The 113,951-nt window shown below is 68.6% G+C and carries 110 protein-coding genes and 2 pseudogenes (1 of these 112 running past the window's edge); 70 read left to right on the top strand and 42 right to left on the bottom strand.

What is annotated here, in order from left to right:
* Positions 1–225, top strand: the 3' end of a protein-coding gene (locus ACLJPY_RS36320; RefSeq protein WP_410595522.1) for a hypothetical protein. It extends 783 nt beyond the left edge of the window; only the last 225 of its 1,008 coding nucleotides appear in the window; its start codon lies beyond the left edge, outside the window; its stop codon occupies positions 223–225.
* Here the strand turns inward: ACLJPY_RS36320 and ACLJPY_RS36315 are convergent.
* Positions 222–2,066, bottom strand: coding sequence for a hypothetical protein (locus ACLJPY_RS36315; protein WP_410595521.1), 1,845 nt, complete (start codon positions 2,064–2,066; stop codon positions 222–224). The genes ACLJPY_RS36320 and ACLJPY_RS36315 overlap by 4 nt on opposite strands.
* 1,112 nt (positions 2,067–3,178) lie before the next feature.
* On the opposite strand from ACLJPY_RS36315, the gene ACLJPY_RS36310 reads away from it, so the two are divergent.
* Complete coding sequence (locus ACLJPY_RS36310) at positions 3,179–3,955, top strand: hypothetical protein (RefSeq protein WP_410595520.1); 777 nt, start codon at positions 3,179–3,181, stop codon at positions 3,953–3,955.
* A gap of 244 nt (positions 3,956–4,199) precedes the next feature.
* Here the strand turns inward: ACLJPY_RS36310 and ACLJPY_RS36305 are convergent, their stop codons facing one another.
* A complete protein-coding gene (locus tag ACLJPY_RS36305) occupies positions 4,200–4,367 on the bottom strand; it encodes a hypothetical protein (protein WP_410595519.1) in 168 nt (55 codons plus the stop codon).
* 297 nt (positions 4,368–4,664) lie between these two features.
* Here ACLJPY_RS36305 and ACLJPY_RS36300 point away from each other — a divergent pair, with 297 nt between their 5' ends.
* Entirely contained in the window at positions 4,665–4,880 is a 216-nt protein-coding gene (locus tag ACLJPY_RS36300) for a hypothetical protein (protein ID WP_410595518.1), read from the top strand.
* Between the two features lie 205 nt (positions 4,881–5,085).
* Here the strand turns inward: ACLJPY_RS36300 and ACLJPY_RS36295 are convergent, their stop codons facing one another.
* Both ACLJPY_RS36295 and ACLJPY_RS36290 read right to left on the bottom strand, forming a co-directional pair.
* Positions 5,086–5,307 carry a DUF397 domain-containing protein gene (locus tag ACLJPY_RS36295; RefSeq protein ID WP_410595517.1) on the bottom strand — a complete coding sequence of 74 codons (222 nt, stop codon included), beginning with the start codon at positions 5,305–5,307 and terminating at the stop codon, positions 5,086–5,088.
* Between the two features lie 6 nt (positions 5,308–5,313).
* Positions 5,314–6,180 (bottom strand): helix-turn-helix domain-containing protein, encoded by an 867-nt coding sequence (locus tag ACLJPY_RS36290; RefSeq protein ID WP_410595516.1) that lies wholly within the window; start codon positions 6,178–6,180, stop codon positions 5,314–5,316.
* Between the two features lie 300 nt (positions 6,181–6,480).
* On the opposite strand from ACLJPY_RS36290, the gene ACLJPY_RS36285 reads away from it, so the two are divergent.
* From ACLJPY_RS36285 to ACLJPY_RS36255, 7 genes and pseudogenes are all read left to right on the top strand, one after another.
* A complete protein-coding gene (locus tag ACLJPY_RS36285; RefSeq protein WP_410595515.1) occupies positions 6,481–6,918 on the top strand; it encodes a hypothetical protein in 438 nt (145 codons plus the stop codon).
* Positions 6,915–7,172, top strand: coding sequence for a hypothetical protein (locus ACLJPY_RS36280; protein WP_410595514.1), 258 nt, complete (start codon positions 6,915–6,917; stop codon positions 7,170–7,172). Before ACLJPY_RS36285 ends, ACLJPY_RS36280 begins: the two co-directional genes overlap by 4 nt.
* 106 nt (positions 7,173–7,278) lie before the next feature.
* The gene (locus tag ACLJPY_RS36275) at positions 7,279–7,458 is read left to right on the top strand and encodes a hypothetical protein (RefSeq protein ID WP_410595513.1); all 180 of its coding nucleotides are present in this window, start codon (positions 7,279–7,281) and stop codon (positions 7,456–7,458) included.
* An 85-nt stretch (positions 7,459–7,543) separates the two neighbouring features.
* Positions 7,544–8,278: a M16 family metallopeptidase gene (locus ACLJPY_RS36270; protein WP_410595512.1), complete on the top strand. Its 735-nt coding sequence runs from the start codon at positions 7,544–7,546 to the stop codon at positions 8,276–8,278.
* Between the two features lie 174 nt (positions 8,279–8,452).
* Positions 8,453–9,478 (top strand): NAD(P)H-dependent glycerol-3-phosphate dehydrogenase, encoded by a 1,026-nt coding sequence (locus ACLJPY_RS36265; protein WP_410595511.1) that lies wholly within the window; start codon positions 8,453–8,455, stop codon positions 9,476–9,478.
* Between the two features lie 309 nt (positions 9,479–9,787).
* A pseudogene (locus tag ACLJPY_RS36260) lies at positions 9,788–10,006 on the top strand (helix-turn-helix domain-containing protein); the annotation flags it as partial.
* Positions 10,007–10,259: 253 nt separating this feature from the next.
* A complete protein-coding gene (locus tag ACLJPY_RS36255; protein ID WP_410595510.1) occupies positions 10,260–11,054 on the top strand; it encodes a hypothetical protein in 795 nt (264 codons plus the stop codon).
* Positions 11,055–11,267: 213 nt separating this feature from the next.
* Here ACLJPY_RS36255 and ACLJPY_RS36250 read toward each other — a convergent pair whose 3' ends face one another.
* From ACLJPY_RS36250 to ACLJPY_RS36240, 3 genes and pseudogenes are all read right to left on the bottom strand, one after another.
* Positions 11,268–11,468: a hypothetical protein gene (locus ACLJPY_RS36250; RefSeq protein WP_410595509.1), complete on the bottom strand. Its 201-nt coding sequence runs from the start codon at positions 11,466–11,468 to the stop codon at positions 11,268–11,270.
* 32 nt (positions 11,469–11,500) lie between these two features.
* Positions 11,501–11,725, bottom strand: a complete 225-nt coding sequence (locus tag ACLJPY_RS36245) for a hypothetical protein (protein WP_410595508.1) — start codon at positions 11,723–11,725, stop codon at positions 11,501–11,503.
* 115 nt (positions 11,726–11,840) lie between these two features.
* Positions 11,841–13,632 (bottom strand): annotated as a pseudogene (locus tag ACLJPY_RS36240) (IS481 family transposase).
* Positions 13,633–13,757: 125 nt separating this feature from the next.
* Between ACLJPY_RS36240 and ACLJPY_RS36235 the strand changes: the two are divergent.
* From ACLJPY_RS36235 to ACLJPY_RS36220, 4 genes are all read left to right on the top strand, one after another.
* Positions 13,758–13,997: a hypothetical protein gene (locus tag ACLJPY_RS36235; protein ID WP_410595507.1), complete on the top strand. Its 240-nt coding sequence runs from the start codon at positions 13,758–13,760 to the stop codon at positions 13,995–13,997.
* An 88-nt stretch (positions 13,998–14,085) separates the two neighbouring features.
* Positions 14,086–14,346, top strand: coding sequence for a hypothetical protein (locus ACLJPY_RS36230; RefSeq protein WP_410595506.1), 261 nt, complete (start codon positions 14,086–14,088; stop codon positions 14,344–14,346).
* Between the two features lie 85 nt (positions 14,347–14,431).
* Entirely contained in the window at positions 14,432–14,860 is a 429-nt protein-coding gene (locus ACLJPY_RS36225) for a lasso peptide biosynthesis B2 protein (protein WP_410595505.1), read from the top strand.
* A 51-nt stretch (positions 14,861–14,911) separates the two neighbouring features.
* A complete protein-coding gene (locus ACLJPY_RS36220; protein ID WP_410595504.1) occupies positions 14,912–15,523 on the top strand; it encodes a GNAT family N-acetyltransferase in 612 nt (203 codons plus the stop codon).
* A 447-nt stretch (positions 15,524–15,970) separates the two neighbouring features.
* Here the strand turns inward: ACLJPY_RS36220 and ACLJPY_RS36215 are convergent, their stop codons facing one another.
* Complete coding sequence (locus tag ACLJPY_RS36215) at positions 15,971–16,486, bottom strand: NUDIX domain-containing protein (RefSeq protein ID WP_410595503.1); 516 nt, start codon at positions 16,484–16,486, stop codon at positions 15,971–15,973.
* Positions 16,487–16,815: 329 nt separating this feature from the next.
* On the opposite strand from ACLJPY_RS36215, the gene ACLJPY_RS36210 reads away from it, so the two are divergent.
* Both ACLJPY_RS36210 and ACLJPY_RS36205 read left to right on the top strand, forming a co-directional pair.
* Positions 16,816–18,603, top strand: a complete 1,788-nt coding sequence (locus ACLJPY_RS36210) for an Hsp70 family protein (protein ID WP_410595502.1) — start codon at positions 16,816–16,818, stop codon at positions 18,601–18,603.
* Positions 18,604–18,924: 321 nt separating this feature from the next.
* Positions 18,925–19,179, top strand: a complete 255-nt coding sequence (locus ACLJPY_RS36205; RefSeq protein ID WP_410595501.1) for a hypothetical protein — start codon at positions 18,925–18,927, stop codon at positions 19,177–19,179.
* A gap of 199 nt (positions 19,180–19,378) precedes the next feature.
* Here ACLJPY_RS36205 and ACLJPY_RS36200 read toward each other — a convergent pair whose 3' ends face one another.
* The 7 genes from ACLJPY_RS36200 to ACLJPY_RS36170 form a co-directional block, all read right to left on the bottom strand.
* Complete coding sequence (locus ACLJPY_RS36200) at positions 19,379–19,996, bottom strand: hypothetical protein (protein WP_410595500.1); 618 nt, start codon at positions 19,994–19,996, stop codon at positions 19,379–19,381.
* A 282-nt stretch (positions 19,997–20,278) separates the two neighbouring features.
* Positions 20,279–20,512: a CHC2 zinc finger domain-containing protein gene (locus tag ACLJPY_RS36195; protein ID WP_410595499.1), complete on the bottom strand. Its 234-nt coding sequence runs from the start codon at positions 20,510–20,512 to the stop codon at positions 20,279–20,281.
* A gap of 1,025 nt (positions 20,513–21,537) precedes the next feature.
* Positions 21,538–23,148, bottom strand: a complete 1,611-nt coding sequence (locus ACLJPY_RS36190) for a restriction endonuclease (protein ID WP_410595498.1) — start codon at positions 23,146–23,148, stop codon at positions 21,538–21,540.
* Positions 23,149–23,628: 480 nt separating this feature from the next.
* Positions 23,629–25,470 (bottom strand): hypothetical protein, encoded by a 1,842-nt coding sequence (locus ACLJPY_RS36185; RefSeq protein ID WP_410595497.1) that lies wholly within the window; start codon positions 25,468–25,470, stop codon positions 23,629–23,631.
* Positions 25,471–25,474: 4 nt separating this feature from the next.
* Entirely contained in the window at positions 25,475–25,819 is a 345-nt protein-coding gene (locus ACLJPY_RS36180; RefSeq protein ID WP_410595496.1) for a hypothetical protein, read from the bottom strand.
* A 310-nt stretch (positions 25,820–26,129) separates the two neighbouring features.
* On the bottom strand, positions 26,130–26,885 hold the full coding sequence (locus ACLJPY_RS36175; RefSeq protein ID WP_410595495.1) for an NUDIX domain-containing protein: 756 nt from the start codon (positions 26,883–26,885) through the stop codon (positions 26,130–26,132).
* A 51-nt stretch (positions 26,886–26,936) separates the two neighbouring features.
* Entirely contained in the window at positions 26,937–27,302 is a 366-nt protein-coding gene (locus ACLJPY_RS36170; protein ID WP_410595494.1) for a hypothetical protein, read from the bottom strand.
* A 1,077-nt stretch (positions 27,303–28,379) separates the two neighbouring features.
* Here ACLJPY_RS36170 and ACLJPY_RS36165 point away from each other — a divergent pair.
* Positions 28,380–28,682 (top strand): hypothetical protein, encoded by a 303-nt coding sequence (locus tag ACLJPY_RS36165; RefSeq protein ID WP_410595493.1) that lies wholly within the window; start codon positions 28,380–28,382, stop codon positions 28,680–28,682.
* A 407-nt stretch (positions 28,683–29,089) separates the two neighbouring features.
* Positions 29,090–29,356, top strand: a complete 267-nt coding sequence (locus ACLJPY_RS36160) for a hypothetical protein (RefSeq protein ID WP_410595492.1) — start codon at positions 29,090–29,092, stop codon at positions 29,354–29,356.
* A 155-nt stretch (positions 29,357–29,511) separates the two neighbouring features.
* Here the strand turns inward: ACLJPY_RS36160 and ACLJPY_RS36155 are convergent, their stop codons facing one another.
* The 4 genes from ACLJPY_RS36155 to ACLJPY_RS36140 all read right to left on the bottom strand — a co-directional run bounded on the left by ACLJPY_RS36155 (position 29,512) and on the right by ACLJPY_RS36140 (position 36,622).
* Complete coding sequence (locus ACLJPY_RS36155; RefSeq protein ID WP_410595491.1) at positions 29,512–33,873, bottom strand: SNF2-related protein; 4,362 nt, start codon at positions 33,871–33,873, stop codon at positions 29,512–29,514.
* A 743-nt stretch (positions 33,874–34,616) separates the two neighbouring features.
* Positions 34,617–34,826 (bottom strand): DddA-like double-stranded DNA deaminase toxin, encoded by a 210-nt coding sequence (locus ACLJPY_RS36150; protein WP_410595490.1) that lies wholly within the window; start codon positions 34,824–34,826, stop codon positions 34,617–34,619.
* A gap of 102 nt (positions 34,827–34,928) precedes the next feature.
* Positions 34,929–35,018 (bottom strand): hypothetical protein, encoded by a 90-nt coding sequence (locus ACLJPY_RS36145; protein WP_410595649.1) that lies wholly within the window; start codon positions 35,016–35,018, stop codon positions 34,929–34,931.
* A gap of 275 nt (positions 35,019–35,293) precedes the next feature.
* Entirely contained in the window at positions 35,294–36,622 is a 1,329-nt protein-coding gene (locus ACLJPY_RS36140; RefSeq protein ID WP_410595489.1) for a helix-turn-helix domain-containing protein, read from the bottom strand.
* 190 nt (positions 36,623–36,812) lie between these two features.
* Between ACLJPY_RS36140 and ACLJPY_RS36135 the strand changes: the two genes are divergently transcribed.
* From ACLJPY_RS36135 to ACLJPY_RS36115, 5 genes are all read left to right on the top strand, one after another.
* A complete protein-coding gene (locus tag ACLJPY_RS36135) occupies positions 36,813–37,406 on the top strand; it encodes a dTDP-4-dehydrorhamnose 3,5-epimerase family protein (RefSeq protein ID WP_410595488.1) in 594 nt (197 codons plus the stop codon).
* A 43-nt stretch (positions 37,407–37,449) separates the two neighbouring features.
* Positions 37,450–38,427 (top strand): dTDP-glucose 4,6-dehydratase, encoded by a 978-nt coding sequence (locus tag ACLJPY_RS36130; RefSeq protein WP_410595487.1) that lies wholly within the window; start codon positions 37,450–37,452, stop codon positions 38,425–38,427.
* Positions 38,424–39,611: a DegT/DnrJ/EryC1/StrS family aminotransferase gene (locus ACLJPY_RS36125; protein ID WP_410595486.1), complete on the top strand. Its 1,188-nt coding sequence runs from the start codon at positions 38,424–38,426 to the stop codon at positions 39,609–39,611. The genes ACLJPY_RS36130 and ACLJPY_RS36125 overlap by 4 nt, the downstream gene beginning before the upstream one ends.
* Positions 39,608–40,255 (top strand): formyltransferase family protein, encoded by a 648-nt coding sequence (locus tag ACLJPY_RS36120; protein WP_410595485.1) that lies wholly within the window; start codon positions 39,608–39,610, stop codon positions 40,253–40,255. The genes ACLJPY_RS36125 and ACLJPY_RS36120 overlap by 4 nt, the downstream gene beginning before the upstream one ends.
* Positions 40,256–40,945: 690 nt before the next feature.
* On the top strand, positions 40,946–43,939 hold the full coding sequence (locus tag ACLJPY_RS36115) for a Tn3 family transposase (RefSeq protein ID WP_410595484.1): 2,994 nt from the start codon (positions 40,946–40,948) through the stop codon (positions 43,937–43,939).
* Between the two features lie 122 nt (positions 43,940–44,061).
* Here the strand turns inward: ACLJPY_RS36115 and ACLJPY_RS36110 are convergent, their stop codons facing one another.
* Positions 44,062–45,285 (bottom strand): thioesterase domain-containing protein, encoded by a 1,224-nt coding sequence (locus ACLJPY_RS36110; RefSeq protein ID WP_410595483.1) that lies wholly within the window; start codon positions 45,283–45,285, stop codon positions 44,062–44,064.
* A gap of 429 nt (positions 45,286–45,714) precedes the next feature.
* Between ACLJPY_RS36110 and ACLJPY_RS36105 the strand changes: the two genes are divergently transcribed.
* From ACLJPY_RS36105 to ACLJPY_RS36075, 7 genes are read left to right on the top strand one after another with little or no spacing between them, the layout of a single operon-like run.
* Positions 45,715–47,259 (top strand): Mu transposase C-terminal domain-containing protein, encoded by a 1,545-nt coding sequence (locus tag ACLJPY_RS36105; RefSeq protein ID WP_410595648.1) that lies wholly within the window; start codon positions 45,715–45,717, stop codon positions 47,257–47,259.
* Positions 47,256–48,041, top strand: coding sequence for an AAA family ATPase (locus ACLJPY_RS36100; protein WP_410595482.1), 786 nt, complete (start codon positions 47,256–47,258; stop codon positions 48,039–48,041). Before ACLJPY_RS36105 ends, ACLJPY_RS36100 begins: the two co-directional genes overlap by 4 nt.
* On the top strand, positions 48,038–49,705 hold the full coding sequence (locus tag ACLJPY_RS36095; protein ID WP_410595481.1) for a hypothetical protein: 1,668 nt from the start codon (positions 48,038–48,040) through the stop codon (positions 49,703–49,705). The genes ACLJPY_RS36100 and ACLJPY_RS36095 overlap by 4 nt, the downstream gene beginning before the upstream one ends.
* A complete protein-coding gene (locus ACLJPY_RS36090; protein WP_410595480.1) occupies positions 49,702–50,553 on the top strand; it encodes a hypothetical protein in 852 nt (283 codons plus the stop codon). The genes ACLJPY_RS36095 and ACLJPY_RS36090 overlap by 4 nt, the downstream gene beginning before the upstream one ends.
* The gene (locus tag ACLJPY_RS36085) at positions 50,553–51,506 is read left to right on the top strand and encodes an NYN domain-containing protein (RefSeq protein WP_410595479.1); all 954 of its coding nucleotides are present in this window, start codon (positions 50,553–50,555) and stop codon (positions 51,504–51,506) included. Before ACLJPY_RS36090 ends, ACLJPY_RS36085 begins: the two co-directional genes overlap by 1 nt.
* A complete protein-coding gene (locus ACLJPY_RS36080) occupies positions 51,503–51,745 on the top strand; it encodes a hypothetical protein (protein WP_410595478.1) in 243 nt (80 codons plus the stop codon). Before ACLJPY_RS36085 ends, ACLJPY_RS36080 begins: the two co-directional genes overlap by 4 nt.
* 16 nt (positions 51,746–51,761) lie before the next feature.
* Positions 51,762–51,959, top strand: coding sequence for a hypothetical protein (locus tag ACLJPY_RS36075; protein ID WP_410595477.1), 198 nt, complete (start codon positions 51,762–51,764; stop codon positions 51,957–51,959).
* 108 nt (positions 51,960–52,067) lie between these two features.
* Here ACLJPY_RS36075 and ACLJPY_RS36070 read toward each other — a convergent pair whose 3' ends face one another.
* From ACLJPY_RS36070 to ACLJPY_RS36060, 3 genes are read right to left on the bottom strand one after another with little or no spacing between them, the layout of a single operon-like run.
* Positions 52,068–53,552: an ASCH domain-containing protein gene (locus ACLJPY_RS36070; protein ID WP_410595476.1), complete on the bottom strand. Its 1,485-nt coding sequence runs from the start codon at positions 53,550–53,552 to the stop codon at positions 52,068–52,070.
* 8 nt (positions 53,553–53,560) lie between these two features.
* Positions 53,561–54,166, bottom strand: a complete 606-nt coding sequence (locus ACLJPY_RS36065; protein WP_410595475.1) for an AAA family ATPase — start codon at positions 54,164–54,166, stop codon at positions 53,561–53,563.
* A complete protein-coding gene (locus ACLJPY_RS36060) occupies positions 54,163–55,053 on the bottom strand; it encodes a hypothetical protein (protein ID WP_410595474.1) in 891 nt (296 codons plus the stop codon). Before ACLJPY_RS36060 ends, ACLJPY_RS36065 begins: the two co-directional genes overlap by 4 nt.
* Before the next feature lie 139 nt (positions 55,054–55,192).
* Here ACLJPY_RS36060 and ACLJPY_RS36055 point away from each other — a divergent pair, with 139 nt between their 5' ends.
* Positions 55,193–55,447 carry a hypothetical protein gene (locus ACLJPY_RS36055; RefSeq protein ID WP_410595473.1) on the top strand — a complete coding sequence of 85 codons (255 nt, stop codon included), beginning with the start codon at positions 55,193–55,195 and terminating at the stop codon, positions 55,445–55,447.
* Positions 55,448–55,572: 125 nt separating this feature from the next.
* Here ACLJPY_RS36055 and ACLJPY_RS36050 read toward each other — a convergent pair whose 3' ends face one another.
* Together ACLJPY_RS36050 and ACLJPY_RS36045 are read right to left on the bottom strand one after the other, a co-directional pair.
* Positions 55,573–56,022 carry a hypothetical protein gene (locus ACLJPY_RS36050; RefSeq protein WP_410595472.1) on the bottom strand — a complete coding sequence of 150 codons (450 nt, stop codon included), beginning with the start codon at positions 56,020–56,022 and terminating at the stop codon, positions 55,573–55,575.
* Between the two features lie 39 nt (positions 56,023–56,061).
* A complete protein-coding gene (locus ACLJPY_RS36045) occupies positions 56,062–56,493 on the bottom strand; it encodes a hypothetical protein (protein WP_410595471.1) in 432 nt (143 codons plus the stop codon).
* Positions 56,494–56,699: 206 nt separating this feature from the next.
* Here ACLJPY_RS36045 and ACLJPY_RS36040 point away from each other — a divergent pair, with 206 nt between their 5' ends.
* The 6 genes from ACLJPY_RS36040 to ACLJPY_RS36015 all read left to right on the top strand — a co-directional run bounded on the left by ACLJPY_RS36040 (position 56,700) and on the right by ACLJPY_RS36015 (position 60,493).
* Complete coding sequence (locus ACLJPY_RS36040) at positions 56,700–57,128, top strand: hypothetical protein (RefSeq protein ID WP_410595470.1); 429 nt, start codon at positions 56,700–56,702, stop codon at positions 57,126–57,128.
* 5 nt (positions 57,129–57,133) lie between these two features.
* On the top strand, positions 57,134–57,463 hold the full coding sequence (locus ACLJPY_RS36035) for a hypothetical protein (protein WP_410595469.1): 330 nt from the start codon (positions 57,134–57,136) through the stop codon (positions 57,461–57,463).
* A 167-nt stretch (positions 57,464–57,630) separates the two neighbouring features.
* A complete protein-coding gene (locus ACLJPY_RS36030; RefSeq protein WP_410595468.1) occupies positions 57,631–57,987 on the top strand; it encodes an STAS domain-containing protein in 357 nt (118 codons plus the stop codon).
* 491 nt (positions 57,988–58,478) lie between these two features.
* Positions 58,479–58,955, top strand: a complete 477-nt coding sequence (locus ACLJPY_RS36025) for an SRPBCC family protein (protein WP_410595467.1) — start codon at positions 58,479–58,481, stop codon at positions 58,953–58,955.
* Positions 58,956–59,204: 249 nt separating this feature from the next.
* On the top strand, positions 59,205–60,191 hold the full coding sequence (locus ACLJPY_RS36020; protein ID WP_410595466.1) for an iron-containing redox enzyme family protein: 987 nt from the start codon (positions 59,205–59,207) through the stop codon (positions 60,189–60,191).
* On the top strand, positions 60,188–60,493 hold the full coding sequence (locus tag ACLJPY_RS36015) for a CDGSH iron-sulfur domain-containing protein (RefSeq protein ID WP_410595465.1): 306 nt from the start codon (positions 60,188–60,190) through the stop codon (positions 60,491–60,493). The genes ACLJPY_RS36020 and ACLJPY_RS36015 overlap by 4 nt, the downstream gene beginning before the upstream one ends.
* Before the next feature lie 320 nt (positions 60,494–60,813).
* Here the strand turns inward: ACLJPY_RS36015 and ACLJPY_RS36010 are convergent, their stop codons facing one another.
* From ACLJPY_RS36010 to ACLJPY_RS35995, 4 genes are all read right to left on the bottom strand, one after another.
* Positions 60,814–61,041: a hypothetical protein gene (locus ACLJPY_RS36010; protein ID WP_410595464.1), complete on the bottom strand. Its 228-nt coding sequence runs from the start codon at positions 61,039–61,041 to the stop codon at positions 60,814–60,816.
* A gap of 299 nt (positions 61,042–61,340) precedes the next feature.
* Positions 61,341–62,075 carry a GAF and ANTAR domain-containing protein gene (locus tag ACLJPY_RS36005; RefSeq protein ID WP_410595463.1) on the bottom strand — a complete coding sequence of 245 codons (735 nt, stop codon included), beginning with the start codon at positions 62,073–62,075 and terminating at the stop codon, positions 61,341–61,343.
* Between the two features lie 357 nt (positions 62,076–62,432).
* Entirely contained in the window at positions 62,433–62,753 is a 321-nt protein-coding gene (locus tag ACLJPY_RS36000) for an ANTAR domain-containing protein (RefSeq protein ID WP_410595462.1), read from the bottom strand.
* 118 nt (positions 62,754–62,871) lie between these two features.
* Complete coding sequence (locus ACLJPY_RS35995; protein WP_410595461.1) at positions 62,872–63,588, bottom strand: hypothetical protein; 717 nt, start codon at positions 63,586–63,588, stop codon at positions 62,872–62,874.
* Between the two features lie 411 nt (positions 63,589–63,999).
* Here ACLJPY_RS35995 and ACLJPY_RS35990 point away from each other — a divergent pair, with 411 nt between their 5' ends.
* A complete protein-coding gene (locus tag ACLJPY_RS35990) occupies positions 64,000–64,377 on the top strand; it encodes a hypothetical protein (protein WP_410595460.1) in 378 nt (125 codons plus the stop codon).
* 249 nt (positions 64,378–64,626) lie between these two features.
* Entirely contained in the window at positions 64,627–65,208 is a 582-nt protein-coding gene (locus tag ACLJPY_RS35985) for a recombinase family protein (protein ID WP_410595459.1), read from the top strand.
* Between the two features lie 528 nt (positions 65,209–65,736).
* Here ACLJPY_RS35985 and ACLJPY_RS35980 read toward each other — a convergent pair.
* Positions 65,737–66,879: a UDP-N-acetylglucosamine--N-acetylmuramyl-(pentapeptide) pyrophosphoryl-undecaprenol N-acetylglucosamine transferase gene (locus ACLJPY_RS35980; RefSeq protein WP_410595647.1), complete on the bottom strand. Its 1,143-nt coding sequence runs from the start codon at positions 66,877–66,879 to the stop codon at positions 65,737–65,739.
* 655 nt (positions 66,880–67,534) lie between these two features.
* Between ACLJPY_RS35980 and ACLJPY_RS35975 the strand changes: the two genes are divergently transcribed.
* Positions 67,535–68,749: a helix-turn-helix domain-containing protein gene (locus ACLJPY_RS35975; protein ID WP_410595458.1), complete on the top strand. Its 1,215-nt coding sequence runs from the start codon at positions 67,535–67,537 to the stop codon at positions 68,747–68,749.
* A gap of 692 nt (positions 68,750–69,441) precedes the next feature.
* Here ACLJPY_RS35975 and ACLJPY_RS35970 read toward each other — a convergent pair.
* The 5 genes from ACLJPY_RS35970 to ACLJPY_RS35950 form a co-directional block, all read right to left on the bottom strand.
* The gene (locus tag ACLJPY_RS35970; RefSeq protein ID WP_410595457.1) at positions 69,442–70,089 is read right to left on the bottom strand and encodes a PadR family transcriptional regulator; all 648 of its coding nucleotides are present in this window, start codon (positions 70,087–70,089) and stop codon (positions 69,442–69,444) included.
* 245 nt (positions 70,090–70,334) lie between these two features.
* Positions 70,335–70,463 carry a hypothetical protein gene (locus tag ACLJPY_RS35965; protein ID WP_410595456.1) on the bottom strand — a complete coding sequence of 43 codons (129 nt, stop codon included), beginning with the start codon at positions 70,461–70,463 and terminating at the stop codon, positions 70,335–70,337.
* A 350-nt stretch (positions 70,464–70,813) separates the two neighbouring features.
* Positions 70,814–71,698: a phosphotransferase gene (locus tag ACLJPY_RS35960; protein ID WP_410595455.1), complete on the bottom strand. Its 885-nt coding sequence runs from the start codon at positions 71,696–71,698 to the stop codon at positions 70,814–70,816.
* 13 nt (positions 71,699–71,711) lie between these two features.
* Entirely contained in the window at positions 71,712–73,025 is a 1,314-nt protein-coding gene (locus tag ACLJPY_RS35955; protein ID WP_410595454.1) for an XRE family transcriptional regulator, read from the bottom strand.
* A gap of 250 nt (positions 73,026–73,275) precedes the next feature.
* Complete coding sequence (locus ACLJPY_RS35950) at positions 73,276–74,394, bottom strand: helix-turn-helix domain-containing protein (RefSeq protein ID WP_410595453.1); 1,119 nt, start codon at positions 74,392–74,394, stop codon at positions 73,276–73,278.
* A 161-nt stretch (positions 74,395–74,555) separates the two neighbouring features.
* Here ACLJPY_RS35950 and ACLJPY_RS35945 point away from each other — a divergent pair, with 161 nt between their 5' ends.
* The 3 genes from ACLJPY_RS35945 (at position 74,556) to ACLJPY_RS35935 (ending at position 75,844) form a co-directional block, all read left to right on the top strand.
* Positions 74,556–74,744 carry a hypothetical protein gene (locus ACLJPY_RS35945; protein WP_410595452.1) on the top strand — a complete coding sequence of 63 codons (189 nt, stop codon included), beginning with the start codon at positions 74,556–74,558 and terminating at the stop codon, positions 74,742–74,744.
* Positions 74,741–75,097, top strand: coding sequence for a hypothetical protein (locus ACLJPY_RS35940; protein WP_410595451.1), 357 nt, complete (start codon positions 74,741–74,743; stop codon positions 75,095–75,097). The genes ACLJPY_RS35945 and ACLJPY_RS35940 overlap by 4 nt, the downstream gene beginning before the upstream one ends.
* A gap of 252 nt (positions 75,098–75,349) precedes the next feature.
* A complete protein-coding gene (locus ACLJPY_RS35935; RefSeq protein ID WP_410595450.1) occupies positions 75,350–75,844 on the top strand; it encodes a hypothetical protein in 495 nt (164 codons plus the stop codon).
* Here ACLJPY_RS35935 and ACLJPY_RS35930 read toward each other — a convergent pair.
* Entirely contained in the window at positions 75,837–76,115 is a 279-nt protein-coding gene (locus tag ACLJPY_RS35930) for a hypothetical protein (RefSeq protein WP_410595449.1), read from the bottom strand. The two genes, ACLJPY_RS35935 and ACLJPY_RS35930, sit on opposite strands and share 8 nt — an antisense overlap.
* 132 nt (positions 76,116–76,247) lie before the next feature.
* Between ACLJPY_RS35930 and ACLJPY_RS35925 the strand changes: the two genes are divergently transcribed.
* From ACLJPY_RS35925 to ACLJPY_RS35895, 7 genes are all read left to right on the top strand, one after another.
* Entirely contained in the window at positions 76,248–76,712 is a 465-nt protein-coding gene (locus tag ACLJPY_RS35925) for a hypothetical protein (RefSeq protein WP_410595448.1), read from the top strand.
* Positions 76,709–77,692, top strand: coding sequence for an SAM-dependent methyltransferase (locus ACLJPY_RS35920; RefSeq protein WP_410595447.1), 984 nt, complete (start codon positions 76,709–76,711; stop codon positions 77,690–77,692). The genes ACLJPY_RS35925 and ACLJPY_RS35920 overlap by 4 nt, the downstream gene beginning before the upstream one ends.
* 1,326 nt (positions 77,693–79,018) lie before the next feature.
* Entirely contained in the window at positions 79,019–80,104 is a 1,086-nt protein-coding gene (locus ACLJPY_RS35915; RefSeq protein ID WP_410595446.1) for an SAM-dependent methyltransferase, read from the top strand.
* A complete protein-coding gene (locus tag ACLJPY_RS35910) occupies positions 80,094–81,038 on the top strand; it encodes an SAM-dependent methyltransferase (protein WP_410595445.1) in 945 nt (314 codons plus the stop codon). The genes ACLJPY_RS35915 and ACLJPY_RS35910 overlap by 11 nt, the downstream gene beginning before the upstream one ends.
* Entirely contained in the window at positions 81,035–81,700 is a 666-nt protein-coding gene (locus ACLJPY_RS35905) for a Scr1 family TA system antitoxin-like transcriptional regulator (protein ID WP_410595444.1), read from the top strand. The genes ACLJPY_RS35910 and ACLJPY_RS35905 overlap by 4 nt, the downstream gene beginning before the upstream one ends.
* Positions 81,701–81,830: 130 nt before the next feature.
* A complete protein-coding gene (locus ACLJPY_RS35900) occupies positions 81,831–81,956 on the top strand; it encodes a hypothetical protein (protein ID WP_410595443.1) in 126 nt (41 codons plus the stop codon).
* Positions 81,926–82,123 (top strand): helix-turn-helix domain-containing protein, encoded by a 198-nt coding sequence (locus tag ACLJPY_RS35895; protein ID WP_410595442.1) that lies wholly within the window; start codon positions 81,926–81,928, stop codon positions 82,121–82,123. Before ACLJPY_RS35900 ends, ACLJPY_RS35895 begins: the two co-directional genes overlap by 31 nt.
* A gap of 170 nt (positions 82,124–82,293) precedes the next feature.
* On the opposite strand, the gene ACLJPY_RS35890 is transcribed toward ACLJPY_RS35895, so the two are convergent.
* Positions 82,294–82,521: a hypothetical protein gene (locus ACLJPY_RS35890; RefSeq protein ID WP_410595441.1), complete on the bottom strand. Its 228-nt coding sequence runs from the start codon at positions 82,519–82,521 to the stop codon at positions 82,294–82,296.
* Between the two features lie 2 nt (positions 82,522–82,523).
* On the opposite strand from ACLJPY_RS35890, the gene ACLJPY_RS35885 reads away from it, so the two are divergent.
* The 11 genes from ACLJPY_RS35885 (at position 82,524) to ACLJPY_RS35835 (ending at position 91,360) form a co-directional block, all read left to right on the top strand.
* The gene (locus ACLJPY_RS35885) at positions 82,524–82,790 is read left to right on the top strand and encodes a hypothetical protein (protein WP_410595440.1); all 267 of its coding nucleotides are present in this window, start codon (positions 82,524–82,526) and stop codon (positions 82,788–82,790) included.
* Positions 82,791–82,848: 58 nt separating this feature from the next.
* Positions 82,849–84,093, top strand: a complete 1,245-nt coding sequence (locus ACLJPY_RS35880; RefSeq protein WP_410595439.1) for a hypothetical protein — start codon at positions 82,849–82,851, stop codon at positions 84,091–84,093.
* A gap of 50 nt (positions 84,094–84,143) precedes the next feature.
* The gene (locus ACLJPY_RS35875; protein ID WP_410595438.1) at positions 84,144–84,596 is read left to right on the top strand and encodes a hypothetical protein; all 453 of its coding nucleotides are present in this window, start codon (positions 84,144–84,146) and stop codon (positions 84,594–84,596) included.
* Positions 84,593–85,078, top strand: coding sequence for a hypothetical protein (locus ACLJPY_RS35870; protein ID WP_410595437.1), 486 nt, complete (start codon positions 84,593–84,595; stop codon positions 85,076–85,078). Before ACLJPY_RS35875 ends, ACLJPY_RS35870 begins: the two co-directional genes overlap by 4 nt.
* 157 nt (positions 85,079–85,235) lie before the next feature.
* Entirely contained in the window at positions 85,236–86,603 is a 1,368-nt protein-coding gene (locus tag ACLJPY_RS35865) for an endonuclease/exonuclease/phosphatase family protein (RefSeq protein ID WP_410595436.1), read from the top strand.
* A 19-nt stretch (positions 86,604–86,622) separates the two neighbouring features.
* Complete coding sequence (locus tag ACLJPY_RS35860) at positions 86,623–87,348, top strand: hypothetical protein (protein WP_410595435.1); 726 nt, start codon at positions 86,623–86,625, stop codon at positions 87,346–87,348.
* 558 nt (positions 87,349–87,906) lie between these two features.
* Positions 87,907–88,305: a hypothetical protein gene (locus ACLJPY_RS35855; protein ID WP_410595434.1), complete on the top strand. Its 399-nt coding sequence runs from the start codon at positions 87,907–87,909 to the stop codon at positions 88,303–88,305.
* A gap of 45 nt (positions 88,306–88,350) precedes the next feature.
* Positions 88,351–89,316, top strand: coding sequence for a DNA-processing protein DprA (gene dprA, locus ACLJPY_RS35850; RefSeq protein WP_410595433.1), 966 nt, complete (start codon positions 88,351–88,353; stop codon positions 89,314–89,316).
* A gap of 442 nt (positions 89,317–89,758) precedes the next feature.
* Positions 89,759–89,995 (top strand): hypothetical protein, encoded by a 237-nt coding sequence (locus ACLJPY_RS35845; RefSeq protein WP_410595432.1) that lies wholly within the window; start codon positions 89,759–89,761, stop codon positions 89,993–89,995.
* 420 nt (positions 89,996–90,415) lie between these two features.
* Complete coding sequence (locus tag ACLJPY_RS35840) at positions 90,416–90,865, top strand: DUF6283 family protein (protein ID WP_410595431.1); 450 nt, start codon at positions 90,416–90,418, stop codon at positions 90,863–90,865.
* A 150-nt stretch (positions 90,866–91,015) separates the two neighbouring features.
* Complete coding sequence (locus tag ACLJPY_RS35835; RefSeq protein WP_410595430.1) at positions 91,016–91,360, top strand: hypothetical protein; 345 nt, start codon at positions 91,016–91,018, stop codon at positions 91,358–91,360.
* A gap of 352 nt (positions 91,361–91,712) precedes the next feature.
* Here the strand turns inward: ACLJPY_RS35835 and ACLJPY_RS35830 are convergent, their stop codons facing one another.
* The 3 genes from ACLJPY_RS35830 to ACLJPY_RS35820 are packed head-to-tail and all read right to left on the bottom strand — an operon-like array spanning position 91,713 to position 102,484.
* A complete protein-coding gene (locus ACLJPY_RS35830; RefSeq protein ID WP_410595429.1) occupies positions 91,713–92,168 on the bottom strand; it encodes a hypothetical protein in 456 nt (151 codons plus the stop codon).
* Positions 92,165–92,848, bottom strand: a complete 684-nt coding sequence (locus tag ACLJPY_RS35825; RefSeq protein WP_410595428.1) for a hypothetical protein — start codon at positions 92,846–92,848, stop codon at positions 92,165–92,167. The genes ACLJPY_RS35830 and ACLJPY_RS35825 overlap by 4 nt, the downstream gene beginning before the upstream one ends.
* A 57-nt stretch (positions 92,849–92,905) precedes the next feature.
* The gene (locus tag ACLJPY_RS35820) at positions 92,906–102,484 is read right to left on the bottom strand and encodes a LamG-like jellyroll fold domain-containing protein (RefSeq protein ID WP_410595427.1); all 9,579 of its coding nucleotides are present in this window, start codon (positions 102,482–102,484) and stop codon (positions 92,906–92,908) included.
* Positions 102,485–102,739: 255 nt separating this feature from the next.
* Between ACLJPY_RS35820 and ACLJPY_RS35815 the strand changes: the two genes are divergently transcribed.
* The 4 genes from ACLJPY_RS35815 (at position 102,740) to ACLJPY_RS35800 (ending at position 105,988) form a co-directional block, all read left to right on the top strand.
* Positions 102,740–103,825, top strand: a complete 1,086-nt coding sequence (locus ACLJPY_RS35815; RefSeq protein ID WP_410595426.1) for a S8 family serine peptidase — start codon at positions 102,740–102,742, stop codon at positions 103,823–103,825.
* The gene (locus ACLJPY_RS35810) at positions 103,822–104,292 is read left to right on the top strand and encodes a hypothetical protein (RefSeq protein ID WP_410595425.1); all 471 of its coding nucleotides are present in this window, start codon (positions 103,822–103,824) and stop codon (positions 104,290–104,292) included. The genes ACLJPY_RS35815 and ACLJPY_RS35810 overlap by 4 nt, the downstream gene beginning before the upstream one ends.
* Before the next feature lie 112 nt (positions 104,293–104,404).
* On the top strand, positions 104,405–104,821 hold the full coding sequence (locus ACLJPY_RS35805) for a hypothetical protein (protein WP_410595424.1): 417 nt from the start codon (positions 104,405–104,407) through the stop codon (positions 104,819–104,821).
* A gap of 168 nt (positions 104,822–104,989) precedes the next feature.
* Positions 104,990–105,988 (top strand): DUF4192 family protein, encoded by a 999-nt coding sequence (locus ACLJPY_RS35800; protein WP_410595423.1) that lies wholly within the window; start codon positions 104,990–104,992, stop codon positions 105,986–105,988.
* 475 nt (positions 105,989–106,463) lie between these two features.
* Here ACLJPY_RS35800 and ACLJPY_RS35795 read toward each other — a convergent pair whose 3' ends face one another.
* Positions 106,464–107,513 (bottom strand): LD-carboxypeptidase, encoded by a 1,050-nt coding sequence (locus tag ACLJPY_RS35795; protein WP_410595422.1) that lies wholly within the window; start codon positions 107,511–107,513, stop codon positions 106,464–106,466.
* Positions 107,514–108,657: 1,144 nt separating this feature from the next.
* On the opposite strand from ACLJPY_RS35795, the gene ACLJPY_RS35790 reads away from it, so the two are divergent.
* The 4 genes from ACLJPY_RS35790 (at position 108,658) to ACLJPY_RS35775 (ending at position 111,327) form a co-directional block, all read left to right on the top strand.
* Positions 108,658–109,662 (top strand): DUF932 domain-containing protein, encoded by a 1,005-nt coding sequence (locus ACLJPY_RS35790; RefSeq protein ID WP_410595421.1) that lies wholly within the window; start codon positions 108,658–108,660, stop codon positions 109,660–109,662.
* A gap of 55 nt (positions 109,663–109,717) precedes the next feature.
* Positions 109,718–110,398, top strand: a complete 681-nt coding sequence (locus ACLJPY_RS35785; RefSeq protein WP_410595420.1) for a hypothetical protein — start codon at positions 109,718–109,720, stop codon at positions 110,396–110,398.
* Positions 110,399–110,701: 303 nt separating this feature from the next.
* Positions 110,702–111,052, top strand: a complete 351-nt coding sequence (locus ACLJPY_RS35780) for a helix-turn-helix domain-containing protein (protein WP_410595419.1) — start codon at positions 110,702–110,704, stop codon at positions 111,050–111,052.
* Positions 111,049–111,327: a hypothetical protein gene (locus tag ACLJPY_RS35775; RefSeq protein ID WP_410595418.1), complete on the top strand. Its 279-nt coding sequence runs from the start codon at positions 111,049–111,051 to the stop codon at positions 111,325–111,327. Before ACLJPY_RS35780 ends, ACLJPY_RS35775 begins: the two co-directional genes overlap by 4 nt.
* Before the next feature lie 190 nt (positions 111,328–111,517).
* Here the strand turns inward: ACLJPY_RS35775 and ACLJPY_RS35770 are convergent, their stop codons facing one another.
* A complete protein-coding gene (locus tag ACLJPY_RS35770) occupies positions 111,518–112,246 on the bottom strand; it encodes a hypothetical protein (protein ID WP_410595417.1) in 729 nt (242 codons plus the stop codon).
* A gap of 498 nt (positions 112,247–112,744) precedes the next feature.
* Here ACLJPY_RS35770 and ACLJPY_RS35765 point away from each other — a divergent pair, with 498 nt between their 5' ends.
* Positions 112,745–113,251 (top strand): hypothetical protein, encoded by a 507-nt coding sequence (locus ACLJPY_RS35765; RefSeq protein WP_410595416.1) that lies wholly within the window; start codon positions 112,745–112,747, stop codon positions 113,249–113,251.
* Positions 113,252–113,951 lie beyond the last annotated feature (700 nt).

The raw sequence follows: 113,951 nt of genomic DNA, 5'->3' as shown, positions 1-113,951 counted from the left end.
GTGTTCGCCACTCACCCCGTCTGCCACCTCGTGATACAGCGCCAGGGCGGAGCCTGCCGGGTAACCGTGCGGGACGGCGCTACGGCCGTCGTGGAAGCGTCCGAGCCCGGCCTGGCCGAAACCGCGAGCGCCGCCCTGCTCCCCTGGTTCGACCTGCACGCCGGCTCGAACAGCCACCTTGATGTCCTGCTGGGGTCCCAGCGGGTCCACCTCACCGTCCACTAGGACTCGAGCAAGCGACGGATTTCGTCTTCTCGCGCATCGCCGAGCTGCGCGTAAAGTTCCTGGGCGCGCTCAAGCGCCGCCCTGTCGTCCGGGTAGTGCAGGCCGACGCGATGCCAGGCTTCGGCCTCCGATTGGGTGACACCGTCGGCCGCGAACAGCTCAGCCGCCACTCGATGAGCGTCAGCAGCGGCCTGGCGGTCTGTCAAGACGTCACCAAGGACCATCAGGCACTTCGCCCGATTCTCCCGCTCGCCGGAAGCGGCGTCGAAGTACCTCAAGGCACGTTCCGCCGCAGCGCGCGCCGTCGGCGAGTCGCTCCCCAGGCAATAGGCGCGAGCGCGCTGCAAGTCCAGCAGCGCCCGCATCCGCGGCACCTGGTCGTCCGGGATCCCGCTGCCGGCCTGTTCGACCACGCGTTCGGATTCGTCGTACCACCGCAACGCCTCGGCCAGGTCGCCGCGCCGAGCCGCCACCTTGCCGAGCCACTCCAGATTCGACTGCTCACCGAGAACATGCGACGTGCGCCTCGCTGCCGCAAGGGACGTCTCGAAGTCGGCACGCGATCGTTCGAGGTCTCCGACGGCCATCCAGGCCGCCCCGCGCTGGTTCGTCAGCTGCATGACCGCCGCGTCGTCCCCGGATTGCTCCGCAGCGCCAATGCCAATCCGGTGCGTCTCCAGCCACGCGTCCGTGTGGCCGTGCATGTGCAGGAACTTGAATAGAGCGACGCACAGCTGCCCCGCGATGTCGTGCCGTTCGACGCGAGCAGCAGCCTCGACGCAGGCTGCGACGTTGCGCCACTCCGCGTCGAACCAGGCGATCGCTTCGTCCCTCGATGGCCCCGGCAGCATGGATGCGGCCTGCTCGGCGAAGACCTGCCCCACCCGCCATCGGCCCGACAACGCGGCGTCGCGCGCCACGGCCTCGTGCAGGTACCACCCGGTGATGCCCGCCACCAGTGCGTCGCGGACGTCGCTTTCTTCGCCGGTGAAGGCCTGCAGCTTGGCGTGTTCGCGGACCACGGTGTGGAACGCATATCGGCCGCTGGCGTCGTCGAACATGAGCAGGCAGGCGTCGACCAGTTCGTCCAGCAGCTCTGACGCGGTCAGGACGTCGGTACGGCAAACCATGGCGGCCGCGGCGGGCGCGAAGCCGGGCCCCGGGATCAGCGCCACCCGGCGGTATGCCTGCCGGACCGTGTCTTTCAGGCCGTCGTAGGCAAGCTTCAGCGACGACGCGACGGGCTGAGTCACGTCGAGCTCCAACAAAGCTGCGCGCGACCGTCTGATCCGGGCGACCAGCGGCTCGGCGGCCCGGGCACGCCCCAGCAGGTGTGCCGCGACCAACCGGATCAGCAGCGGGTGGCCGTCGCATAGAGCGCCGAGTTCGTCGATCAGAGCGGGGTCGAGTTCACGAGCTGTGGTCCCCAAGCTGGTCAGCAGCAGTTCCCGGGCCTCGGGCGGCGGTAATCCCTCCAGCCCTACGGCCAGGAAACCGTGCGGATAGAGCCTGCGCAGCGCCCGCCGGCTGGTGACCAGCACCACCGCATTGGGCGCGGAGTCTGGGATGAGGGGCTCGACCTGTTCGGCCGCGACGACGTCCTTGACCAGCAGGACGAACCGGCGTCCGGCCGACTTCCGCTGGTAGGTGTGGGCTCGGTCGGCGTCGGAGCCGGGCAGGTCAGGCTCGGCCAAACCCAGCCCGCGCAACGCCTGCCCGAGCAGCTCGCCTGGCGGAACAAGAGCACCGTCCGGGGTGCTCGCCTGAACCTCGACATAGACACAGTCGTGGTCCAGAAGCTGGTCCTCGCACACTTCGGCTGCGAGGCTGTAGCTGCCCAAGCCGCCTCGGGCGTGAACACACACCAGCCCGGGCTTCCCTGGTATCCCGCGCAGATGCTCGCGGATCAGCTCGCGAGGTTCCCGCCGATCCAGAAACGGAACCGCCCGGCGCGGCCTGCGCCCAGTGTCCACGACAGCCCCCTCACCACGTCCCTCATGCCTGCACTAACGGTAGCGACCTACGCATCATCTGGCACAGGCAGCTCACCGCAGCCCTGAACCGGGCGGCGAAGTTCGTGCGGCGCCGAAGACCGCACCGGTCCCGCGCAACGTAGCGCTGCCCCGCAGGTCGCCCGCTGGGCCGGCCCTCGCCGCCGACCGCTTCCGCAAATGGACGCCGACTGCACTGAGAGCCCAAGAACCCATTGATGTGCCACCAGGAGGCATGGCGCCAGCGCCGCCGTGGGCGAAGTGCGCGACGACTGCCGACGCGCCGTGACCACCCTGTACGTTGACCTCGCACGGCAAATCGATACCCTTCCCGACGAGTACGACGACTTGGCCCGCTGGCTCACCGGCGTCAGCCCCCGCCCTTCCCACTTCCAACCCGCCACCGACCCGCTGCCCTGAGGGGAGCGACCCACTCAGCGCATCGCAACTTCTCGCGGCGCGCATCGGTCGCTGCGCGGCGCGAGTCAGCGGAGCATTCGACGGTGGACATCGTGCTGATGGCGGGGTCGCTGCTGGGGATCCCGTTCCCGTTGCCCGCGCAACGGCGCGCCGGGCGGAAGCTCGGGTCCACGAACACGGTCGCGGACTCCGAACAAATCGTGCTTGCACGTATCTGTCCAGGGTGCCAATGATCAGGCTGCTGCTGAACTCGTTGTACGGCTTGTCCTAGGCCGACCCGGTGTTGCGCTGGTCAACGCCGCTGCCGCGGTCGAAGAAGGCCGCGAAGCCGGGCGCGGCGAGCACTGCTGCTAACCACCTCCGCCGAGGAATCCCAGCGGGGACCGATGCGCGCGTGTCACCCGAAAGTGGATTCCGCGCTAGCGGATCCTCGCCGTCCTACGCCAAACTCGCTGGTCACGCACGTGAGCTCCCGGGTCCGCGCGTACAGGAGTCGTCAATTGCGCTTGCTCCGGCGCGGATCGGCGATGTGGGATGGCGCGATGACAACTCCGACCCCCGAGCGGACGCAGGCAAAGTGGCGGGAGATCGCGACACTGGCCGAGAAACTGGCCGAGCGCTCGGGATCCAATACCGGATTCGTGGTTGCGCCCGGCAGTCCTTTGGCCGGAGACGACCTCCGCTGCGATCCCTACCACGTGTCGCACGCCGTGCAGACAAGCATCACCTCTGCGATCGACCACTTGCATGCCCTGTGCGCCTTGGTAGTCCAGTCCGGATTCCTGCATCTCGCGGCGCCGGCAACGCTGGCACGCGGAGTCCTCGAATGCGCCTCGACCGCAGTCTGGATCGCGAGCCCGACCACGCAGGACGAGCGGATCGCACGCGCCTTGAGGTGGAATATCGCCGACGTGAAGGACGGCGACCGAGCGGCTACCGGCGCCGGCATCTCGGTCCCCACATCGCTGCAGGACCGGAAAGACAAGATCGAAGCAGTCGCCACGAAGTGCTCCCTACCGTTCAAGCCGATCAGCGGCGGCTACACCAGCTCCGGAGCGGTCGCCGCAACCGAGACTTTTCTGAAGACCCCGTTCGGCGTCCTCCTTCCGTGGCGGCTATCGTCCGGCTTCGCCCACGGCCGCCGCTGGGCGATGGTCGCGTTCGCCGACACGATGCAGCAGCAAGCAAACACACAGACCGGGGTCGTGCACCTCAAGATGGAGAACGACCTCACGCGGGTCCTGTTCTTGGGCCTGGCCGCTGCCCACGTGGCCAAGGGCGCGGTCGCCCTGTTCGACCAGCGCAGCACCGCTCCCTGACCCGAGCACCGCGGACCGGCGCGCGCCAAACCGATCGCCTGCGGCCAAGCACCAGCCGTTTGTGGACTTGCCCGGCGACCCCCGGCCCCACGGCCTCAGGCAACGGTTCGGCGTCGAAGGCAACGTGGGCATCCGGCGGCCTGCATCTCGCTGGCCGCCGGGTACCCGCGGCAATGTTGATCCGCCGAGCCACCGCAGGTCAGGCGCAGCCGAGCTTGAGCATCATGCCCGCGGCCTTGTCGAACTAAGCGTCGGTCGGGATGGCGACGCGGTCCCAATCCAGGGAGAAGTCTCCCTCCACCGTCTCCCAGAACCGGAAGTTCTTCACGCCTTCAAGGATGCCCGGCGCGCCGGAGTCGAACAGGGCCGACATCAGCCGGCCGAGTACTTCGTAGTGGTGGGGTGTGTCCACCGCGGTTCAAGAGTCACGGGCACCTCGATCACCGCTCCGCCGCCGGCTCGGCCCGCTGACGCGCCGAGAGGGGACCGAGGTCCGCTCGACCAGGTGAAGCAGGCGCCGCTGACCTCGACTACCGGGCACGCATCTGCGGGACGGTGGCGTGCGGAGCGCGCGTCCACGGGACGTTCGCGAGTCGCGGGGCCAGGTGCACCCGGGGAATACCGGGCCCCTGGCCTTACGCATTTCCTCAGCGGCCACATCCGGCGAGCCCGATCGGGGCCTTGGTGTCACCAGTTGGCTACGGGCATCGTGGACGATGTGGAAGCGCGTGAGTTTCGGGTGCGGCTGCTGGTAGACGTACCGCCGAGCAGGTACGCGGCGATCGTGCACGCGGTTGCCGGGGTGCTCGACGCCGCCGGCGTCGTTGCCGGATCATCGATCTTCGTGGATGAGGCGGCCCGGGATGCGGATCTGAACGCCGCCTTCGACGATTTCAGTGCGCTGTATCCGTGGAGCGACTGCTGACCCGCTGGGACGACGTCCGGATTGTCGTCGGCTCCAGCCTCGCAGGCCGGAAAGGACCTGCGTGGAGAACTGCACAGGGCTGTGCCGCGAGCGGCGAAGGTGAGCATCATCGGGTGGGGAGCACTGTCGGCTCAGCGAGCGAATGCCCCTGGCCAGCAACGGTGGTCAGGGGCATTCTCCGCGGGTGGGGATGACCCAACGGCATCTACAGGTCGAACTCGCCGTCCTTAATGTCACGCAGTAACGCGTCCCATCCGGTGGGGTCGACGACCAGGATCGGGCTGGCGGCGCCGAGCTTGGTGTCGCGGACTCCGACCACGCCGGGAACGGATCCGACTTCCACACAGCCGCCGTTTTCCTTGCTGTAGGAAGCTTTGTGCCAGTTGGTCGCGTGGGCGAGGGCGGCAACGGCGTCCTCGAACTTCATGATCGGTCACAGGTCCTTTGCTAGCTGACGGAACAGCACCGAAGTCTTCTCCGGCTTGCTGGCCTTGATCCGGAGTTCGGTCAAGGCGTTGCGGTACTTCCTGATCTGCTCCAGCTCCTCGTAGTAGTACGGCTTGACCAGCGTCTCCGCGTACACGCAGCCGGGGTAGTCCTCGAGTTCCGGCGGCGCGGACAGGATGGTGAAGGTCCCTTCCACGCCAGTGTGCGCGCCGACGGTGGTGGGAAGCACCTGCAATTTGATGCCGGGCCGGTCGGCGAGGTCGGCCAGGTGCAGCAGCTGCTCCCGCAGGATGTCCTTGCCGCCGACTTCCCACTCGAGGGCGGTGGCGGCCACGACCCGCCAGACCAGCGGAGGTTCGCCTTCGTTGAAGATCATGTGCTGGCGGGCCATCCGCAGGTCGACGCGGCGTTGGACCTCCTCGTCGGACAGGTCCGGTTCGGCGCCGCGGATGGTGGCCTCGGCGTAGCGGCGGGTCTGGAAAACGCCGGCGACGACGTTGGCGTCCCATCCTTCCAGCTGGCTGGCCGAGGACTCCATGCCCAGGAACAGCCCGAAGTCCTCGGGGAAGTCGCCCTGCTGCTCGTCGCCGCCGAACCAGTCCTTGCCCTTGCGAGCGCGTTCGCGCAGGCGCTGGAAGCGCTCGGTCCGCTCGGCGACGCCGTAGAGGGCGAGCAGGCTGGCCAGCTCCAGCGGTTTGGGCAGTGAGCGGCCGTTCTCGATGTGGGCGATGGCCGAGACGCTGCCCTGGATCGCGGCAGCGGCGGCTTCGCGGCTGACGCCGGCGGCCTCGCGCAGGCGTCGCATCGCGACGGCGAACCACCACTTCAGCGCGGACGGGCTGGTCGTCGCCACGCGTTGCTCCTGTTCTGCCTGGTAGTGCCCTCACGTCTGCTAACGCTTCGCATGCGCAAGGACACCCGATCGGAGTATCCACTTCTGACGATCGTCAGTTGTACGGTCGTCATCATGACCTACGTCACTCAGGTTGGGAACACGGTACCTGGGCGGCGTGTATCCGCTCCGGGGTGGTGCTCCGGCGATCTCGCCGCCGTCGAGCACCATCCCAGAGCCTTCCGACCGGCAGCGGCCCCGGCGCTGACCCCCGACCAGCCCCGGACCGCGGCCCCCCACCGGCGAAGGAGCACCCGCGCGATGACCGCGACCCTGATCCCACCGAGGACATCCCTGTCCGGCCTCGTCACCGCCCTGGCGCGGGTGACCCGCCGCCGGGACCACCGCGCGGGGCTGCTCGCCGAGCTGGAAACCGCCCGGCTGGTGCCGGCGGTGGTCGTGCCCGGCATCCAGCACCAGGCCGCCGAAGCGATCGTGCGCGTCGGCCTGCCGGCCGTTGAGCACCGGCGCCGCATGGTGCAGCGCCGGATCGATGAGCACCTGTTCCTCGACGTCGACGGCCGAGCGGGTGTGCGCGTCCTGGCCTGCTGGGACGAACAGGCGCACCGCGTCCGCATGCACGTCGCCGAGACCGGGGAGCCGGGACTGTGGGACCGGATCGTCGTCCGCTTCACCGAATGGGAGCGCGACGGCCGTCCCGTGCCCGGCGCCGACGAGGCGCGAGGGGCCGGATCGTGACCGCATTGGCGGTCGCGCTGACCGGGCCGACGGCCACGACGCCGCCGAAGGCGGCGGCCGTGGTGCGCGCGTTCACCACCGTCCCGCCCGGCGGCTACCGGCACGCGGTGCTCGACGCCGCCGCAGCGCTGGCGGACGAACGTCGGCTGCGCCGGCGCGCACCGGATCCGCCGGCGATCCCCGCGCCGACGATCCGCTGCTGGCCGCGGCCGCCCGGACGGTCCACGCCCGCGACGCCGCGTGCGGCGTGCTGATCGACCGGATCGACCGCTGGGCCGCGGCAGAACTGTCCGAGGGCCGAGCTGGTGTACTGCACACCAAACCCTCGGCCGGCTCGTCGTCCGGCTGGTGACGGTGTGGATGCGCGGACAGTTGCTCGCCGAGTGCCGCGCGGCCGCGGACGATCCGCGGGTGCGGCTGGCGGCCCGTCAGCTGGGCGAGCTGGGCCGCGCCCACGACGACCTGATCACCGACCTGCGGCTCGGCCGCCGACGGCTCCCGCCCTTCCAGACACCGGCGGGACCGGCCGGGATGGCATGAGCGATGACCATCGAGAGGACGTCCGGCCTGTGCGGGGCCTGATGGTCGCGGCGAGCAGCCCGCCGGGCACGCGGCCGACGCTGGCGTGTTTCTTGTCGTAGGAGACCTCGACTTCCTCGATATCGAGTCTCTCGCCAGTGATGCATTCGGCGACCTGTCGTCGTCCTCACTCGACGAACCTTTCACCGCGCCTGATCCAGCCAGCGAGCCTTCGTCTCGCCTCGTCGTCGCGACCAGAGCGGGCGCCGTGCAGAACAACTTACGCATCGGACATGACGCGCCGAGTCGGCGCCTTGCCGCGCTACTCAATATGGACGTAATTGCGATCAACATTGGCTCGGCAATCCTCGGCGGCACGGTTTCGTCTCGACTCAGTCATGAGTTACGGGAGGCGAAAGGTTACACCTATGGCGTTCATGCGGGATTCGACTTCGGTAGTCCAGCCGGATTCTTCGCAGTCACATCAGAGGTGAGCACGGGTGCCACAGGTGACGCCATAGCGGACGTGATTCGCATTATTGATGACTTCGTTGATTCTGGTGTAACTCGTTCCGAATTGGAGACTACGCGCGCTTATCTCGCTGGCGCAATGCCAGTCGGGTTGCAGACTGTTTCTGACGTAGGTGGACGACTTGTTGAAATGACGCAGCACGGACTTCCGACCGATTACCTTACACAGGAGCACGCGACCCTCCTGGAGGTTTCTCTCGACCATGTCAACAACGCGATCCGTGGCGCCTTGCATCCGGATCGCCTCATTGTTGTTGTCGAAGGCGACAGCTCGGCCATCGGCGCCGACCTCGCGAAGCTTAAGCTATGACCGCAGGCCAACCGTCCATACGGCGGCGGAGGCGAAAGTTCAGAAAAGTCGCCCGTCCAACGTTCACGACATCGCTCAGACTATAGCTGACGTCGGCGACGACGCCGCGAACGCAGCACCGCCGCGCGTGCTGATAAGCTTATCGCCGGAATGGATGTAAGCTTGGATTAAGCGATGGAGGATTGGCGAATGCCACCACGTGTAGCGGTCTTTGGTGCCGGGTCCTGGGGTACGGCGTTTTCGATGATCCTGGCTGACGCGGGCTGCCAAGTCTCCGTATGGGGACGTCGACCCGAAGTGGTCGATGCCATTAACGTCTCTTCTTGTAATCCGTACTACTTTCCCGGAATTTCTCTTCCTGAAGGAATTAGCGCCACGGTCGATGCGCAAGAAGCTACCCATGGCGCTGAAGCTATATTTCTTTGCACTCCCGCGCAGACACTACGCGGAAATCTGAAGTCTTGGCTTCCACTACTCGATGGACATCCCATACTGGTATCACTCATCAAGGGTGTCGAATTGAGCACCGGCAAGCTGATGAGTCAGGTAATTACCGAAGTGACGAACCTCTCGCCGGACCGTGTCGCCGTCATATCTGGGCCTAATCTGGCGGGTGAAATCGTGGTACGCAAGCCTGCTGCCGGCGTAGTTGCTTGCAGCGACCGGGCTCTCGCCGAGAAACTGCAGGGTATGTGTCACGCGCCATATTATCGCCCTTATACTAGCTTCGATCTAATTGGCTGCGAACTCGGTGGCGCGGTCAAGAACGTAATCACGCTGGCTGTAGGTATTGCTGAGGGCTATGGTCTCGGCGAGAACGCCAAAGCTACCCTAGTTACCAGGGGCCTGGCGGAGACTGCCCGACTCGGGAGAGTCATGGGCGCAGAGCCTCAGACTCTAGCGGGCCTTGCCGGCGTAGGCGATCTTGTTGCCACGTGCTCATCGCCCCTTTCCCGAAATCATGCTCTCGGGATCAACCTAGGCAAGGGAATGTCGTTCCCTCAGGCTATTTCGTTGTCTAGGCAGACCGCCGAGGGTGTGACTTCCGCCAAGGCTGTTCTCGAATTAGCACAGCGTCACGGGATCGAGATGCCTATCACGGAATCGGTTGTCGCTCTCATTGGCGAGAAGAAAACAACCGCGGACGTGGTCGGGGATCTCATGGGGCGATCAGTGAAGCCCGAGCACGATGACGCCTGACGTTGAGTCTTCGGGCATCGTCGAAAAAGAGATTCCGAGCCGGCGCTCGAACGGGGACTGCCCCGGCCAGTTCGGATAGCCGGGGGCAGTCTTGCCGTTCGACGGGTTGGTGCGCCGTGTGTCACGACGATCTCCCTTGCACCTGGCTCGATCGGAGCGGGAAGCCTTCAGGGAACGCGCGTGACTGGCCTGAGCGGCAGAGGTACGTGCGGGACTGGCAACGGATTTGCGGAACTGTCAAACGGCAACACGCAACCGCGGTCTGTCGCGCAGGGTGGTTGATGGGGGACGATCGGTGAGGAGGTTCCGATGGACGCTCTGCACCCGCTCTGGTCGTCGCCCGAGGTGCTGCGCGCTTCCGCCGAGGCCCGCTATGGCGTGCTGGCCCGCGCGGTTCGGGAGGCTCGGGGCTGGACGTTGGCGCTGGTTGCGGCCCAATGCCATCTGTCAGTGAGCACTCTGTCTCGGATGGAGACAGGGCAGCGCAAGCTGCTCGACTTCCGCTACCGGCGGACCTTGGCCGACGTCCTGGAGATCCCGCCCTATCTGTACGGTCTGGCCCCTACCGTAGGCGGCGCGGCAGAAGCGCATGACGGTGCCCGGACGGTTACTGTCGGCGCAACGATTTCCGGCAGCGGACAGGGCGGTGACGAGGCGATGCGGCGTAGGCAGGTTCTCGCGGGGCTGGTCGGCTTCACGATCGCCGGGGCGCTGCCCGGCACCGCCCGCGCGGCATCCGGCGAGGAGTCGCTGGAGGCTCTGCTGCTGGCGAAGTCGCAGCTTGCCCGCGGCGCCCGTGCCGCTGGTGACGCTCCACATGGCCCTGGAACAGGCGCAGCAGGCGTTCTCGCGCTGCGAGTACCGCGAACTCACCGGCGCGCTGCCCCGGCTGATCGCAACCACACACGTCAGCCACGACGCGGCCGCGGGCCAGCTGCGGGAGCGGATGTCCGCCGCGCTGGCCCGCGCCTACCTGCTCGGCTCGGAACTGGCGACCAAGCGGCACCGCGACACCGTCGCCCGGGTCGCCGCCGACCGGTCCCACGCGGCCGCCGAAGCCAGAGGCGACCCGCTGACCATCGCGGCCAGCTCGCGGGCGATCGCCATTTCGATGCGCCGCCACGCCCTCGACGCCTCGGAGCGGATCGACCGGGAAGCCGGTCTCAATGGGGCGATGACCATGCTGACCAAGACCGCGCTCGACCTGGGGGCCGACCACGGCGATCCGGAGGTGCCGCTGCTGGCGACCTACGGGTCGCTGATGTGCACGGCCAGCTACGCCGCCGCCCAGAACGGCAACACCGCCCAGGCAGTCGGCCTGGTCGAGGAAGCCGAGCACGCCGCACGCCGGCGCCCCGGCACCGCGGGCGGGACCGGCAGCGCCCAGTTCAGCGGGACGACCGTCGCGGTCTACCGGATCGGCGTGCACACCGCACTCGGCGACACCGCGAAGGCCCTGAGCTACTTCGACTCCGTCGAGCCGCGCCGGCTGCCGAGCGCCGGGCCCGCGCCTACGTCGACGGCGCCCGCGCGTGGAAGGACCACGGCGGCCTGGATCAGGCCACCAGCGCGCTGAGCCGGGCTTTCACCTGCGCGCCGCAGGAACTTCAGCGGCCCTCGGTCCGCTACCTGATCGCCACCATGCTCGACACGCCCGGCCGGACCCCGGCCGCGCTCCCGGCGCTGGCGGCCCACGCCGGGCTCTGACGGCAGGTCCCCGGCGCCAGCCGACGCCGGGGACACCCACCCGCCTAGGATCTGTTCCCAGGCGGGTCGTGATCATTCCCCGTCACTCCGCGCCGTCGGGCTCCGGGTGGCTGAATGCCTGCCAGCCCGCTTCGACGTCGTGGTCGAGATCGCAGCTTTCGTCGGCGCGCAGCACCCACGGCTCGACCTGGCCGTCCGGGGTGGCCAGCTGCACCGGTTCGTCGTCGGCGTGCAGCACCGCGTCGGGCTGGAAGCTGACCGGGAACGCCGGGAGCGCCCGCACCCACAGTTCCGGCGCCTGCGGCGTCCGCAGGATCAGTATCGGCGCGTCGAGAACGACGCCAGCGGCGACGCCTTCGTCCAGCCTGCGGCGGCCTCGCCGCCAAGCAGCACGCCTGCCGGGCCCGGACCGGACACCGTCCCGACCAGCGTGCCGGTGCGGCCTTGTTCGCCGAGGGAGTCGGCGGCCCCGGCGAGGAACGGGTCATCGACCGGCGAGAGCGGCTGGTCGATTCCTACGCCCGGGACCTGCTCGTGCACGTCGATGGCGACCTCGACCGGCTGCTCGCCGTCGCGGACGAGGCGATGATGTGTGTGGTCTCAGGAGATGGTTGACGGTTTGTGCTCAGGACATCCTTGACGGGGATCTTGTGTGTTAGCGGCGCTTGGACCAGGCCTTGGTCCGGGTGATCGGGGTGTTGGTCTTGCGGGGGTGGATGGCGAGTTCGGTGTCGCCGTCGAGGATCCGGAAGTGGGTGTCCTCGGCGATGATGGTGACGATCTTTCCGGCGTGGCTGGCGCCAACGCGCAGGCGTTGCCGGGCGACCATGACGACTCCGTCGCGGGGAACGCGTCGTTCGGCTCGAGGCGCCCGTCCCGCTGGAGCCGGCGGGAGCGGGCCGCTGGCTTGGCGGGCGCCGGTGAGGGCCAGGCGCTTGTCGAGGCTGATGGTGTAGGGCCAGGACTTGACCAGGCTGTTGTCGGCGATGGCGTGCATGAGGTGCCCATCCAGGCGCAGCGTGATGCGCTGGCCGACCAGTCCGGGGTCGACGGAGAAGTCGTCGTTGTTGAACCTGATCACGCCGTCGCGGACAACGGAGCGGTCGACCTCGACCGCGGTGGTTTCCGGCAGCCGGGAGCGGCCGCGGCCGGCGCGGGGAAGCGCGGGTGCGGCGGGTGCTGGCCCGGCCGGGCGGGCGCCGCGCAGCAGCAGGTAGCGCAGGTGCTCCTCGTGCAGGCGGGAGCTGACGGTCTTGAGGTGGTGCCCGTCGAGCTGGACGTGGATGCTGCGGTCGTCCGCCCAGACGGTGACGGTCCGGCCGGCGTAGGCCGGGCCGATCCAGAGCTGCTGACTGCCGGCAACGGCGAAGTGGCCGCAGTGCGGGACACGGACCTCCCACTCGACCGCGGCCGGGGATCCGGTCGGCGGCGGCGCGGTGTCCTCGACGATCGGCGTGGTGTCCGGCGTGGCCTCCAGCTCGAGCACGGACGCCGGCGGCACCGTCAGCGGCTTGGGGGCGCTGGGGCGGAACAGGCTGGCCGGGGGTGGCCATGTCAAGCGACTGGTGGGGGCGGGCGTGGTTGTAGGTGTGTACCCAGCCGTCGATTGCTTCCTGTGCGGCCTCCAGGTTGTCGAACGCGGTGACCTCGTCGAGCAGTTCCTCCCGCAGGGTCTTGTGGAACCGCTCGACCTTGCCGGTGGTAGTCGGTGAGCGGCGTTTGGTCAGCCGCTGGCTGATGCCGTTCTCCCGGCAGACCCGTTCGAACAGCACCTCCGCCGTGAACGGGCGGGTGAAACGGCCGGTGAACTGTTTTCCGTTGTCGGTCAGCACTTCCGACGGAACACCGTAGCGGCGCATCGCGGCGGTGAACGCCTCCACCACCGCGCGGCCGGTGGGAATCACGACGACCGCGGCGATCACGACGAAGCGGGAGTGGTCGTCGATGCCGGTGACCAGCTTGCACTCGCGTCCGTCGGCCAGGAACACCCCGCCGACGAGGTCCATCTGCCACAGCTGCATCGGGGCTTCGCGTTGCCACCGCTTGTACTTGCGCTTGTGCTCCTGCTCCTGGAGGTTGATCAGGCCGTTGCGGACCAGGACCCGGTGCACCGTCGCGCGAGATGGGACCTTCTCGAGGTTGCGGCGGCCGAGCTCGTGGCGGACCCGGCGGGCACCCCAGCGCGGGTGCTGTCTCCGCAGTTCGCAGATCAGGGCCTCCACCTCGGCGTCCACGCGTGTGGGGGTCCGCTTCGGACGCCGGGACCCCTCCTGCAGGCCGGCGACGCCGTCCTGGGCGTAGCGGTTGCGCCAGGTGTGGATCGTTTGCCGCGACACGCCGTACCGGACAGCGACCTCGCTCACCGGCGACCCGTCACCCACCTCCAGCACCGCCCGGTACCGCTGCTCGGCCTTCCACGCGCCGGCCTCGTCCACACAGCCCTCCATGATCGGAAGGCACAACAAGATCAACAACCGGGTGGCGGTGTCAAGCAACTGCTGACGACAAAACGTCAAGTACGTCCTGAGACCTCACACATCAGCGAGGCGCCGGCACCGCGAGCGGGTCGCCCATGGTGCTTCGCAGCGCAAGATCGAGGCGAGCTGATCGCGGTCGAGCTGGCCGAACACGCAGCGGGATCGTCCGCGACTCCGCCGCCGACACCGATCCGAAAGCCCGCGAGCGGCTGGTCGCCGCGACCGAGCATCAGAACCGGCGCGACACCGGCGAGCTGTTCCTGGGCGATGCAGGCGTCCCGGCGGGTGACCCGGGCGAGCTCGCCAGGCGGCTGGACGAAATCGACCGCAGCTGAGGGCAGGCTGCACCGTTGTCGCTGGTCAACCCACTCCAGCAGTAGCCGAAACCCGGCCGGCGGGGTGATGCTGGAGAGCATGGGAACCGTGCACGAGCTGCACCATGCCGGGGCGGTGATCTGGCGCGCCTCCATTGACCTGGGAATTGGCGACGACGACACCGTGTCCGGAGTGACCGAAACCGACCACAGCACCGAGCAGGCCGCGCGAGCCTGGGTCACGCGGGAGCTGCCGCTGACCGAGTTGCCGGACTGGGTGGGCCGCCGCCGGCACGGTGTCGCCGGCGCGTTCCTCTACGGAAACGTCATTCGCGGCCATCTCACCACCGGCGAGCCGGACCCATCCTGAGAACCCGACCTCGACGCACCGAGCTGGGACGCCGACCTGGTCGACGGCACCGTGCGCTGGCGTCGGCGCGACTGAGGTGCATGCGATGGGACAGCAACCTTCGGCGCGGTCGGAGATCCTCGGCCTGCTGTGCGCGACCACCCGCTTCCACACCACGGCCGGGCGCTGGCCCCGATGCTGCGCAGCGCCTCATGGTCCGGCGCCGACCGGGCGCTGGCGCTGGACCGGCTACGGCGGGCCCGGGCCGCGGCGAACTGGGCCGAGCACGCGGTGGCCACCACCGACACCACCCGCCGAACCCAACGGCCGGCCAGCGCCGAGCGCCCAGCGGGCCATTCATGCTGTCCGGCGGGCTGGGCTGCTTGCGCCGGGCCGGGTGACGTGCCTGGAGGAATCGGCGGCCGTGCTGGTGTTGCTGGCCGCGTCGCGCCAACGGGTGACGTGGTGCCACGGCGCGTCGGCCGACCAGTGCGGCTCCACGCGTGGGTGGAGACTGACGACCGACAACCGGTAGCCGAACCGCCATCCACGCTACGGTTCGCGGTGCTGCGCACCATCCCGGCCCATGAAGACGGAGGCGAGAACGATCAGCGACACCACCGACCCGATCGTGTGGATCAAGGGCCAACGGGCCGGGCTTGGCCCGTTCGCCGAAGACCTCGTCGACCAGTACTGGAAGTGGGAGCAGGACCCCGGCGTGCTCATCGGCTACGGCCGCCAGACTCCGGACTCGCTGAACAACCGGCGCGAAGGCTTCCAGCACCAGGCCCGCGGCACTGACGATCAGCTCCGGTTCACCGTCTACGACGTCACCACGACGCCGGCGACGCCGGTCGGCACGACCGCGGTGCTGATCGATCACCACGTGCGTACCGGTGAGTTCGTCATCCAGCTCGGGCCGGACTACCGCGGGAAGGGCCTGGGCACCGAGGCCACCCGGCTGACGCTGGACTACGCGTTCCACATCACCGCGCTGCGTTGCATCTACCTCTCGGTGCTCTCGCCGAACAGGAGTGCGATCGCGGCCTACAAGCGCGCCGGGTTCCAGGTGATCGGAGAGAAGCGCAACTGCGGGTACTGGCTTGGCCAGCCGGCGAACGAGACGCTGATGGACGCGGTGCCCGAAGACTTCGTCGGCCCATCCGCCGTGCGGCAGCTCATCGATCCTCGCCCGTAGAGCCGACTCAACAGCTGACACCAGCCGGGCTGCCAGTCGACGAGTTTCCGGCCTATGGCCTCACTCTGGACCACGGGCCGGAATTGTCCTAAATGGTCTGGCCGATCCGGCAGACCGCCGCTGAGCCGGCTACCGGGCCTTCGGAGCAGATCAGTCGCGATCGGGTTCCAGCAGTGGACTGGGCTTCTTACTACGGGGCCGGGCGCAGATGCGGTACACCCGCTGGCGTGTGCCGGGGGCCGTCAGTACCGTAATCTCGTACCGGTCGACCGGCAGCCGCGCTCCGTAAGTCCGGGCCAGGAGCGCCCGGACGTCGACGAGAAAGAGCGCGCTCACGACATGAGTGCGAAGCCAGTGTCGGTGGCGCCCGATCGGACCGGTGCTGGTCCGCCCGCGTGGCGCACCCGCGAGACCAGAGGACCCCCTGATCGATCAACTGCAGCTCGGCTAGGAGACATCGCCCGGCCCGAGCGGATCAAACCCGTTCTCGAGATAGGCGGTCCGACCCGTGTCCACAACGTCGACGCACACTGCGATGCGGCGTGCCATGTGCGGCCGGAGCATCTCCACAGCCTCGGTGCAGGTGGCGAACTTCGAGCGCTTCAACTCGCCGTCGTCCAGCCGCAGCGACGCGATCTGGTCTTCACCCAGAATGCCACCGTCGAATAGGTTGTTCGTCAGCGCGGGACGGCCGTCCGGCTGCGGCGGAACCCAATCCACGACCAGCAGCCGGCCGGGCAGCAGGTCCAACCCGAGCTCTTCCTCGATCTCGCGACGCGCACCAGCCCACGGAGACTCGCCTTCGTCCAGGCCGCCACCCGGAATCTCCCAGGTCTCGGCGCCGTAGGCGGGCTCGACGAGCAGCACACGGCCCTTGATGTCGCTGAAGATCACGCCGGCGCTGGCGATCTGCCTGGGCAGCGTGGCGTAGTACTCGGCGGGCGGTAGCCACCTCGGGGTCATGCGCGGCGACGCTCCCCACCCCGCCGAGGACGACGGTGCCCGGCATCGGGTTACTGCCCCGTCTGAACCTCGGTCAGCAGGTCAGTGACCAGGTCGTAAGGTCGGGTCGCACCGCGGGTATCGCAGCTGGTTCGTTCAAGGTGCCCGCGTAACGGCAGACTCAGCTCTCGCGCAGGCCGGATTGCCCAGGACCAGGGTGTGCGCGGCGACGTCGCGACAGACCCGTCACCCCCATGCCACCCACAAGAGTGCCTTTCGAAGCATTCTTTCAGCCGATCAGGCGAAAACCTCGGCAATTGTGTCGGTCCTAGTCGCTACCGTCTCCGGCCATGTCATCGCAGAACCTCCCTCCCGCTTTATGCCTGACGCGACCTGTGCGGCTCGGTATCGACGTGGGCACCTACAGCACCGGCTACGGCTGGGCAATCCTGAAGCCGGACTCGGCACCGGGCACCCGTCGTGAAATCTCCTTGAAAAGGAGCTGGCCCGGCGCGCCCCCGGACGCGGTCAAGACGCTGACCCGGCTACTGCTGAACACCGACGGCTCGGTGGTGGCCTTCGGCTACGACGCGCAGCGGAAAGGCGAATCCCGCAATGCAGGCGGCAAGAACTCCGGGCTACGCCTCGTTGAAGCCATCAAGGTCCGCCTCGGTCGGGCACCAGACCCGGCACTGCACAATACGATCACCCTGGGCCAGTACACCGACCTGCCCGAACGCAGCCTGGCCCTGTTCCTGACCCAGGTCTACCAGCACGCCGTCGCCGACATCGCCCGCGCCGGTTACAATGAAGAACAGATCCAGGTCTGCATCACGGTGCCGGCCGTGTTCACCGATCACCAGAAGCAGCTGGTCCGCCACGCCGCCTACGCCGCAGGGATCTCACGGGAGAAGGGCGCGCTGATTCTGGCGCTGGAACCGGAAGCTGCCGCGCAGTACGCGCTCACCTCCGGCGTGCGGATCGGATCGGGCATCGACGCCGTACCCGTCGACCTCGCCGCACCGGGAACCCGGTTCATCGTCGTTGACTGCGGCGGTGGCACGATCGACATCACCGCTTACCGCTGCGACGGCGACGGCATCACCGAGATCGGCAAGGTCGGCGGCGGATGGTGCGGCGGCGCCTACCTCAACGCAGCGTTCGAAAACCTCGTCCTGAAGCCTCACTTCGGTGGCGACAATATGTACGAGAAGCTCCGTGAGCGCTTCCCTGCCGCGGTACGAAGCATGCGCGATGCCTGGGAACAGGTGAAACGCGACATCACCGTCGACCACAACGAATCCCTGTACCTGCAGATCCCCGCCGATATCGCCGTCAACCTCACCCCGCGGGTCAAGAAGCGTCTGAAGGATCGCCAGGATGGTCAGGCCACCCAGCTCATCGTCACCGCCGCCGAGGTCCACGCGGTCTTCGCTGCGGTCATCCCGCAAGTGGTCGACCTGGTCGATCAGCAGCTCGCCGTGGTGGTCGAGGAGTTCGGCGCGCTCGAGACACCGGAGAACGTCCTGCTCGTCGGCGGCTTTGCAGAATCGGCCTACCTGCGCCGAAGCCTCACCGACCACTTCGCCGGCCGCGCGAAGATTCTCACCCCGCCCGATCCCAGCATCGCTGTCGTCGCCGGCGCCGTGCACTTCGCATGCGAACCGGAGACGCGCGCACGGCGCGTCCGCTTCTCCTACGGCATCGAGATTGCCAAAGACTTCGACGAGAACGCGGGGCACCCCGAGGCATACAAGAAGGTCGTTGACGGAAAAGCCATGTGTTTCAACGTTTTTCGCCCTCACGCCAGGGCTGGAGATATCATCCCGACCACACACGAAGCGACCGCGCGCTACTGGCCCACTAGCAGCAAACAGGACCGCATCCAGTTCGACGTCTACCGCTCAACGGACCGGAACCCCGAGTACGTGACCGATCCAACGTGTCACTACATCGGCTCCCTCCGTCGACTTGAACCCGGTCATCGGCTTGGACAAAAGCCGCCGTGGCGTCGAGGTGCGTTTCCGCTTTGGGGAAACCGAGATCGACGTGTGGGCCTATGTCATCCAAACAGGCCAGCCGGTGCACGTCGAGTTCGACTTCGCCAAACTCGAATCTCTCGCCGTGTGATCCCGTAGCCGACGGTGCGGCGTTTCCCGTACGCCGCACCTCGGCGAGGTCTTGCCCTCCGGTGCCTTGCCGGTGACGACCGCACAACCGTCATCTCGCGACCTCCGCAGACGCTGTCGAGGCTCCGCCAGCATGCACCAACGGCGCGAGGACCGCCCCCGGCCTGGGCGCTCCTGCGTCGCCCGGTACAACTCGCGACGGGAGGTCGCCGCTACCGCGGCCGGTGTCGCTGCTGGCTGTTGCGGCCGGATTCCTGACCCCAACGGCCAGCCAAAGCCTTGGGGGTGATCGCTCGATCGTGGCGACCGGGAGTTTGCCAGGCTGTCTCGATGACGACAACCGAAGTGACGCTGGGCGTCACTACCGCCAGGGTGCAGGTGCGTACGCACGGCGAGGTCTACGACAAGCACTTCGAGACGGTGGAGTTCATCGGAGAGACCGAGCAAGCCGTGTTCGCCGCTGCTGCCGCCTGGTGCGGTCACCATGCCGCAAGCGTGATCATCCGCGGAACGACGTTCAGCGTCTACGCGCCCTCCGACGAGAACAACTGCTCGTTCACCATCATTTACGAGCCGATGCGGTAGCCGGGGAAGGCTGCAGCATCGGCGCATCAGGCAGACCGGGACCATCGTGGGCCGAACGCCGGCGTCCCGGAGCCGGCACGGCAACGCCGGAGTCACAGGGACAGCTGCCCCGCCCCGCCTTTGCCTCGGCGCCACGCCTGCGCCGCCAGTCCCCGATCCAGACGCTGTCGGCTGCCAGCCCGTCACTATGGGCGAGAACCTAGTCCCGGGTGTACTGCTTGCGGGCGGCCGCGGTGGTAATGGCCCGAAACTTCGGATCGGCGGCCAGCAGCCCGTCTTCGCGAGCGCGTAGCCGGTCCATGCACGCGGCGGTCTGCTCAGCGAACAGCTCGATGGCCTGATTCTGGATGGTGTAGACGTTGTGCCGGACCTCGGGATCGGTGAACAGCTCGGCGAGCTTCGGGACCTTCCGGATCAGCCCGGCCCGCTCGGTGCCCCGGCCGCGCCGGACAGCGGCGTCGGCGACGACCAGCTCGACCAGTTCGGCGATCTCGTGCTTGTCCAGTTCGCGGCGATCGTCGAAGCCGTCGGTTATGCCCAGCCGAGGTGGATGAGCCAGCCCCTCGATGGCCTCCTTCCACGGCGCTCGTGCCGTCCAGACGTGCAGCGCGCCGTGATGGGCGAAGCCGAGCACCAGCCGCGCGGTCCACCCCTCGACCCGCTTGAGCGCGGCGAGCAGCCTTTCCCGTTGCGGACACTGCTGCGGCCGATCGGCCTCGGCCAGCGCACCCACCGCCGGGGCGGTGTCAGTCCGCTCATGGTGAACGTAGAACAGCGCTGTGCCGCCGGCGACGGCCGCGTCGACGACCTCGGCCACGCGCTCAGCGCGCCGGAGTCCAGGGCCACCACGGTCTCCCCGTCGATGCTCGCGGGCAGCACCCGCAGCCCGCGAACCCGCGCCTCCCGTGTGGCCTGCTCCATCAGGGCCGCCAGGGCATCACCGGTGGCGTTGGTCAGTGTCGTCGTCGCGCTGAGGAGGTCATCGATCTGCATGACCGCGGATCTCCGTAGCCACCTCCGACAGAAACCGGCCGCCGGCAGGCTTCGCCGACGAGTTCACCCGGTCGTGTCCGCCGCGCCCCGCTGACGCGCCGTGGCCTCAGCGGTCGATCGCTGCGGCGAACCGGGCGGCGTCCCCGCCCACGCCGCAGCCCAGGCAGTGGAAGGTGCCGTGCGCCGGCCGGACGATGAACGCCGGCGCTGGCGACCCGCAGAACGGGCAATCCCCGCGCAACCGGTCGCCGGCGTGCGGCGCCAGTGCCACGTGCCGGCCGACGACCGCGACGATGTCACCGGGATCGCCGGACGCCGAGCCGAGCATGGTGGTGGGCACGCGACGAACCTACCGGCCGGAACTCAGAACAGCCCGCCCCGATCGGCGCAACGCCGGCGCCGGGCGTAGTGGGCTCGAAGAGCTGGTGGTCGCCGAGCCTGGCCGCGAGCTTGGCGGCCGCGGTCAGGTGGTGCGGCGCGGCGGCGGCGCTGCTCGGCAACATCCACCGGACGCGGGCCCGGTGGACGTCGCCAGTTGTCCCGGCTGCGACGCCAGGTGACGCCACCACCGATCGGACTCGACCTGGCGGGACACCCGCACTGCTGCGGCGACATCACCGTGTCGCACACCCGCCTCGCCCGCGGCGGAGGCTTCGCCGCGGGCGAGGCCGGGCTGCGCCAAGCCCACGACCCGCAGGCGCGGGGAGCACAGCTGCGGCGCTGGGGTTCTTACTCGCGACGCGCGACCATCCCCGCAGGCGCGGGCAGCACACACCTTGCCGATCCCTGCCGCGCGGCGACTCGAACTGGACGCGCCACCCATGCCGGAAGCTGCGTCGGGCTGTCCTGAGCGCCGGCGACCGCCAACCACCGTGCTCCAGCGGCGATTCGGCCGCTTCCACCTACGCCGCCGACAAGCGCTTGCTCACACGCAACCTGTCTCAGCCGCTCACCGCGCCACAGACGCCGCGGATGAAGTCGTCCCCGCGTACGCGGGCTGGACCCCAGCCTGGTCACACCCGAACGTCGTCAGGTAAGTCGATCCACGGGGATGCGGGGCTCGACGGTCCTTGCGGAACGCGTCGATCACCTGCCGTTTCGTCAGGGGAGAGACGGAGTGGTCCCACTCCTTCGTGCGTGCGGCCGCAGCCGCACGCTTACGCCTGCCGGGCCGACGCCGCCGTCGCCTCCGTGCAAAGGTGACCACAGTGGACCACGCCCCGGACGACCGCGCGTTCACCGCCCTGCGAATAATTTCGAAAGCCAAGCGGAACAACATCGCACACCAGCAGCTCTGGAGGCGCGGAGGCGACCCTCTCACCTATCAACCGAACTGCGTAGCTCGCTCAACCGCCCTCACGATCGTCATCGCCGGTTCTTCGGTGGTTCCTTGGCTCCAATGATGACGTCTCTGTTAAGGAACTCCTTGATCAGATGCTTCAGCTCTGGCCCCTCGATCAGTCGTAGACGCTCGTTCCGATGCGCAAAGTCATGGGCCGCCTTGCCGTAGTAGGAGGTGGTGACCATGATCCCGGTACCGGCTTTCTTGTCCTCCATCGTTCCCCAGAGCGCTCGCACGGCCTCGACCGGAACGCTTTTGACGTAGCGTTTGGCCTGGATGACCGCGAGCCCGCCCATGACTGGGTCGGGGTTGACCGCGATCGCGTCGAGACCATCGTCCCGCGATGCCTGGGTCACCCACGACTTCATACCCATCGCCTCGAACAACTCACGCACCAGGTGCTCGAACTCGTTCGGTGTCTGCTCCACCAAGACCGTGCGGGAGTCGAGGCCGGCCGCGACCGAGTAGGCGTCGACAAGACGGAATCGCGTCAGATCAGGATCGAAGATCGGCTTGACGGGTTCGACGTCGTACGGATGCGGCGACATCAAGGCATTCAGGTGCCGCAAGCACTGCCGCGGCTCGAGCTTGTCCAGCACCAGTTCGTCGACCTTATCTCTGGACGCCGACACCGTGAGCAGACAAGGCCGAATAGCCTGTCCTGTCGCCCGGTCAGTGGTCGAAAGGTGACAGTTCACCGTGACTTCGCTGACCAGCTGAGCCGGCGTGGCAGTGAACGTGTCTCGTAACGTGAGCAACGCAAGCTGGGCGATCAAGTCGGCATACCGCTGCCGTACGTCAGCGGGCTTTCTCGGCGTCGACTCGATCACGTCGCGAACCTTGATGTACCGGAACGCAGCCTCTGTCGGGATCACGTCCGTATCCGGCAGCTCACGAACAATCAGTACCTGGCCGCTGTCCGGCCGGTAGCCCACCTCAGCTTGGGCAGGAACACCCGCCGGCAGCGGTGCCGCCTCCAACGCCAGACGCAGGCATCGTTCGACGGCGTCTTGCTCGCCGCGCCGGAACGCCTGCTCGAACGCGTCGACCTGAGCGTTGTGCTGGTCGACATGGCGCTTACGTTCTCTCTCACGCTGGGCATGCTGCTGACGGCGTTGCTCCAGTTGAGCAAGTCGGTGCGCTTCTCGCTGCAGGTGTGCGCCCTGTTCCTGCTCGAACCGCAAGCGAGCTTGTTGGATGGCCTGATTATGACGAGCGTCCCCACCGAACATCCGCGTCAGCAGGCCAGGCTCTGGAGGCGCGAAGCTCTCCCAGCGCGGCGGTTGCTCTGCATTGGCCAAACTGCCTGGCGACCAGGCACCGACCTTGAATTCGAGACGCATGCCGCGGAAGTCAAGCGGAGTTCGTCGCGTCAATCCCGTGCGCAAGACGCCCCCAAGAGCGTCGCTGCGGGCGGCAGCAGCGGCAGTGAGTGCTTCCGCTTCCACGGTCCGCTCGGCGAGATACTGGGCCTTGCGGTCGCGGTCCGCCTGAGCCTCAGCGCGTTTCGCCTCCCTTGCCTGACGCTCAGTCTCACGCTGCTGCTGCGCAACGAACCTCTTCTGTGCCTGCTGTGCTTGCAATGCCTCCCGGCGCTGGCGCTCGCGTCGCTGCTGCCCCTTGCTCTGCGCCATGCTCAGCCTGCCTCCACCTCGTCTACCGCCGCTCCGAAGCTGTGGTTCGAGAGCAGTAGCAGCCCCCACGCCCAGATCGACTTTAAGGTGGCCTGTCATGCCTCGACGGCACGATCACTCGGACGTCGCACGCTGGTTAGCCCGGCTGCGCTAACCAGGCCGATCATGTAGCGGAGAGTGATCGCTGGGATCTAAAGATCGGCTCAGCTCAACAGCCTTGCCAGCGATCAGTCGAGTTTTGTGCAGACCAGGGCCGCTGCCGTCAGCACAGCAGTGCACAGTACAAAGGCACTCGATTTTTGCTGCTCAACGCCCCACCACACCTTTGCGAGGTCGACGCGGACGAAAGGATGCGAGACCGCTCAGTTCAGCAGGCGCGGACCTCGTCGTGCTCGATCGAATCGCGAAACCAAGCCGAGACACGTGTGGCCACCCCTAGGCAGTCGCAGGCAAGAGCCCGCTGTCGCGATGGCCCGTGGGCTACAGTCGGCCGCGGACGTTCGTCTCCCGGGCGCGGTCCAAGGCCCACACAGGGTCCGGGCTGCGCGTGGCCAGGCTCTGCCACGCATGCGAGATCCGGCTGCTCATCTGTCGGAGCACGTCCGGATCGCTGAATCTCGGGTCCCGGGTGAGTGGCGGGGTGAGGCTGAGCAAGGCGAAGACCTCGCGTGCGAGCTGGTCGTCCGTCGGACCCGGCTGGGGTAGGGGGCCGCGTGGGTCCGGCGCGTCGACGACCGTGTCGAACAACCCGCCCCATTCATCGCCGGAAAGTTCGCCGAACAGGGTCGCCATTTCCTCGGTGACGGCGTCGATGTGGCCGAGCAGGCGCAGGGAGCGCAGGCGCTGCCCGCGGTCGCCGGTTTCGGCCAGCCGTGCGAATACGGTGTCCCAGGTGCGGTCCGGGTCGGTGCGCGCGGCGAGCGCACGCAGGCCAAGGTATCGGATCATCGGGTGCAGCCGCTGGTCGTCGCCCCACAGCGGCGACGTGAACAGGTCCCGGCCGACACCTGGGTCGACGATCAGGCCTGTGGCTTCCTGCCGGTCCCCGGCCGCGGAAATCGTGATGAGCTCGTCGAGCGCGGGGCCCCCGAAGCCGCAGAATCGACGAAGCAGGTGACGGTCGACCGGGTCGTCGGATTCGAGGCTTGGACTTGCGAGGAGGCGGTCGAAATCCCGGACGAGATCGGGTTCGTCCGCCAGCCGGCGCAGGACGAACTCCGTCGCCCCGGGGTGGCCGTGGGTGAGCCGGTACACCGCCGACGACACCGTCCTGGTGGCGATGGCCGCATCCCCAGTTCGCCGGGCGACCAGGAGTTCGACGTCCCGAAGAGACAGGTCCGCCAGCGAGGTCCGAAACCAGCCGTCCTCCGCAGCGAGCCACCGGGAGAGCGGCCCACCACCCGAGGCGACCACGATGAGGGGGTCGGCCGGGCCGTCCGGCAGAGCGGCCAGGTCCGCGCGCACGCGCGCGAGAGCCTGGAGGAACATGCCGGCCGCGCGCGAGTCGGCGTCGTCCAGCAGCAGGAGGCAGTTCGTCCGGCGCCGGGACCGGGCTTGACCCGCCCGCAAGTCCGCCAGCAACGCGGAGACGAGCACATCGAGCGCTTCGCGGCGCGCGGCGGGGTCATGCGCGGCAGCCTGGGCGTTCAGGCGGAGCAAGACCTCTTCGGGAGGGATGCCGAGGCCACGGTCCTGAAGACCGAACCAGTCCAGCGCCGCCCTGCGGGCCGCTTTGAAGCCGAAGCTGTACCGCTGTTTGCCGACGAGACCTTCGGAGATCCGGCTCGCGGTCGGTTCCGCGACGCCCGCAGCGACCACGAGGGTCTTGACGATTTCGGAGAACGCCCGGATGTCCTGGAAGGTCGCGACAAGTTCCCGTGTGACTTGGCGCGCCGTAGTCGCGTCGGCCGCCGCCAGGTTCGATGTCATCGCGACGAGCGCGAGCAGCGTCCGGGGAAAGGCGACCCTGTTGCTGAATGCGAGCATCGCCGCCACGACAATCGCCTCGACGTCGACCGCGTCCCCTGCCGGGACGAGCGCCGCCGGCGTCACCGCGCTCCAGTGGTTCAGCGCGTCGCGCAGCAGGGTGGATCGACCCGAACCCGGCAGACCCTCCACAACGAGGATACGCCTCGGCCCGCGAGCGGGTGTGGTGACCAGCTCGTCGATCAGGGCAAGTACCGCTCGGTGTTCCATCCGCGTGCCGCCCGCGGCGAGCCAGCGCACCACGTCGGGGGTAGCGCGCTCGAGCCGGTCGTCGATCACGCGGCGGAGACGGGCAGCGGCGACCTGCTCGTCGGTGATGTCGTTTGGTCGTTCCATGGGCCTACTGCTCGCGCTCGCTGAGTCGATCGTCCACGACCTTATCCAGGATCCGGGCATGGAAGTCATCCAGCAGCAAGAGATCCTCCCTCTGCGCCAGCTCGGAGCGGGCCAGCTGGGTCAGCATCGTCAGGCCAGCCACCCGTTTCGCCGGTACGTCCGAGAGCGACATCTCGGCGGCCCAGGTGAACCGCCGCCACCACTCCTCCCGCCGGGCCGCAAGTTCCCTCTGGACCGTGGCACGGTCGTTGCCCCGCACCGAGTGCCGCACGCCGTACAACGCACCGAGGGCCGTGAGCAGGCCGGTGGCCAGCGAGAGGGCTGCCTGAGCCCACAGGATCACCGCCACCCCCTTGTCCGGCTCACAAGGGCACAGATCTTACCGGCGCGATCAGGCGAAGCCGAAGCTGGCCGTCGCCGCGGACACCGAACGCAGTCCGCGTCAGCTCGTCACTCGGCCCGACGCCGAAGTCACGCACCAGCCGGTCGTGGATCCGCCGGCGAGCTCACTCTGTCGATGCGTGGCCAGCTGCCAGCCCGGTGCCAGCAAAGCCACTGTCGTCGACAGCAACGCCATTCAAATTAGCTCCACCGGTGTAGTGCACATATTCGAAGGTGCATTCTTCCCGCCGCGACAAGCGCGCGTTCAAACGCTAGTTCTATGCGCCGTTGCCTGTGCCCCGGTCGCCCCGAGGACCGCTACGCCGATCGAGTGATCGACCAGGAGCTACGGAAACATCGTTGGTGAGACCAGCGATCACGAGCCGTAGCGCGCCGTAGACTCGTGCGCTCTCGCGTTGGGAGGCGTGGTGGGGCGGATTGTGTGCGTGCACGGCATCGAGCAGCAGTTGGCTGGGGAGCAGTCCTTGTTGCGTGACTGGATCCCCGCTCTCCTGGACGGGCTCACCCGCGCCGGCCATGACGGCGCGGTGACCGCCGACGACGTGGTGATGGGCTTCTACGGAGACCTGTTCCGACCGGCCGGGGAACTGCTGGCGGTCGGCGATCCGATGTTCACCGCGGATGACGTCGAACCCGGTCTCGAGGAAGACCTGCTGCTGGCGTGGTGGCAGGAGGCCGCACGGGTGGATGCGAAAGTGGCGCCGCCGGAGGCGGACACGCTGGTGCGGGCGCCGGGGTCGGTGCAGGCAGCGTTGCGGCAGCTGTCCCGCTCCCAGCAGCCGGCCGGGCAACACGTCGAACCCGAGCTCTTCCTTGATCTCCCGGCGCGCACCGGCCCAGGGAGACTCGCCCTCGTCCAGGCCGCCACCGGGGATCTCCCAGGTTTCGGCGCCGTAGGTGGGCTCGACGAGCAGGACACGGCCCTCGGCGTTGCGGAAGATCACGCCGGCGCTGGCGATCTGCTTGGGCAACGTCGCGTAGTACTCGGCGGGCGGCAGCCAGGTCTGGGTCATGCGCGGCGACGCTACCCACCCCCGCCGAGTCCGCCGACGACTGGCGTCGGGTTACAGGCTGGGTTGAATTTCGGTCAGCAGGTCGGCGGCCACTTCGTACACCCGCCCGCACCGCTGGCAGCGCAACCGGATGTCCAGGGTGCCCGCGCAGCGGCAGACCCAGCCAACCGCGCGGGCCGGATTGCCCAGGACCAGGGCGTGCGCGGCCGCCTCGCCCAGGACGACGGCGCCGATGCCGACCACGGCGTAGGGCCCGATCTCGACGCCAGGTGCGACACGGGCACCGGCGCCGACGGTCGCGCCGCGGCGCACGATGACCGGCGTCGACGTCCAGTCGCCGGAGCCTTGTCGCTGCCCGTCCGGGCGGGTGGCTCGTGGCGTACGGTCTTCGGTGAGCACGATCTGCGGGCTGATCATGACCTCGTCGTCGAGCTGCGCGCCGAAGCCGTCGGCGTGATTGCCGATCTTGACATTGTCGCCGATCCGCGAACCGGCGCCGACGTAGCAGCTTTTGCCCAGCGTGCAGCCGGTATCGATTTCGACGTCGGCGAGCTGGACGCTCGCGCGCGTCGGCGTGCGTGGGAGCTGGACGGCCTGAAAGCACGCCTTCGACTAAGTTAACAGTTTGTGAACGCCTAGGTGAAGATCACTTTTAACATTCTGAGTGTGACGGCACGTGATCGCGGGACGCTCTCTGCTGAGGAGGGTTACGAGGATGACCGGCCGGCCTCTGAGGACCGACCCGATGATGAACCCGTCTTCTCCGCGCCGCCACCCTCGGCCACCTCGGACGAGATCAGTTCCGATATGGGGGCCGCATTTCGGCGGCTGGCGCGCCCCCGCAAGCGCGAGGAACCCGCTGACGAAGGCAGACCACGACGCCGCGAAGCGGGTGCTCGCGGTCTACCGGCCGATGTTTCATCCACGCCGTCGGTTGCCGGAGCATTGGCGGTGACCGCGCGTATTGACCGGCTCCGGGTCCATCGCATACCTGCGCCGGCACCACGCTGGCAGTGGCGTATCTTCAAGGCCGACGGCTCGGCGTACCTCTACCCGCTCAGCGAGCTGGCCACCCCCCGGCGTGAGCTGCTGCGGCCCTGGTGCCTGCGCACCGCGCCGTACCCGTTGGAGCACGACCGGCCTAGCATCGATCCACACCCCACGCTTCCCCAACGCGGGCGGACTTGCCAGGCGTGCGCAGCTCACGTCTGGGCATGGCTTCCGCACCCCCGCGACGGCACATCGGTGACGGGCGCGTTCGACGGCGACCCTGAGAGCTGCGCGGGCTGTTCCAGATGGCCCAACAGCGCCTCGAAAGCGCGGCACCCGTGCTCGTGACCGAGGACTACGCTGAAACCTCGCGGTCCTCCCCGCACCGTGCTGGCCAAGCTCGAAGCCCGCCATCCCGACGGTGTCAACGCCGAGCGCGCCGCCGTGCAGGCCCTCGTCCACACCACCGACCAGCTCAAGATCCAGTCGTAGCAGGTCCGCCGTGTGGCCTATACGCGCAGTTGCCACCGCACCGGCCTGGGAATCGGTTCCAGGACTCGAGCCGGCCATCGCCGCAACGGCGAGGCTCCCCCAACCAACATCACGACGTTCCTCGCCTTCTGGCTGCGGAAAGAAGAAAGGGACACAGACGTGATCAACGTGACGACGACTGCGATCGTGGTCGCGGCGACATGCGCGCTCGGCGTCCTCCGGCTGCTGCTCACCCTCTTATTCCTCTGGAAGGTCTACACGCGCGGCGGTCGCCAGGACCTCACCGCAGCCGCTCGCGCCTTGCGTGACGCCTGAACGCCCCGCCTGTCCTTGCCGGCGTGCCAAGGGGCCTCGTCCGCGGCCGTACTGGGACCGGCTACGGGCCTCAGCTCCGCTTCCTCGACACACACACCGAGCGGACGTCCGCAGGATGGCGCCTAGGTGTACTTGCTCTAAGCGACCAAACGCCAAGGTGTCCGGACAACCGTGGGAAGCTCAGGGACGTGAGCTAGAGCCACTTCAGACCGAGAAACCAGTGGCGTCTTGCCCCGGGTGGCCTATCGTTGGCGAGACCGCCGTGCCTGCACTGCCGCGCCGTAGGCGTCTGCTGGATTCGGAGATTCACCTCGCACTGGCGCCCAGCCTTGCCCCGACGAGGTGTATGGGAACCACCTGGCCTTCACGCTGAGCCGGACCTGGACTCCCAGCGTTTGCGCGGTGATGTGATTCCGTTCCACTATGAGCGCGTCCTCAGACACGGTGTGGCGCTGGTGGATTGCGTCGACCGCAGCATTCATCACGCCGGTCTCGGGATCATGCGCGCGGTGGGCGGTGTGAACGCCTTCGAGCCCGGCGAACGTGTACGCCACCCGCAGTCGACTGAACGCGGCGCTGCTCAGACCGGCTCGATCAGCAGCGGCCCCGGCAGCACCGGCATCGCATTCGGTCTCCTGCACCAATCGGACCAGGTCGACGACGTCGTCGTGTAGCTCAGCGCCGCGCCCTCGCAGCAGGGCCGCGGCACATGCAGCAGCATCGGCTGCGATCGCTGTCAGGATCCGAGGCCGCAGGATACCGGCGGGTGTGTCGGGCAGTTCGCGGTTTGTGAAGGGGACGTGGCTGCTGGCGGGAGTTGCGGTGGCGTTCATAAGGTCCTGAGTTTGACGAGGTGGATGAGTTCGGCGGCGCTGAGTTTGGTGAAGTCGAACTCGCCGCCCGGCAGATACAGGGCGCTGCGGGCCCGTTTGGTGGCGAGCAGCGCTGCGATCCGATCCTCGATGCTGTTGCGGGTCACCAAGTAGTGGACATGGACGGTCCGGGTTTGGCCGATCCGGTGAGCCCGGTCGGTGGCTTGTGCTTCGACGGCGGGATTCCAGTGCCGCTCGAAGTGAATCACGTGGTTCGCGCGGCTGAGGTCCAGGCCGACGCCAGCGGTGGTGACGGTCGCGACCAGGATCTGGGTGTCACCGGAGGTGAAAGCCTCGATGCGGCCCTCGCGATCGGTCTCGCTGACCTCTCCGATGTAGAGGCTGCTGGTGTATCCCAGCTTCGTGAGGAAATATTGGACCATCTGAGCGGTGTAGACGTAATGGGTGAACACCAGGGCGCGTTCGTCGATCCCGCGCAGACGTTCGACCAGCCAACGCAGAACGGTCAGCTTCGGGGTGTCGCGCTCCAGGTCGCGGGCGTCCAGGTTCAGCTCTGCCAGGGGTAGTTCGTCGTACTGAGCTGGACTGTTGGTGATCTTGCGTTGGTCGTGGATGACTTTCTTGGCGAGCTGGCTGACGGCTGTGCTGTTCGGATTGCGGGCGACTTGTTCGACGTCGTCGGTGGTCAGTGCCTCCAACATACCTCGCTGCCGATCCGAGAGGTGGACCACGTGCGTGGTCTCGTGCTTGGCCGGCAGGTTCAAGCCCAGTGCGGGATCGTCTTTGAGCCTGCGCAACATGAAGGGGCGCAAAATCCGTTGGATCCGCTCACGCGCCTGAGCTTCCTGCTGGTCGTTGTCGGCGTCGGTGATGGGGCGGACGAACTGGGCGTTGAACTCGGCGGGTGTGCCGAACAACCCTGGGTTGCACCAGTCCAGAATCGTGCGGAGCTCGCTGGCTTGGTTCTCAAAGGGCGTTCCGGTCAGGGCCACGCGCATGACGGACGGCAGAGCCCGGATCCAGCGGGCCGCTCCGGTGGCGCCGTTCTTGGTCCGCTGGGCCTCGTCGGCGACTACCAGTCCCCACTGGACGCTGCTGAGTTCGTCGATACTGGTTTGCAAGGTGGCGTAGGTGGTGACCACGACGGTGTCCGCGGTCAGCCCGACCAGCGAGCGGTCCTTTTTCCAGAACCTGGTGACCGGTATCCCGGCGAACCGGGACACCTCCCGCTCCCACTGGCTGATCAGCTTGCCGCTGGGGCAGAGCACCAGCGTAGGCAGGTCCGCGCCGGCGCGCCGGCGCGACCGGTGCAGCGCCAGTGCGGACACGGTCTTGCCGAGGCCCATGTCATCGGCCAGGAGGCAACCGAACCCGGCCTGACTCATCCGGATCATCCAAGCCACGGCCCGGGATTGGTGCGGCTTGAGGGTTATCGAGCATTCCGCGTCGACCTGCCGGATCGCGTCGGCGTAGTCGGTGGAGCGCAGGTCGGCGAGGAGCGCCGCGAGTCCGTCGGCGGGCTTGCACGCGTAGACGCGCCCGTTGATCCGCACCCAGCCCTCGAGCACGCCGAGCATGGCCTGTGCCCGGGGAATGTGGCTCACCTTGGGCTGGCGCAGGCATTCCCGGGTCTTGTCGTCGATCATGACCCAGCGGTTCTTCTGCATGATCCACGGAAGTTCCGCCCGGCGGAGCCGGTCCAGCTCGGCCGGGCCGAGGATCCGGCCGTCGGCGGTGATTCGCCAGCGTCGGTCGAACAGCTCTCCTAAGCCGAGCCGTCCGGTCAGCGGCCCGACTGGCATTGCAGGCTCGATGATGGCTTCGACGGCGAGCGCGTCGGCCCATTCCTTATCCCAGGTCACCTCGATCCCAAGATCGATCAAGGTGTCCGCGGCGCTGCCGCGCAGGGCTGCGGCGTCCTCGGCGCTGAGCCAGCAACGTGCCGGATACGGGTCCATCCCGAGTGCTTCCAGCGACGGCAGCATCCGCCCGGCCAGCCGCAGACGTTTGCGCACGTGCTCGCGCAGCTCCGGTCCACGGGGGAAGCCCGTTGGGATCGCGCCGTCCCACCAGACCTCGTCGGCGTCGACGGCGGTGTCGGCGCTCCCGGGGATCCGGCACAGCTGCAGGGTCACCTCCAGCACGCTGGTGTCCGGCTGGGGCGGTTTGACGGTCAGCTGCAGCGACGGTTCCGCGGCACCGGGCTCGCCGGGGCCGTCGGCGTCGTCAATCCAGCGCTGCAGGGTGGTGATGCGGTCCGCGTCGTGAAGGTAGGCGGAGCCGGTGAACGGGACCGGTCCGTGCAAGTGGCGGCGCCCCGACGAGCTCACCAGGTAATCGGCGATCACGTCGATCATCCCTCGAACCGCCCGGACCAGATCGATCGATTCCGGCACGTTCTCGCCGTCTACCCAGTTGCCGAGCAGGTACGGCGAGTCCTGCAGTTCCGTGGCGAGCTGGGTCACGCGCTCCAGCTGGCCGGGATGGAGCGCCCCGACACGCCAGGCGGGATAGCGGACCCCACGGCGGCCGGTGTCGGCCAGCACGGGCGTGATCCCGTTTTGCGTAACCGCCTCGAGCGCCAGCCGGATGACGCGCGCCCACACCCGCGTGGACGCGTGCCACCCGTTGTGTTCGGGCGCGGTCAGCAGCGCGATGGCGTCGGCAACGCCGATGCGCCCGCACCTGAAGGTGAAGGTCTCGCCGTGCTGGCCGACCAGGATGCGCCGCACCGTCGTTGCCGGCGCGGCCTGGACGCGGTCCCACAACGCGCACAGCAATCCCGCCTGGTCGAACGGGACGGTCGTGTCGAAGACGACGTAGGCCCCGTCCTCCAGCTCCGACTTCAGAGTGTCGCGGTCAAACTCGGCCGGCCTCGCCCTGGTCGTCAGGTCCGCCCGGTGCCCCGCCTGCCGGACATCGGAAGGACGCTCAAGCGCGGCCGACGGCTCGGGCTCCGGTTGGGGCGCCATCGCGGGTTTCGGGGACGGAGCAGACGGGACCGAGGTGGCCGGGCCAACAGCTGAGGTCGGGGCGACTGCGGCGTCGGCCTCCGCAGCCGATTCGTCACGGGCGGCTGGGGCAAGCGTAGCAGTCTGCGGGGCGGTCGCGGTCCGTGCGCGCTCGTTGAGGGCGAGGATCAGCGCGAGCGCCGCTGTCTGGCGAGCCTGTTTCGGGTTGCAGCCCTCCCCCATCGCACGAACCGTAGTTCCCTGGTGCAGGCAACTCACCGATGTCTGGGGCGTTCCCGTGTCGGCCTTTCCGTCCCGCCAGTGCACCGAGCTGATCCATCGCCGCGACTTGGCGATTCCCAGGACCGAGGCCGCGGTTTCATTCCCGGTCACCGCGAGCCATTCGCCGCCGCTTCGCGCGGTGTCCAACCACTCCGCGGGCGGTTGCAGACCGGCGAGGTCGCACACCGCAGCCAGACGCACGGCATGACGGGCGGCTCGCCCAGGCGCGAGGTATGGCCCGAAGGTGCGTATCCGCCCGTCGACCGTGAGGCTGAAGGACGCCCACCTCTCTCCCGTCGGGGCGCGGCCGTCGTCGTACTGGCCGGTCGGCACACCGGTCAGCGCGGCGTACTGGTTGAGCACATACGGCAGCATCACCGGGATCTCATTGGCCGCGCGCACGCCCTCACGCCGAACGTCATCCCACGCCGCCGAGCGCGCTTTGAACAACACCACAGCGAGCTGCTTGTCGTCCAGCAGGCCGGCGCGGGCCCGCTGCAGCGTGTGTTCTATCAAGAGTGGATCAGGCTCGGGGTGCTCGGTGGAGTCGGTCAGCGTGGCGAGGAACGCCGATGGGCTCATCGACGCCCAGCGACGCGAAGGGGCCGCGCCGCCGGGCACGGACTCAGGCTTGACCGAGGGCAAAATCTCCTCCCCGCCGTCGGCTTCTTCGCCGATCGACGCGAGTCCACCGCCGATCAGCTGGTTCAGTAGGCTCAGGCTCGCCGCGTGGCGGACCGCTGCCTTCGACGGCGCCGTGCACGTCTCACCGCAGATCTGGCTGTCCTCGAGTTCGAGAACCGCTCGCGCCCGAAACGCGAGGCCACCTCGAACAGTGACCGGTTCAGGTGTGATTTCCGGCAACGGCAACCCGGTCATCTGGGAATGAACAGACAGGACACTGACGGCAAGATACGGCCGAGCGCGCACATACTCCAGAACACGCTGGCGAATCCCCTCACCGTCCGTCCCCGGCATGCGGACCAACAGGAGGGCACGGATGTCCTTCGGCGTCAGGTCCCGACTTTCCAGCTTGCGGACGACCTCGCTCAGCCCCTGTGCCCCGACGCGGCCACCGACCATCGACCGGCGCAACCACCAGGGAACCTCATGGGCCATCGTCATCCCCACCATGATTGAGCCCGCAGCCAATCAAAGCCGCGGACAGGTAATCGAACGTGCCATCGCACAAAACATGCGGGAGGGTAGCAGCAGGAAACCAAACTAGCGCATTCACGATGCTCCATTGCGGGTCGCCCATTCGGCTGACAATTCTCCCCCTACGGGCGCGCAGCCGAGGACGCCAGACTGCCACACCGCGAACATACCGCCGCGTTTTCCCTGCCAAGCTGCAGTACCGACCTGCCGCAGTCGTGAACTGGGGGCCGGGCCACGTGCCGTCGATCGCCAACCAGAACCGCCCGAACGAGTGCACCGGGTGCGGGTAATCAGCAGGGAGCAGACAGCTCAACGACCCCGGAGAACCCCAGCGTGCTCATCCCGCGGCCTGCCCCGAACGACGGAGCCAGCGATCAGCTCAGGTTTCGCAGGTCAAACGCGACAGGAGAGGGCTCACAACCGACAAGACCTGCTCGCCAGCACCTGCGATGACCTAACTCGAGCCCCCGTCGTTCAGCTTCTCAGCGACCAGCCTGTACCCCGCTGCCGCTTCCCATCGGCGAGGTTCCAACATAACGCGGCGTCTCTGAGGGTTCACTACACTCACCCGTCCGGTCTTGCCGTCGCCCCGTAGCTCCTGGATGGAACAGGAACCCTTCGGCTTCCATTCGAGCTTCGCACCCTGCCGTTGCCAGCAACGCACGCCGAAAGCGGGGACGGATTCAAACGGACACAGAATCCGGACCATGTCACCGACAAAGCCGACCTCCAACTCGACATAACCACTTCACGCATGCGACTTCGTGTCGCACACAGGGCCGGTGGTTGATTACTACCGTGACCTGGGATAACCCGGCTTGCCGCATGTGCACCGCCAACTTCGTCTCTACGTGGGAGCCGATATCGCCGGTGGCGTTGGTCAGCGTCGGCGTCGCGCCGACAAGGTCATCGATCTGCATGACCGCTCAGCAGCCACCTCCGACAGAAACCGGCCGCCGGCGGGCTTCGCCGATGAGTTCACCCGGTCGTGTCCGCCGCTACCGCACCGTTACGCCGGAGCCTCAGCGGTCGATCGTCGCGGCGAACCTGGCGGCGTCCCCGCCCACGCCGCAGCCCAGACAGTGGAAGGTGCCGTGCGCCAGCCGAACGATGAACGCTGGCGTCGGCGACCCTCAGAACGGGCAGTCCCCGCGCAGCCGGTCGCCGGCGTGCGGCGCCAGCGCCACGTGCAAGCCGACGACCGTGTGCTGGCCGTCGGACATCCGGTGAAGATACTCACGTGGCGAGTGCTGAACCTGCAAGCCCGCACACGCCGGCGGGCTCGCAGGCAGGCTACGCCGCGCCGGCGGGACCCCGCCACGGCGGCGATTGGTCGATGCCTCACCGGGGTCAACCGGGGACCTCGGCGTAGCCGAAGGCTTTGCGGTCAGGCCAGTACGTGGACCCGGGCGGCAAGATCGCGGATTCCCGGCACAGCTGCTCGATTCTGGTCCAGCAGCGCATCGATGATGGTGCGGACGGCTGCCCGCGTGTTTACCTCGCCTGGCGCGCGGCGTTCGGCGGCCAGCAACGTGCTGTACGCCGGTCCGGGTTGACCGAGCTGCAGCTGGACCGCGGCCAAGTCGACCAAGTAGCGCCCCTCCCGCTCGACGTCAGGGAACCGCACCCCCCAGGCTGTACGCGCGTGCTGCAGCGCAGCCCCCGGCTCACCCAGCAGCTGCTCCACCGAGACGCGATGGCTCAGCAGGTTTGCCCGGGCCCGGGCAGCCTCGGCGCCGTCGAGGCGGTTCGCGGTCGCCGCGGCCTCCGTCAGCAGGTCTCGGGCTCGGGCGCCGTCACCCGCTCGGGCTGCGGAGTATCCGCCGGTGCACAGCAGGCTGGCGTGCAGCAGGAGATGGCGCGGGTCCCGGCCATCGAGCGTCAGTCGCTCCGCTGCCTGGACAACGAGGGTGCCGGCCCGGTCGTGGTCACCGGCGCGGCGGCACACCCCTGAAAGCATGCGCTCCGCTTCGGCCAGAATGAGCGGCTGACCTGCTGCTTCCGCGGCCCGCACGGCGCGATCGGCGCTGATCCACTCCAGCCCCGCCGGGCGAAGCTTGACCAACGCGCGGGTGACCAGGGTGTATGCCTGGGCCGTGGCTCCGGCATCCTGGACAGCCTCCGCGGTCCGGACCAGCGCCGGAAGCTGATTGGCGAGCGCCAGAAAGTCGGACTTGCCGAACGATGCGCGTGCAGCCGCGAGCGCGCGGGTCAGCCCGGCCGTCGGCAGGCCCGAACCGTTGGAGGCGCGTGCGCCGATGAGGACGTCGGATAGCTGGGCGGTGAGCACGACGGCCGGATCCGGCAGTGCCGCGGACGTCGCCGTCGCGGCCTCCGCGGCCAAGGCGCCGGTAACAGCGGCACCGACGGCCACGCCACCGGCCTTCAAAAAGCTGCGTCGGCGCACGTCGTCCTCCTCCAGGGCGGGCTTGCTGCCCACCCTAGAAGAGCCCGGGTCGATACGCCCGGTCGCCACGCCCTCGTGGCCCTCCAGTCCGAACGCTGATTCAGGAAGCTGTAGGGCCTCAGCCAGCCGCCGCAGCGTCACCACGTTCTCCATCCGGCGGCGGCGCGCCTCCATTCTCGAAATCACGCTCGGGTGAAACCTGAGGCGCCGGGCGAGCTCGGTCTGGCTCCACTCGGCTCGCTGTCGGGCGTGCTGAAGGACTGCGGGGTAGTCGCGGCGCGCGATCGCGTCGAGCAGGGCCGAGGACATGGCTGGGAGCATCAGGCGCCCTCCCACCGCCGGAAACGAGGACTAACCCAGGGTAGCGGGTCTGTGACCCAATCAAGGGTACTGTGCCGGTTCGGCACAACCGTGCCGAGGTGGCACAGAACCCCCTCACCTGCCTCTTCATTCCTAGATTCGAGTTGTCGCGAGGACACCGATTCGGGGAGGAAACGGAATGGAATCCCGCATCGAGCCGCTACCGATTCCCGGAGCGTGGAAGGTCACTCCCGCAGCCTTCGTCGACGACCGTGGAAGCCTGCACGAGCCGTTCCACGGCAGGCACTTCGCGGCGGCGACCGGCATCGATCTGGCGGTGCAGCAGGCGACCTGCTCGGTCTCACACCACGGCGTGCTGCGCGGCATCCGTGTGACAGCGGAAACCGGTCCGGCGAAGTACGTCACCTGCACCGCTGGCGCAGTGCTCGACGTCGTTGTCGACGTACGGGTCGGCTCCCCGACCTTCGGCCGCTGGCACGCCGAGCGCCTCGACCACGAGAACCGGACAGCGCTCTACCTCGCACCCGGACTAGGACACGCCTTCCTGGCCCTCTCCGACACCGCGACGCTGCTGTACCTGCTGTCCCGTCCACATCAGGACACCTGCGAACGCACCGTCAACGCCCTCGACCCTGACCTCGTGATCACCTGGCCCCCTGCCATCATCCCGCGGAGATCGGCACGCGACGCCGCCGCGCCGGGGCTGTTCGAAGCCCACCAGGCCCGCACCCTGCCCAGCTACGCCGCCTGCTCCGCCCGGCACCGCGGCTAACCCCGCCCGCTTCTCGTCGTCCGATTCCACCGAAAGGATCACGATGCACACCGTTTTCGTCACCGGCGGCGCCGGATTCATCGGCTCGCACCTGGTCGACCTGCTCATCACCTGCGACGATATCGCGCAGGTCACCGTCCTGGACGCGCTGACCTACGCCGGCGACCGCCGCAACCTCACCGATGCCGAATCCTCGGGCAAGGTCCGCCTCATCCACGGCGACATCCGCGACCACGACACCGTCTCCGCCGTGCTGCCCGGCCACGACTGGGTCGTGCACCTGGCCGCCGAATCCCACGTCGACCGCTCCCTGATCGACGTCGGACAGTCGGTCCGCACGAACGTCATGGGCACCCAGGCGCTGCTGGACGTGGCGATGCGCGCCGGCGTGGCCAAGGTGGTCCACGTGTCCACCGACGAAGTCTACGGTCCCCTGTCGACCGGCGCCGCCGCCGAGACCGCGCCGCTGCGGCCCACGGTGCCGTACGCAGCGAGCAAAGCCTGCAGCGACCTGCTCGCCAGCTCCTACTTCGTCTCCTGCGGTGTCCCGGTGTGCATCACCCGCAGCTCGAACAACTACGGACCGCGCCAGCACCCCGAGAAGCTGATCCCGCGTTTCCTCGGGCTGCTGCTGTCCGGCCAGCAGGTGACCGTCCACGGCTGCGGGCGGCACATCCGCAACTGGCTGCACGTCGAGGACAACTGCCGGGCCATCGAGCACGTGCTGCGCGCCGGCGTGCCGGGCGAGACCTACAACATCGGCGGCGGCACCGACCTGACCACCATCGAGCTGACCGAGCTCCTGCTCGAAGCCACCGGCCGCGGCGCCGACGCGATCACCTACGTCCAGGACCGCCCCGCCAACGACATCCGCTACAGCATGGCCTGGGACAAGATCGCCGCCCTCGGCTTCACACCCACCTACGAGCTGGACCCCGGACTCGCCGACACCATCGCCTGGTACCGGCGACACCCGGAACGGCTCGCCGCGACCGCCGAACTCGATGGGGTGTCCGCGTGAGCACCGTAACCAGCCCCAGCGGGCCGGCCGCCAACGCCCGCCCGTTCCTGCACGGCCCCGAACTAGCTGCGATCGGCCGCGCCTTACAGGCCGGGCAGTACGGGCACGGACCGGAGACCGACGCCTTCGAACTCGAACTCGCCGCCTACCTCGGTGTCGACGACGTCGTCACGGTCGCCACCGGCACCGCGGCCCTGCACCTGGCGCTCCTGGCCGCCGACGTCGGGCCGGCCGACGAGGTCATCGTGCCGTCGCTGACCTTCTGCGCCTGCATCCAGGCGATCCTCGCCACCGGCGCCCGCCCCCGGTTCGTCGAGGTCGATCCCCGCACCCTGTGCGTGACCGCCGAGCACATCCGGGCCGCGCTCACCTCGGCGACCCGCGCCGTCATGCCGGTGCTCTACGGCGGTCGCGCCGTCGACCTCAGCCCCATCCGCGACCAGCTCGCCGACCGCGAGATCGCCGTCGTCGAGGACGCCGCGCACGCCTTCGGCTCTGTCAACGGCGACCGCTTCGTCGGCGCCACCGATGACCTGACCTGCTTCAGCTTCGACGCCATCAAAGCCCTCACCTGCGGCGACGGCGGCGCCATCGTCCCCCGCGACCCGGCCGAAGCCGGCCGGCTGCGCCGGGCCCGGTTGCTGGGCATGACCGCCGTGTGGGAGGAGCGGGTCCGCACCGTCTCCTACCAGGTCAGCGTCCCGGGTTTTCGGTATCACCTCTCGACGCTGCACGCCGCGATCGGACGCGTTCAGCTCACCAACTTCGACAAGGTCGCGGCCCGTCGCAAGCACCTCTGGCGCCGCTACGCAGCCGCCACGATCGACATCCCGGACGTTGTCGTGGTCGACCTCGACGTAGCCAACACCGTGCCGTTCAACTGTGTCGTGCGCATCGCCGCGAGGGTGCGCGACGCCGTGCACGCCCGCCTGCACGCCGCGGGTATTCAGGCAGGGGTGCACTACCCGCCCAACCATTTGCAGCCGGGCTTCGCCCGCTGGTCCTGCGCGCTGCCCGCGACCGAGGCCGTCGCCGCCGAGATCCTCAGCCTGCCCTTCCACCCCGACCTCACCGAGGACGACGTCGCCCTCGTCACCGCAGAGCTCACCGCCGCTGTCGCCGCCGAGACCGCTGCGTGTGACACAGCCGCCGTGCTGACCGGGTTGCCGGAGGTGCGACGGTGACGCGGCGCGTTGCCGTGCTGGGGAAGGGCACGCTCGCCGTGCACACCTGCGAGACCATCGCGGCCATGCCGGACCTCGTGCTCGACACCGTTGTCCCGACCACGCCGGAGCCGAGCTGGGACATCAGCCTCACCGACACCGTCGTCACCCGATGGCCCGAGGTCCGCATCGTTGAGTCCGGCGACTGGCGCGACCTCGAACCAGGACTGTGCGACCTCGTCCTCAGCGTCCTCTACGACAAGATCATCGGCCCCGGGCTGATCGACGCCACTCCACTGATCGTCAACTGCCATCCCGGCCGGCTGCCGCACTACCGCGGGGTCCGGCCCGTCAACTGGGCCCTCCGCAACAGCGACAACTTGGCCGGGATCACCCTCCACGTCATCGACACGGGCGTCGACTCCGGACCGATCCTTGCCGAGGCGTTGTTCTCCATCTGGCCCGACATCGACGATGTCCGCGACGTCTGGTGGCGGGCCATCGCCCACGGCCGCCAGCTCATCACCGACACACTCCCCCGCCTGGACCACATCACGCCTCGACCGCAGGACCCGCAGCTCGCGACGACCCACTACAGCCGCGACAACCATAAACTCGGCGACCGAACCGAGTGGACACGAGCCCTATCCGATCGTCCCGCCTAACAGCTCACATGAGTCCTGTGGCCGCCAACCCAGCGTAGGGTCAGCGGCCACAGGACCGGGCGAAGCCAGAACGACATCACTGTCCTGGATCAGCCGGCGACGAATGCTCCGTGCGCCTGGACGCGACAAGGCGTCACCGACGCGCGGTACTAGGCCGAGACCGACCGCCGCCGTACCGGGTCGGCGACATGATCGACCTGGCACAGCAATGCGAGGGGCCGCCGGTTAGGCCATTCGGCTGAAGATCGTGCTATGTAGTGAAAAGTGCGGGAGGTGAGGTTGAGTTTTTTTGAAGCTCGCTGCCGTCAAAGCGGCCAATAGTGCAACCAAAACCGTGCTGACCACCTGGAAAAGGTTGGGCATCTCGTGGAAGCCAGCAGCTGCCGCGGCAATCGCGACCAACGCCGCCACGATCGAGGGCGCGAGGCGTCGCGTAACCACCTCACGGGGAACCGGTCGTCTGCCCACAACACTCATTCTGCCACGTGTTGTCTTACGGGGGTCGGCGTAGCATTCGCGGAATTTCGGGCGGATATACCCCTGACCTGCGAGAACTCGACTGCCGGAACGGCCTCGCGGCGCCGTAGCCTGCTTCGGGAGATGACGACGTCGACAGCGGGCACCGTGATCGCGAGCGGCCCGCCTCTGCTCCAGTAGCCTGCTGATCTTCCCTGGGGCTGGAGGTTGCGGTTGGCCACGCGGGTGTTCGCCGACGAGGAGCTGGAACGCCTTCGGGAGTTCCCCGAGATCGGACGGGACGAGCTGTTCCGGCACTTCACCCTCACCAGCGCCGACCGCGCCTTCGTCGATCCCGGCCGAGGCCGCGGCGCCGCCGACCGGCTCGGGCTGGCGATGACGCTGTGCACCCTGCCGTGGCTGGGTTTCGTCCCGGACTCCATGACCACCGCGCCGCCCATCGCAGTCGCCCGACTGGCCGAGCAACTCGACCTTGCCCCCGCCGCGCTCAAGCTCTACGGCCGCCGGGCGAAGACCCGCACCGACCACCTGCGCCTGGTCGCGGCTTATCTGGGGTGGCGGCCGCCGGGCTCGACGGAGCTCAAAGAGCTCGACGAGTTCCTGCTGGCACGGGCGATGGAGCACGACTCGCCGTCCCTGCTGTTCCGGCTGGCGTGCGAGTACCTGGTCTCGGCGAAGGTGATCCGGCCCGGGCCGGTCATCGTCGTCGAACGCGTCGCGCACGCCCGTGAGCAAGCGCAGCGGGAGACCTACCAGCGGCTGGCCCCCGAGCTGACCGACGTCCGCTGCACGGGACTGGACGCACTGCTGGAGGTCGACCCGCAGATCGGGATGACCCGGTTGCGGTGGATCGCGACCGGCCCGGTGGAGGCCTCGCCGGCCGGGGTCCGCGCCGAGGTCGACAAGCTGGAACACCTGCGCAGCCTGGGCGCGCACACCCTGGACTTATCGGTGCTGCCGGCCGAGCGGCGCCGGTTCCTGGCCACCGTCGGCCGCCGGCTGACCGGGCAGGCACTGGCCCGCCGCGAGCTCGAGCGCCGCTATCCGAGCCTGCTCACGCTGCTGGCCCAGTCGGCCACCGACGTGCTCGACGAGGTGGTGCAACTGTTCGACCAGGCCGTCTCGGCGCGGGAGAGCAAGGCCGCGCGGCGGCTGCGCGACGAGCTCGCCGAGCGCGGCAAGTCCGGCGAGGACCGCCAGGCCCTGCTCGACGATCTGCTGGCCATCGTCTCCGACCCGCAGATCAGCGACGAGCAGGTCGGCGGCCTGATTCGCGGGCAGCGGATCGGGTGGACCCGGATCCGGGCAGCGCTGGCCCAGGCCATGCCCCGACTGCCCCGAGACCACGGGCATCTCGCCGCGCTGGACGGCTCCTACGGCTATCTGCGGCAGTTCACCCCGCACGTGCTCGCCGCCGTCGACTTCGCCGGCGGCACCGCCGCGGCCGACCTGCTCGCGGCGGTGGACATCCTGCGTGCCCTGAACGCCACCGGGGCCCGTCGGGTTCCCGCCGACGCGCCGGACGGGTTCGTGCCCGCGCGCTGGCGCGGCTACCTGGAGACCGCCCGCAAATCGGGAAACTCCAGCGCCTACCGGCACTACTGGGAGCTCTGCGTGCTGCTGTGCCTGCGCGACGGGCTGCGCAGCGGCGACGTGCACGTGCCCGGCTCGCGCCGCTACGCCGACCCGGCCGCCTACCTGCTCACCCCGGATAAGTGGTCGTTGCAGCGCACCGAGTTCTGCCAGCTGGTCGGCAAACCCACCGACCCGGACCGGGCGCTGGCCGGCGTCCGGCAGGAACTCGATGACGCGCTGGGCGGCCTGGAGGAGGTCGTGACCGCCGGCGACGGACCGGTGCGCCTGGACGCCGACGGCGAGCTGGTGATCTCGCCGCTGACCGCCGAGGACATCCCGGCCGAGGCCACCGCCCTGAAGGCCGAGCTCACGACCATGCTGCCCTTCGCCCCGATGATCTCGCTGCTGATCGAGCTGGACCAGCGCACCGGCTACCTGGACTGCTTCACCCACGCCGGCGGCAAGCAGGCCCGCAGCCCCGAGTTGAAGCGCAACCTGCTGGCGGTGCTGCTTGCGCACTCCACCAACCTCGGCCTGACGAGGATGGCCGACGCCTGCGGGATCTCCTACGACACTCTGGCCTGGACATCCGAGTGGTACGTGCGGGAGGAGACGCTGCGGGCGGCGAACCTGGCGATCACCGGCTACCACCAGGGCCTGCCGCTCACGCGCGTGTTCGGCGCCGGCACCCTGTCCTCCTCCGACGGCCAGCGGTTCCCGACCCGGGGCAAGTCGGTGACCGCCCGCGCGATGTCCCGGTACTTCGCGCACGAGGGCCTGTCGACCTATACCCACGTCACCGACCAGCACACCACCTACGGCACCAAGGTCATCGTGGCCACCAAACGCGAGGCCCACTACGTTCTTGACGAGATCCTCGGCAACGCCACCGACGCCCCGATCTCCGAGCACGCCACGGACACCCACGGCGTCAGCCTGGTCAACTTCGGGCTGTTCGACTTGCTCGGCATGCAGCTGTCGCCGCGGATCCGGGACCTGGGCAAGATCACCTTGTACCGGGCGGGCCCGCGTGCGGAGGTGGAGAAGTCCTTCCCGCACACCGGACCGCTGCTGACCCGCCGGCTCAACACCGACCTGATCGCCGAGCACTGGGACGACCTGCTCCGGTTGGCCGGGTCGCTGACGTTCGGCCACGCCACCGCGTCCCTGCTGGTCGGCAAGCTCTCGGCGTCGGGCCGGCAGAACGCGCTGGCCGCCGCGCTCAAGGAGTACGGCGCCCTGCGCCGGACCGTCTACGCGGCCCGCTACCTCGCCGACCAGGTCTACCGGCGCAAGATCTCCCGGCAGCTGAACAAGGGCGAGTCGCTGCACGCGCTGCGCCGCGACTTGCTCTACGCCCACGAGGGCATGATCCGGGCCCGGCACCTGGAGACCCAGGCCGAGCAGGCGTGGTGCCTGACGCTGGTGACCAACGCGGTGATCACCTGGACCACCGAGTACTACGGCCTGGCCGTCGAGCAGATGCGCGCGGCCGGCCGGCAGGTCGACGACGAGGTCCTGGCGCACATCTGCCCGGCGCACAGCGAGAACATCAACTTCTTCGGCGCGATCGAGGTCGACGTCGAGGGCGAACTCGCCCAGCTCGGGCCCACCGGCTACCGGCCGCTGTGAGTCCCGCGACACCCTCTTCTGACCCGGCCGGCCCGCGCGGTGCCGTCGAGGCCGGTGGTGGATCGGAGGATGGGCGTTCCGGTTCGCGGGAGAGCCCGCGAACCGGAACGGGTGGAAGACCTCTACGGGAGTTGGTCGAGGAACCAGGTGGACAGTTCTTCGGTGATCAGGGTGTGGGTGTCGTTCTGCGAGGCGAGTTTGATGGCGTGGAAGGGCGTCTCCTCCAGGTCCTGCTCGCTGATCGGGGTGTACAGGTCGTCGTGGGTGGCCGGTTCGCGCAGGGCGATGGCGCTGACGGTCGGGACGAAGCAGTGCTCGCGGACCGGGTTGTCGACGACGAAGGGCGGGATCTCGTTGAGCGTGTCGGCGAGGATGCCGAAGCCGTGCAGGGTGCCGCCGGGCGCGCCGTCGATGTCGGGCAGCCCGCCGGTGCGGACCTCGCGGGTGGGCGCGGTGACCACCCGGAGCTTGGCCACGAGCTGGTCCTCGCCTTCGGCCTGGGTGTACAGCTCGGTGCCGGTCACCGCCAGGCCCTTGCCGGTGAGGGCCTTCACGCCGGGCGCGACGCCGTTGCCCTGGCCGTCGCCGGTGCCGTTGGCCAGGGCGATCAGCCGGAGCGCCCGGTCCCGTGGCCAGTTGCCGACCTCCTCCAGCGCCCGCAGGAACGCCAGGCGCTCCTGGCTGGTGGCGGGCTTGTCCTCCCAGCCCTCGACGTGCTGCCAGAGCAGCTCCCGGGAGGCGGGGCTGTTGATCTGGTCGGAGAAGCGCGGGTCGAGCTTGCGGGTGTAGTGCGCGAACGCCTGGAGGGCGATCGGGATCCAGGCTCCGGTGTGCGGGCTGTCCCAGGAGAAGTAGAGCTGCGCCTCGTGCTCGATGCCCTCGGACTCCAGCTTGGCCAGGGCGTAGCGGGTGACCAGGCCGCCCATGCTGAACCCGCCCACGGCCAGCGGGTGGTCGCCGAGCCGGCGAGCGATCGCCTCGGCGACCGCGGCGATCACCATCTCGGCGTTCTGCAGGATCGACGCGCTGCGCTCGTGGTAGCCGACCAGCACGACGTCACGGCCCCGCCGGCGCAGCTCGCTCAGCAGCGGGAACGGGCCGTGCTCCAGGTGCTCCCAGGTGAAGGAGAGGTCGCTGGGGCCGACGCTGAAGCCGTCCGCCAGCAGCACCGGGCGGGTCAGCCCGCTATTGCCCTCGCCGTGGTAGACCCACGCGGTGCCGTAGGGCAGCTCCCACACGTCGGAGGGCGGCGGCGGGACACGGTCGGTCGTGCGCGGACCGGGTGCCAGCACGACCGGTGGGGCGACCCGGAGAATGTCGGCGGCGTGCTCTTCGGTGATGCTCATGGACTTCCCTTCCCGAGGATGCCGGACGCCACCATTCTCACGCATCGCATCACTGCGGATACGGAAAGTCACACCATCCGGGCACGGGGAACCGGCCGCCGACCCTGCCGGCGTGTTCAACAAACGATCGTCTGGCGAAGGCGAACTGTGAGGCGACATCAGGATGTCAGCAGCCAGACGACATCTGAGTGTCAGTGAGCGAGCTGGCGCGCTGGCAACGTTCGTGCTGCTCATGACGGATTAGCTTGCCAGGTGGCACCGACAGATTTGACGACGTGCTGTCACTCGATGCGGTGACGCCGGACCGGCTCGGCGGTGTTGCGGTGTTGGATCTTCAGCGAGGACGTCGGGCCCGCGCGCGGGCGTGGGGCGGGGAGGTTCGCGCTGGTGGCCATCGACGCGGCGGGGCGCGCGTTGCGCGAGGCCGCGGTGCGTCGGCTGGCGTTGCTGGATTCCCGGGGCGAGCTGACCAGCGGGCATGTCCGCCTGACCGCGACGGCGGTCGGGGTGTCGGAACGAACGGTGTGGCGGTGGGTCAACCACGCGCGTGCGCAGGTGAAACCGGCGGAGCGGGCCAAGTTCGAGATCGACGACCGGTTGCGGGTGCGGCTGGCGTATCACCGGGGCAACGCGGCGGCGCTGCACCGCGAGCTGGTGGCCGAGCGGCCCGCGGGCGGCCCGGCGGTGCCGACCTTGAAGACGGTGCAGCGGGCGATCCGCCGCGACCTGAGCGCGGGTGAGCGGGCGGGGCTGCGCCGCGGCGAGCGGGAGCGGCGGAAGTTCGACGTGTTCTTGCAGCGCCCGATCTCCTACCGCAACGCCGCGTGGGAGACCGACCACGTGGAGGCCCCGGTCGAGGTCGAGGTGGGCGGGCGGCTGGTGAAGCCGTGGGTGACGTGGTTCGTCGACGCCTGCCACAACGCGATCGCCGGGACGGCGGTGACGCCGGGTACGCCCTCGAGGGAGAGCATCCTGGCCGCGCTGCGGGCGGCGATCCTGCGGACCGAGCCCTACGGCCCGGTCGGCGGGCTGCCCGCGCTGGTGCGGATCGACCAGGGCAAGGACTTCCTGTCCCGCACGGTGTCCGAGGCGCTGGGGGCGTTCGCGGTGCGGGTGGTGCCGCTGCCGGGCTACACCCCGCACCTGAAAGGCACCGTGGAGACGGTCAACGGCGCGGCGGAGCGGATGTTGTTCGCCGGGCTGCCCCGCTACACCCACGCTCAGACCCTGGCCTCGGGGGCGGTGGCCGATCCGGACGCGCCGGCGCTGACGTTCGAGGCGTTCACCGCCGAGGTGCTGGCCTGGGTGACGTGGTGGAACACCGAGCACCCGATGGACGAGCTTGACGGGCTGGCCCCGACCGCGTCGTGGCTGGCCGACCCGTCGCCGGTGGAAGACGTCGACGCGGACGCGTTGTGGATGTTCACGCTGGAAGACGACCGCAAGACCCGCAAGATCACCGGCCGGGGCGTAGCGCGCGGCCGCGGGCGGCACTACGTCGCGGAGTGGATGGTCGGGAAGGTCGGCACCGCGGTGCGGCTGCGCTACATGCCGCACCACGAGCACGAGGTCGAGGTGTTCGACGCCGCCACCGGCGCCCACCTGGGCTCGGCGACGCTGGCCGATCAGGCGAGCCCGGAGCAGATCGCGGCGCTGCGGCGCACCCGCGCGGCCAAGGCCCGGCAGCTGCGCGCGGACCTGTCGGCGGCGGAGAAGTCCCGCCGCGGCCGGTATGCCGCGGCGACCACCCCGGCGCCGGCGCGGCGGCTGGACGCGGTCACCGCGGCCGAGGCGGGCGCCGAGCTGGCCGAGCACGGCCTGGAGGAGCTGGCGCGGCTGGCCCGCCCGGACCTGCTGCCGCCGTCCCCGCCGCCGGCGGGCTGGGTCCTGCCGGTCGACCTGGACCGGATCACCGAGACCAGCACCAGCACCGGAAGCGCCGGCGCCGCGAGCGGCGGGAAGGAGCCGGCGTGACCGGAGCGCGCAACCCCGGCCTGGAGATCCCCGATGACCGCGCCGACCACTACCTCGGCCTGCCTGGGGCGCACATCGTGGCCACCGACGCGCTGCTGACGGTGCGCGACAACCTCGCCGACGTGCTGGCGGCGAAGGCGATGATGTGCGTGCATGGCGACGCCGGGCTCGGGAAGACGTTGTCGGTCAACGCGTCGCTGCGCGAGCTCGCGGACGGGATGGTGTGCCGGGTGCAGTTCCGGGCCCGCCCGACTCCGCGCGACATCCGCCACGAGCTGTTCCGCGCGTTGCAGATCGGCGGGGAGCCGCCGAGTAAGCCGATCGAGTTCGACGCGGTGCTCAAAGACGTTCTGGGCGGGCGGTTCCGGGTGCTGGTGTGCGATGAGGCGCAGTGGCTCTCGCGGGAGTGTTTCGAGTACTGGCGCCACCTCTGGGACGACCGAGCGACCGACATCGCGATCGTGTTCGTCGGCGGCGGGGACTGCTACCAGGTGCTGCGCCGGGAGCCGATGCTCTCGTCGCGGGTGTACGTGTGGCAGGAGTTCTGCCGGATGCCGCGCGAGCAGGTGCTGCGGGTGATCCCGGCCTACCACCAGATCTGGGCGGGCACCGACCCGGAGGTGATCGGCTTCGCCGACGCCCACGCCGGGCACGGCAACTTCCGCGCCTGGGCGAAGATCACCGCGCACGCCGCCCGCGCGCTGACTCGTCTGGACCGCGCGGCGGTGGATCACGAGGTGCTGGGCTGGGTGTTCTCCAAGCTGTCCGGGCGGGCCGGATGACCCCGCCGCCACGGGTGGCCGCGCCGGTCGGCCCGGTCGCCGAGCTGGCCGCCGCCGCGCTGGCCGCCACCCGCGGGTTCGACGACTGGGAGGACGAGGTCCGCGCGGACGCGCCGGCGCCGGTGGCGGTGCTGGCCGATCCCGGCGACGACGTCGCGGTCACCAAGGCGCTGCTGGACTGGCACTGCCCGGCCGCGGGCCGGGTCACCGTGCATCCGACCCCGTTCTCGGCGGCGCCGAACACGCTGGCCCACGACGTGCTCGCCGCGCTGGGCCGGCCGGTGACCCGGCTGTCGGCCGAGCAGATCAGCGGCGCGATCCCGGCCTGGCAGGCCGTCGCCGCCTGGGTGGGCGCGGAGGAGATCACGCAGGTCGTGGTGCTGCGCGCGCACACCCTCTCCGCCGCCGGATGGGCGCGGCTGCTCGAGCTGCGCGAGCGCACCGGGATTGCTTTGGTGATGGTCTGGCACGCGCCCGCACTGCACGCGCCGTGGGGCGAGCACCTGGCCGGGGTGCCCTACCGCGAGACCGACGACGTCGGCGAGATCTGTGCGGTCACCGCTCCCGCCCCGCTGCCACCCGGTCAAGACGACGACCTCGTCGACGGCGGTGACGGAGAACCCGGTGACCGGCTCGGCGGTGAGGACGGCCGCGCACCGGACGCGCCGAGCTGGGATCTGCCGCCGCTGCCTGGCGGGGACGTCGCCAGCTTCCGCGCCGAGGCGTTCCGGCAGCTGCCGATCCAGCAGTTTCTCCAGGTCGACGCTGCCTACCAGCGCGGGATGGCCGCGGCGTGCCGCTGGCTGTCCGGGCACCCTGAGCAGAACCGGGTGCTGCACGAGATGGGCGAGCTGGACCACTACCTGCGGCGGCTGTTCCCCGACTCGGTCGCCGCCGACCCGGCGGCGGCCGGGGCGGCGCTGCTGGAGTCGCGCTACCCCGAGCACGAACTGCGCACCCTGGCCGCCGGGCTGCTGTGCGTCGGGCGGGGCCGCGACGCACACAAGTTCCCCAGCCGCTTCGCCGACGAGGTCGGGTTGCAGGTGTTCCTCGGCGGCCTGGTCGCCGGCGCGATGTCGCGCCGCTACGCGATCGCCCTCCTGCGCGGCGCCCAGGCCGGGGCGATGCTGCACGGGCTGCTGCTCGCGCTGCCTTCGACCCTGACCCGCCGCGGCGGGCCCGGCCTGGGCGCCGTGCCGTTCGGGTACGAGTCCGCTGATCGCATCCGCGCCCGGATCGCCAGCCCGGTCCACGCCGCCGCGCTGGCCACCGCCCTGTTCACCGGCTGCCACCCGACCGACCTGGCGGCCCAGGTCACGATCGAGGCGCTGGCCGAGGACGCCGGGCTGTTCGCGGTGCCCGGCCCCGGCGGGCGCGACGGCATCCGCACCGCGGTGTTCGTCGTGCCTGACCCGGCCCGGCCGCTGCTGGCCGCGGCCCGGACTTTCCTGCGGCTGCGCGGCACCCCGCCGCACCGCAAGCTGCTCTATCCGGGCATCGGCAAGGACGGCGAGATCCTGACCGCCAGCGCCGAGGCCGCCGGGCTCCCGCTGCCGGTCAGCGACGAGGGGCTGAGCCAGTGCTGGACGGCCGCCACGACGGCCTGGTGGATCGGCACCCACCTGCACCACCCCGGTAGCACGCCCGGAGGTGGGCACCGGTGAGCGTGCGCAGCGACCGGGTGCCGGTGCGGGCCGGGCTGAACATGCCGCTGATCCGCCACCGCCTGGCCGCGCTGGGACTGGTCGACGGGCAGCTGCGCGCGGTGATCGGCACCGACCTTTACGAGCTGGGCCGCGACCCCGACGCCCGCTCGGTCAGCCTGACCATGCTGGTGCGGCTCGCTCGGCTGCTCGACCTCGCCCTCGACGACCTCGTTGTCACCGACGACCCGCACGTCCACCCCGGAGTCCCGGACGCGGTCGGCGATCCGGCCGAGCTGGGGGACGATTCGCTGCTGCTGGGGCTGATCGCCACCTTCAACAGCCTGCACGTCCTGCGCGTGCTCGGGCTGCTGCGCTGGAGCCGGCCGCGGCTGGACGCCGCGCTGGCCGTGATCGGCGAGCAGCTGGCGCCCACGGCGCTGCGCGTGGTGGTCACCGACGAGCGGCTAACGCTGATGCTGCGTCCGCAGGTGATCCCCGAGCTGGTCCGCACCCAGTTCGAGCACGAGCACCGCGCCGACTACCCGCTGGACCCCCAGACCGCGGTCGCGGTGCTGGAGCTGGTGCGGGAGAAGATCCTGCATCCGTTCCCCGAGAATCCCGAGCAGGCGCCGCACAACCGGCCGAAGTCCTTCAACGCCGCCTACCTGGTCGGCGCCCGCCTCGCCGTGCCCACCGGCGCCCCGGCCGCCGAGAACACCGACGACGAGGACAGCGAGTACGGCGGCGTTGCCGGCGTCGAGATCCACCCGGATGTCCTGTTCGCCTTGGGCCTGGCCGACACACCGGCCGAGAACCTCCCCGCCCCTGATCCCCGATCGGTCGTCGCCCCGTGGAAAGAGACCTGATGACCAGCGACAACACCAGCACCGCGCCCGGCGGCCCCGTGGAGTCCGAGGCGGTGCGGATGGTTCGCGCCGCCGAGGCCGCCCATGCCCGCTACAACCCGTACGTGCCGGAGATCCGGGCCCGCGGCGAGCAGGTCGCCCTGCTGGTCGACTTCGAGAACCTCGTGCTCGGCGCGGTCGCGAGCCTGCCCGGCCGGGCCGAGCCGGTCCCGGCGGACGCGCTGACCTGGCTGTGCCGCGCCTACGGCTCGACCACGATCCGCCGCGCCTACGCCGACTGGGCCGACCCGCGATTCGGCCGCTACCAGCCCGCGCTCGAGCGCAACGGGATCGACCTGGTGCAGCTCGGGCACGGCCCGGCCCGCAAGAACGGCGCCGACATCCGGATGGCCGTCGACGCGATGGAAACCCTGCTGGTCCACCCCGGGGTCGACGCGTTCGTGCTGGTCTCCGGGGATTCGGACTTCTCCCCGCTGGTGGCGAAGCTGCGCGAGCACGGCAAGCACGTCATCGGGGTCGGCGCGGAGACCGCGGCCAGCGCCCGGCTGGTGTCGGTGTGTTCGGAATACAAGCTGTTCGGCTCGATCGTCGCCCGGCTCGACCCGCCGCCCGAGACCGGCCGCAAGACCGGCCCGGCCAGGACCGCGGCGCCGGCCGCTGCGCCCGAGCACCGGCTGGTTGATGCCGAGGCGCTGCTGGTCACGGCGATGGAGCAGATCACCGCGGCCACCCCGACGGCCTCGCAGGTGAAGTCGAAGATGGTCGCCCTGGACCCGGCGTTCGACACCCTCAATTACGGCTGCCGCAGCTTCCGCGACTTTCTCGCCCAGCTCGCCCACCGGGTGCGGACTGTCGGCCGCTCCGGCAACGACATCACCCTCGCCCTCATCGACCCGGCCGGCGCCCCGCCGGCCAGCGGGACGGCCCTGATCGCGGAAGGCGCCCCGGCGTGAGCGACGTCGACGAGGACTGGGTGTACCACGGCTACGAGCCCGAGAACGGGCCGCGCCAGATCGAGGTGGAGACCCCGGAGCGCGGGCCCACGGAGCGGGCGTCGGCGACGGTGCTGCGCCAGCTGCGCCCGCAGATCAGCACCATCGAGGGCCACACCTTCGGCTGGGGCTACAACGGCAACGGCACCAGCGTCGCCGCCGCGGCAATCCTCACCGACGTCCTCGACCTGGCCCCGTGACCTGTGGTGGGGAACGATGAGCTCCGCGGCCGAGGACGAGGTGCTGGTCCGGCTGCGGGAAGACCTCTGCCGCGAGGTGCTGATCGACGCCGCCGACGAATGGCGGCTGTCCCGGATCGCGCTGCTGCGCTGGACCTGCGGCTGGTACACCCTCAACCACGTCGGCCCGTACCCCGCCGTGGTGGCCGGGATACGGGCCGGTTACCGCCGCTGAGGCGCTGATCAGGCGAGGATGTTCCTCGCCCCGGGCACCAAGGTCCGAGGCGGTGGGTGTCCCCGGCGCCCCGGATGTCGGTGGCGCCGGGGACCTTCCCGCCGCGGCTCAGGCGGCCCGGGGCGGGTCGACCAGCTCGATGCCGATCGCGACGACGCCGAGGGCTTCGCGCTCGGGCGGGTAGATCTGGCGGATGTTGGCCAGCTGGTCCTCGCGGGTGGCGGTCGGGTTGACCGAGGCGACGTCCTGGTGGTCGAACATCTCCTCGAAGCTGGCGTACCGGTTGACCGCGGTGACCCGGGTCAGGACCTGATCGCCCTGGCAGCGGAACCGGATCAGCGACCCCACTTTGATCTTGCGGCGGCTGGAGTCGTTGACGCGGATCTCGGTGGTCTTGCGGCCGGTGGCGATCAGGTCGAAGTAGCGCTTGTAGATGCCCATCTCGTGGGCGCGGACGACGGTCTCGTCGGGGCGTGCGGTCATCAGGCGTCCGAGTTCCTTGACGGTGAACGAGCGGAAGAAGTGTTTCGGGTCGGTCAGCAGCTGTCCGACCAGCCAGACCAGCGCGTCGACGTAGTCGTCGACGCTGCCGGGCCAGGCGGTGGTGTCGAGCATCCACGGCTCGACGTCGGCTGGGAGGGCGTCGGCGCCGCGTTCGCGCAGCAGCGACTTGGACAGCTTCGCCCCGGTCGGGGCGAGCACCTGCGGGGTGAAGATCCGCGACGGCACCCGGTCCGGCGGGGTGCCCAGCGCGCCGAGTGCCCCGTCGACGAGCTGGCAGCCGAAGGTCCAGTCGCCGCCCTTCATCATCACGTGCAGCGTGCTGCCGTCGCGGCCGAGCGCGCGTTCTTTGACCAGGTTCCGGTACAGCGTCGCCAGATCCAGGTACGGGGTGTCGTCGGCGGGGTCGATGTGCGCTTCGTAGGGGCCGTGGTCGAAGCAGACCGCGGTGAAGGTGGCGCCGTCTTCGTCCAGGTGCACGAGTTTGGTGCGGTCGCCGCGTTTCTCCGCCCACCCGCACGCCGGGCACGGCACCCGCACGTGCACGACCCCGTGGGAGGGGGCCATCCACCAGCGGATGTCCTCCAGCCGCTCCAGCGTTCGCAGGAACTCCGCGCGGAAGGCGGGGCTGGCCTGCTGGTCGGTGTAGGTCTCGACCACGTAGTCGGTGTCGGTGGCCTCGGAAAGCGAGTCGAAGAACGCCCGGTAGTAGCGCTCGATCAGCTCGCCGATGCCGTCCTTGCCCAGGGCGTGGACGTAGGTCTGCTGGTAGGCGTGGTGGGTTTCGGGGTCGAGGATGACGTCGTGCGGGGCGTTGTCCAGCGCGCCGAAGCGCACGACGGTGTCGATGGAGAACTCGCGGCGGGCGATCTTGGCGAGCAGGAACGCCGCGGTCTGCACCAGGTTCGTCCCGAGGTGCGGGGCGCCGTTGATCTGGGTGCCGACCACGAACTCGATCCGCGTCGGGCGTGCGGCCAGCACGCGGGGGCGCAGGATGTCGATCGAGCGCAGCAGCGCGTTGGCCAGCACGCTGTTCGGGGAGACCAGCAGGCCCGGTGTTGCGGTCGTGCCGGTGCGGGACGGGGATGTCATGGCTGACATCACGCTCCTCGGCTGGGTTTGGGCAGGCGCAGGTTGGCGCAGATGAAGTCCAGCCGCGCCGTGGCGGAGTTCGGTTCGACGAACACCGGTTCGTAGCCGGCGTCGTAGTAGCCCTGCACGATCAGCTCGTGCACCCGGCGGATCTCCCGTTCACGGGCCCAGACGATGTCGTCGGGGTCTTCGAAGGTGTCCAGCGGGTCGAGCACGAAGACCTGGTCGTAGCGGTAGCGGGCGGTGGCGTCCTCCAGCTCGGTGGTCGGCTTCAGGCCGAAGAACCCTTCCCAGCCGTAGCCGTCGGGGATGCCGCGGTTGTAGAACCGGATGCCGTGGGTGTGGGCGGTGTACTCGGCGACGAAGGCGTCCAGCACCTCGAGGGAGTAGTCGCGCCGGTCCTCCTTGAGCAGGTGCCGCCCAAGGCGTTCGCGGTGACGGCGGTAGATCTCCCGGCCGGGTTCTTGGGCCATGCACGGGATTCCGGCGGCATGCACCGCCGCGATCAGGTCGTCCTTCCCGGAGGACGGGCCGCCGGTGATGACGTAGCGGCGCGGTTCTCCGGCCGCCGCGGTCTCCAGCGCGGCGGCCAGGGCGGGGTTGGTGCTGGTCACGAATGCTGTCCGTTCTTCTCGGGGGATGGGGTGGTGCGGGTGAGGAAGCCTTCGGTCCAGGCGTTGCCCAGCCCGGTCTCGCCGTGCAGGGCGTGCACGAACTGCTCGCGGCTGGCGCCGCCGCCGGCGGCCTCGGTCAGCCGGGAGACCTGCGGGTCGGTCAGGGCGGGGGTCCAACCGGCCAGCGCGACCAGCTCGCGTACCGCCAGGTCGGGGGCGAAGGCGGTGGTGTAGCCGATGGCCTCGGCGCGGGCGACCGCCCAGCGCCAGGCCGCGGTGACGGCCTGGTGGCCGATGTCGATCCGGTCGGCGTCCAGGCTGATCAGCCGTTCCAGCGCGAGCAGCTCTGCGCGGGCGGCGTAGATCGCCGACCACAGCCGGGACAGGTGTTCCTCATGCTCGGCGACCTCCCACGCGAACGGGTCGGCCTGGACCGGCTGCCGCTCGGCGACCGGCGCGAGCCGGGGCGCGATCAACGGGGAACGGGTGAACCGCTCGGCGTCGGCCAGCAGTTCCCAGGCGACTTTCTCGATCAGCCGGGGCTCGACCCGCTTGCGGAAGTGGTGCACCTCGTGCCCGGCCTGCTCGGCGGCGAGGTCGCGGCGGACGGTCAGGTTCTGGCCGGGCGCGGCCGGGGGCAGCCCGAACAGCGCGCGGGCCGCCGGGGCGTAGCGGGTGTCGGGGAACCGCGCGAGCAGGCCGCGCAGGGTGCCGTCCAGCGCCGCGGTGCGGCTGGCCTCGTCGGCGGGGTCGACCGCCCGGGCCACGATGCCGCGCAGGTCGAGCAGGACCGTGTCCGCGCTGGCCGGGGTGACCGGCAGGCCGCGGCGCAGCAGCCGCCCGATCGCGGCGATCACCTCGTCCTCTACTGGGCTTTTTGTGGGCATGTGTTGAGTGAAGCACGATGCCCACAAAAAGCCCAGCTTTGCTAAGTCGGTGTCCTCCTGGTTCGCCCGGAAGGATCTTGCGCGGACGACGGTGCCGTGACCAGGGTGAACAAGGCCAGCTGACGACGAAGGGCGCTCCGTGATCGAGATTAACTACACCTTGCACACCGACGACGGCGGGATCGAGTACGCCGAGATCAAGGCGCCGTTGGTGGCGCGCACCGGGGAGCTGGTCGACATCGAGGACCGCTCCTACCAGGTCGTGGATGTCCTGTGGCACCACAACCGCAGCGGCGAGACCAGCGTGACCGTGACCGCGTGCGAGTACAGCTGGCACAAGCACATCGGCGACGTCCTCGACGCTTGGCGCCGCGATCACGACACCGCGAGCTGATCGGCCGCGGCCGACCCGCGGGTCGGCTAAGCTTGGTGGCGAATAGCCCCGGATGTGCCCCTGACCTGCCGGTCATGCCGCCGGGGCTGTGTACTTTCCCGGCTCCCGGTCAGGTCGACGCGGGGTCACGCCTGGTGGGCGGCGTGCCGGGCGAACGCGTGCTCGAGCCCGGCCGGGCCGAGCCGGTGCACGAAAGACCGGCCGTTGTCGCAGGCCGAGCACAAGGTGGCGCAGGCGACGTCGAAGCCGCCCGGCTTGCTGAACGCGGAGATGACCACGTGCAGGCCGGAGGTGGAGCCGCAGCCGGCGCACGTGTCGGCTGCCGGGCAGCGGCTCGTGTCCATCAGCGCGTCGTCCGGCCCGGCGAACATCGCGTCGTCGAGCTCGTCGAAGTCGTCGCCAGGCCCCATGACGTGCCAGCCGGTCAGGTCCAGCCCGTCCGGTACCGGACCGACGTGCACCAGGCCGTGATGCTCGTGGCCCCGATCGGGTCGCGCGTGCTGCTTGCTGACGCGGGCCGCCCGCCGCCGCAGCTTGTCCGCGCGTCCGCTGGTCTTCCGGGTCTTCTTCGCCATGATCGAACGTCCCTCCGGTCTGGTGGTACTGGAGTGGGGTCAGTCGGTGCTGGTGTCCTCGGCGCGGAACCGCGGCTGGCGGCCGATCCGGCGGGCGACGGCGGCGATTTCCTCGACGGTGTAGGCGCTGCGGGTGCCGGAGATCGACATCCCGGTCGCGCCGGCGAGATCCTTGAGCTGGTAGGGCTGGGGCTTGATGAACTCGCGCCCGTAGGCGAGCAACATCCGCATCCGCTCCTCGGCGGCGCGCATCTCCCGCCGCGCGGCGCTGATCTCCGCCAGCAGCGGGTCGTAGTCCCCCTCGGCGTGCTCCTCGTTCAGCCGCAGGTTCTCCTCGAACTTCTCGCGCTCGTCGGACACCTCGCTGCGCCACGCGTCGAGAGCGTCTTCGTCTCCGTCGGGCACGTCCTCGGCGCCCGGCCACGGATAGAGGATGTCGACCAGATCGTCAATCATGTCGCGCTTCGCCATGCGTTTCACACTACGCCATACGTTTCACTCATCGCAACGCATAGCGAGTAGTGAAACCGATGCCGATGGCACTATGTCGCAATGGCGGCAGGACGTTCTCATAAACGACCGTTTATGAGAGGTCACTGTAAAAGCGAAGTTCACTACGAAAGTTTCTGACCGTCACATGTTGCGAAAACTGAAACGTTCGTCGCAGGGTGAATCTCATGGCGAGACGAGACATGATCGACGATCTGGTCGACATCCGGCACCCGCTGCCCCGGGCGGAGGAGATGCCCGAGGGTGACGAGGACGTCTACACCGACTGGTCACACGAGGTCGCCCGTGAACGGGACACCTACGAGCGGGATCTGCGGATGCGCGAGGAGCACGAGGAAGGCGACTGGGACCCGCTGCTGGCCGAGATTCACACCGCGCGGCAGGAAATGCGCGCCGCGGAAGAACGGATGCGGATGCTGGTCGCCTTCGGCCGGGAGTTCATCAAGCCCCAACCCTACCAGCTCAAGCAGCTGGCCGAGGCGACCGGGATGTCGATTTCGGGTACCCGCAGCTCCTACACCGTCGACGAGGTCGCCGCCGTCGCCCGGCGGATCGGACGGCAGCCCCGCTTCCGCACCGACGACACCGGGGAGTGAGCCGCGTGACCGACGCCGACACCACCGCCGCCGCGATCGCCGCCGGGTGCGCCTGCAACCCGGCGTGGCCGGCGCTCGCCCTTACCCGCGACGACGGCAGCACCGAGCCCGTGTTCGCGGCCACCACCCCTGGGCCGCTGGCTCTGCTGTACTACGCCCACTGCACCCGCTGCGGCCTCCGCTACCCCGGCCCGTTCCGGCTCCCGCCCCGCGCTGTCGCCGCCCGCCCGGCTCGCGGGTGTGTCCGCGGACGCACCGGCCCGGCCCCCACCTGGGCGCGCCTGCACACTCCAGCGGCCCCCGTCGCAGGCGGGGGCACCGGCGCGGCCCGATGACCTTCCCGGCCCCCGGCACCCAGTACTTCTCCCGCCATCACGGTCCTGGCCTACGCGTCCTGAGGCCGTGACCGCCCACCCACCGACCGGGACACCTCACCCCGTCCGGCCGGACTCGCTGTCCGAATCAGGTGACCATGCCTCCTCGCCACCGTCAGGATTGCCTCATGCCGCCCGATCCCGCATTGACCATCACCACGACCGCCACCGCCGGCGGCGTTCCGCTGATCAGCGTCGCCGGTGAGGTCGACCTCGCCACCGCACCGCAGCTGGACCACGCCGTGAGCGCGGTCACCGACATCACCGCCGGGATGATCATCGACTTCACCGCGGTCGGGTTCCTGTCCTCCACCGGTCTGTCGGTGCTGATTGCCGCCCACAAACGCACCGCCGGCCGGATCGTGCTGGTGGCCACCGGCAACGCGGTCCTGCGCTCGCTGCAGACCACCCATCTCGACTCCCTGATCTCCGTCACTGCCACCGTGGCCGAGGCGGACGAGCTTGTGCGCACCCTCAGACCCTGACCAGCCAGCCACGCCCCGCACGTTGCATCGAACATGCATCGATGAGCGACGTGGTCGGATAAAAGGAGATGAGCCTCGGATTCCGGTTGAGCGATACGGCACCCGGGTAACCAGCGGGCGTCGCGTTCCCCGACGTGACCTGTCTCCCGTGCCGGAGACAGGTGGTGGCCTGGCAAGGTTCACTCCCGGGTCGCTCGTGGTCTCCACACCCACGTATCGCCTCGGCCAGGCCACCATCACCCCGCAACCCCGCGCCCCTACCCGGTCACGGCTTGCCTCGGCCGCCGTCCACACCGGGGAAGCCAACGTACTGCGCAGCGACCACCGGCCACGGCCGCCGACCTACTGCCGTGGCCGCGTCGTCGGCTTCCACGCTCGCCGGGGGGGTTGCATCGATCCTGAATCGGTTTGTGATCATCCGGCGCCGGGTAGTCACCGAGTGGCCGTGCACGACCGGTGCGGCACACGCCGATCGCGGAAGGAACCGATCCTTGAGCACGATCACCAAGTCCGTCGACGTCGAAGCCGACGTCACCACCGTCTACAACCAGTGGACCCAGTTCACCGACTTCCCCCGCTTCATGGACGGCGTCGAGCAGATCGACCAGCTCGACGACACCCACACCCACTGGCGCATCAGCATCGCCGGCGTGACCCGGGAGTTCGACGCCACCATCACCGAGCAGCACCCCGACGAACGGGTCGCCTGGGCCTCCACCGGTGACGGGCCGACCCACGCCGGCGTGGTCACGGTGCACCGCATCGATGACACCCACACCCGGGTCACCGCGCAGATGGACCTCGACCCCGATGGGTTCGTGGAGAACGTCGCGGACAAGCTCGGCATCCTCGACCGTCGGGTTCAGGGTGACCTCGACCGGTTCAAGACGTTCATCGAAAACCGCGACGGCGCCGAGACCGGTGCCTGGCGCGGCGATGTCGACCGCGCAGCCCAGCACACCGACTGACCATGAGAACCCGCGGTCTGCGGGGGCCTTGTGAGCGGCGGCGGGCGTCTCACCCGATGACACCCGCTGCGCGTGAAGGTGGCCGGCTTCCCCTGGTGAGGGCATCCCTGGGGGCAAGCCGGCCGCTTCGCGATATGTCACAGCCGTGAGTAGGTCCTCCCCTCATGGGGTACTTCTTCCATGATCGCTGTCATGTCCACTGTGGAGGCTGTCGTGCGGTTACCGACACCGAGAGGCCCGCTCAGCGCGATGCTGACGGAGGTCCTGGCCCGCCCGGCGGATGCGCCGTTTCCCCGCTACGCCCTCAGCGACGGAAGCGCGGGTCAGGATGTGCTGGCCGAGGAGGACCTGCAGGTAGCGCTGTGGACCTGCTATGAGCTGTCCTACCAGGGATTCGAGCACGTCGATCCCAGCTGGGAAGACTCGCTGCCGCTGATGCGGCTGCGTCACGCACTGGAGCACCGCCTGGAAACCGGACTACGCGACCTGGTCCACCCGATGCTCCCCGCCGGCACGACCGCCCCCGCCGAGGTGCCCGAGGCGCTGACCGGCCTGGTCGAGAACGACCCAGGGCCCGGATTGTCCGGGTTCCTGCAGCGTGAGGCCAGCGTGGAGCAGTTCCGCGAGTTCGTGGTGCACCGCTCGATCTACCACCTCAAAGAGGCCGACCCGCACAGCTTCGCCCTGCCGCGCCTGCCCAGCCCGGTGAAGGCCGCGCTGGTGGAAATCCAGGCCGACGAGTACGGCGGCGGACATCCGCAGCGGATGCATTCGGAGCTGTTCCGGACGCTGATGCGCGCGCTGGACCTCGACGATGCCTACGGTGCCTACGTCGATCAGGTCCCGGCCGCCACGCTGGCGGTCAGCAACATGATGTCGCTGTTCGCCCTGCATCGGCGGCTGCTGGGAGCGCTGCTGGGGCAGCTGGCGGTGTTCGAGATGACCTCGTCGCTGCCCAATCGCCGCTACGGCACCGGCCTGCGACGCCTCGGTTACAGCCCGGCGGCGGCCCGCTACTACGACGAGCACGTGCAAGCCGACGCCGTGCACGAGCAGATCGCCGCACACGATCTCTGCGGAGGCTTCGCGCGGCACTACCCCGAGCAGACCGGCACGGTCCTCTTCGGCGCCGCGGCAGGCCTGGCCGTCGAAGCCCACTGGGCCACGCAGGTGCTGGCGCACTGGGCCGCCGGGCGCAGCGCCCTGCGCGACCGGGCGGCGGTCGCCGCGGCATGAGCGAGGCGACCGCACCCACCCCACCACCCGATCATTCCCCGTGGCCCGACTGCGAGCAGCGCTACGTGACGCCGGTGACCGCTGAAGCGGACGCGCAACAGCAGGCGGGCGGACGAGCAGTGATTACGCCGTATCGGGACGGTCCGTTGATCGTGCGCGGAGACTTCGACTTGCGCACTCAGGACGGGCAGGTCATCGACCCCGGGCGGGCCACCGTGGCGTTGTGCCGTTGCGGGCATTCCGCGGTCAAGCCGTTCTGCGACGGCACCCACAAGAAAGCCCGTTTCCAGGCACCTGGCTGACATCTCCTCTACGGGCCGGTCGAGGGCACTGTGAGGTCGCGAGACCACGATGAGGGGGGTGACTTTCGAGCACCCCGATGACCACCAGGCCGCGCGCGCTGCGCTGACCGGAGGTGCTGCCCCAGCACGACCGGCCGACATTGCCGGGGTGCTGCGTGCCGTCCGGGAAGGTCGGTGCCGGCCCCAGAGGTGTGGGCTGATGGGCCGCGACCGCGGCTGCGGGGGGAATCTGGCACCGAGGCGACGCGTAGACCTGCGCATACGCCGCCGCGAGGTCAGCGGCGACGATCACTGCGTTCACCGCGGCGGTGAGCCGCGGATCATCGAGCGGCGGACCCGAGAGAGCGGACCACGCTGACCAGGACCGCCAGGGGCGCGCTGATGCACGCGATGTAGAGCAGGATCAGCGGCTGACCCGGATGAGGCGTGTTGACCGCCAAAGACGGCTTCACGTGATGCCACCGCGTGATCTCGAGGTACATCAGGTACCAGGAACCGATCCACACCGCACCGCCCACCACCGGAACCAGCCACCTCGCGCAGCGCATCCCTCAAGTGTGGCACGACCTGCAGTCCTCCCGGCAGATCTCGGCAACCGTCGCATAGCTGCCCGCGGATCTACCGGGATCTTCCGGTCCGGCGGCCGGCGGCACCCGACCGGGCGGCGTCCGCACATCCTCGCCGCGCGCCACGGACACTCGTTGCCGCCGACCTGCTAAATTCGGTGACGTACACCCGGGCAACGCGGTGACGCCTCCCCTTTCACGACAGGACTCACTGCCCCTTTCGCCGTATCCCGGCGGCCCTCCTACCGCACTCGCCCCGGGACTTAGTGATCCCGAGGCGGTTACGCCAAGCCGACGGAGAAGCTGGAGTGAGGACGGCTGCCGCAGAGGACGTCGAGGTCGGCGGCACCCGACACCACCGCTGCGGCGAGATCGGCCAGCCGCTGATGGTGGGCACGGGCGTAGCCGCGCAGCACGGCGAACGCGGCACCCATGTCCAGCCCGGCGTGGGCGGCAAGAACCCCTTTGGCCTGTTCGATGACGACTCTGCTGCTCAACGCGGTCTGCAATTGCCCGGCCAACAGGTTGCCGCGATCGATCGTGCGGCGCTGCAGCAACGCCACCGCCGCCATGTCGGCCAGCCCTTGCCCCATCCGCAGGCCGTTGTCGCCGACAGGCTCATCTTCGGTGCTGAGCAGGGTCAGCACGCCGACGCTGTACCGGCCTCGCCGCACCGGCAGGCTGTGCGCGGCCCGGTAACCGCAGCCGGCGGCAGCGGCGGTGAACGCCGGCCACCGCCGCTCGAGCGACAACCGCGGGCTCGCCACCGCCTCTCCGGTGCGGACACACTCCACCCCCGGCCCCTCCCCGGCCTGCGTCTCCACCAGAGACAGCAGCTGCGCTGCCCGGCACGACGCCGCCACGGTCTGCACAGCGCCGTGCTCGTCGAACACGGTCACCGCGGCCGCGGCCACGCCCACCAGTTCCGCACACCGCCGGGCGAACATCTGCAGATACCGCACCGGATCAAAACCGGCTGTCAGAGTGTCGGCGAGCTCGACGAACGCCTCGGTCACCGACCCTTCGCGGGAGGTGGGAGCTGGTACGGATGTCATGTCAGGCACGGGGTCGTCCTTTCGGACTGCGGTGTGCCAAGCCGAACCGAAGACGGCGCCCAGTCACACACTCCCAGGGTGATGCCCTCGATCACCCCGGTCCACACCTGAACACCCCTGCTGACCGCGGGTACACCCGCCCGGTCAGCTCCCGCCAGCTCGCGGCGGCCCGGGCGGCTGGCTGCTTAACCGGCCGGGCCGCCGCACCGGTCATACCCGATCGAGGCACCTCTACACCCCACGCGAGATCGACCGAAGCCGAAGTTCAGCCGCCTTCCCCCACGGGGCCGACAATCGTTCTGGCGCACGAGTCGCGGCTCAGCGCGGCGACAGGTCCGGCAGGTACCGCCGGGCTTCCTGCAGCACCGCGGCGACCGTGGTCTGCGCGAGGTTCCCCGGCTCGGCACTCTGCTGCGCTCGGCTGCCGGCCGCGACGATCACCGCTGCGACGTCGCGCACCGTGACCTGGGTGTGCTGGGAAATTTCCCGCAGAACGGCGAACGCCTCCTCGGCGGTGCAGGTCCGCGACAGCATGACCATGCCCTTCGCCTGCTCGATCACCGGCCGGGTCACCAGCGCGGCCTTGAGCTGCTCCACCTCGGCAACGGGGTCACCCGGGTCGTTCCACGACACTGTCACAACCCGATCTCACACCACCGTCTGCCGCAGTTGCAGCACCGGCCGCCTCAGTGCGACCCTGGCCACGATGATGCGGGCCACCCTTGCCGCGCCCGCCCCGCCGCAGTACGCCGGGTTGTCACTTCAAGACGCTGACCGCGCGGGCGATGACCAGCAACGACGTTAGCAGCGCCGCGACGCTCTGCACCGCCATCAGCACCTTCGCCCGCGAGGACAGCGGCATCGTGTCGGTGGGACTGAACGCCGTCGAGTTGGTCACCGACACGTACAAGTAGTCCAGCAGGGCCGGCACCCAGTCGGACTTGACGCTGGAGCCCTCGGCGACCTCTTCGACGGTGTCGGCGTTCTCGTCCTGCGAGAAACGGAAGTCGGCGAGCGGCAGGTCGGCCCGGCCGGACTGGGTGCGCTTGACCGGGCCGCCCCGGTCCAGTTCCCAGTAGGCCAGGCCGAACGCGATCACGTTGGTCAGCCACACCTGCAACGCCCCCAGCAGCAAGGCTTTGCCGTCGCCGGCCGCGCCGGCGACCAGGTCGTGGATGAGCAACCCGAGCGCGCCCAGGTTGCTGAGCGCGACGACCGCGACCAGCGCCAGCGAGAGGATCCGGGAGAGCCGGGTCTGCCGTGTGACGCGCCGCGGGTTGATCGCGATCAGCGGCACCAGCAGTGCGATCTCCAGCGCGGGCACCACGAACCGGGGCGCGACCAGCAGCTGTTCCGGCAGGGCCAGGTAGAGCGCGATGGCCACGAGCGTCGCGACGGCGGCGGGCAGCCGGGCCTCACCGCGGCGCTGGTGGCGGGGATGACGGGTACGGGCCTCGGCACGGTCGGCTGACATGGCGGCGGCTGCTCCTCGCGGACGGCCGCTGACCGGCCCCGGTTCGTCGGGGCGCCAGCCTAACCACAGGATCTGCGCCGAAGCGGTGCGGGAGTATCAGAGGCACCCGCCACGGGCCCTCTTCCGTGCAGGCAGCACACCTGGGCCGGCTCGCTCTGCCGCACGCCGGCCGACACCCTGACCAGGCCCAGCCTGGCTGCCGGGCAGGTTCTCCCGTATCCCCGCGGACCCCTTTTGGGCAGCAGACGTGTCCGCAACCTGACGGCGGGGTACCTGCTAACTGCGGGGTGCGCCTTCGACGGTTTCGACGCGAACGGACCGGGCGCTGGATTACACAAGGTGAAGGGGTCACCGATGGGTCGCGCCGAGTTCGCCAACACACCGAGTCGCCATTGGGTCGACGTGCCGCACGTGCGCGAAGATCTCCACATCGTGCTGACGCTGCTGACAGCGCCGCAGCAAGGTTTGCTGCGGCGGCTGACCCGGCCCGGCTGGCACCCGGTCACCTCCGAGCAGGCACACGCCGCAGCAGTGATCAACTGGTGGACCGGAATGTTCTGGTTCGCCACCCCGTTGATCCTGTGCCGCGACGGCAAAGCCGTGATGGCCACCAGCGCTCGTGCCATCGCGGCCGCCGTCGTCCACACCGCACCCGCTGCTGCCTCGGCGCATCCGGTGCTGGAGCGCCCGCCGATCCCGGTCCCGCGCCGTCACACCGCCGGGACAGCGCACCTCACCAACACGATGCACCTCGACCGGGACACGGAGCGGCCCGGCGTCACCCGCTAGTTGTCCGGGAGCGGGTAGCCGAAGAGGAATTGCCCGGAGGCGTGCATCGATGCATCGATAATGATCGGCTTCGGGCGACGCTGTATTGGAACGTGACTCAGGAGCGCGACGGAAAGGCTCCGGCGCCGCCGAGCTCTGGGGCGCCGGGGACACCCACCGCCTCGGACCTGTGGTGGTCAACCCGTCGCCGCTCGGCGTACCAACGCGATGACTGCGTTACGGACGACGTTACTGACACTGAAGTGACGCATGTCCAGTGACATTTCGACGACGCATCTCATCAGCACGAGCAAGCAGGAGACCCAGCGCCAGCACGACGACCTCGACCCGATCTGTGTGAAGGTGTTCGAGGAGAAGATCAGCGGCAAGCTCAAGGTCGCCGACCGCCCGGACCTGCGGGCCGCGCTGGATTATATGCGCCCCGGCGACATGCTCACCGTCCAGGAAGCCGACCGGCTCGGCCGCAACCTCCTGGAGGGCCTGATCATGCTCAACGAGCTGTTCGAGCAGGGCGTCGCGGTCAAGATCCTCGAAGGCATCGCCGCCGGCGAACACACCGAGCGCAGCCTGATCCTTGACCTAGCGCTCGCGCTGGCCGAGGACCGGCGCCGCGACATCGTCCGCAAGACCCGCAACGGCCTCGAATCCGCCGCCCGGCATGGCCGCACCGGCGGCCGGCCTCGCGTCGTCGACGAGGACAAGCGGCGCGCGATCCTCGCTCGCCGTGCCGAAGGGCAGTCCCTGCGCGAGATCTCGCGGGGCGTCGGTGTCAGCCTCGCCGTGGTGCACGGCGAGGTGGCGGCGGCGGAAGCTGGCGTCCAGCGGTCCTGACCACGAAGTCGCTGGTCAGGGGTATATCCGCCCGAAATTCCGCGAATGCTACGGCGACCCCTTACGGCTGTGCTGACCAGCCCGCGCTCGGCGCGGCGCCGCCAGCACGCTGACGCGCGACTCCGAGCGTCGCCTATTCCTGCGCGCCCAGGGTCGCGACGGCAGCCTGAACGATCACGCGCGTCGTCCGGAACTCTCGGGCGTCGCGTATTAGGGCCTCGCCCGATTCGATGCCCACTACGTTGCCATCGAGGCATCGTCGTGGACGACAGGCTCGGGCCAGCCCGACAGGACGGCCTGGCCAACCCCGTGCAGTTCTTCCTTCCGATCGCACAGCCGTGATCGGTCCGACTCGGCGCTCATCGTCGCATGGTCGATCCGGGCCGCAAGATCGACAGCTCGCGACGACCCACCACAGACGCGACAACCATCGGTTCGGCGACCGAACCGAGTGGATTCGCGCCTTACTGGGCCAAACCGCACAAACGGCCGCATAGGGTCGGTGGCGGCTACTGCTCCGGCTCAGCGTCAGCGGCCACCGGACCGAGCGAGGTCCAGAACGACATCGACTAAACGCTCTCCTGCGTCCGGGCGTCCGTGCTCGCGGGCCTTATCAGCCATCTCGCGTCGGCGCGCGGGGTCAGCCAGCAGCGGCTCGAGAGCGTCGCGCAGGGCGTCCGGAGTCACCTTGTCGAGCAGCGCGGTGGCGGCGCCCGCCTCGGCGAGCTGGCGGGCGTTGTGCGCCTGCTCTCCCCCGGCCGACGAGGCCAGCGGAACCAGCACCGACGGCACCCCCAGCGCCGTCAGCTCGGCGATCGTCCCGGCCCCGCTGCGTGAGACCACCACGTCCGCCAGCGCGAACACGTCAGGCAGCTCTGCCCCCACGAACCCGACCGGCAAGTACCGCCCGGCCAGCTCCTTCGGCAAGGCCTCCGTGGCCGACTGCATCATCGACACCGCCGTCGGACCACACTGGTGGATCACGTTCGCCTGCTCCAGCAGCCAGGGCAGGAGGTCGCCGACGATGCCGTTGATCTGGGCCGCGCCCTGCGCGCCGCCCGTTACGTACACGGTCGGCCGCGCCCGGTCGAACAGGTCCAGCACCAGTCGCGCGATCGCCTTGTCGGCATGACCGTCCAGGATCTCCGGCCGCACCGGGTTCCCCGTCACGACCGCGCGCTTCCGCACACGTGCCGGCAGCAGCGGCAGCGTCGAGGCTGACGACACAGCCACGGCCGTAGCGACTCGGGCCAGCAGCCGGTTGGCCAGACCCAACCTCACCGTCTGCTCGTGCACCACCAGCGGCCGCCGGCAGACCCATGCCGCCAGACTCACCGGAACAGAGACGTACCCACCGGTCGCGAGCACGACATCAGGCCGAAACGCGCGCACTGCGCGGACCGCCTGACCGACACCCAGCGGCACCCTCCCCATGTCCCTCAGGTTGACCCACGACAGCATCTTCAACGGGTTACGCGCACGCCGGACCTTGCCTGTGGCCACCGCCTGGAACGGGATGCCCTCGCGCTCAGCTGTCCGCGCCTCCAGCCCGCCACCCGTACCCACCCACAGGAACACTGCCGACGATCCATCAGCCTCGACCCGGGACCGTGTCGTGCGAACGGCCGTCAAGGCCGGATAAGTGTGACCACCTGTCCCGCCTCCCGTCACCAACAGCCGCACCTGGCCATGGTTATCAATTCGGCCGTTGGCGCCGCAATCGGTTTCCAAGACGAAAGCCCTTCCAATCTGTGAATCGCCTCCGGGGAGAGGCGAAACGATTCTTGCAGACGTCCAGTAGGCATGCCGCAACACTCGGAGGCTCCTGTGCCCCTCCAGTAGAGGAAGGCGGTGACGAGGAAGCGGATTTGGGACGCCTCCCTTCTCCTTCCGGAGTATCCGCTCCACTTACCTGCTTTTTGTAGTTGCTGATGCTTGTCACAGCCGACTTGATGGTCGACTTGACGACGGAGATCCAGTCCAATGCAAATGCGAGAAGGCTACCGCCGTTAGCGATCTCGGTCGCCCTCGTGCCGGTCGTCGCGGCGCTGAGGGCTTGCTTAGCCTGGTCGATGGACTGCGCAGCTTGGCCGAGGGAACTTGCGCTAGCCGCGACACTCGCGACCGACGCAGCGAGCCCCTGGCCGATCTCTTCTGGAGTCACTTGCTGCCGCCTACGATGAACGATCCGACAGGCTGACTACAAGTCACACTGGGTGACTGGGCGGTCGAGTAAGATGAACCTCGCCTCTTCGCGGAGGAACACCCCCTGGTCGACGGGCTGGGGGTACGCGAAGAGGTCAACTTCGCGAAGTGGGTGGTTCGAATGGACCATGTCGAGATCGGTGAACGGCTCGGGAAGATCCGCCGGCGCCGCGGCATGAGCATCGACACGGCGGCTGGGCTGGCTGGAATCAGCAAGGCGTACTGGTCCATGCTGGAAAACGGCAAGCGTCGGTTCGAGCGCCGCGGACTGCTCGAAGACCTAGCCGGTGCGCTCGGCTGCGCAGTCGCTGACCTCACCGGGCAACCATATTTGCCAGGCGACCAGGCCAGCGCCGAAGCGTTGGCCTCCCTACCGCCGATCTCCGTCGCCCTCTTCGACGCAACACTCGACGATGTTCCAAACGATATCCGTGTCCGCCCGGTCGGTGAGTTGGCGCGACTCGCATCGAGAGCGAACGCGGCGTCGGCGGACTCCCGATACGGCCTGGCCGGCCACGCCCTCGGGGATCTCCTATCGGAACTTCACGTGCACGCCGTGACCGGCGATACCAACACACGCCGAGCCGCCCTCCGCGCCCTCACGGAAGCTTGCATCGTCGCTATCGGAGCTGCCCGCACGCTCGGAAACAACGACCTGGCCGTGGTCGCGGCTCGGCGCGCTCAGGAAGCCGCTCAACGGCTGGAGGATCCCGCGCTCGGCGGCTTCGCCGCCATGTCAGCATCGGTCGTCCTTGGCCGCATGGGTGCTCGCTACCGCGCACAGCGCGTCACCAGCTTGGCCCTCGATGCGGTGTCGGATGCGGACCCGTCTGCATCCGACACCGCTCCAGCTGAAGCCGCCGGCATGCTGCACCTCGCGTCCGCGCAGCTGGCCGCGAAGGACCATGACGCCGCCACTGCCGAGACGCATCTGACCGCAGCCTCCGAGCTAGCTGCTCGAACCGGCGAGCGCAGCACACTCCATTACGACTTCGGCCCCTCCAACGTCCAAGCGTGGAGCCTTTCCCTGGCCGTCGAACTCGGCACCGGCCCTGAGCGTGCCGAGCAGATCACACGCATGGAGAACTTCGATGCGGGCCTCACCTCGGCCGAGCGAAAGGCCGCCCTGCACTTCGACCTTGCCCGCGCATACGTGCAGGCTGAAGGCGCCCGAGATGGAGAGGCCATCCGCCATCTTGATCTGGCCGACCGCGTCGCGCCCCTGCGGATCCGACACGATCCTCTTGCGTTCGAGGTCGTCGCCGAGCTGGACGCTCGCGCACGTCGGCGCGCATGGGAGCTGGACAGCCTGAAAGCACGCCTTCGAGTGAGTTAACAGATTGTGAACGGCTAGGCGAAGATCACTCCTACCGTTCGTGATGTGACGGCGCGTGATAGTGACACCCTCCCCGCTGAGGGAGGCAACGAGGCTGATCGGCAGGTTTCAAATGACCGGCCCGACCAAGAAGCCGCCCACTCCGTGCCGCCACTCTCGGCTAGCTCTGACGAAGTCTCTCCGGAGCTGGAGACCGCGTTCCGTCAACTGGCTCGCCCTCGCAAGACCGGTGAGAGGCTGACGAGCGCGGACCATGCCGCCGCCAAGCGGGTCCTCACGGCGTACTGGCCGATGTTGCATCCGCCCCGTCCGTTGCCGGAGCCTTGGCAGTGACCGCGCCTCTCGACCGGCTCCCGGGCCGCCGCCCACCTACGCCAGGACCACGCTGGCAGTGGCGCGTCTTCGAAGCCGACGGCTGGGCACACCTCTACCGGCTCACCGAGCTGGACGATCCACGCCGTGAGCTGCTGAGGCCCTGGTGCCTGCGCAGCGCGCCGTTCCCGCTGGAACACGACCGACCCAGCATCCAGCCGTACCCCATGCTGCCCCAGTATGGATCCACCTGTCAGGCGTGCGCAGCTTACGTCTGGGCACGGCTCCCGCGTCCCCGGGAAGACACGCCGGAGGCCGGCACGTTCGACGGGGACCTGTTCGAGGTGCTGACCCGCGATGACCGGTCACCAGAACGGGCCCTACCCAGTTCGGCCGACTCGGCCAATCGACCTCGTGAAGGTCCTCGTCGGCTGCGCCTTGGTTGTCGGCGGCGTGATCGTGATCGTCGCCATCGCGTTCATGGCGGTCTTCGCCGCCGCGGCCAGCCCGCGTTGGACCAGCGGATTCAAATCGCCTCCACCGACCGTGTCGTCCAGGTGACGACGCGCGATGACGCGGTGCTCCATACATTCGGCCAGGCTGCAGCCGACCCTTCGACCGGCCCCGCGGTGCACCGCCACCGGCGTGTCGGAGACCAGCCACTCGTGCGCCAGCCGCAGCGGGTCCGGCGACGGTCCGTACAACGCGTCGACGCCGACATTCAACGCGCGCGAGCAGGCCGTCACGTGATCCGGGTTGACGGCCTGGTAGGCAGTGGTGGTGGCGCCGTGGCCGGCGAAGCGGTAGTAGCGGCGCCGAGGACGGCCTTCGTTCTCGTGGTCGGCCGGGTCCTCCCAGAAGCTCTCGATCAGCCCCGCCTGTTCCAGGCGGCGCAGGATCGGGTGCACCGTGCCGGTCTTCAGCCCGGACGCCCGGACGATCTCCAGGCCGTAGCACGGCGCCGCGGGGTCTTCCAGCAGCACGCGCAGCACCGCGATCGTCTGCGGCGTCATCCGTGGTCCAGTCACGACACAAACTCTACCTAGGTAGGGTGATGAAACTTACCTAGGTAGCATTACGCGATGTTCCCCCCTTCCGGCGATTGCGCGACGTCGCCCGGATAGGCTGAGCTCCTCGCCGCGGCCATCGGGACCGTACACGGTGACGCTGTACCCCTTCGGGAGCAGCACGGGTAGCAGCGAGTCGCATCCCAAGGGACGGCTCCGGAACCGAAGGAGGCAACGTGGCGCGAAGCTCCTCCACCTTGTCCGGATCAAGCTTGCCGGGGGCAATCCGCGCGCAACCGGTCGCCGGCGTGCGACGCCAGTGCCACGTGCCGGCCGACGACCGCGACGATGTCGCCGGGATCGCCGGGCGCTGAGCCGAGCGCGGTGGTGGGCACGCGACGAACCTACCGGCCGGAAGTCAGAACAGCCCGTCCGACCGGCCCCGCGGTGGCCCGGCTGCTGACCGGGCCCGCTCCGCTGGGGATTCTCGCCACCGGACTTCCCCGTCCGGCCAGCCTCCCCCTGGCCGTCATCCTGTCGCTGCTCGCCACCGCCCCGGCGGCCAGCTCGCACCAGCTGGCGGGCGACCGTCTCATTCCGAAAGGCCGGGCACACCGAACTCACTCCGGCGGCCAGGTCGCTGGCGCGCGCCAGGGTCGTGGCGGCCTCCTCGACCTCATGGGCGTGCAGGTAGGACGTGGCGAGCCACGTCGGGTAAAGCGCCTTGTCCCGCGCGTGCGTGTTGCTAAATTGCGTCCCAGGACCAAGGACGAGGTACATCACCGCGTATGCACGCGATCCGGTGCCTCACCTGCTCGGCAGCATCAGGGCGGTCCTCCACCTTGCTCAAAGCGAAGCACACCCATCGCAACTCTTGGATGTCTGCGAAGGTGCGGTAGTCAGGAATCTCGGTTACGTCGCTGCCGCCGTACGCGGTAACGAACGAGTCGTACTCTTTCGAATTTATCCGGGCGAAATCGGTATAGTCCACTGCGATCTGGATCAAGTCCCACTCGCGCCGGCCGATGGAGACCATCTCCAGATCGAGCAGAATCGGCGGGCTCGAGTCCGGTACGGCGACGTTGCCCTGCCACGCATCGCCGTGGATTGCCCCACCTGGTTCAGCCGCGATCGCGCGGTAGCGCCCGTCCAGCTGAACAAGGTGGTCTTGAAGCCAGGCGCGCTCGTCATCGTCCAATCCGGGCGTATCTGTGATGCGCTGATCCAGGTGCGCGAACGGGTCATGCTCGGGTAGATCTAGGTACGTGGGAGCAGGTAGCGCGTGGAATGAACGGAGGACAGCACCTAACTCTGCCGGCGTGGCTGGCCGATGCTCGGGCAGCAGCCTCCACCAGGTAACTGGTCGATCACCCACGACGATTGGTTGTGGCACGTCTGCCACGGCCTGCACCACCGTCAGCCCGCATTGGGTGAGCCATCGTGACACCTTCACTTCACGATCGGCCACATCCTGCGTACCAGGTCGCCCGATCCTCGCGACCACCCCATCTTGGAGGCGGAACATGACATTGGAGCCGTCGCGAATCAACTCAGCCCCTGTTATGTCGAGCCCGGCGGTGCGGGCGGCGTCCGCTAACGCGTCATCGGCGGCCATCCGGTTCTTAGACACGCTGTCGATCGTCTCAGGTGCCAGTCCGGGCCAGTGAAGCGATGTCCTGCCGCAACTCTGCGACGTCTCCTATACCAACGTATTTTTTCGAAGCTCGCGCTAGGCCGTTGAGTTCTTCGACGATTCGTTGAGACCGCAACGATGCTGCGTCAACAACCGCCTGCTGACCGATCAGCACGGCTTCACGAGGATCACCGGCAGCCATCAAGAGTGCCGCGAGTCGGGTTCTGGAGAACGTGCGTGATCGTCGGTACTCCGAGCCCTGCAGGCGGATAGCGATTTCCAACCGCGGAGCGGCAAGTTCGACCTTTTTCCGCGCGCGTGCCACCGAGATCAATGCCTTTCCTGTGCTTCCCTGGTGCTCCGCTTCGTCGTAGTAGCACAACCAAGGCGGATCAGACGACGGGTCACGATCGGCGAAGTACGCATCAGCGTGGCGGACATCGGCGATAGCTTCGTTCGTACGGTTGGTTAGGGCGAGCACTCGCGCGCGGATCGCCCACAGCATGGCTCTAGCGGTAGCAGATACGCGATCCGATCTGACTTGCGCGAACTCGATGAGCGACAAGGCACCGTCCAGGTCGCCGACGTATGCCGACTTACGCGCCATTTCCGCAAGCGTGTTCGCGCGCAGCGCCCAGGACTTCCCTTGATCAGCGCACCAGAGCGCGAATTTGAAATATTTGTCTGCGGCGTCGTAATCTCCGACATCGAAGGCCGAGTAAGCAACAACGCTACTAAGGTTTCCTACGGATTCGAAAATCGCATAGCGAACTTCATCTGAAGCCTGAACTTCGATTAGCCGAGCCGCCCATCGAAGTTGTGCGATCGCGGCTTCGCATGACAGGCCGCCTCCGAAGAGGTTCTCCGACAGCGCTACTGCACGGGTCGTAGCCCGTACGTGGTCAACGTCGGTCCACCCGATACGGCGAGGAATCGGAGTCTCTACCGAAACCCGAGCAAGGAAGTCAGCGGGACTCAGCCCCAGGTCGACAGTGCCTAGCAAGTCATGGGTCATGTTCGTCGGCGTCGTGCTCTTGTGCGCGCCGCGAAGGCGTCCCCGGCGGGTCGGCCGAAACCCCAGATCTGCATCGGTTGCTGCCGCAAGTACTGCGCGGAGACCCTCGCGGTACGCGTCTCCTGGCCAGCCCACCTTTCCGCTTTCATATCGCTTGATGGCGTGAGCGTCCAGGTTGTACCGCTGCCCCCTGGCCTCCCATAGGTACGCGTTGACGGCTTCAGCAAGTTCGGACCGAGACATTACTTCGCCGGGTTTGGCGCACGACGGCGTTGCTTCACGCTTGACGCGCAGCTTGTCGTTCGGCATACCCACTCCGGCGTCCTCTCTGAGGTGCGAACCGACTGTACCTCAGTGACCAGCGGGAACGAGGCCAGTCTGCCCCCGAGTGTCGCAGAATGCCCCCCAGTGTGCCCTCTTGGCAGTGCGTCAGTTGATCGACGCTTAGAGCATGACAACGGAGGCCGACGTCCCAACACGTTCATGGGGTGACCCATGTGATGGTGCGGGGCCGGACGCTGCGAACCGAACGTTCAGCAGTACCGCTTCGGAGCAGACTTCACCGATCGCGGACGAGCAGCTCAATCTCGCCGATCCGGCGCACGAGCCGCGCGGAAGTGACATTTGCGGCGTCAGTTCTCGCCCTGTCGAGAGCCTCACGTGCCGCGTCGACCTCGCCAGCACGAGCGAACGACTCCGCCAGCCACGTGCGATACAACGCCATCTCACGGACGTGCGCGTCGTCGTAACGATCGATCGCACCCGTCAGCAGCGGCGCCGCGGCAACCGGGTCGCCCAGGTCAATCAGGCACCGGCCCGCCATAACGTCGATCTCATCCCGCGACATCCAATACACCCATTCGGGCTCCGGAACGTCGACGGTCCGCTGGTCGAACGCGATGTCGACCTCGTCCAGCGCGCGCCGGGTGGCGTCCCGGTCGCGGGCCCTGGCGCTGGCCCAAGCGAGGCGTTCCAGCAGGAGGGTGCGCACCACCGGCGAGGCTCGTCGGGCACCGGTTACTGCGCTCTTGGCGAGCAGCTGAGCGTCGGCCGGGTCACCCACGTTGGCCATCTGGTAAGCGAGCGACGAGAACAGCTGGCCGACCAGCGCAGTATCTCCGGCCTCGCGGGCTGCGGAAACACCGTCAAGGTAGGTGCGCTCGGCCTGCAGGTACGCTCCGGCGTCGCTGGCGACCCAGCCGGCCAGCTGCGCGAGCTCACCGACCACCACGCGCAACCGTCGGCCGACCTGCTCGGTGTAACTTCCGCTGTTCACGACGTCAGCAGCCTCAGCCAGCTCGCGTTGAACCAGCGGGCTCAGATCGCCTCCGCCGACCGTGTCGTCCAGGTGACGAAGCTCGATGACGCGGTGCTCCAGATTTTCGGCCAGGCTGCGGCCGACCCGTCGACCGGCCGCGCGGTGCACCGCCACCGGCGTGTCGGAGACCAGCCACTCGTGGGCCAGCCGCAGCGGGTCCAGCGACGGTCCGTACAACGCGTCGACGCCGACATTCAGCGCGCGCGAGTAGGCCGTCACGTGGTCCGGGTTGACGGTGCGTTCACCGTGCTCCAGCTGCCAAAGGTAGGTCTTGCTGTAGTGCGTCTTCGCCGCCATCCTCGACAGGCTGATCCCGGCGGCCTCCCGTGCCACCCGCAGCCGATCACCCAGCTCGTACACAATCTCCCGTCCCGCTGCGAACAGTTGCGAACGGCGATTCAGTTCCCATCACGCCCCGTAGCGACCAGGCTACCCGATAGCCGAATTCAGCAGCCTGATCCGCGGCGGGACCGATTGCTTAGCCAGCGACACGTGACAACGGTGATTGGGAGGAGCGCACCATGACAGTGGACTACGAATCACTGGCAACGCTACTGCCGATCGTCTTTACCGCCCTGTTCGCCATCGCTTTCGCCATCGGCCTGACCCAGCAATGGGCAGCCGGCCGAAAGCGGGCACGCGCCACTGGCAGCCGGAACGCCCCTGCGCGCCGCGCGCAATTCGACGACTCAGGATGTGGACGCCGATGACCGCACTCATCACGAGTCCGTTCGCGTTCCTCTGGGACAAGCCCGCCATCGAGCCGTTCATGACTCTGCTCAACCGCCCCTGGGAGTTCCAACCTAAGTTCGGCGACGGCGGCCTCCTTGAACGGATCAACGGCGCGTTCACCTGGGACACCGACGGCTTCGTCGACGCCGTCCGCATCAAAAGCCAGACCGACGCCGCCGCCATACGCATGGATCACGCAGGCGGGAAGGTCTGGGAACAAGACGGCGACGCCCTCACCATCCTCCACCAGCTCGTCGAGCTACCCGCGCCCAGCGACCCACGCGCCCCCCGCCTCGTCATCGGCTCGGCGCCGCCCCTCTGGACACCGTAGAACAGCCATGGGCCCAGCACCGCGCGCGACGGCAGTTCGCCACCATCCCCAACCGACAATCCGCACCCCGAAAACCAGCCCGGACAGGCGATGTGGACACCTCCCTCCCGTCCGGACTGCGCGCCTCGACCGAACGCGAACTCCCAACCTCCCGGGCGGTCGAGGCGCATCCAGCTTCCGACGGAACACCGTCGGATTTCCACCCGCCATCGCCCACGTTGCCGTTTAGCAGACAACCTCACCGGAACACTCATGACTGACTCCGACGGCTTGCCGGATAAGCCGGGCACACCGCCGATACGACTGGCCGGCCTGATCGCCGACGCGTACACCGACGCGCTGCTACGCCTGGCCCACGGCGAGCGCGACCGGCATGACTGGACGTGGTACCGCAGACTCGGCTACGACATGATCGGAGCCGGAGCGCAGGTCCTCATCCACGCCTGCGCGCGCCACGAGCAGCCAACCGGCGACCCTCGGCAGGTCGCCGCCGAGGTGGTCCACGAACTGCGGACATCATTGGGCCTCGCCGAGCACATCGTAGGTACCCCGCCCAAAGCTGACCTGACAGCGGAGGAAACCGTCGCACTCGCAGAGGATTGCGCGCAAGCCGCCGGGCGGCTCTACCGACTCGCCGCCGAGCTATCCCCCGCGGCAATCGCTGCGACCAACCCGCTCGGCAACCACCAGGCCGGCGTCGATCACAACACGACCAGCGGCGACCGATCGGACGGTGAATCTACATGACCGACGGCACCACGACGCAGACCATGCAGCGGCGTCCTCCGGCCACGCCGAACACGAGGACGCGACCGGGACACCAGTCCGCGTCGGTGGGTGATCGCCAGCGGATTTGCGACGCCAGCCGCGACAGCGACACTCGGCCGACCGCGACCGTTTTGCGGTCTCCCTCCACCAACCATCCCCGGATCCACCGCGTCGACGACGCCACATTCGACGCCACCGGCGTGCTCGCACCCGCCTGCGCCTCAGAGAAATCCCGACGCGACACCGTCACGGCCGCACGCTCCCGCCGCCCCCACTACCGCGACACCTCAGCCGCCGTGACGTGCGAAAAACCGCGATGCCGTGACGACAACACCAGCCCCGACACGACAACCGAAGCACCAGGAACCCTTGGACGATCCCGATGACCACGACCGACACCGGCGAACTCGCCCACGCCGTAGGCGCGGAACTACAGCGGCAACGAGAGAGCCGCGGCTGGTCCCGCCCTGCGCTCGCCACCTGGTCGGGCGACCCAGCCCTGACGAGAACTCTCCGCACGTGGGAGAAAGCCTCCCGCTCGATGTCACTTCGCCAGCTCGGCGACGCCTGCCAGCTCTACCAGCTGCGGCCCTCCGAACTGCTGGCCCGGGCTGAACGCCGCATCTGCTGGAATCCCGCCCTCACGGTCGATCTCGTCGCCTTGGCCGCCACCCGACTCGACACCCTACGTCCTGCAGCCCGCGTGGCAGGAAACATGCTCGACGCCGGAATAGGACCGACCGGCGGACTGAGCACCAACGTCCTGGCGGCAACGGCGGACCGCTGCCGGCTCAGCGTTGCACACCTGATCATGCTCCTCTCCACCGAAGCACCGGTACGCCCATGACCCAGAAACACAAGCCGTCCCCTGTCCGCCCGCCGGTCACGAAGGTACCGGCGTGGTGGACTCCGTGCGGCGCCAACCCCGACCGCGTGAACCTCGCCTATCTCTACGACGCCTTCCGCGAGGGCTTCAGCGACGGCCGCCGCATCCCATCCGGCAAAGACGCTCACCTCAACGAACGGCACGCTGCCCGCACGATTTTGCAGCGCGTCCCGGACGCGGGGTTCGTCTTCCGGGCCGAGCGCGAATTCCTCGATCGGGCCGTCAACTACCTGATCAAGTACCACGGCGTCGATACTTTCGTGATCGCAGGCGTCGGACTTCCCAACCTGACCGGCGATGACCTGCACTCCTACGTCCGCCGCTGCGAGAACAACCACCGGGCTCGCAACCGCGCCAACGTCATCTACGTGGAACGGGACCCGTTGACCCGTGCAGTGCTGTGCACCATCGCCGACGAACGGGACTTCGTCTACGTCCTCGGCGCCGATCCCTGGAACCCCACGGCGATGTGGGACAGCCTCTGCGGACCCAACCGTGAATGCCCTGCATCGATTCATCCCCAGTACGAACGGATGGCGTTGATCCTGGCCGGTGTGATGTCGTTTCACGGCGGCAGCCGCACCGAGGTCGCGCAAGCAGTGCAGGAACACATCGGACACCTGCCCATCGGATCGTTCCTGGCGATGACGCACCTGATCGTCCCCGAACATCCCGAGATGGCCGCCCACGCCATCGAGTTCGAGAAAGCACTGCGCGTCGTCGGCCCCGGGACCGGAACTCTCGCCACCCGCAGCGAGATCGAAGCGATGGTCGCAGGCACCGAACTCGTGCCTCCCGGGATCGTCCCCGCATTCGACTGGTATCCCGACGGGCCACCCAACCCACCGGTCTGCGGACATCTCAACGCCGCGGTCCTCACCCAGAAACCAGGACCCGACCACGAACTACCCGACCCGCCCTGGCGGCCAGCAGGCACCTGACTTCCTGCCCCGTCCATGCCCCGACGTCGCGGACGGGCAGGGACCCGGGACCGGCGCCCTCGCGCAAAACGGGATACCTGCGCGAGGACACCGGTTGCCCGGACACGACCGGCTACCCCGGGTGGCCGGTCACCCACTCCCGATCCCGGGGGTCCAGCAACCGGCCTTCGCGGATCGCGGGTGACCAATCGGTGCCTCGCCGTGCTCACGGCTCCTGAGCACGGCCAGGAACCACCTGCGTGCGCCGCATCCGACGGCCACGCGAAACCTTGACTGTGAAGGGACATTGTCGATCGTGCGTCTCAGAAAGACACTCGTAATAGCCCTGGCGCCGATGCTGACCGGCGTCTCCGCCGCGACCGCCGACACCGGCACACCTGCCACCGCACCGCCCACCGCCACGGCATCCCCGCGGATCGTCGGCGGCACCCCCGCTCCGGTCGCCTACGCCAGCGAAGATCGTGGTCCCGGCGGGCTGGGCCAGGCCGACAAGGACGGCAAAATCTGGGACGCGTCCCTCCTCCGATTCGCCGGCCACGTCGACGGCGTCCGCCCCGCCCGCACCGCCCCGCGTGGCTATGGCAGCCCGCACGAGCGATCGGCTGGGGCATCACCACCGACCCCGCAGCCTGGACCGGCCCCGCACCCGCCCAGCTCAGCCAACTCGACGTCCCGCTCCTGCGGGCGAGCACGTGCGCTCCGGGCGGCACCGGCGAGCGGTGCGCCGGTCTCCCGCCGACCGGTGGCGGCCTCTGCAACGGCGACTCCGACTCCGGCCTTCTACAGCGCCACGGCGGCGACTGGCACCTGCTCGGCGCGGCCTCCCGCACCATCGCCAAGTTCTGCGGCAGCGCAGCCATCTACACCGACCTCAGGTCCTACACGGGCTGGATCAGGCAGCACATCCACCGACTGCTGCCCTGCACACCCACCGCCGCCACCCACAACCCGCCCGTGTTGGACCCGATCGACTGAGAACCGCCGACCGGCCAGCAACCACCGGTACCGAACGCGCTAGCTCGCCGGATGCGCGAACGCGGATGGCGGGCTTCTCCCAGGCGATACCGATGACGCCCGAGTCATCGCAGCCAAACAGCGAACCGCCGCTCCCAGACGCCCGAATTCGACTGAGACGGAAACGGAGCCGGTCGGGCTAAGCGTGGTGCAACCGCAGATTCACACGAAGATTTCGGTGAGCCGTGCCGGCTCGCCGAACGAGGGTTCCGTGTGCGACCCGACATCACACGCGGAACGGCACAAGGGGACCTGGCATTTCTTCACAGGGGAACCGGACGTTAGTTCGCTGCGGACGCCCGATTCCAAGAAATGGCAGGCCAACACATCGCGGACTGGGGCCACCGGGCTCGACAAGTTCAGGACGCGATGTGGGGTGCCGGTCGGCATCCTCAGGGACGCGCCGACCGGCACCCACTCCTCCCACCGCGCAGACGCCCGAATCTCTTGTCACGACATCGCTCGCTCGCCGTCAACGAGCAGGCCATGGGGATACACATGAACCAGAACAAGTCACCACACGCGACGGAGCCGACACGGGCATCGTGGACGCGCATGTCGTCCTACTTCAGCGACAGCCCAGACGCCGGCAACATCGACCGCACCGCCGCGCGCACGCTGCTCGGCGTCTCCCCGGAGGTCGGCTACCTGTTCCGCGCCGAGCAAGGCTTCGCCGAACGCGCGGTCCGGTTCCTCACCCACCACGTCGGCGTCCGGCAGATCGTCATCGCCGGAGCCGGCATGCCAGACCGGCAAGCATTCGTGCCGATCCTGCGGTCCTGCGGCCTTGATGCGCCGACGCTGGTGTTCGTCGAACCCGACGTGGCGCTGGCTGCCCGGTACCGCACGTACGCGACCACCGCGGACCCGGACATGATCCACGTCGTCGACGTCGATCCCCTCCACGCCCACATGCTGTGGCCCACGATCGCCCGAGACGTTCCCCTCGAGCCCGCAGAACCGGTCGGCTTTCTGCTGATCGGGCATGTCTCCCTGTTCCCGGGCGACCGCGAGCACGCCGCCGCGGCGGTCCGCGACCACATCGGGTATCTGCCGGCCGGGTCGTTCATCGGGCTCACGCACCTGCTCGATCCGCACACGCCCAGCTGGCGAGCGACGGTGCAGCAACTGGGCGACGCACTGCGGCGACCACCGCTGTTCGGTGGCGGCTGCGCGACCCGGACCGAGCTGAACGCGATGCTGGCCGGCACCCAGATCATCTCCTCCGGCGCCGAAGTCGTCGAACCCGGATTCGTGCCCTGTCACCAGTGGTGGCCCTCCGGCCCGCCGTTGCCGGTTCCCGAGATCGCCCGGCTCGACGTGTGCGCGCTGGCCCACATTCCGTTCCACACACCCGCCCCGCCACACGAAAAAGAGGGGACAGCCGATGTTGCCTGACTCCGAATGCAGTGCAGAACCTCGTCCCGCCGATGGGGCGGTCCTCGATATCGAGAGCCCACGCCTGGACGCGATCGTCGACTACTTGCTCGGCTACAGCCACAACAGCGTCATTGACCGCGATTGCGGCAACGCCCTCATCGCCGACCATCCGCACCTGCCCCGTCTCGCGGCCACCGCCGCCACCTGGGACAGAACGGCCGCGCACACCATGCTCGCGCGCGGCCTACGTCGGTTCCTGATCCTCGGCACCGGCGGATTCCCGATCTGGGCCGGCTCGTCCACGCTGGCGGACCTGCACGACGCGGGCGCGCAGATCGTGGTGATTGAGCACGACCTGATCACCCGGCACCTGCACACCGTCATCGACCACGGCGCAGCCGCCGACCGCGCCAACGTCCTCCACCTGCCCGCTCACCGCCACCACGACATCGCGGCCGAGCTCGCGGTGGCCCGGCTGCTTACCGGCCCCGCCCCGCTGGGCATCCTGGCCACCGGACTGCTCCGCCCAGCCAGCATCCCCCTCGCCGTCATCGTGGCGCTGCTCGACGCTGCACCGGCCGGGAGCCTTGCGGCCATCAGCCAGCTCACCGCATCCGCTCGCGGCGATGAGTGCGACACCCACGCCGGCGGGCTCGCCGCTCGGAACACCGACGACGGCGGACCGATCGCTGTCGAAGACGCCGACGGAGTCGATCGTCAGTTACGGGATCTCGTGCACTTGGCCGACGGGTGCGGCTTGCCGTTCGCTGCGGGCTCCGACGGCGCCGGCTTATCCCTGCGCGTTGCGCTGGTCGCTCGCACTCGCACGCGCGCAGGTCATCCCGACCAGCCCGGTGACGCCGAGCCCCGACCGGACGCACCGGTTCCCTCCGACCGCTTCCGCGCAATTCGGGGCATCGGCAGCGCGGCTAACGATTCGAGGGCCGCATGAACCCTGCACTCATCGCGCTGCGTCAAGCTCTCTGCGAGAACAACGCGGCGCAGATCACATGCTACGGCGGGGAAAATATCCCCGACCTTGTCAAAACGACAGCGTACGCCCGGCTTTGCTGTCAGTACGCTCCGGCGAGGCGGGGACGCCTGTGGATGCGCCTCCATCCGTGGCGGGTCACTGCTATCAGCGGTCGGGGAGCCCCTCGGGTGGAGGTGATCCTGAGTGAAGCTGCGCTGTACCGGCTCGCCGCCTTCGCCCCCGGATCGGACATCGTCACCGGACAAGTACGGCACCTGATCTACCTGACCGGGCTGACGCACGTCAGCCTCCGCATCTATGGCTTCGAACACCTCCTCCCGCCGCCGTCCGGCCAGATGACAGCGGTGACCACCAGAAACGGTTACACGCGAACGTTCGTAGGCGACATCCTGTCCCCCTTCGGCGTGATGCTCTTGGCCGGCGACCAAGCCGGAGATGTCACCGCCGAGATCAACCGGATAGCCACGACGTGCCATGACCACGACCACAGCCGAGACATCGTCATGGAAGTCCTCGCGCATCGGTCGACCCTCTGCTCCGCCCAACACTGCCGGTTCTGCGGCGGCCAGAACCCCGGTCCCAGCGCACGAACCGCTAACGCTGCGAGAAGGAGGACCTGATGGCAAAACTACCCGGGCAACCGTGTCCGCCACTGTGTTCTCGTCGTACTGTCCGATGCCGCCGTGGCGCTGACCCTGATCGCGCAGATGCTGCGGCGTGACATCCGCGCAGGAAGCACATGATGCGTCTATGACGTTCTCCGTCGACGACCTCAAGCTCACGATCTCGCAAGCACAGCAGGCGATCGACGGAAATTCAGCCAAGAAACCAACCGAAGGACAATCGTGCCTCGTCATCCACCGCCGCAGGAACTGATCGACTCATGGGCGGCTCAGTACAACAGCGGCCTGAGCCTGCGCCGGATCCAAGCAAACACATCCGTCTCTTACGGCACGGTGCATCGATACGTGAGTAGGCATCCGACAGTCACTATGCGCGGGAAGAACGGCCAGCCCGGCGGCATCCACCCGTGGAACCGGTAGACGCAATGGCAGCCCGCCAGTCGGTCGTCAGCGCGCGTACGTCGACGGCTCGCCTGGCCGCGCACCTGCTCCTGGCACTGTGTACCGGAGCCGCCGCCTACATCGTCGCAGCGGTAGCTCTGCTCGTCCTCGACGGCCGCTGCCTGACCCAACCGGCCATCACAGGCTGCTCACCGCTGCGGCTGCATCTCGCGCAGTTCCTTCCCGGCTACGCCACCGCCCTCGCGCTGCTGCACGGCGCCGTCGCCGGAGCCGTCCAGCTGTGCCGGCGCCGCGCGATCAAATTCCGTCATCACCGCCGACTGGCTGCCCCTGATCACAGCCACACTCGCCGCCCTGGCATTGAGGTTCTGACCCGTCCCCGTTCCACTGTCCACTTCGCACGAAACGACCGACATCCATGGATTTTCTGTTCACTCTGCTGCTGTGCGCGCCGTACCCGGCACTCGGCATCCACACCGCGCGCGCCGTCCTGCGCGAAGCCCGCGACCGACTTCCATACAGCCGATGGAGCTGCCGACGCCAGCGCACCCGGGCGTGGTTCCACGCCGCGGTCATCGCGGTGTTCTGGCCCGCCGTGGAGATCCTCCCGCCGCTGGCCCGCTGGACCCGATCCGGCACGGCCCGTCTGCGCCGGCGGACCCACCGCCGGGAGCACTCCGCATGAGCGACCGCCCCGCGCCGCGACCACACGTTCTGCGTGAGCTCCGGCGAACGCACCTCCGATGAGCCTCGTGTACGAGCACCTGCCTGAACCCACGCTGCGGGTCTACGAACTGCTGGCCGATCATCCCGGGCCCGACACCACCGCCACACCGCTGGCCGCCGCCCTCGAACTGCCCGAGGTCGACGTCGCCGACGCATTACGGCAGTTGCACACCGTCCAGCTTCTCGACCGGCGGCGCGGCGACCGCTACCTGCTGCCCGCACGACTCCGCCGCCACGCCGCCGACCTGCGCGATCGGGAACAGCCCTCGACCCGAAACCGGCAGCGGGCCCGGCTGGTCGACTTCTACGCCGCGACCGCGGCCGCCGTCATCCCGCTCATCGCCCCCGACGCCCACCGCTTCAGCCCATTCGCAGCCCACGAGGCCACGCCGTACCTTCACCCCGACGAACGTCACGCCCGCGCCTGGTTCGGCTGGGAACACCAGGTGCTGCGCCAGGTCGCCACGACCGCCGCCGCGTGGGGCTGGGACGACGTCGTCGTCGAGCTGGCCGAGGCCGTCTGGCATCTGGCCCGCCCCAGTTATCACCACGACGACCTCGCCATCGTCCAGCAGGCCGGCCACACCGCCGCCCAGCGCAGCCACCCGGCCATCGCCGCGGTGTTCCGCGCCCGCGAAGCCGCCGCACTCTCCGACCTCGGCCACCACGACCAGGCCCTCGCCGCCGCGGCCGACGCGGCCGCGGCCGCCCACGACGGCGACGCCGAACCCCGCCTGGTGGCATTGACGTACTCGCTCAGCGGACGCGTCCGGCTCGCTGCCGGGCAGGTCGACGACGCGTCGCAGGATCTGCACGCCGCGCTGCGCGCGCAGCGCCGCGTCGCCCGCGACCCGCACGGCCACGCCGTCCTGCACCGCCGGATCGGGCAGGCCCACCTCGCCCTCGGCCGCGTCCCCGACGCCCTCCGTCACCTGCGCACCGCGCACGAAGAATTGACCCGAGCCCGCTACCCGCTCGGCGCGGCCCGCACCGCGGTTCCGCTCGCCGACGCCCTGGTCGCAGCCGGTCACGCCGATGCGGCAATGGCCGAGCTGAGTGACGCGCGCTCCCGCCTCGGCGCCACCACCGCAGTCCGCTACCGCGCCGGCCTGGACCTCGCCACCGCCCGCACCGCCTACCACCTCGGCGACACCGGCATCACCCGCCGCCTCACCGACACCCTCATTTCTCAGCTGCAACACGTCGGCCCCGGCGCCACTGCCGACCTGCACGCCGCCCGCGCCCTACGCGACCTGCTCTGACCCGGCAACCCCCAGCCACAGCGACAGCACTGATTACGAGGACCCACGCGATGGAACCGTTCTTCCAGCCCGACCGGCTCTGGCCGGCCGGGCACCGGCAGCTCCCGCTCCTGATCATCCCCGATCTCGGCGCGAACTCCGGCTTCGCCGATTGCGCCGATTTCGTCACCCGTTGCCGCAGCGTTATGGCCGGTCACCCGGGCACCACCGAACCGGTTCCCGATGCGAGCCTGCACCTGACGGTCCAGCCCATCGGCTTCCCCGGCCGGGACCGCGTCGAGGCGGCCACCCGGACCCGGCTGATCACCGCACTTGAGTACACGCCGGCCGAGATCCCGGCGTTCGACCTGCTGATGGGCTCGGCGCTGGTCTATCACCGCGGTGTCGTCACCGACACCCACCACCGATGCCGCTACGACTCCACCGTTCTACGCCGCTTCCCGCTCGCCACCGGACCCGAACGGGGCGTTCCCGCCGGGATCGGCCAGGTGGCCTCCGCATGAGCACCTCCGGCACGGGCGCCCACCTCGCTGCGGTCGACCCATGCGGTCACGTCCACGACCACGACGAGGGCCTCGGCGGGGACTTCATCCGCAAGCACCACATCACCTGCACCTCCTGGGATCTCGGCACGGTCTCGAACGGTCCGCACCTGCGCCAGCAGTGGACGCTGCGGATGCAACGCCACGACACCACCGGCACTCCCTACACGCTGACCTGGGTCCACGACTGGAACACCGGAACCGGCGCACTCGACTGGGACTGGGCGGTGTTCCTGCTCGCCCGCGACGCCCAGGACGGCCGGCTGAGCTGGGCCGACTACACCCGGGAAAACCACCTCACCGACCCCACGCCCGCGGAACTCGCCGCCGAACGCGAGTACTGGACCCGCTGCCAATACACCTGGCACCGCGTGCGGCACTTCCTCGGAAGCGACCCGGGGCTGCTCGCGGCGTTCTTCGGCATCCTCCCGCCGGAGTACTGAACCACCCGTCACCGCTCCCACCCGCCGACCAGTATCCGAACTGCCGGCGGTCTCCCGCGAACTCACACCAGAAGGGCAGCTCCGAACCCATGGACGGGCAAGTACGACGCGGCGACCAGCGCGGCAGACCGCAGCTACGCCGGGGTGGCGTCACCGGATGCTGACCTCACAACAACGGGCCCCCGCGGCCTCCTCCCAGTCCACGCGCACGTCCGCCCGGCCTCCGGGCCGTCGTCGATGGCCCACGATCGGCCAGTACGTCGCTGCTGAGCACGCCCGGCTGACGACCGAAGACCCGGACGCCGACTGGCTACCCCGCTCCCTTGAGCCCAAGGACTTCGAGCTGGCATTGCCACGCTACGAACGTACGCCCTACCGCGTGTGGTCGGCCATCGAACAGCGGGCTCGCGCCGTGCCTTGGTCACGTATTGCCGCCACCCTCGGCGTCGCCGAACCCACACTCCGCAGCTGGATCCGCCACCACGCCACACCCGCACAGCGACCGTCGCGACCGCGCCGCACCACCATCATCCATTCCGCAGGCAGCCGGCTCGCCGCACCTGCGAACGAAAGGCCAGCAACCATGACCGGAGCGCTCGACCTCCACGTCGTGACCGCCAACCTGAAACGCGCCGGCTACGACTACGACACCCGTCACCACGACCACACCCTGCTCCGCCAGCTGCTGTCCACGTTGGAGCACCCGCCGCACGTGCTGTTCCTGTCCGAATGCACGTTCTACGATGCCCGCACCTACCTGTCGACACCGTTGTTCGACGCCCTCGGCGTCCTGGACTCCCTGTGGGGCACCACCGTCGATGCGCACGGGCGCACGGTGCCGGCCGTCCAGTACACACCCTTCCTCTCCACCGTGGCGGGATCGATCAACTCACCCGGGCTGTTCATCGACCGGCGCTACGTCCGGCCTCGATGCTGGTACCCGGCCGACTGGCGCCACGTCCTGGCCAACTCGCTGCTCGCCGACATCAACGGACACGACATCGTGCTCAAAAGCGTGCACTGGAACGGATCAGCCGGCTACACAGGCTTCGACCGTTTGTCCTCTCAGGACGGTCAGCTTGCGCAGCGCAAAGCCATCCTCGCCGGGGACTTCAACGCCACCAGCTCCCACCCGGGAGAACACCTCCCACCAGACTGGTACGAGCTCTGCCTCAGCCAGGGCAACGCCCACAAACTGAGCCAGAAAGGGATCCGGCAACCTGACGGAACGTGGCGCCTCAATACTCAGGCCCTCGACGCCTTCCTCGAACACGGCTGGTGGGACGCAGGCGAAGCGGCGGGCGACTTCACCCCCACCGTGCGCCCGGCCATCGACGGTGGCTCCGGCCTGCGGATCGACCGCATCACCGTCAGCAACCGCACCCCCGCCAGGCTGGTGCCCGGCTCCTACACAGTGCACGTGCCGGATGGGCCCGCGGTCTCCGACCATTGCATGGTGTCGTGCAGGCTGAGAATCGAACCACCGCCCACGGCAGCCGCGCCGAATGCCTTCACACCGCACTAGGGGGAGGGCTTCGCTTCCGATGACCGCTCGTCCTTCGCCCGATGACGCCGACCGCTCCACCGAAAATCCGGCCGTCGTCGAGCCCGGCGCGACACCAACACCGCGTCAGATCGACCGATGGGTACAAGAACTGGTTCTCCTCACTCACACCGGACACCCGGACACGCCCTCGGACGGCCCCGGCACCGCAGACCCCGGGCCGCCGGCCCCGAAACACGCTCCGACCGCAGAGCCCGATGACTCCGTCATGGTGGCGCGACTGCTGACCGAATCCGTCCCGAGCGCACTCGACCTGGGCGCGTATCAGCGCGCCCTCGCCGATGAGCTGGGGAGGCTGCGTCGTCGACGCGGCTGGACGCGAAAGCAGCTGCTGTCCAGGATGGCAGCTGATCTCTCCGTACAGACGCTGGCCACGTACGAGCAGGGCACCCGGCACGTCTCCGTGCTGCGCCTGGTCGAACTCTGCTATGCGATGAACGAACTGCCGCACCATCTCATCGCCCGAGTGCACCAACGGCTGACACAGGAGGGAGTCGTAGCGAACGTGCCGCAGATGGCCGAACTGGCCGAGGCGCCCCTGACCCCGTTGCGGATGTGGGCCCGGCAGCAGCTGAGGCAGCACCCCGGGGCACAAGACTTCCGGTTCGATCTGGTGGCTTTACGACGGATGGCTGAACTGTGCGACTTGCCGCTGTCCGATCTGGTCCGACGCCTGAACGAGCTCCCCTCCAAGAAATCGACGTAGTCTCGGCGCAGACGCAGGAGACTTCACGCACGCGCTACTGACGCGGTACCCTGAAGCCGCTACGGCCCCCCTTGCGGAGCGGGTTCGCTGGATCCGCCGATCTCTTTCGACCGCAGGAGGGTTTTGGCTCGGGGCAGGCGCCCTCCCCAGAGACCTAGCCCCGAGCCGGGAACTCGTTGACCGCCGGGGGGTCGAGCGGTTCAAAAGTCCCCAGAAGGGTCCGCTGTGGCCGCTCCCTGTGGACCACTGCGAATGTCCTTCTGAGACCAGAGTGCCTCAAGAACCAGCAATTCGCCACAACTGTGGCCAATTTTTTGGTATAACTTTCAGTGTCGACTCCTGCGCGAAACGCAGCACCCGACATCGTCCTCCTCTGCCGCCCGGCCGCGACTGGCGTGGTGACCGCCCAGTGCAGCAGACCCGCGGTCCGGGGCAAGCCCACAGTCCACAAGCGACGCGCCGGAATTTCGCTGGCCGGCTTGCCCCGGACCCGCGGGGGCCCGCTGGCCAAGCCCACGTCCACCGCCCACCCGGGCCGCGGCCATCAAGGAGGACTCCGTGCTCAAATACTTCGTTTCCACCCATCGCACTCAAGGCCAGCGGGCCAACGACTTCACCAGCGTTCCCGACGTCGAGCTCGTCGACCTCGCCAGCAAGTCCCACGACGACCCCGACCACCCCATCGGCGGATGCGCGCGCAGCTTTGTCGGCTTCGACAGCCGTCAGGCCACCACCACGGCCGAGATCGTCGAATCCGACATGACCCCGACCGAATACGTCCGCCGCTTCCACGCCATGCTCCTCGCTCTCGGTTTCGCCGACAGCCCACAGCTGCGCGCTGACGCCGCCAACGACGCGATGGAACTCCTGCGGGTCGCGGCGCTGTGGCCCGTCGGCACCGTCGTGGAGCGCCGCGGGGACGAGATCTGCGTGCGCGAATTCCCCGCCGCGACCTGACCTGACGGCAATAACCAGCCCCGAACATCGCCTGAAGGAGAGCTCATGTCCACGTCCACCGACGCGCGGCGCGCCCGCGCGTACCTCCAGCACGCCGCCGAACCCAGCGACGCGGTCCTGGCGCGCTACGTCGCCGAGGTCGGGCCCGTCGACGCCGCCCACCACCTGGCCGCCGGCACCGCACCCACCGACATACAAAATCACTGCCGTCGCGACGCCAGCTGGCAACTGGCCGACACCAGGCTGGAGACCGCAGCCGGCCTCCCCGCCCGGTTCGTGATCCCCGAAGATGACGAGTGGCCAACCGCCGCCGTCGCCGGCCTGAGCACCCCGGCCACCGAGAGCGAGGACCTCGGCGGTCCGCCGCTGGGCCTGTGGGTCCAGGGCGAGTCACGGCTCGACGAGCTGGCGGCCGCGCCCTCGATCGCCATCGTGGGCTCCCGGGCCGCCACCGCCTACGGCGAGCACCACGCCGCCGAGCTCGCCTACGGGCTGGCCTCCCGGGGCGTGCCGGTGTTCTCCGGCGCCGCCTACGGCATCGACGGCGCCGCGCACCGCGGCGCGCTCGCCGCCGACGGCGTCACCGTCGCCGTGCTGGGCTGCGCGATCGACACCGGCTACCCGGCCGGACACGTCAGCCTGCTGGAGCGGATCGTCCGCTCCGGGGGCGCGGTCGTCAGCGAATACCCGCCCGGCACCCGACCGGCGCGCCACCGGTTCCTCGTCCGAAACCGGCTCGTCGCCGCTCTCACCACCGCCACCCTCGTGGTCGAGACCGGGCGGCGCAGCGGCGCCCGCCACACCGCGCGCCTGGCCGGCAAGCTCGGCCGGCCCGTCCTCGCCCTGCCAGGTCCCGTGTCATCGACAACCTCTGCTGGATGTCACCAGCTGATCCAGGACGGCACCGCCCGCCTGGTCACCTCCGCCGACGACGTCCTCGCCGTCATGAAGGACCGAGACGACACCGAACCGGAGACGGCCGTCCCTGCCGATGAGGCCGGCCGACGCTAGCGCACGCTCCGACGGCGGCCCGCACCTCACGCTGACCTGGTGACCTCGGGCAGCATCAGGGCCGCCATCGGGCGCGCACTCAAGGCGGTGGCGGCTCATACCCCCGTGGGCCGCCACTGCCTCCCCGGCCTGCTCGCTGGGGCGGCCGATCCCGAGGAGCGCCGACCGTGACCACATACCTGACCCCGGGTGAACTAATCGAATCCCTACCGGACACCTGCGCCGGCACCCTGCACGTCATCGCCCTGCCATCCCATGCCGACGCCCTACGCCCTCGCGAGGGCGGATCGCCGTACCGGCCGGCTCGGCGTTCCCCGTCACCCGGGTACGTGGCCTGAGCACCCGCGAGATCGCCGAGCATGTGCGAACAGTGCTGCCGACTCTACGGACCTCTGTCCTGCTGCCGGCAGAACTGGACTCCCAGCGGGTCAAGCAGCCATGGTTGGCCCTCCACCGAGACAGCACCCATCCCGACGCCCGTGTCCGTCTGGCCACGCTGATCGCCGCAAGTGCCCTGCGCCGCGGCGACCGCCATCTCACCGCCTGTGCCCTGGTCCACGCCCACGGCGCGCTGGGCACGGCCCCCAGCAGATCGCTGTCGCAGCACCACGTCAGCACCGACGTCGTCGAACACAAGCCGGTCTTGGTCGCCGGCCGCGTAGGCGCGACCCGCTGGTAGCCACGCCCGAAAACACCCAGTACGGCCGTGGCGTCCCGAGCGTCGTTGTCAGTTCCGCGGACGCCGCAGCCCCGACGCCGAAGCATCTCATCCCATGCATCACCTGGTCTATGGCCCGCCGATCGGTCAGGACCTTCACCGGGCTCATCCACCGCCACCACCCCGAAAACCCGATCACTGCGCTGTTCGCCGACGCATTGAACGAAACAGGACCCGCTACCGCTGCAACGCCGACGCCTCCACCCCGCGGTCTCCCGATCACCCGGGCCTGCGACGGCCTAACCTCGTTCCAGCTGCTTATCCATGCTGCAACGCGCGACACCCGGACACTGCTGGCCAACACCGCGATGACACACTGCTAGACGGGCAACGAGAAGCGTGCACCAGCCCGTCGCCGCATTCGTGATACGGAGTCTGAGCATGAACGATCAACAACTGAAACCTCCGGCTCCAAGGCCATGCGCCTCCTGCCCGTACCGACGCGACGTTCCATCTGGTGTCTGGGACGAAAGCGAGTACGCGAAACTTGCCCGCTACGACGCCGAGACAGGCCAGCAGCCAAGCGGTCTGTTCCAATGTCACCAGAACGAAAGCGACGACGCTCAGCGTCGCATCTGCGCCGGCTGGGCCGGTTGCCACAACGGTGACGAGCTCCTGGCCCTGCGGCTCGCAGTCTTCTCCGGTCGCATCAGCCCGGAGACGGCACGAGAAACCGCAATGTACCAGTCGCCGGTGCCCTTGTTCGATAGCGGCACCGAAGCAGCGGCACACGGCGTACGCGATATCAACAACCCGGACCCGGATGCTGTACACGCGATCAAAAAGATCCAGCGGGTCCGCCGCGCCATCACCAACACCCAATCTCCCTGAACCGGCTGACTATTGTGACAAACACCGCCCGCCATGAACGTGGGCGGCACAGCACGCGATCTTAAGTTGCCGCGGAAGGGCTGGGGTCAGCTGCTGGTGTCGGAGACGGCGCCCATCGCCGGTGCGGCGTGACCAACAGCGAGCAGCGACGTGATCGCCGTCAGCTCAACGACCTGGGGCCTGCCCTTCACCGACACCGGCGAGACACTACCGAACCACCTCGGCCGCTTCGCCCGCCGGGTCGTGCCGCTGATCGTGCGCCGCGGAGACCAAGCCCACCGGCTCGTCGCCCACCCCACCACCCAGACCGATCGCGGCGAATTCGTCGACAACATCGCGGCGTTCGCCAGCACCACCGCGCTGGCTGACAACGCCTTCTACGGGCCATGCTCCTGCCGCCGCCTGATCTGGACCCGCAGCGGGTCGAGCAACTGTGGATGCCTCTCCACCGCGGCAGCACCGATCCCAACACGCGCGCCTGGCTGGCCACACTGATCGCCGCCAGTGCCCTCCGCCGCGGCGACCGCCACCTCACCGCCTGTGCACAGGTCCACGCCCTCGGAGCGCCAGGCGCAGCACCATCGGAACTGCTGCTCCAGCAACACGCCAGCGCCGACGTCGTCGAACACGAGCTGAACCCGGTCGCCTGCCGAGTCGCCGCGACCCCGCTGGTAGCCCGCGCTCGACACTCGGCTCGGCCGTGGCGTTCCAGCACACAGTTATTCGCTTCGGGACCTCGCAGCCCCACTCTTGGGGAGTTCACCTCGTGCATCAGGTGAACCGGGTAGTGCTCCAGCACCTGAAAGACAGCGCGGCGATTCTTGCGCATCAGCGTGAACAGCGGAGATCAAGGGGCGATTCGACAGTACAGTTTGTGACCATCGGCGTCTCCGCGACGAGCCAGCGCCGCCAGCTCTGCGGTAAACTCCGCCAGCGCAGCCCGTTCGGCGACGGTGCTGAGTAAACCTCCCGCGTCCGCGGCGTTCGATACCGTCCGCCGCAGGACGTCCGGCCCTGTTGAAGCGAGAGCCTTCGTCAGCCGGTCGGTCAACGACAGAACGACGCAGTCGCCCTCGTCGAACTCTGCGACCACGCAGCCGTGCCTCGGGTCGGATCGGGTCTCGTCAAGGGAGCGCCCCGTGAGAACTGATTCGAGGCATGCGAGTTCGTCGAGCGGATCGACTCCCTTGACCGTCACCCCGGCGAGTTCGGTGTCGATACCGGCAGCGGTCGTCGCCGCTTCTCGGTCTCCTTGGGCCGCGAAGTACGTGTATAGCACCGTGATCTTGCCTTTCGTACTCAATCCTCGGCGATGCCCAGATCGATCAGCTGCCGGTGGGCGGCGAGGCTTTCCTTGAATTCCGGCTCGTCGCGGCCGACGACGAGGACAGTGGAGTCGAATGGGCTGCGAGCCACTCGTTTGAGCCAGCGCTGCGTGGATCGCGGCAGCATCGAGAGGTCTGCGCCCGCCAGCCGTTCCTTACGGACCAGGAGCTGCGTCTCCGGATCACGCCGGACAAGATCGCCAGGCAAGGAGAACATCGACGCGGATTCAAACACCGCCTCGGTGATGTCCAACGCGTACTCCCCATCGGCATAGAAGCGTTTCTCGGCTTCGGCGAAAGCCTTGCGGCGGTAATCAGGCAGCGTTTTCGGCATCTCGTCGAAGATCCACGAACCGAGCCGCCCGCGGAGGATGACGTGGCGAAACAAGCAGCCATCCAGGTAGACCGGGTCGGCCGGGGTGGGGCAGTCGGTGACCGTGACGTCCTCGAACCGCACGCCGATCGCGGCGCTGTTGACCAGCCGCGTGCCGGTGATCTCCGAGTCGATGACGCGGATCGGATAGTCTGGGTCGTCGACCTGAACGATCGCACAGTCCAGGAGTTCTCCGCCCCGGACCGAGATCCCGTCGAGCGTCCGTGGCCCCTCGAGCAGCCTGAGGTGAGAGAACTCCCGGTCTTCGTAGGTGACGTTGGTCATGTCGCGTACTCACAATGTTGGGCGGTTAGCAACAGTCGGAGCATACCCGGCGGTCCGTCACGCTTCGCCGAAGAGTTCGATCATCTCCGGGACGGTCAGCCTCCGGTAGGTCAGCAGATTCTCCTTCGAGTCGATGTAGTCACGCGACAGGTGGACTCTTTCGGAATATTCGGTGTCGGTAGTGATGTCAATGTTGAACTTCCCTACTTGGAAGTCTGGTTCCGCCTTGAAGGGACGCCCGAGTTGAGTGATGTTCTGATCACCTCTGACCGACGGATCCCTGCCGACGGCCTTTTCCATGTATTTTCCGAAGAATTGCTTCACCCGCCAGTACCGCTGCTTATCGAACGCTCGCTCCATCTGGCGGAATTCGGGCTTGGTCAAGGTTCGCTCGATGTCGTCGATTGTTCCGTCCCGGGCGCGGTCGGCGGCGTCTCTCAAGTTCTGGATGCTCGCTTGATCGTCGTCGCTCAGGTCGCTGATCCGGCCTCCGCCGGCTGTCGGCTCCGAGGACGTCCCGCCCGGCTGGGTGGCGCCTTCAAACGGAGCCTGGTCGGCCGCCGCGGGATTGACCCCGGCCTCGGTTGCGGTGTTCACCGGCTCGTCGGCGGGGCCGCTGTCGTTGGTTTTCGTTCCCGGCTGGCTCGGCGACGTGTTCTGCCCGCTCGGCTTTTCGTTTGTCGGCTTCTCGTTGATGCCGTCTTCGGCAGTCGGCCGGTGCGGCTCGGTGGGCTCCTCACAGCTGTCCGCGGACTCCAGGGCGAGACCACCACCGCCGAACATCATGTCGAGAAGATCGTCGAAGGGGTTGGCCCCGAAAGCGCCGCGGCCGGGGACCAGCGTTCCGTTCTTCCAGACCGGGATCGTGCCTTCGAACTCGTCGTACCCGCCTTTTGCGGGCGCGGGTACCCCAGAGTGCGCGTTACGATACGGCAGGTCATACGGGGTCCAGACTTCGTGACCGTCGCCGTAGCTGTAGCTGAAGGGGTAGGCGGTCGACGACGAGACCGGAGCAGCGGAGGACTTGCCGTTGCCCCGTTGTCTCGGCCGCTGCGGTTTGGGCTTGGGCTTCGGTTTTGCGCGGCTACCGCACGAGCTGTTGCCCGAGGGGTCGAGGTTGTCGAGAGGGTCATCGTCGCCGTAGGCGTAGCCGTTGCGGGTGACCGCCGGCCCTCCGAGTGACAGCTGCGTGTCCTGGCTGGTGAACCCGCCCGACGCCGGGTTGTACCAGCGGGAGGCGGTAGCGACGTAACCGGTCGTCGGGCTGGTCCAGCCTCCCTGGAAGCCCAGGTCGTAGCTGTTTCCCGAGACCGCGGTCGGTTGACCGTAGGGATCGAACGCCGTGGAGCCATCAAGTGAGGTGCCACTGGCGCTGAAGGTGGCCGTGAGATCACCGTGGGCGTTGGTGAACGCGAGCGCTGAGTGGCCACCCCGGCTGACCGACGACAGGTCGCCATCCGGTCCACGGCCGTAGGTGTCGGTGCCGTCGCCGGTGAGCGCGCTGGTCGTGCCGTCGTAGCTGAAGGTGTTGGTTCCGCTGGTCAGCATGCGACCAAGGGAGTCGTAGCTGTAGTTGTTGGTGCCATCGGTGCCTAACTGGCCGAAGGCGTCGTAGGTGTAACCGGTCGTCGTCCCACCTGAGGTCTTCGACGACAGGGTTCCGCGAGCGGTGTAGGTGTAGGTTGTGGGGCCCGCGCTGACCAGTTGGTTGCGTTCGTTGTATGTGGCCGTTGCCGTGCCGGCCTGGGTTCGGTTGCCGGCACCGTCGTAGCCGTAGGTCGTCGTCGTACTGCCGCTGGTGGCCGAAGTCAGGCGCCCGGACTGGTCGTACCCGTAGTTGGTGCTGGCTGCGCCTGCCGTGCCGGTGGTGGTGAGGCTGGTGGTTCGGCCGTCACTGTCGCGCCCGTAGGTGATCGCCGCTTCGCTGGCGCCGCCGGGTGCGATGAGGGTCTGACCGGTCAGCTGGTGCTGGTCGTTGTAGGTGTTGGTTTGGGTGGCGCTTGAGGTGCCGTACCCGATCGAGGTGACTTGCCCGACGGTGTTGTAGCCATAGGTCGCAGTGGCACCGGTCTGGGGGTCGGTGGCGGTGGCCAGTTGTCCGGCGGCGTCGTAGGTGAAGGCCGCGGTGCCCGCGCGGTCGGTACGGGCGGTCAGCTGTCCGTTGCTGTTGTAGCTGAAGCTACTGGTACCGGCGGGACCGGTGCCGGTGAGCACGCTGCCACGGTCATCGTAGGTGAACGTCTCGTTGCCGCTGGGAGCGCCGACGGAGGTGAGGCGGTCGGCGTCGTCGTAGCCGAAGCTGCGATTGGGCGTCGGGGCTTGTGCACCGGTGCCGGTCTCAGCGGTCACCCGGCCCAGCGCGTCGTAGGTGACGGACGTGCCGACTCCACCGGGTAGGGAGACGGCCGTCGCCCGGCCGGCGCCGTCGTAGGTCAGGGTGGATGTGCTGTCGGCGGCGGTGGTGTAGCCGGCGACGTGAGGTGCGATCTTCGACTCGAGCAGCCCGAGGCTGTTGTAGGTGAAGGTGGTGGCGTGGCCGGCCCCGTCGGTGGCGCGGGTGAGATGGCCGGCGGCGTCGTAGCCGTTGCTGGTGGTGATCGTGGATCCGGCGGAGACCGGGTCGACGCGCTGGGTCAGCCGGCCACGGGCGTCGTGGCTGTAGGTGGTCGTCGCGCCGGTCGGGTCGGTGCTGGTGGCGAGGTTGCCCGCCGGGTCGAACGTTGCGGTGGTGGAGGCCAGGGTGTTGCCGGAGGTGTCGAGTTCCGCCGATCCGGTGTGCCGGCCGGCCGGGTCGTAGGTCTTTGTCGTTGCTGTGCCGTCGGGCAGGGTGGTGCGGGTTGCGCGGCCGAGGTCGTCGTAGTCGTAGGTGGTCTTGTGCTGGAGCGGGTCGGTCTCGGAGGTGGTTTCGCCGAGCCGGTTGTACTCGTAGGTCGTCGGTTGCCCGCCGGGCTGGGTGACGATGGTGGGCAGTCCGAGGAAGCGTCCGTTGAGGCCGTAGGTGAGCTGGGTGGTGTAGGCGGCCGTGGTGGGCTGGCGGACGACGTCGGTCGAGGTCAGCTGTTCCCCGGCGGCGTCGTAGGTGGCTTCGTGTCGTGCTCCGGTCGGGTCCGTCGCCGATAAGAGGTCGCCGTCGAGGTCGTGGCTGTACCGCCAGGTCGGGATGGCCTCGCCGGCTGGGGGCAGGCTGGTGCGGGCGAGGTGGCTGAGCTGGTCGTAGGTGTTGGTGGTGACGTGGTTGAGCGGGTCGGTGCTGGTGAGCACGTTGCCGAGGGCGTCGTAGGTCCGGCTGGACGTCGGGGTGAGGCTGGTGGTGGTTCCCGGTGGGGTGTATGCCGGGGAGGAGACGGCCAGGAGTTCGCCGTCGGTGTCGTAGGTGTTGGTGGTGATGTTTCCGTCGGGATCGGAGGTCGCGGTCGGTTCGTCGAAGGTGTCGTAGCCGGTCTGGCTGATCGGCCGGGCCTGGACGGGCGCGCCGCCACCGGCTTCCACGCTGGTGGCGGGCTCGGTTGTCGTGGTGAGTCGGCCGAGTGCGTCGTGGGTGTAGTTGGTGGTGTAGCCCGTCCCGCGCGGGTCCGTCATCGAGGTCGGGACGCCGCGCTGGTCGTAGGTCCACGACGTGACCAGGTCGGCGGCTCCGTTGTGGACGGTCTGGGACGTCTGGTCGCCGAGGGCGTCGTAGGTGTAGTCGGTGTCGTAGGTGGTTGTGCCGTCGACTTCGGACTGTTTGGTGATGTTCCCCGCGGCGTCGTGGGTGTAGTCGACGGTGGTGGAACCGTGACAGCTGCAGCTGTCGGTGAGGCGGAAGAGTTCCTGCAGGCGACCGGCTTCGTCGTGGAAGTAGTAGGTCTGCAGGACGTTGTCTTTCGGGCCCTGATCGATCTCGTTGAGCGCGCCGGCGTGGTCGTAGTCGTAGAACCGGAAGAAGGTCGCCGTGTCCCCCGGGCCGCTGAGGGTGTCCGTGGCCTCTGCGCCGCGGGCGGTGTAGGTGTAGGCGTGCTCCCGCCCCATGGCGTCCGTGTCGACGGCCAGCAGCCCGGCCGGGTCGTAGGAGCGGGAATCGAGGACGAGGTCGGCAGCGGATGAGGGGTTGTTCGGGTCGCCGGTCCAGCTCCGCAGGGTCGTGGTCAGCCGCTGCCGGTTGGCGTTGTAGCTGTAGGCGTAGGTGTTGCCGCTCGGGTCGGTGGTGGTGCTGACGTTGCCGTAGGCGTCGTAGCTGTAGGTGCTGTGGTGGTTGAGCGGATCGGTGCGGCTGTCGAGTTGGTTGTGGCTGTTGTAGGTGTCCACCGTGGCGCGGGCCGCGTCGCCGCCGGTGGTATCCGAGATCGTCGAGGTGAGCGTGTTGCCGTCGGGGTCGTAGGTCAGGGTCGTCTGCCGGGTGTGGACCTTGCCGGTGACGCCGTCGGTGGTCGCCGGGTCGAGCTGGCTGAGTAGCCGGCTGTTGCCGTCGTAGGCGTAGGTGGTGCTGGTGCCGGCCGGGAACGTGTCGGAGAAGTCGGTCTGCCCGGTGCGGCGCCCGAGGTTGTCGTAGGTGTAGGTCGTGCGGGCTCCGCTGGCCAGGACGACCTGAGTGAGGTCACCCGCACTGTCGTAGCTGTAGCTGGTGACGTGGTGCAGCGGGTCGGTCCTGGTGGCGAGAAGTCCGGCCGGTTGCATGCCGCCACGGGTGGCCGGTTCCGTCCCGGCGGTGTAGGTGCTCGCCGTCTGCCCACCGAGCGGATCCGTGACCGTGAGCGGGTCACCATGAGCCGAGTACGTGTAGCCGGTCAGGTAGGTGGTGTCGTTCTGGTCGGCCGAGTTGCCGTTGCGGAACGCAGTCGGCAGGTCGTCGCGCGGATCGGTGCTCGGATAGGTTCCCGCCGGCGGATAGGTGTAGTAGGCGGTGGCGGTGAGGCGGGTGCTCGTGTCACCGGTCGTGCGGGAGAGCACGTTGCCGCGGGCGTCGTGGGTGGTTTGGACGTAGGCGCCGTCCGGGTCGGTGGTCCGGTATCGGAACCCGTTGACGTCGTAGCTGTAGGACGTCGTGTTCCCGAGGCCGTCGGTCGAGGCGATGAGGCGGCCGCCGCCGGCGGGGTCGTAGACCGACTTGAGGGTCGCTGAGCCGGGGTCGGTGACGGTGACTGTCGTGAATGGTGTCGTGCTGGTGGCCGCCGCGTGTGACGCGTCGTACATCGCTTTGATCGTTGCGGCGGTCGGTGGCGCCCAGAAGCCGAAGTTGGTGATGTTGGCGATCGAGCCGGTGAAGTTGCCCTGGGGGTTGGCGGTGGGCGCGGCGGGCCAGGCGCTGTCGATGTAGCCCGCGCCGACGTAGGTGGTGTCGCCGCCGGCGCAGCCGCCGTAGTCCTTGCTCCGGGTGCCGACCGGCACGCCGTCGACGTAGAGCGTCTGGACCGACGGCTCGTTGGTCTCGTCGTAGATCAGCGCGGCAAAGTGCCACTTGCCGTCGGCGACTGGCGCGTTCGAGGCGATCGGTGAGTAGTAGCCGTCCCACTTTTCGCCGTACAGCTTGCCGTCGGTGCCGACGTAGAGCATCGGGTGCGCGTCGGCCGGTGTCCCCGAGGTGCCGGGAGCTTGGGACTGACAGCCGAGCAGGACGCCACCCGGGGTGGAGGTCTTGAACCAGAGGCCGAAGTCGCCATCCACTGCCGGTGGTAGTGCGACCCACGAGCTGGTGCCGTTGAAGCCGGCTGCAGTGTCCGTGGCGCCGGCGATCATGCCGGGCTGCCCGAGGGTGACGTTGTGGTAGGTGGCGTTGCCTTCCGAACCGATCGGGTCGTATCCGTCGCCGTGGGCGTTGCCTGCGGTCATCAGGTTCGCCGCCTGGGTGCCGGACGACTCCCCCAGCGACCAGTGGTTGCGTGGGAGCACGCTCAGGACGGCGCCGCGGTATTGAGCGCTGGAACCCGATGAGGACGGGGTGCCGATGGTCCAGCTGCCGCCGTCGGCGTCGGTGACCCGGGTGGCGCGGTCGACGATGTTGTCGTACTGGATCTGCGCGGCCGTCTTCCCGTTCGGGCTGGTGATCGACGTCAGCTCCGCCGCGGCGGCGGCGCCTGCCGCGTGCTGCTGCGCGATCGCCGGCGCGCCGAGCGCGTGCGTGTAGAACGCGACCTCGGCGACGTTGCCGGTGAAGTGGCTCCAGCCGGCAGCCGGTCCGTTGATCCAGGCGTTGGTGTTCACGTAGCCGGCGCCGACGAAGTCCTCGGGATCGTAGTTGCCCAGCTGCCCGGTCTTGGTGCCGACGAGGGCGCCGTCCAGGTACAGCGACTGAGTCGTGCCCTGACCGGTCAGGGTTGCCTGGTGCCAGGCTCCGTCATTGACCTTCCCGGCCGAAACGGTCGGGGCGACGGCGCCGGTCCAGAACTGGCCGTAGAGTTTGCCGTCGGTGCCGACGTAGAGCATCGGCATCGAGCCGGAGCTCGGGTTGGCGCTGCCGATGGGGCTGTGCCCGGTGGACAGCAGCACCCCGGCTGCGCCGTTGACGGGGGTCTGGAACCACAGCTGGATCGACAGGAAGGTCGCGGAGGCGACCAGGTTGTCCGGCAGCCGGATCGAGGCGTTGCCGCCGAATGCTGTCGAGCTGTCCGGTGACCCCGGGTGCGGTGTGGACGTGCTCGAGGAGGTGGCGGTCGAGGTGCCGTTGAGGGTGCCGAGGTTCGGAGTGACCTCGTCGACCGCGGTGGTGGCGGTCGAGGACTGGTTGAGCCGCCAGTAGGCGTAGGGCTGGGCGTCGAGGACCGTGGAGCGGTAGTGCGAGCCGGCGCTGCTGCCGCTGGTGTAGCCGTAGGTCGTGCACTGGGTCGTCGAGGTCGGCGGGCAGACCTTGGTGAGGGTGTCGCCGGCGTAGCTGTAGGTCCATGTCAGGGGTGTGCCTCCGGTGGTGACCGGGTCGGTGCTCACCTGGCTGACGTGTGTACCGCTCCAGGTGAGGTGCAGGGAGCGGTTGCCGGCGGTGTTGGTGATCGTGCTGAGTGCGCCGCCGGTGCCGTAGGTCAGGGTTTCGGTCCGGCCGTCGGCGTCTGTGACGGTGGTGAGCTGCCAGTTCGTGCCGGCCTGGCGGCCGAAGGTGTAGGTGGTACCGCCGCGGTCGGTGAGGGTGTAGCCGCCAGCGAAAACGGGGCTGAAGGTGGCGTAGGTGCCTTGCGGTGGCGCGAAGGAGGTGCCGTCGGGGTTGAGGCCGAAGCGCAGGGTCCGGCCGTCCGGGTAGGTCACCACCACGTTGCCGGAGCCGTCGTTGTCGGGCGTCGCGACCATGTCGTAGGCGGTGGACCAGCCGCTGCCGAACAGGCTGGTCGTTCTGGGGTCGAGCGAGTTGTACGACCGGGTGATCCTCAGTGCCGGCCCGGCGACGGCGACGCTCGCGTCCGTGGCGGTGCTCGTGTAGTCACCGACGCCGGCGTCGAAACCGCGGCCGGTTCCGGCGGTGGCCGCGGTTCCGAGGTGGGAGGTGATCAGCGGCTGTGGCACAGCTGTCGAGAAGTACGCGGGCACCGACGGTGCACTCTCGCCGAGGTGGTCGCCGACCTTGACCGTCCAGGAATAGGACTGGTTCCACGCCAGCTTGTTCGCGGGGACACTCCAGTTGGGCGTCGGCGCCCAGCCGGATTCGGCCAAGGTCGTCGGCGTCGTGCTTCCCGCGGCCGGCGGCCCGTAGACGACGAAGTCGTAGTCCAGTCCGCTCGCCGGGTAGTTGTCCGGGTCGTGCCCGGTCGCCATCAGCTGAGGGGTGAGTGAGCCGACGACCACATTGGACGGGGGGTTGGCTGAGTCGATTTGCGGTGGGGTGTTGGCCGAGTTGATCAAGCTGCATGTGGACGTCGGTACCCCGTAGCCGGCGTTGAACGAGGTAGTTCCGTCCTGCATGTCCCAGCACAGGTAGTACTGGCCTGGTGTAACCGCACCGATGGCCGCATTGACGGTGACCGTTCCGTTGGGGCCGACCGACTGCGGTAGCGACGTCTTGGGCGCGGTCACCGACACGCGCTGCCAGCCGGTGGTGTAGAGCTGGTAGGACAGCGTGGTGCCCGGCGATGTCCAGGTCCCGGTACCGCGGTTGGTCATCGTGACCTGCTGGGAACCGGCGGCCGTTCCGGTCGGCTGGACGTAGCTGTTGGCTACCTGGTAGTCCGCGCCGTAGGGACTATAGGTGATGGACAGGTACGGCGGATAAGGCGAATTGACGCTGTCGAACCGTTTCCAGCCATAGGTGTCGCTGCCACTGGCGTACAGAGCGAGACCGAGGTTCCCACCTCCATGGGCCCAGCTCTCGACGAGCTGGGTGCCCGCGGCCGACGGGTTGTCGCCGAGGTCGATCGACTGCCACACCGGGCCACCACAACTGGTGCCGCCCGCGAAACTGTTGCTCCCGATCACTCCGCCGTAGGACAGGCCGGGGTACTGGTTGATCGATGACACCGACCAGCCGCTGGTGATCGGTGCAACGTAGACCGGGCGAGGCGAGCAGGAGTATGACCAGATCTCGTCCAGGTCCAGCGTGACGGCCTCGATGTAGTTGTTCCCGAGCGCCGCACCGACGTTGAAGTTCAGGTAGGAGTTGGCAACGTTGTTCCCACCGTTGAACGTCCCGACCTTCAGTTCGGCGTCGCTGCTGTAGTTGTTCTTGTACGGGCTCATCACGTACGTCGAGGACGCCGTGTTCAGGTTGGACACCGACGGATCGACCGAGACCGGGAAAACGCGAGCAGGGTCTTGCAGCCACGCAGGGTCCAGGCTCACCCGCAGCACCTGCTGCCCGTTGACGGTGTCGAGGGCGTAGGCGACGCCTGTGGACATTGCGCCGTCACCAGAACGTGGATCGACCTTGGCGTCTTCCATGAACCCGTTGGTGATCGTGTCGACCACCCGGCCCGCCGCATCGGAGAACTCGACACTGCGACCGTCAGCACCGAGCTTCGCTGTGACGCCGGTCAGGTGCAGCGGGAAACTCCAGCTGGTCGGCGCGGTCGCGTCATGCAGAACAAGGGTTTCCTTGGCACCGACTGCGGTCGCCTGGTACTTGAGGTCCGCGTGCGGCCGGACCGACGGATACGTGATCGCACTGCCAGCCGGCTGACCGGCGGCAGGTGCCGAATCCTGGAGCGAGAACCCGATCGATGCCCCACCGGTCAGTGGCACGGAGACTAGCTGCGGCGCGTCGGCCGTCATCGCGAAGGTGACGCCCGATGAGTTCGCTTTCTCGTGCCAGGCACCGTCACCGCCGCGGATCAGAGTGGCGTCGATGTCGTTCCAGGCGCCCGTGGCTGTCCGGTAATGCACCGGCGTGCTGTAAACCCGGGCAGTGAAGCTGCCGTCATCGTTGGCGAAGACTTTTGTCGTTGGCGTTCGACCGGAGACAACTTCCGACGTCGGCCTGGGCTTCCGGTCCGGAGTGCGCGCGCCTGCGTCCCCCGCTGTAGGCACCGTTCGTTCGGAGTCCGACAGCTGCGGGGTCACAACAGGCAGTTTCGGACCGGCCTCCGGGGCTCCTGGAGCGACTCCGGGCGCATGGCCTTTTTGCTTCGCGGACAGCGCAGAAGGGGCCTGATGCGACTTGCCGACCGCGGTGCCAGAAGGCTGCTGTGGCGTCGACACGCTCGCCGAGGCGATGCCCGTTTGTTCAGCGAGCCCGACGATCAGCACCGCGGCAAGAAACCAACTAACAGCTCTCTGAGTGGTTCCGGAAAATCGCACACGCCAGCTGGCCACGCCCACCACGTCCCCCAGAAATCGGGCGCACTCCCCCTCCGGAGGCGCAGCAGGGCAACAATCAGGCACATGGGATCACAAAGTCAATATGCGGAACCGGCTTGTCCCGAAAGATCCGATTTGGACTAGTCCATTGAGGTACGCGAACGGTTATGCTGCGAACCGCTCGAAGTGGGAGGGTCTTCAGTGGTGCGAAAAAAGGTGTTCTTTGTCTTGTTTGTCGGGATGGCGTTCATCCTCGCGACGCCTGCATGGGCGGCCGACGAGCGCCAAGCCGAATGGCCGCTCGATGCCCAGCACTTCCGCGCCGAACAGGCATGGACGACGGCCCGGGGCCACGGGACCACGATCGCGGTCCTCGACAGCGGCTGCCAGGCTGATCACCCGGACCTGGCCGGGCAGGTCCTGACGGGCACCGGCTTCGTCGGCGTTGCCGGCGACACCGGCCAGTCAGACCGTTCGCAGGACTCGCACGGAACCTCGATCGCCGCGATCATCGCCGGGTCCGGAAAGAACAACGCAGGAACCGGGGTGATCGGCCTGGCCCCGGATGCCAGGATCCTGCCCGTACGAGTCACGGTCGACGGCGAAACACAACCGGTCTCCCTCGCCGAAGGCATCATCTACGCCGTCGACCACGGCGCCCGAATCATCACCATTTCCGCATCAACCTCAGTACCCGACCCGAACCTACGATCCTCCGTCGAGCACGCAATCGAACGCGGAGTCCTCGTCATCGCGGCCACTGGAAACAGCGGGCGCGACGGAAACCCTCCGTCCTATCCAGCTTACTTCCCCGGCGTTGTCGCCGTCACCGGAGTCGACTCCAGCAACAAATTCTGGCCAGAAAGCCAATCAGGTCCACAAGCGACACTGGCAGCACCGGCCACGGACATCATGTCCGCGAACAACCACGGCGGATACCTCCGCGGAGATGGCACCAGCTACGCCGCGCCCTACGTCGCGGCGGCCGCCGCGCTGGTCTGGTCGAAATGGCCCGACCTACCGGCAGGTCGCGTGATCCGACAACTAATCGACACAGCCGATCGACACGGCGACGCCGCCCACGACGACCAGTACGGATTCGGCATCGTAAACCCAGTGAAGGCCTTGACCACGTCACTCACCACGGCCACCGGCTTTCCAGCCGTCACAAACGACACCAGCACCTCGCGATGGCCCTGGACGGCGACCGTTATCACCATCACCGTGTCGGCGATGGTGATCGGCTGGCTGCTGCGGCGGAGAGCTGTCAACGGAAAGGGAAAATCGTGAAGCGACTGCACTGGGCCATTCCCGGCGCGCTCGCGGCCGCCGCCGGGGTTGCTGCCGCCGTACTTCTCTGGCCCGACGAGCCAACTCCGCAGCCAATCGCCTACGCCAACATCTCACGCAACGCTCGCATCTGCATCGCCAGCACCGCTGCGGGCGAGACGCCAGAGATCTGGCGAGCAATCCAGGCAGAGACCAACCACGAGCCGATAAACGCCCAACACCTCATCGCCCCGAACCAGCAGCCCGACGCGATCGCGCCCTTCCTCAACGGGGTACTCGCCCTCCGCTGCCGCCTGATCGTCGCAACAGGCAGCGACATGCACGACGCAGTCACCGCTGCCGCCAAGTCTCATCCGGATCAGGCGTTCGCATCCGACGATAAGTCGATCACGCTGCCGAACGTACGGCACGTGGCATCGGCTACCGACGCCGTTCAACTCGTTCGCGATGTGACAAACGGTCGCTGACCGAACTTCCCCGCAGACACGCTACTATCGCGGACAAATTCGTCAACGCGCCATCATCGACCGGCCGATGCCGCCAGCAGCCTCGGGTGCAACCGGCCCGCTATGAACCTCAATGGCCAGTGGCAGCGCCACGCAGGCAGATGACGACGACCTACGAGCCGTACCCGAGACGCACCATGTCGCGCAACGGCTATTCCACTGGTGGCGGCATCTAGACGATGCCGGCGGACTCGCCGATCAGGCGCTTGACGTCGCCGAACCCGCGTCTACCCACGCGATGGTCGCGGTCGAGGCCGGCCAGCGCAGCAGTACCCGGCACGCCGCACGCCTGACGGACAAGCTCGGCCGCCCCGTCCCCGGGCCGCTGTTTTCCGGCGCGTCCGCCGGGTGCCACCAGCTGATCCAAGACGGCATGGCCCGCCTGGTCACCTTCGTCGACGACGTCCTCGCGGTGATCGAGAAGTCAGCGGAGGAGATGGACCCGGGACTGGAGGCGGCTACCCCGGTGGACGAGACCGATCGACGTTAGCGCACGCCCCGACGGCAGCCCGCACCCCGCGCAGGCCCGGTGACCTCGGGCAGCGTCAGGGGCCGCTGTCGGGCGCGCGCTCAAGTCGGAGGGGCTCAGACCCCCGTGGGCCGCCACCGCCTACCCCGGCCCATACGCCGGGGAGGCCGATCCCAGGAGCGCCGACACGTGACCCAGTACCTCACCCCCGGGGAACTGATCGGATCCCTGCCCGACACCCGCGCCGATACCCTGCACGTCATCGCGCTGCCTCGAACCCCGGACAGCACATCGGCGGGGCGGCTGATCTCGCCGACCGGCGCGAGCGTGCCCGCCACCGGGGTTCGCGGCATGACCACCCGAGAGCTGGCCGACCACGTCCGCAACGCCCTGCCGACCAACCGCAGCTGCGATTTGGTCGTCGTCATGATCGCCGAGGAACGTACCCACCGGTGGCTACCGCTGCGGGCCGCGATCGCCGCACTCGAGAACGACTTCCGCCCCGCCGGACACATGATCCTCGGCCGCTACTGGGCCCCGCACACCCGCCCCGGCGCCCCCTGGCGCGACTACCGCCGCCCCACCCACCTCGGCACCGTCATCGCCCCACCTGCCGACCTCGACTTCGCCGCGCCCGTCCAGCTCGGCGGAGACGCCCCGACACCGACCTGGGGCCTGCCCTTCACCGACACCGGCGAAACTCTGCCGGCCCATGTCGGCCGCTTCGCCCGCCGGATCGTGCCGCTCCTGGTGCGGCGCGGGGACGAAGCCAACCAGATCGTCGCCCACGCCATCGTCCAGGCTGGCCGCGGTGAACTCGTCGACGACACCGCCGCCTTCGCCGCCGTGACCGCGCTGGCCTACAATACCGTCTACGGACCGATGTTCCTGCCGCCGAACGAGCACGACCCGCAGCGGATCGAGCAGCTGTGGATGGCCCTCTACCGCGGCAGCACCGAGCATGCGGCTCGTGCCCGGCTGGCCACGCTGATCGCGGCCAGCGCCGTCCGCCGGGGCGACCGCCACCTCACCGCCTCCGCCCTCGCCCACGCCCACGGAGCGCCGGGCGCAGCCACCGTCGGGCTGCTGTTCCAGCAGCACGCCAGCACCGAAGTCGTCGAGCAGCAACTGGACCAGACCGCCGGCCACATCGGTGCCATGCCCTGGATCAGCGCGAAGCGCGGGTAGCCCCACGTCGCCAGCAAACCAGCTCGGGCGCAGCGTCCCGGGCCTTGTCGCGCTCCGGGACGCTGCGGGCCGCCTGTCACGGAGGCCACATCGTGCATCACGTGAGCCAATGGTCCGAAGGCATCGGTTCCTGGGCCGCCATCGAACTCGTCCGCCGCGAACTCCCCCAAGAGCCGATCACCCGGCTTTCGCGGACGTACTGATCGAGGACTGCCGCCGAGGCGAAGGGGCAGGGCTGCTGGGCGAGGTCGCCGCGATCGAGACCACCATGGCGGCCGCGGCTCAGAAACTCGATGCCATGCGCGCCGCACGCAGTGGGACTGTGCTGCTCGGCATGCCCGAGGTCCGATCCTCCATCGGGCGATCGAGCATCAACTGACCGCCGCGAAGGGTCTTCCCGGGCGACGCGAGCGGGTAGTGGGCAAGCCCTCGGTTCTGTGTATGGCAGCGCCGTTGTTCGGGCGCCGGAGTCTGGTCACGCGTAGTCGGCAAAGATCCGACGTTCGGTGCTGTCGACGGTGATGGTTCCGCCGTGCGGGAGTATCCATTGCGGCCTGGTGTGACCGAAAGGAATACCGACGCAGACGACCGCCTCCGGACTATAACGGCTCACCACCTCGACAACCGCATCGCGTTGTTCGGCCCGCAGTCGTGACCGGCCCTGGGCAGACGGCCGGTGGGTGAAATCGGACACCGGCGGCCGGGCAACCAGGACCGCCTCCACCGCGCCGAGGATTCCGCGTTCGCCGAGCGAGCGGACGATCCATCCGACCTTGCGCGCCGGCAGGAGTTCCTCGGAGGTTTCGATGACGAGCACGCCACCGTGAAGGACTTCCGACGGGAACGAGAACCTCCCCGCGGTGAGGATCCACTCGATCACCTCCAGGCACCCGCCCCAGGTGCGGCCGGTCACCGATCGGGCCGGCCCGTGCCAACTCCAGGGCTCCGTCGCCTCGCGTTCACCGAAGGAGTCCAGGGCGCGAGGGTCGGCCCAGTCGACGCCGACGTCCTCGGACTCGCCCGGATCGGTGATCTCCAGTCGCTCACCGGTCAGCAGGGCCGCGCGCAGCGACTGGGCGTGGATGTCGTCCACAGCCGGTCCGGGACCGAGGTGGACCTGGGACGAGCCGCCGTAGAAGCTCGCGATGCCGTTTGCCCAGAGCCAGTGGTGCAGGTTGGTGTTGTCACTGGTCCCCAGGAACGGCTTGGGGTCCGCCCGGGCGAGGTCGGCGACCAGGTGCGGAATCACCGTGATCTGATCCTCGCCGCCGACGACGGCGAGGATCCCGCGGATCTGCGGGTCCGTGAAGGCGGCATTGATGTCCGCGGCACGCGCCGCGGGTGTCGCCGCGACGTCCCGCGTCGTCGGGTACTCCACCGGGATGAGACCAGTTACGTCATTGAGCCGACGCATCGCCCGCTCATGCACCTCAGGAAAGGCGCCGGCAGCTGCGAACGAGGGCGAGAGAACCGCGATGCGATCTCCCGGTCGGGCCTTCGGAGGATGGACAAGAGCACGTGCCATGCTGAAGCATCCCAACACGTCCCCAGCGGATGCGCATTCCCTTTTGTCGGCCGACCGCGGGGACCCCGGACGCCACCCCGACATCCCGCCATCGGTGCGTCTCCAGTGAAGCGCAGCGCGGGTACGACACGCCCGGCCGCCACGGCTCTCCAAGATCCCGGTGTAACTCTCTGTCATCGACATTCCTTGTGTCGCGTCGTGACCGGCTGCAAGATCATTTCGGTTAAGCAGGCGTGTTCGTGCTTGCACGGCGTGCCGTAGGGACGGCCGTTTTCGCCGAGTTCGAGCGCTCGGAGCTAGAAATGCTCGTGGAACTCGCGTCACTCGTCTTCGGTGGATTCGGTATTCGGCCTCGAGCCGTGCCGCCCGGCGATTGTCCAGAAACGCCCAGTAGCTGCGGATCAGATCGTCTTGGAAGAACGCTCGCCAGCGTGGTCGCAGAGCCCGGCCAGGCCCAGCATCAGGAGCCACTGGACGGTGCGGTAGTTGATCACTTCTGAGCTGGCGCACCATATTCACGCTGGAACAGGTGGGAACTTCGGGACCGGTTGAGCGCGCGTGACGATCGTAGCGGGCGATCAAGGGAATGCGGCCGCCGTGCTCGCGGCGTAGCCGGATGATGGCTGTGGCCAGAACACCGGCCAGTTCCGGGCTGACTAGCACCGCCACCCACGGGGATACGGCGATCCTCAAACACCGCCACCACGGCCAGACCCACCCGCTGCCGCTGCCCGATCTGTTTACCGCCTGCGCGGTCGCGGTTGCCCTCACCGAGCTGGGTATCGACCACGACCCGTGCCTGCTCAGCTCCGCGAACGACCCGAAGATCGCCGGCGCCGCTTCCAGGTGGGATGCCCTGCAACGGCAGGAGTCGGGCCGAGTGACGTCTCGGCCGGTCCCACGCTCCCCCGGCAGATCGGCGGTTCCGGGGTGCGAGCGTTCGGCCGTCGCGGTGTGACCGGGCCGAGGGAACCAGGCCCGCGCCGGCGGTGCACGACCGCCAGCCCTTCATCGCAGGCTCCGCTCCGCGGTGCGGGGCCTGTGCACCGCCGGCGCTCGGCCTGGTGATCCGTGGCCGTCCACCCGCGAGCCCGCCGCCCCTGAGCAGCAGGCAAGCGCCGGCTACGAACAGAGGACTCTGACTGTGTCGAAGGAAACCAGCACCTGGCTCAACACCAACGTCCTCATCGGATTCACCGACAAACGCGGCCGCGCCTGGCACTACCGCGCCGACCACCAAGGCACCGAGCCGAATCACTACCCCGGCCCGATTCCCATCACCGACGTCAAACGACGACTGTTCGGCTGGACCGCCGAGCCGGCCCGGGTGTTCGTCGAAGACCGCTTCGGGCTCCGCCTCGCCGAACACCACTTGGGCGTCACCACCTCCGACACCGGCGCCCTTCTCGCCATCCACACCGACGAGTACGGCATCCACCAGTACGGCACCTGGCTGCTGGACAACGTCGCCGCCCTGCTCGACGACGGCCTCGCCATCGGCTCCGCCGGGCTGCTGCGCGAACGCAAGCAAGCGTGGGTCAGCGTCGAAGTCCCCGACAACATCACCACCCCCGACGGGGTGGAGTTTCGGCCCAACCTGCTCGCCTGCTCCAGCCACGACGCCAGCCTCAAGTCCCGCTACAAGCGCGTCGTCACCAACGTCGTGTGCGACAACACCATGAACATCGGCCTGCGCGAAGACGGCCAGGAAGTCGCCGTCGTCCACAAGCGCAACAGCGCGCTGCAGCTGCTCTCCGCCCGCGACGCCCTGCACATCGTGCACACCGTCGCCGACGACTTCGCCGCCGAAGTCAAGAAACTCTGCCAGACCACCGTCACCGACCGGGCCTGGAAAGCCTTCCTCGACGCCCACACCCCCATCCCCGAGCAACCGGGGCGGGGACGCACCAACGCCGCCAACAAACGCTCCGCACTGACGCGGCTGTGGACCAGCGACAGCCGCGTCAGCCCGTGGAAGAACACCGGATGGGGTGTGGTGCAGGCGGTCAACACGCACCTGAACCACGAGGCCGTCATCCGCGGTGCCGGCCGCGCCGAACGGAACATGACCCGGGTGATGACCGGGGAACTGGGCAAGCACGACCGCACCGCCGCCGCGACCCTGCACAAGGTCCTCGCCGCCCTCTGAGCACGCTCCGGTCCCCGCCCTCGCCCGCTGTTCCGGCTCACGAAAGGACCGTGCCATGCGCACCAGCACCATCCCGCCGATGACGTGCGGCACCGACGGCTGCACGAACACTAGCCACGGAATCTCGATCGCGGTGTCGCGCCCGAGTATCTACCGCTGCCACGACTGCATCGCCTGCCTGGACGCCCTCGCCCCTCGCTGGATCCCCGGGTTCACCGACGAGCGTGCCTACACCGACCGCAACACCGAACTCGGGCACCTGAACGCGACAGCACTGCGGGAACAGGCCGCGCCGATGCTGGCCGCGATCAGTGAGACGCGGGAGGCGTTCACGATGCTGGCCGACCTCGTCGGTCCGGCGCTGGCTCGCGACGCGGTCACCGCGATCGTCATTGCCGGCGACCACGTCATCGACTGCTCTATCACCAACTGGTGGGCCGCCTACCGCTACCCCGAGCACCACCCGCGCACCGCACCGGCCCGCGCGGCTTACCGGTTCGATCACGTCTGGACGGTGCGCGTCGACGGCCGCGCCGTCGGAACCGTCCGCCGCGTCACCGCCGGCGTGCTCGACCGCTACGAACCCCGCGACCTCAGCGGATCCGTGCTACGTACCGACCTGCCCGACGACGAGCAGCCCCGCTACGACTCCGTCCACGCCGCCACCGACGCCCTCATCGCATGGACGGCCGATCGCGAGCCCGCACCCGACGCCGCGGCTCCCGGCCACCCGTGACCTCGCGGTGTCGTGCGGCCTCAATCACGCAACCAGGTCCCGCGACACCGGTCAAGGCCACTTCGACACATCAGCGTCCGGTCGCAGGCACGGGGCCTTGACCGGCGCCACGACGGGACCTGGGTGACCGCGGTCGTCCGCACACCACCCCACGCGAGGCCACCTGAATGAACCGGGAATCCCCGAGCGGCACGCCTTCCCCCGGGCGAGCCGGCTCCCGGTTCGGGGCTGGCCGGGCCAGCGCACGCGCCGCGCTGCCCGGCCAGCCCCCTCGCCTCGCCACCTGCCGCCGGAGGTCCGAGCATGTCCCAGCCAGCCACCCTGACCGCCACCGAACGGGAAGTCCTCGACGACGTCGCCCGCGGCCTGAGCAACATCCAGATCGCGCTCAAGCAGTTCCGGTCACACGAAACCATCCGCACCCACGTGAAGCACATCCTCGCCAAGCTGAAGGCCCGCAACCGCGCGCACGCCGTCGCTATCGCCCACGACATCGGCATCTTCCGGTGCCCGCTACCGCACCTGCCGACGACGCAGGAAATACCGCGGCGGGTGTCGCCTCAGGGCCGCGCGAGGTGCGAACCCGGGAAGCCGGGCCGGGCGGCGTCCGCACCTGCTCGTCGCGGCGTCCGCCACAGGCGAGGGCCGCGATGACCGAGCCGGCACTGTTCTCGCTCGAGAACCAGCGCGGGAGCCGTCCGCTCGACGTGGTGTCCTGGGGTGCCGGTGTCGAAAGCTCCGCCTACCTCACCGAAATCCTCACCAACCCGAACCGTCACGACGTCGACCCCCAGAATCTGGTCCTGCTGAGGTCGGCGGCTTGCGGATCAGAACTCGTCCTCGTCGGTTTCGTCGGGTGTCATCGGCCGGACGATGGTGGATTCGTGCTCCCCAATCACAATCATCCCGGTCTCGGCGTCGGTCGGTGACGTTGCACTCACCACGACGCTCGGGCAGGAGGGTTAGCCGTCGTCCTCTCGCCAGAGTCAAGCTCGCCAACATGCCGGAAAAAGGAGCCGAGAACCAGCGGCTCCGCGGCAGGTCAACATTCGGCTCTCGAACCCAGCGACTTAGCCAGGCGCTCTTTTGCCGTTGTTCACCGACCGCGAGCGAAAACCGCTAATCGGGCGCCGGTATCGCGGATCCCACATCGGGGCGCTGGAGCATGAGGAGCACGGTAGCGTAGACCCGTTGCACGTGTACGAGGAACGCGTGGAAATCGGCGACTTCGGTGGAATGTTCATCAGGCGCGTGCAGTAGCGCGAACAGGAACAGGCGCATCGAGTGCAGCAGATACGTGGGCGGGGCATGGTAGTTCGCCTGGTCGACGGTTGTGGGGCGGCCCGGCCAGTCGTAGGCCATCGCATCCCACATTTCATGATCGACGGCCACCGTCTTTAGTGCGCGCTCGATTCTGCGGCACGTCATCTTCAAGACGACCGACGCGTTCTCAGGATCGGGTTCAGCAGCCGCGAACAGCACGTCGATCTCATGCAAGGTTCCCATGGCATGCCTGGCCAGAAAAACAAGCCGCTCCAACGGCGTGGCCCCGTCCAGAACTTCGACGACTTCTATCGGAGACTCGTGAGGGATTGCACCCTGCCTGCCTATCCACGACACAAAAGCCTCGATCTTGAGTTGCTCCAGACGCTCTTCGGATAGCCCGTCCTTACCCGCATTCTGAGCCCCTGTTTTTCCTACTCCCATGGCGCGGCCGATGGCCTCCCACGTCAGGCCGCGTGCCCGCGCCTCGGCTAGAAGATCCTTCTGGACGACGCTCATGATCGCTTCCAGGTCTTTCGCGGCACGGATGTAGCGCAGTACCGGGTCCGTATCGGACGCCTCCATGCCAGGAGGATTCATACCACTACCGAAGGTCCGAACCAGTTGGCCGATCGCACGCCGAGCCTCGAACACGGTGGCGTCGGTCGAAAATGGCCACGCGTCCGATGTGCAGGGGTTGCCCTTCCAATCAAAAGGGTTCTGCCATTCATTCGCCCGCGCCACCTTAGAGGTATCCGCGGGTCTCCGTGAGCCCTTCGGTCAACTGCGAGTGGATCGGGCCATGTCAAGTGGAACCGGTCCACTCGCAGTGGACGCGAGGTAGTGGCCTACGGCCGCGCGCCGTGCTCCCATGAGCGGCATGGCATCCAGCACCTTGAGCCTCGCACTGGCCTTACTGGCCACCACAGCCCTGGCCGCTCGGGCAACGGCCCCCATAGTCCGGGAAATACGTATCTGCCTTCTCTTGTGGCTCGCACTACGAGGGACGCGCCCCAACCAACGCCCTGAGGTCATCAAGGCTCTTCCGCCGCTAGACCATCGCCCTCCGCCCGCAGCTGCAGCATGCCGGCAGCCAACCTCCAGAGCAAGGTGATCCGGCACGTGCGGTGGAAGCCCTGCCTACCGAATACCGCGCTCTGTTTCAACCCGCGCAGCAAGATGTTCGGCAGGTTCGGCCTGCATGAGCGCCTCGTCGAGCACCACGTCGGCGCCGTCCTTGCGGAGTTCGAGCACCGCCTTGAATGCGCACGGTGGACGGTCTACGACATCCGCCGTCTGTTCTTCGCCCGCGGCAATGACCTAGCCCGTGAAGGTCCCGCGTGGCGGTCCACTCGGGCCCGATTCACCGGGACTCGCGCGGCCGATGGCCAGTGGCTGCGCCACCACGCCGGGGAGCCTACCGACCGTGACGCGCGAGTGTGGCTACGCGGACAAGCGCCGTCGTCGACCTATCCTCGGGTCGAACACTTCATCGGAGCGACGCTGGAGGGAACATCGGACAAGCAACGTCGTTCCTTCGACAAGCAGTGGAGCGCCGTCACTGGCGGCAAGCTCTTCGACCTCGCCTGATCACCGGTCTCATCCAGCCAGGGTCCCGGCGCAGAACACCCACGGCGCCCGCTGCGGGGCCAAGACCGCGCGGCCACCGCCCGGACCCCGGTTCGGGGTAGCCGGGTCAGCGCACACGCCGCGCATCCAGGCCGGCCTTCCTCCATCACCACCTGTCCTCGGAGGTCCGACCACGTCCCACTCAGCCGAACTGGAAAAGCCATCGTGCCGACGCAGCTCCGCCTCGATGGCCACCGACCGCTCCGCCGCAGGCCGGCCCACGCCGGGAGCACGGCGAAGTCCGACGCGCGCCACCCGGCCAGCGCGCCGATGGCCAGGCCCTGCCGCTCGTCATTGATCCCGCCGATCTCGGCACCGACGCCGCTGACGCTGAACTCCCGGCCCGGGCGCCGGCGGATACGGCACTGCTGTCCGCCGCCGACGCGTGGACGGCCGTCGAGTGCCTGACCACGTCGACCACCTGGCTCTGTGGCTGATCCCGCTCGTCGGGCCAGCCGCTGGTCCGAACGTGAGCAGCGGATCCTGCGTGCTCAGCCCGTAAGGCCAATAGCAGCTTCAGCGGCGCGACGACGGCGGCGATCAGGATCCCGGCGGTACGCACCTGACCGCCGACGACCAAGCCGACGCCGATGGCACCGAGGACAGCCATGCCGATCCCAGAGCAGTAGAAGCCCAGCGGCAGCGGGTTGGCGTATGGCCG

The organism is Amycolatopsis sp. lyj-23, assembly GCF_046549135.1.
Classification (GTDB): Bacteria; Actinomycetota; Actinomycetes; order Mycobacteriales; family Pseudonocardiaceae; genus Amycolatopsis.
This window is presented reverse-complemented; position numbering and strand designations above follow the sequence as displayed.

What these genes read in the sequence shown, in the direction of transcription:
- ACLJPY_RS36310 (WP_410595520.1), top strand. Translation starts at nt 3,179, where the DNA reads ATGACAACTCCGACCCCCGAGCGGACGCAGGCAAAGTGGCGGGAGATC.
- ACLJPY_RS36295 (WP_410595517.1), bottom strand. Translation starts at nt 5,307, where the DNA reads ATGAAGTTCGAGGACGCCGTTGCCGCCCTCGCCCACGCGACCAACTGG.
- ACLJPY_RS36285 (WP_410595515.1), top strand. Translation starts at nt 6,481, where the DNA reads ATGACCGCGACCCTGATCCCACCGAGGACATCCCTGTCCGGCCTCGTC.
- ACLJPY_RS36275 (WP_410595513.1), top strand. Translation starts at nt 7,279, where the DNA reads ATGCGCGGACAGTTGCTCGCCGAGTGCCGCGCGGCCGCGGACGATCCG.
- ACLJPY_RS36265 (WP_410595511.1), top strand. Translation starts at nt 8,453, where the DNA reads ATGGAGGATTGGCGAATGCCACCACGTGTAGCGGTCTTTGGTGCCGGG.
- ACLJPY_RS36235 (WP_410595507.1), top strand. Translation starts at nt 13,758, where the DNA reads ATGGTGCTTCGCAGCGCAAGATCGAGGCGAGCTGATCGCGGTCGAGCT.
- ACLJPY_RS36225 (WP_410595505.1), top strand. Translation starts at nt 14,432, where the DNA reads ATGGGACAGCAACCTTCGGCGCGGTCGGAGATCCTCGGCCTGCTGTGC.
- ACLJPY_RS36220 (WP_410595504.1), top strand. Translation starts at nt 14,912, where the DNA reads ATGAAGACGGAGGCGAGAACGATCAGCGACACCACCGACCCGATCGTG.
- ACLJPY_RS36215 (WP_410595503.1), bottom strand. Translation starts at nt 16,486, where the DNA reads ATGACCCCGAGGTGGCTACCGCCCGCCGAGTACTACGCCACGCTGCCC.
- ACLJPY_RS36210 (WP_410595502.1), top strand. Translation starts at nt 16,816, where the DNA reads ATGTCATCGCAGAACCTCCCTCCCGCTTTATGCCTGACGCGACCTGTG.
- ACLJPY_RS36205 (WP_410595501.1), top strand. Translation starts at nt 18,925, where the DNA reads ATGACGACAACCGAAGTGACGCTGGGCGTCACTACCGCCAGGGTGCAG.
- ACLJPY_RS36190 (WP_410595498.1), bottom strand. Translation starts at nt 23,148, where the DNA reads ATGGCGCAGAGCAAGGGGCAGCAGCGACGCGAGCGCCAGCGCCGGGAG.
- ACLJPY_RS36185 (WP_410595497.1), bottom strand. Translation starts at nt 25,470, where the DNA reads ATGGAACGACCAAACGACATCACCGACGAGCAGGTCGCCGCTGCCCGT.
- ACLJPY_RS36175 (WP_410595495.1), bottom strand. Translation starts at nt 26,885, where the DNA reads ATGACCCAGACCTGGCTGCCGCCCGCCGAGTACTACGCGACGTTGCCC.
- ACLJPY_RS36170 (WP_410595494.1), bottom strand. Translation starts at nt 27,302, where the DNA reads ATGATCAGCCCGCAGATCGTGCTCACCGAAGACCGTACGCCACGAGCC.
- ACLJPY_RS36155 (WP_410595491.1), bottom strand. Translation starts at nt 33,873, where the DNA reads ATGACGATGGCCCATGAGGTTCCCTGGTGGTTGCGCCGGTCGATGGTC.
- ACLJPY_RS36150 (WP_410595490.1), bottom strand. Translation starts at nt 34,826, where the DNA reads ATGCAGATCGATGACCTTGTCGGCGCGACGCCGACGCTGACCAACGCC.
- ACLJPY_RS36140 (WP_410595489.1), bottom strand. Translation starts at nt 36,622, where the DNA reads ATGTCCTCGGCCCTGCTCGACGCGATCGCGCGCCGCGACTACCCCGCA.
- ACLJPY_RS36135 (WP_410595488.1), top strand. Translation starts at nt 36,813, where the DNA reads ATGGAATCCCGCATCGAGCCGCTACCGATTCCCGGAGCGTGGAAGGTC.
- ACLJPY_RS36130 (WP_410595487.1), top strand. Translation starts at nt 37,450, where the DNA reads ATGCACACCGTTTTCGTCACCGGCGGCGCCGGATTCATCGGCTCGCAC.
- ACLJPY_RS36110 (WP_410595483.1), bottom strand. Translation starts at nt 45,285, where the DNA reads ATGAGCATCACCGAAGAGCACGCCGCCGACATTCTCCGGGTCGCCCCA.
- ACLJPY_RS36095 (WP_410595481.1), top strand. Translation starts at nt 48,038, where the DNA reads ATGACCCCGCCGCCACGGGTGGCCGCGCCGGTCGGCCCGGTCGCCGAG.
- ACLJPY_RS36085 (WP_410595479.1), top strand. Translation starts at nt 50,553, where the DNA reads ATGACCAGCGACAACACCAGCACCGCGCCCGGCGGCCCCGTGGAGTCC.
- ACLJPY_RS36075 (WP_410595477.1), top strand. Translation starts at nt 51,762, where the DNA reads ATGAGCTCCGCGGCCGAGGACGAGGTGCTGGTCCGGCTGCGGGAAGAC.
- ACLJPY_RS36070 (WP_410595476.1), bottom strand. Translation starts at nt 53,552, where the DNA reads ATGACATCCCCGTCCCGCACCGGCACGACCGCAACACCGGGCCTGCTG.
- ACLJPY_RS36060 (WP_410595474.1), bottom strand. Translation starts at nt 55,053, where the DNA reads ATGCCCACAAAAAGCCCAGTAGAGGACGAGGTGATCGCCGCGATCGGG.
- ACLJPY_RS36050 (WP_410595472.1), bottom strand. Translation starts at nt 56,022, where the DNA reads ATGGCGAAGAAGACCCGGAAGACCAGCGGACGCGCGGACAAGCTGCGG.
- ACLJPY_RS36045 (WP_410595471.1), bottom strand. Translation starts at nt 56,493, where the DNA reads ATGGCGAAGCGCGACATGATTGACGATCTGGTCGACATCCTCTATCCG.
- ACLJPY_RS36040 (WP_410595470.1), top strand. Translation starts at nt 56,700, where the DNA reads ATGGCGAGACGAGACATGATCGACGATCTGGTCGACATCCGGCACCCG.
- ACLJPY_RS36030 (WP_410595468.1), top strand. Translation starts at nt 57,631, where the DNA reads ATGCCGCCCGATCCCGCATTGACCATCACCACGACCGCCACCGCCGGC.
- ACLJPY_RS36020 (WP_410595466.1), top strand. Translation starts at nt 59,205, where the DNA reads ATGCTGACGGAGGTCCTGGCCCGCCCGGCGGATGCGCCGTTTCCCCGC.
- ACLJPY_RS36015 (WP_410595465.1), top strand. Translation starts at nt 60,188, where the DNA reads ATGAGCGAGGCGACCGCACCCACCCCACCACCCGATCATTCCCCGTGG.
- ACLJPY_RS36010 (WP_410595464.1), bottom strand. Translation starts at nt 61,041, where the DNA reads ATGCGCTGCGCGAGGTGGCTGGTTCCGGTGGTGGGCGGTGCGGTGTGG.
- ACLJPY_RS35995 (WP_410595461.1), bottom strand. Translation starts at nt 63,588, where the DNA reads ATGTCAGCCGACCGTGCCGAGGCCCGTACCCGTCATCCCCGCCACCAG.
- ACLJPY_RS35985 (WP_410595459.1), top strand. Translation starts at nt 64,627, where the DNA reads ATGTCCAGTGACATTTCGACGACGCATCTCATCAGCACGAGCAAGCAG.
- ACLJPY_RS35975 (WP_410595458.1), top strand. Translation starts at nt 67,535, where the DNA reads ATGGACCATGTCGAGATCGGTGAACGGCTCGGGAAGATCCGCCGGCGC.
- ACLJPY_RS35955 (WP_410595454.1), bottom strand. Translation starts at nt 73,025, where the DNA reads ATGCCGAACGACAAGCTGCGCGTCAAGCGTGAAGCAACGCCGTCGTGC.
- ACLJPY_RS35945 (WP_410595452.1), top strand. Translation starts at nt 74,556, where the DNA reads ATGACAGTGGACTACGAATCACTGGCAACGCTACTGCCGATCGTCTTT.
- ACLJPY_RS35940 (WP_410595451.1), top strand. Translation starts at nt 74,741, where the DNA reads ATGACCGCACTCATCACGAGTCCGTTCGCGTTCCTCTGGGACAAGCCC.
- ACLJPY_RS35935 (WP_410595450.1), top strand. Translation starts at nt 75,350, where the DNA reads ATGACTGACTCCGACGGCTTGCCGGATAAGCCGGGCACACCGCCGATA.
- ACLJPY_RS35925 (WP_410595448.1), top strand. Translation starts at nt 76,248, where the DNA reads ATGACCACGACCGACACCGGCGAACTCGCCCACGCCGTAGGCGCGGAA.
- ACLJPY_RS35920 (WP_410595447.1), top strand. Translation starts at nt 76,709, where the DNA reads ATGACCCAGAAACACAAGCCGTCCCCTGTCCGCCCGCCGGTCACGAAG.
- ACLJPY_RS35915 (WP_410595446.1), top strand. Translation starts at nt 79,019, where the DNA reads ATGGCAGGCCAACACATCGCGGACTGGGGCCACCGGGCTCGACAAGTT.
- ACLJPY_RS35910 (WP_410595445.1), top strand. Translation starts at nt 80,094, where the DNA reads ATGTTGCCTGACTCCGAATGCAGTGCAGAACCTCGTCCCGCCGATGGG.
- ACLJPY_RS35905 (WP_410595444.1), top strand. Translation starts at nt 81,035, where the DNA reads ATGAACCCTGCACTCATCGCGCTGCGTCAAGCTCTCTGCGAGAACAAC.
- ACLJPY_RS35900 (WP_410595443.1), top strand. Translation starts at nt 81,831, where the DNA reads ATGACGTTCTCCGTCGACGACCTCAAGCTCACGATCTCGCAAGCACAG.
- ACLJPY_RS35890 (WP_410595441.1), bottom strand. Translation starts at nt 82,521, where the DNA reads ATGTCGGTCGTTTCGTGCGAAGTGGACAGTGGAACGGGGACGGGTCAG.
- ACLJPY_RS35885 (WP_410595440.1), top strand. Translation starts at nt 82,524, where the DNA reads ATGGATTTTCTGTTCACTCTGCTGCTGTGCGCGCCGTACCCGGCACTC.
- ACLJPY_RS35880 (WP_410595439.1), top strand. Translation starts at nt 82,849, where the DNA reads ATGAGCCTCGTGTACGAGCACCTGCCTGAACCCACGCTGCGGGTCTAC.
- ACLJPY_RS35875 (WP_410595438.1), top strand. Translation starts at nt 84,144, where the DNA reads ATGGAACCGTTCTTCCAGCCCGACCGGCTCTGGCCGGCCGGGCACCGG.
- ACLJPY_RS35870 (WP_410595437.1), top strand. Translation starts at nt 84,593, where the DNA reads ATGAGCACCTCCGGCACGGGCGCCCACCTCGCTGCGGTCGACCCATGC.
- ACLJPY_RS35865 (WP_410595436.1), top strand. Translation starts at nt 85,236, where the DNA reads ATGCTGACCTCACAACAACGGGCCCCCGCGGCCTCCTCCCAGTCCACG.
- ACLJPY_RS35860 (WP_410595435.1), top strand. Translation starts at nt 86,623, where the DNA reads ATGACCGCTCGTCCTTCGCCCGATGACGCCGACCGCTCCACCGAAAAT.
- dprA (WP_410595433.1), top strand. Translation starts at nt 88,351, where the DNA reads ATGTCCACGTCCACCGACGCGCGGCGCGCCCGCGCGTACCTCCAGCAC.
- ACLJPY_RS35840 (WP_410595431.1), top strand. Translation starts at nt 90,416, where the DNA reads ATGAACGATCAACAACTGAAACCTCCGGCTCCAAGGCCATGCGCCTCC.
- ACLJPY_RS35825 (WP_410595428.1), bottom strand. Translation starts at nt 92,848, where the DNA reads ATGACCAACGTCACCTACGAAGACCGGGAGTTCTCTCACCTCAGGCTG.
- ACLJPY_RS35805 (WP_410595424.1), top strand. Translation starts at nt 104,405, where the DNA reads ATGGCCAGTGGCAGCGCCACGCAGGCAGATGACGACGACCTACGAGCC.
- ACLJPY_RS35795 (WP_410595422.1), bottom strand. Translation starts at nt 107,513, where the DNA reads ATGGCACGTGCTCTTGTCCATCCTCCGAAGGCCCGACCGGGAGATCGC.
- ACLJPY_RS35785 (WP_410595420.1), top strand. Translation starts at nt 109,718, where the DNA reads ATGCGCACCAGCACCATCCCGCCGATGACGTGCGGCACCGACGGCTGC.
- ACLJPY_RS35780 (WP_410595419.1), top strand. Translation starts at nt 110,702, where the DNA reads ATGTCCCAGCCAGCCACCCTGACCGCCACCGAACGGGAAGTCCTCGAC.
- ACLJPY_RS35775 (WP_410595418.1), top strand. Translation starts at nt 111,049, where the DNA reads ATGACCGAGCCGGCACTGTTCTCGCTCGAGAACCAGCGCGGGAGCCGT.
- ACLJPY_RS35770 (WP_410595417.1), bottom strand. Translation starts at nt 112,246, where the DNA reads ATGGAGGCGTCCGATACGGACCCGGTACTGCGCTACATCCGTGCCGCG.
- ACLJPY_RS35765 (WP_410595416.1), top strand. Translation starts at nt 112,745, where the DNA reads ATGCCGGCAGCCAACCTCCAGAGCAAGGTGATCCGGCACGTGCGGTGG.